The 114462-nt window shown below is 60.7% G+C and carries 100 protein-coding genes and 1 tRNA gene (1 of these 101 only partly in view); 67 read left to right on the forward strand and 34 right to left on the reverse strand.

The genetic code is table 11. The annotated features are described in order from the left end of the window. Nucleotides 1-165: 165 nt before the first annotated feature. On the forward strand, nt 166-912 hold the full coding sequence (locus HDE72_RS20950) for an SDR family oxidoreductase (protein WP_183745054.1): 747 nt from the start codon (nt 166-168) through the stop codon (nt 910-912). Here HDE72_RS20950 and HDE72_RS20955 read toward each other — a convergent pair whose 3' ends face one another. The 6 genes from HDE72_RS20955 to HDE72_RS20980 form a co-directional block, all read right to left on the reverse strand. Continuing rightward, the gene (locus tag HDE72_RS20955) at nt 913-1842 is read right to left on the reverse strand and encodes an efflux RND transporter periplasmic adaptor subunit (RefSeq protein WP_183745057.1); all 930 of its coding nucleotides are present in this window, start codon (nt 1840-1842) and stop codon (nt 913-915) included. 30 nt (nt 1843-1872) lie between these two features. Then, nucleotides 1873-2073: a DUF1656 domain-containing protein gene (locus HDE72_RS20960; protein WP_183745060.1), complete on the reverse strand. Its 201-nt coding sequence runs from the start codon at nt 2071-2073 to the stop codon at nt 1873-1875. Then, the gene (locus HDE72_RS20965; protein ID WP_260176839.1) at nt 2063-4222 is read right to left on the reverse strand and encodes an FUSC family protein; all 2160 of its coding nucleotides are present in this window, start codon (nt 4220-4222) and stop codon (nt 2063-2065) included. Before HDE72_RS20965 ends, HDE72_RS20960 begins: the two co-directional genes overlap by 11 nt. A 14-nt stretch (nt 4223-4236) precedes the next feature. After that, nucleotides 4237-4743, reverse strand: coding sequence for a MarR family winged helix-turn-helix transcriptional regulator (locus tag HDE72_RS20970; protein ID WP_183745063.1), 507 nt, complete (start codon nt 4741-4743; stop codon nt 4237-4239). A gap of 1 nt (nt 4744) precedes the next feature. Next, entirely contained in the window at nt 4745-6241 is a 1497-nt protein-coding gene (locus HDE72_RS20975) for an efflux transporter outer membrane subunit (protein WP_183745066.1), read from the reverse strand. 170 nt (nt 6242-6411) lie between these two features. After that, nucleotides 6412-6714: a DUF4148 domain-containing protein gene (locus tag HDE72_RS20980; RefSeq protein WP_183745069.1), complete on the reverse strand. Its 303-nt coding sequence runs from the start codon at nt 6712-6714 to the stop codon at nt 6412-6414. A gap of 361 nt (nt 6715-7075) precedes the next feature. Between HDE72_RS20980 and HDE72_RS20985 the strand changes: the two genes are divergently transcribed. Then, the gene (locus HDE72_RS20985; RefSeq protein WP_260176840.1) at nt 7076-7381 is read left to right on the forward strand and encodes a hypothetical protein; all 306 of its coding nucleotides are present in this window, start codon (nt 7076-7078) and stop codon (nt 7379-7381) included. A 46-nt stretch (nt 7382-7427) separates the two neighbouring features. Continuing rightward, a complete protein-coding gene (locus HDE72_RS20990) occupies nt 7428-7892 on the forward strand; it encodes a DUF2244 domain-containing protein (protein WP_183745072.1) in 465 nt (154 codons plus the stop codon). A 3-nt stretch (nt 7893-7895) separates the two neighbouring features. Here the strand turns inward: HDE72_RS20990 and mgrA are convergent, their stop codons facing one another. Next, nucleotides 7896-8936, reverse strand: coding sequence for an L-glyceraldehyde 3-phosphate reductase (gene mgrA / locus HDE72_RS20995; protein WP_183745075.1), 1041 nt, complete (start codon nt 8934-8936; stop codon nt 7896-7898). Between the two features lie 102 nt (nt 8937-9038). Between mgrA and HDE72_RS21000 the strand changes: the two genes are divergently transcribed. Then, on the forward strand, nt 9039-10574 hold the full coding sequence (locus HDE72_RS21000; RefSeq protein ID WP_183745078.1) for a CYTH and CHAD domain-containing protein: 1536 nt from the start codon (nt 9039-9041) through the stop codon (nt 10572-10574). Between the two features lie 15 nt (nt 10575-10589). Here the strand turns inward: HDE72_RS21000 and HDE72_RS21005 are convergent, their stop codons facing one another. The 5 genes from HDE72_RS21005 to xseA form a co-directional block, all read right to left on the reverse strand. Continuing rightward, nucleotides 10590-11462 carry a Kdo hydroxylase family protein gene (locus tag HDE72_RS21005; RefSeq protein WP_183745081.1) on the reverse strand — a complete coding sequence of 291 codons (873 nt, stop codon included), beginning with the start codon at nt 11460-11462 and terminating at the stop codon, nt 10590-10592. Nucleotides 11463-11566: 104 nt separating this feature from the next. Further along, complete coding sequence (locus HDE72_RS21010) at nt 11567-11938, reverse strand: lysozyme inhibitor LprI family protein (RefSeq protein ID WP_183745084.1); 372 nt, start codon at nt 11936-11938, stop codon at nt 11567-11569. A gap of 141 nt (nt 11939-12079) precedes the next feature. Further along, the gene (locus HDE72_RS21015; RefSeq protein ID WP_311735267.1) at nt 12080-12517 is read right to left on the reverse strand and encodes an MFS transporter; all 438 of its coding nucleotides are present in this window, start codon (nt 12515-12517) and stop codon (nt 12080-12082) included. Between the two features lie 558 nt (nt 12518-13075). Next, a complete protein-coding gene (gene sodB / locus HDE72_RS21020; protein WP_183745091.1) occupies nt 13076-13654 on the reverse strand; it encodes a superoxide dismutase [Fe] in 579 nt (192 codons plus the stop codon). A 167-nt stretch (nt 13655-13821) separates the two neighbouring features. Next, nucleotides 13822-15183 carry an exodeoxyribonuclease VII large subunit gene (xseA, locus tag HDE72_RS21025; RefSeq protein ID WP_183745094.1) on the reverse strand — a complete coding sequence of 454 codons (1362 nt, stop codon included), beginning with the start codon at nt 15181-15183 and terminating at the stop codon, nt 13822-13824. Nucleotides 15184-16531: 1348 nt separating this feature from the next. Between xseA and HDE72_RS21030 the strand changes: the two genes are divergently transcribed. The 8 genes from HDE72_RS21030 (at nt 16532) to HDE72_RS21065 (ending at nt 23456) form a co-directional block, all read left to right on the forward strand. Beyond that, the gene (locus HDE72_RS21030; protein WP_183745097.1) at nt 16532-17137 is read left to right on the forward strand and encodes a MotA/TolQ/ExbB proton channel family protein; all 606 of its coding nucleotides are present in this window, start codon (nt 16532-16534) and stop codon (nt 17135-17137) included. Continuing rightward, a complete protein-coding gene (locus HDE72_RS21035; protein WP_183745100.1) occupies nt 17134-17574 on the forward strand; it encodes an ExbD/TolR family protein in 441 nt (146 codons plus the stop codon). The genes HDE72_RS21030 and HDE72_RS21035 overlap by 4 nt, the downstream gene beginning before the upstream one ends. Nucleotides 17575-17663: 89 nt before the next feature. Then, a complete protein-coding gene (lpxK, locus tag HDE72_RS21040) occupies nt 17664-18716 on the forward strand; it encodes a tetraacyldisaccharide 4'-kinase (RefSeq protein ID WP_183745103.1) in 1053 nt (350 codons plus the stop codon). Further along, nucleotides 18697-18873, forward strand: a complete 177-nt coding sequence (locus tag HDE72_RS21045) for a Trm112 family protein (protein WP_183678328.1) — start codon at nt 18697-18699, stop codon at nt 18871-18873. The genes lpxK and HDE72_RS21045 overlap by 20 nt, the downstream gene beginning before the upstream one ends. A 3-nt stretch (nt 18874-18876) precedes the next feature. Beyond that, nucleotides 18877-19635 (forward strand): 3-deoxy-manno-octulosonate cytidylyltransferase, encoded by a 759-nt coding sequence (gene kdsB / locus HDE72_RS21050; protein ID WP_183745106.1) that lies wholly within the window; start codon nt 18877-18879, stop codon nt 19633-19635. Between the two features lie 227 nt (nt 19636-19862). After that, nucleotides 19863-20519, forward strand: a complete 657-nt coding sequence (gene adk / locus HDE72_RS21055) for an adenylate kinase (RefSeq protein ID WP_183745109.1) — start codon at nt 19863-19865, stop codon at nt 20517-20519. A gap of 175 nt (nt 20520-20694) precedes the next feature. After that, nucleotides 20695-22818 (forward strand): sodium-translocating pyrophosphatase, encoded by a 2124-nt coding sequence (locus HDE72_RS21060; RefSeq protein WP_260176841.1) that lies wholly within the window; start codon nt 20695-20697, stop codon nt 22816-22818. Between the two features lie 176 nt (nt 22819-22994). After that, nucleotides 22995-23456 (forward strand): hypothetical protein, encoded by a 462-nt coding sequence (locus HDE72_RS21065; protein WP_183745112.1) that lies wholly within the window; start codon nt 22995-22997, stop codon nt 23454-23456. A 26-nt stretch (nt 23457-23482) separates the two neighbouring features. Here the strand turns inward: HDE72_RS21065 and HDE72_RS21070 are convergent, their stop codons facing one another. After that, nucleotides 23483-25552, reverse strand: a complete 2070-nt coding sequence (locus tag HDE72_RS21070; protein ID WP_183745115.1) for a TonB-dependent receptor domain-containing protein — start codon at nt 25550-25552, stop codon at nt 23483-23485. A gap of 272 nt (nt 25553-25824) precedes the next feature. On the opposite strand from HDE72_RS21070, the gene HDE72_RS21075 reads away from it, so the two are divergent. The 6 genes from HDE72_RS21075 (at nt 25825) to HDE72_RS21100 (ending at nt 35425) form a co-directional block, all read left to right on the forward strand. Continuing rightward, the gene (locus HDE72_RS21075; protein WP_183745118.1) at nt 25825-26286 is read left to right on the forward strand and encodes a hypothetical protein; all 462 of its coding nucleotides are present in this window, start codon (nt 25825-25827) and stop codon (nt 26284-26286) included. A gap of 92 nt (nt 26287-26378) precedes the next feature. Then, the gene (locus HDE72_RS21080) at nt 26379-27137 is read left to right on the forward strand and encodes a 3-hydroxyacyl-CoA dehydrogenase (protein ID WP_183745121.1); all 759 of its coding nucleotides are present in this window, start codon (nt 26379-26381) and stop codon (nt 27135-27137) included. Nucleotides 27138-27332: 195 nt separating this feature from the next. Further along, nucleotides 27333-29108, forward strand: a complete 1776-nt coding sequence (gene ggt / locus HDE72_RS21085; protein ID WP_183745124.1) for a gamma-glutamyltransferase — start codon at nt 27333-27335, stop codon at nt 29106-29108. Nucleotides 29109-29148: 40 nt separating this feature from the next. Beyond that, complete coding sequence (locus HDE72_RS21090) at nt 29149-30318, forward strand: patatin-like phospholipase family protein (RefSeq protein ID WP_183745127.1); 1170 nt, start codon at nt 29149-29151, stop codon at nt 30316-30318. Nucleotides 30319-30362: 44 nt separating this feature from the next. Then, nucleotides 30363-34637 (forward strand): two-component regulator propeller domain-containing protein, encoded by a 4275-nt coding sequence (locus tag HDE72_RS21095; protein ID WP_311735264.1) that lies wholly within the window; start codon nt 30363-30365, stop codon nt 34635-34637. Nucleotides 34638-34699: 62 nt separating this feature from the next. Further along, on the forward strand, nt 34700-35425 hold the full coding sequence (locus HDE72_RS21100) for a response regulator (RefSeq protein ID WP_183745130.1): 726 nt from the start codon (nt 34700-34702) through the stop codon (nt 35423-35425). A 133-nt stretch (nt 35426-35558) separates the two neighbouring features. On the opposite strand, the gene HDE72_RS21105 is transcribed toward HDE72_RS21100, so the two are convergent. Then, a complete protein-coding gene (locus HDE72_RS21105; RefSeq protein WP_183745134.1) occupies nt 35559-36305 on the reverse strand; it encodes a hypothetical protein in 747 nt (248 codons plus the stop codon). A gap of 238 nt (nt 36306-36543) precedes the next feature. Beyond that, a tRNA-Arg gene (locus HDE72_RS21110) sits at nt 36544-36618 on the reverse strand. 224 nt (nt 36619-36842) lie between these two features. Between HDE72_RS21110 and HDE72_RS21115 the strand changes: the two genes are divergently transcribed. From HDE72_RS21115 to HDE72_RS21220, 21 genes are all read left to right on the forward strand, one after another. Next, entirely contained in the window at nt 36843-38738 is a 1896-nt protein-coding gene (locus HDE72_RS21115) for an ATP-binding cassette domain-containing protein (protein WP_183745149.1), read from the forward strand. 223 nt (nt 38739-38961) lie between these two features. After that, nucleotides 38962-39633: a CAAX prenyl protease-related protein gene (locus HDE72_RS21120; RefSeq protein ID WP_183745152.1), complete on the forward strand. Its 672-nt coding sequence runs from the start codon at nt 38962-38964 to the stop codon at nt 39631-39633. A gap of 41 nt (nt 39634-39674) precedes the next feature. Continuing rightward, the gene (gene epsL, locus HDE72_RS21125; protein ID WP_183745155.1) at nt 39675-40922 is read left to right on the forward strand and encodes an XrtB/PEP-CTERM-associated polysaccharide biosynthesis outer membrane protein EpsL; all 1248 of its coding nucleotides are present in this window, start codon (nt 39675-39677) and stop codon (nt 40920-40922) included. Between the two features lie 8 nt (nt 40923-40930). Further along, nucleotides 40931-42313, forward strand: coding sequence for an undecaprenyl-phosphate glucose phosphotransferase (locus HDE72_RS21130; RefSeq protein WP_183745158.1), 1383 nt, complete (start codon nt 40931-40933; stop codon nt 42311-42313). A 330-nt stretch (nt 42314-42643) separates the two neighbouring features. Then, nucleotides 42644-43564 carry an EpsD family peptidyl-prolyl cis-trans isomerase gene (locus HDE72_RS21135; RefSeq protein ID WP_260176842.1) on the forward strand — a complete coding sequence of 307 codons (921 nt, stop codon included), beginning with the start codon at nt 42644-42646 and terminating at the stop codon, nt 43562-43564. An 80-nt stretch (nt 43565-43644) separates the two neighbouring features. Continuing rightward, on the forward strand, nt 43645-44409 hold the full coding sequence (epsE, locus tag HDE72_RS21140) for a polysaccharide export protein EpsE (protein WP_260176843.1): 765 nt from the start codon (nt 43645-43647) through the stop codon (nt 44407-44409). 68 nt (nt 44410-44477) lie between these two features. Next, entirely contained in the window at nt 44478-45887 is a 1410-nt protein-coding gene (gene epsF / locus HDE72_RS21145; RefSeq protein ID WP_183745165.1) for a chain length determinant protein EpsF, read from the forward strand. A 16-nt stretch (nt 45888-45903) separates the two neighbouring features. Next, the gene (epsG, locus tag HDE72_RS21150) at nt 45904-46791 is read left to right on the forward strand and encodes a chain length determinant protein tyrosine kinase EpsG (RefSeq protein WP_260176844.1); all 888 of its coding nucleotides are present in this window, start codon (nt 45904-45906) and stop codon (nt 46789-46791) included. A 399-nt stretch (nt 46792-47190) separates the two neighbouring features. Then, complete coding sequence (locus tag HDE72_RS21155) at nt 47191-48339, forward strand: glycoside hydrolase family 5 protein (RefSeq protein ID WP_183745170.1); 1149 nt, start codon at nt 47191-47193, stop codon at nt 48337-48339. Between the two features lie 497 nt (nt 48340-48836). Beyond that, nucleotides 48837-49730 carry an exosortase B gene (gene xrtB, locus HDE72_RS21165; protein ID WP_183745176.1) on the forward strand — a complete coding sequence of 298 codons (894 nt, stop codon included), beginning with the start codon at nt 48837-48839 and terminating at the stop codon, nt 49728-49730. Next, nucleotides 49723-50436: an exosortase-associated protein EpsI, B-type gene (epsI, locus tag HDE72_RS21170; protein WP_183745179.1), complete on the forward strand. Its 714-nt coding sequence runs from the start codon at nt 49723-49725 to the stop codon at nt 50434-50436. The genes xrtB and epsI overlap by 8 nt, the downstream gene beginning before the upstream one ends. Before the next feature lie 43 nt (nt 50437-50479). After that, entirely contained in the window at nt 50480-51766 is a 1287-nt protein-coding gene (locus HDE72_RS21175) for a polysaccharide polymerase (RefSeq protein WP_183745182.1), read from the forward strand. Continuing rightward, complete coding sequence (locus HDE72_RS21180; RefSeq protein WP_221291346.1) at nt 51756-52883, forward strand: glycosyltransferase family 4 protein; 1128 nt, start codon at nt 51756-51758, stop codon at nt 52881-52883. The genes HDE72_RS21175 and HDE72_RS21180 overlap by 11 nt, the downstream gene beginning before the upstream one ends. Nucleotides 52884-53065: 182 nt before the next feature. After that, the gene (locus HDE72_RS21185) at nt 53066-54133 is read left to right on the forward strand and encodes an acyltransferase family protein (protein WP_183745184.1); all 1068 of its coding nucleotides are present in this window, start codon (nt 53066-53068) and stop codon (nt 54131-54133) included. Between the two features lie 120 nt (nt 54134-54253). Continuing rightward, nucleotides 54254-55387 (forward strand): glycosyltransferase, encoded by a 1134-nt coding sequence (locus tag HDE72_RS21190; protein ID WP_183745186.1) that lies wholly within the window; start codon nt 54254-54256, stop codon nt 55385-55387. Between the two features lie 13 nt (nt 55388-55400). Then, on the forward strand, nt 55401-56894 hold the full coding sequence (locus HDE72_RS21195) for a lipopolysaccharide biosynthesis protein (RefSeq protein ID WP_183745189.1): 1494 nt from the start codon (nt 55401-55403) through the stop codon (nt 56892-56894). An 18-nt stretch (nt 56895-56912) separates the two neighbouring features. Next, the gene (locus HDE72_RS21200) at nt 56913-57638 is read left to right on the forward strand and encodes a WecB/TagA/CpsF family glycosyltransferase (protein ID WP_183745192.1); all 726 of its coding nucleotides are present in this window, start codon (nt 56913-56915) and stop codon (nt 57636-57638) included. 146 nt (nt 57639-57784) lie between these two features. Further along, a complete protein-coding gene (locus HDE72_RS21205) occupies nt 57785-58930 on the forward strand; it encodes a sugar phosphate nucleotidyltransferase (RefSeq protein ID WP_183745194.1) in 1146 nt (381 codons plus the stop codon). Nucleotides 58931-58946: 16 nt separating this feature from the next. Next, entirely contained in the window at nt 58947-60365 is a 1419-nt protein-coding gene (locus HDE72_RS21210) for a mannose-1-phosphate guanylyltransferase/mannose-6-phosphate isomerase (RefSeq protein WP_183745197.1), read from the forward strand. A gap of 241 nt (nt 60366-60606) precedes the next feature. Then, a complete protein-coding gene (locus tag HDE72_RS21215) occupies nt 60607-61197 on the forward strand; it encodes an FxDxF family PEP-CTERM protein (protein ID WP_183745200.1) in 591 nt (196 codons plus the stop codon). Nucleotides 61198-61376: 179 nt separating this feature from the next. Further along, nucleotides 61377-62396, forward strand: a complete 1020-nt coding sequence (locus HDE72_RS21220; RefSeq protein WP_311735265.1) for a TIGR03790 family protein — start codon at nt 61377-61379, stop codon at nt 62394-62396. A 4-nt stretch (nt 62397-62400) separates the two neighbouring features. Here the strand turns inward: HDE72_RS21220 and HDE72_RS21225 are convergent, their stop codons facing one another. Beyond that, nucleotides 62401-63240: a PEP-CTERM sorting domain-containing protein gene (locus HDE72_RS21225; protein ID WP_183745203.1), complete on the reverse strand. Its 840-nt coding sequence runs from the start codon at nt 63238-63240 to the stop codon at nt 62401-62403. Between the two features lie 392 nt (nt 63241-63632). Here HDE72_RS21225 and HDE72_RS21230 point away from each other — a divergent pair, with 392 nt between their 5' ends. Together HDE72_RS21230 and HDE72_RS21235 are read left to right on the forward strand one after the other, a co-directional pair. Beyond that, nucleotides 63633-66659, forward strand: a complete 3027-nt coding sequence (locus HDE72_RS21230; protein WP_183745206.1) for an ExeM/NucH family extracellular endonuclease — start codon at nt 63633-63635, stop codon at nt 66657-66659. A 10-nt stretch (nt 66660-66669) separates the two neighbouring features. Next, a complete protein-coding gene (locus tag HDE72_RS21235; protein WP_183745209.1) occupies nt 66670-67314 on the forward strand; it encodes an NF038129 family PEP-CTERM protein in 645 nt (214 codons plus the stop codon). Here HDE72_RS21235 and HDE72_RS21240 read toward each other — a convergent pair whose 3' ends face one another. From HDE72_RS21240 to HDE72_RS21250, 3 genes are all read right to left on the reverse strand, one after another. Then, a complete protein-coding gene (locus HDE72_RS21240; protein WP_183745211.1) occupies nt 67315-67647 on the reverse strand; it encodes a protease inhibitor I9 family protein in 333 nt (110 codons plus the stop codon). A 123-nt stretch (nt 67648-67770) separates the two neighbouring features. Then, nucleotides 67771-70923, reverse strand: coding sequence for a S8 family peptidase (locus HDE72_RS21245; protein WP_183745214.1), 3153 nt, complete (start codon nt 70921-70923; stop codon nt 67771-67773). Nucleotides 70924-70968: 45 nt separating this feature from the next. After that, complete coding sequence (locus HDE72_RS21250; protein ID WP_260176846.1) at nt 70969-71733, reverse strand: NF038120 family PEP-CTERM protein; 765 nt, start codon at nt 71731-71733, stop codon at nt 70969-70971. 442 nt (nt 71734-72175) lie between these two features. Between HDE72_RS21250 and gspG the strand changes: the two genes are divergently transcribed. From gspG to HDE72_RS21310, 12 genes are all read left to right on the forward strand, one after another. Continuing rightward, nucleotides 72176-72670: a type II secretion system major pseudopilin GspG gene (gene gspG, locus HDE72_RS21255; protein ID WP_409254979.1), complete on the forward strand. Its 495-nt coding sequence runs from the start codon at nt 72176-72178 to the stop codon at nt 72668-72670. 12 nt (nt 72671-72682) lie between these two features. Further along, entirely contained in the window at nt 72683-73879 is a 1197-nt protein-coding gene (locus HDE72_RS21260) for a type II secretion system F family protein (protein WP_183745217.1), read from the forward strand. Further along, nucleotides 73876-75594, forward strand: coding sequence for a GspE/PulE family protein (locus tag HDE72_RS21265; protein ID WP_183745220.1), 1719 nt, complete (start codon nt 73876-73878; stop codon nt 75592-75594). Before HDE72_RS21260 ends, HDE72_RS21265 begins: the two co-directional genes overlap by 4 nt. 28 nt (nt 75595-75622) lie before the next feature. After that, entirely contained in the window at nt 75623-76414 is a 792-nt protein-coding gene (locus HDE72_RS21270) for a hypothetical protein (RefSeq protein ID WP_311735266.1), read from the forward strand. Beyond that, on the forward strand, nt 76411-76959 hold the full coding sequence (locus HDE72_RS21275) for a PilN domain-containing protein (protein ID WP_183745226.1): 549 nt from the start codon (nt 76411-76413) through the stop codon (nt 76957-76959). Before HDE72_RS21270 ends, HDE72_RS21275 begins: the two co-directional genes overlap by 4 nt. After that, nucleotides 76956-77543 (forward strand): hypothetical protein, encoded by a 588-nt coding sequence (locus tag HDE72_RS21280; protein ID WP_183745229.1) that lies wholly within the window; start codon nt 76956-76958, stop codon nt 77541-77543. Before HDE72_RS21275 ends, HDE72_RS21280 begins: the two co-directional genes overlap by 4 nt. Then, nucleotides 77540-78097: a hypothetical protein gene (locus HDE72_RS21285; RefSeq protein WP_183745232.1), complete on the forward strand. Its 558-nt coding sequence runs from the start codon at nt 77540-77542 to the stop codon at nt 78095-78097. The genes HDE72_RS21280 and HDE72_RS21285 overlap by 4 nt, the downstream gene beginning before the upstream one ends. Then, complete coding sequence (locus tag HDE72_RS21290; RefSeq protein WP_183745235.1) at nt 78097-80220, forward strand: secretin N-terminal domain-containing protein; 2124 nt, start codon at nt 78097-78099, stop codon at nt 80218-80220. Before HDE72_RS21285 ends, HDE72_RS21290 begins: the two co-directional genes overlap by 1 nt. Beyond that, nucleotides 80217-80690, forward strand: a complete 474-nt coding sequence (locus tag HDE72_RS21295) for a type II secretion system protein (RefSeq protein WP_183745238.1) — start codon at nt 80217-80219, stop codon at nt 80688-80690. The genes HDE72_RS21290 and HDE72_RS21295 overlap by 4 nt, the downstream gene beginning before the upstream one ends. After that, nucleotides 80684-81082: a type II secretion system protein gene (locus HDE72_RS21300; protein ID WP_183745241.1), complete on the forward strand. Its 399-nt coding sequence runs from the start codon at nt 80684-80686 to the stop codon at nt 81080-81082. Before HDE72_RS21295 ends, HDE72_RS21300 begins: the two co-directional genes overlap by 7 nt. A 5-nt stretch (nt 81083-81087) precedes the next feature. Beyond that, nucleotides 81088-81723: a type II secretion system protein gene (locus HDE72_RS21305; RefSeq protein ID WP_183745244.1), complete on the forward strand. Its 636-nt coding sequence runs from the start codon at nt 81088-81090 to the stop codon at nt 81721-81723. A 215-nt stretch (nt 81724-81938) separates the two neighbouring features. Further along, nucleotides 81939-82421, forward strand: coding sequence for an FxDxF family PEP-CTERM protein (locus tag HDE72_RS21310; protein WP_183745247.1), 483 nt, complete (start codon nt 81939-81941; stop codon nt 82419-82421). 63 nt (nt 82422-82484) lie between these two features. Here the strand turns inward: HDE72_RS21310 and murJ are convergent, their stop codons facing one another. Continuing rightward, a complete protein-coding gene (gene murJ / locus HDE72_RS21315; protein WP_183745250.1) occupies nt 82485-84032 on the reverse strand; it encodes a murein biosynthesis integral membrane protein MurJ in 1548 nt (515 codons plus the stop codon). Between the two features lie 297 nt (nt 84033-84329). Between murJ and rpsT the strand changes: the two genes are divergently transcribed. Then, nucleotides 84330-84596: a 30S ribosomal protein S20 gene (gene rpsT / locus HDE72_RS21320; RefSeq protein ID WP_010395935.1), complete on the forward strand. Its 267-nt coding sequence runs from the start codon at nt 84330-84332 to the stop codon at nt 84594-84596. Between the two features lie 133 nt (nt 84597-84729). Here the strand turns inward: rpsT and HDE72_RS21325 are convergent, their stop codons facing one another. The 3 genes from HDE72_RS21325 to HDE72_RS21335 form a co-directional block, all read right to left on the reverse strand. Beyond that, complete coding sequence (locus HDE72_RS21325; protein WP_183745253.1) at nt 84730-85176, reverse strand: DUF192 domain-containing protein; 447 nt, start codon at nt 85174-85176, stop codon at nt 84730-84732. Between the two features lie 215 nt (nt 85177-85391). Beyond that, nucleotides 85392-86102, reverse strand: coding sequence for a hypothetical protein (locus HDE72_RS21330; protein ID WP_183745257.1), 711 nt, complete (start codon nt 86100-86102; stop codon nt 85392-85394). 158 nt (nt 86103-86260) lie between these two features. After that, nucleotides 86261-86821 (reverse strand): pseudouridine synthase, encoded by a 561-nt coding sequence (locus HDE72_RS21335; protein ID WP_183745260.1) that lies wholly within the window; start codon nt 86819-86821, stop codon nt 86261-86263. A gap of 169 nt (nt 86822-86990) precedes the next feature. On the opposite strand from HDE72_RS21335, the gene icd reads away from it, so the two are divergent. Beyond that, nucleotides 86991-88244 (forward strand): NADP-dependent isocitrate dehydrogenase, encoded by a 1254-nt coding sequence (gene icd / locus HDE72_RS21340; RefSeq protein WP_183745263.1) that lies wholly within the window; start codon nt 86991-86993, stop codon nt 88242-88244. An 89-nt stretch (nt 88245-88333) separates the two neighbouring features. Here icd and cspE read toward each other — a convergent pair whose 3' ends face one another. After that, nucleotides 88334-88537 (reverse strand): transcription antiterminator/RNA stability regulator CspE, encoded by a 204-nt coding sequence (cspE, locus tag HDE72_RS21345; protein WP_038495037.1) that lies wholly within the window; start codon nt 88535-88537, stop codon nt 88334-88336. 321 nt (nt 88538-88858) lie between these two features. On the opposite strand from cspE, the gene clpS reads away from it, so the two are divergent. From clpS to HDE72_RS21360, 3 genes are all read left to right on the forward strand, one after another. Beyond that, nucleotides 88859-89161: an ATP-dependent Clp protease adapter ClpS gene (gene clpS, locus HDE72_RS21350; protein ID WP_034751577.1), complete on the forward strand. Its 303-nt coding sequence runs from the start codon at nt 88859-88861 to the stop codon at nt 89159-89161. Beyond that, nucleotides 89158-91458 carry an ATP-dependent Clp protease ATP-binding subunit ClpA gene (gene clpA, locus HDE72_RS21355; RefSeq protein ID WP_183745265.1) on the forward strand — a complete coding sequence of 767 codons (2301 nt, stop codon included), beginning with the start codon at nt 89158-89160 and terminating at the stop codon, nt 91456-91458. The genes clpS and clpA overlap by 4 nt, the downstream gene beginning before the upstream one ends. A 223-nt stretch (nt 91459-91681) precedes the next feature. Next, nucleotides 91682-95083 carry a S41 family peptidase gene (locus HDE72_RS21360; protein ID WP_183745268.1) on the forward strand — a complete coding sequence of 1134 codons (3402 nt, stop codon included), beginning with the start codon at nt 91682-91684 and terminating at the stop codon, nt 95081-95083. Between the two features lie 57 nt (nt 95084-95140). Here HDE72_RS21360 and HDE72_RS21365 read toward each other — a convergent pair whose 3' ends face one another. From HDE72_RS21365 to prpR, 4 genes are all read right to left on the reverse strand, one after another. Further along, the gene (locus tag HDE72_RS21365) at nt 95141-96193 is read right to left on the reverse strand and encodes a LytR/AlgR family response regulator transcription factor (RefSeq protein WP_260176847.1); all 1053 of its coding nucleotides are present in this window, start codon (nt 96191-96193) and stop codon (nt 95141-95143) included. 3 nt (nt 96194-96196) lie between these two features. Continuing rightward, nucleotides 96197-97069: an alpha/beta fold hydrolase gene (locus HDE72_RS21370; protein WP_183745271.1), complete on the reverse strand. Its 873-nt coding sequence runs from the start codon at nt 97067-97069 to the stop codon at nt 96197-96199. Between the two features lie 98 nt (nt 97070-97167). Then, entirely contained in the window at nt 97168-98073 is a 906-nt protein-coding gene (locus HDE72_RS21375; protein ID WP_183745274.1) for a phytanoyl-CoA dioxygenase family protein, read from the reverse strand. A 5-nt stretch (nt 98074-98078) separates the two neighbouring features. Continuing rightward, complete coding sequence (gene prpR / locus HDE72_RS21380; protein ID WP_183745277.1) at nt 98079-99692, reverse strand: propionate catabolism operon regulatory protein PrpR; 1614 nt, start codon at nt 99690-99692, stop codon at nt 98079-98081. A gap of 133 nt (nt 99693-99825) precedes the next feature. On the opposite strand from prpR, the gene HDE72_RS21385 reads away from it, so the two are divergent. Continuing rightward, nucleotides 99826-103089 (forward strand): bifunctional diguanylate cyclase/phosphodiesterase, encoded by a 3264-nt coding sequence (locus HDE72_RS21385; protein WP_183745394.1) that lies wholly within the window; start codon nt 99826-99828, stop codon nt 103087-103089. Here HDE72_RS21385 and xth read toward each other — a convergent pair. Next, entirely contained in the window at nt 103086-103850 is a 765-nt protein-coding gene (gene xth, locus HDE72_RS21390; protein ID WP_183745280.1) for an exodeoxyribonuclease III, read from the reverse strand. The two genes, HDE72_RS21385 and xth, sit on opposite strands and share 4 nt — an antisense overlap. 55 nt (nt 103851-103905) lie before the next feature. Continuing rightward, complete coding sequence (locus tag HDE72_RS21395) at nt 103906-104091, reverse strand: hypothetical protein (RefSeq protein WP_183745283.1); 186 nt, start codon at nt 104089-104091, stop codon at nt 103906-103908. Nucleotides 104092-104443: 352 nt separating this feature from the next. On the opposite strand from HDE72_RS21395, the gene HDE72_RS21400 reads away from it, so the two are divergent. Genes HDE72_RS21400 through HDE72_RS21415 form a run of 4 tightly spaced genes read left to right on the forward strand, consistent with a single transcriptional unit; the run spans nt 104444 to nt 106049 of the window. Then, on the forward strand, nt 104444-104821 hold the full coding sequence (locus HDE72_RS21400) for a hypothetical protein (protein WP_183745286.1): 378 nt from the start codon (nt 104444-104446) through the stop codon (nt 104819-104821). 10 nt (nt 104822-104831) lie between these two features. Next, a complete protein-coding gene (locus HDE72_RS21405) occupies nt 104832-105020 on the forward strand; it encodes a DUF1653 domain-containing protein (protein WP_183745289.1) in 189 nt (62 codons plus the stop codon). 20 nt (nt 105021-105040) lie between these two features. Then, nucleotides 105041-105514, forward strand: a complete 474-nt coding sequence (locus HDE72_RS21410) for a CreA family protein (protein WP_183745292.1) — start codon at nt 105041-105043, stop codon at nt 105512-105514. A gap of 7 nt (nt 105515-105521) precedes the next feature. After that, nucleotides 105522-106049, forward strand: a complete 528-nt coding sequence (locus tag HDE72_RS21415) for a hypothetical protein (protein ID WP_183745295.1) — start codon at nt 105522-105524, stop codon at nt 106047-106049. 187 nt (nt 106050-106236) lie between these two features. On the opposite strand, the gene HDE72_RS21420 is transcribed toward HDE72_RS21415, so the two are convergent. Beyond that, nucleotides 106237-107730, reverse strand: a complete 1494-nt coding sequence (locus HDE72_RS21420) for a leucyl aminopeptidase (RefSeq protein WP_183745298.1) — start codon at nt 107728-107730, stop codon at nt 106237-106239. Between the two features lie 67 nt (nt 107731-107797). Between HDE72_RS21420 and lptF the strand changes: the two genes are divergently transcribed. Genes lptF through HDE72_RS21440 form a run of 4 tightly spaced genes read left to right on the forward strand, consistent with a single transcriptional unit; the run spans nt 107798 to nt 111502 of the window. Continuing rightward, nucleotides 107798-108946 (forward strand): LPS export ABC transporter permease LptF, encoded by a 1149-nt coding sequence (gene lptF, locus HDE72_RS21425; RefSeq protein ID WP_183745302.1) that lies wholly within the window; start codon nt 107798-107800, stop codon nt 108944-108946. Next, a complete protein-coding gene (gene lptG / locus HDE72_RS21430) occupies nt 108943-110112 on the forward strand; it encodes an LPS export ABC transporter permease LptG (protein ID WP_183745305.1) in 1170 nt (389 codons plus the stop codon). Before lptF ends, lptG begins: the two co-directional genes overlap by 4 nt. Beyond that, nucleotides 110112-110525, forward strand: coding sequence for a sirohydrochlorin chelatase (locus HDE72_RS21435; RefSeq protein WP_183745308.1), 414 nt, complete (start codon nt 110112-110114; stop codon nt 110523-110525). Before lptG ends, HDE72_RS21435 begins: the two co-directional genes overlap by 1 nt. Further along, nucleotides 110522-111502 carry a Stealth CR1 domain-containing protein gene (locus tag HDE72_RS21440; RefSeq protein ID WP_260176848.1) on the forward strand — a complete coding sequence of 327 codons (981 nt, stop codon included), beginning with the start codon at nt 110522-110524 and terminating at the stop codon, nt 111500-111502. The genes HDE72_RS21435 and HDE72_RS21440 overlap by 4 nt, the downstream gene beginning before the upstream one ends. Here HDE72_RS21440 and cobA read toward each other — a convergent pair. The 3 genes in view from cobA to cysD are tightly spaced (at most 38 nt apart) and all read right to left on the reverse strand, a layout consistent with a single transcriptional unit that may run on beyond the window. After that, the gene (cobA, locus tag HDE72_RS21445) at nt 111491-112249 is read right to left on the reverse strand and encodes a uroporphyrinogen-III C-methyltransferase (protein WP_183745314.1); all 759 of its coding nucleotides are present in this window, start codon (nt 112247-112249) and stop codon (nt 111491-111493) included. The genes HDE72_RS21440 and cobA overlap by 12 nt on opposite strands. A 38-nt stretch (nt 112250-112287) precedes the next feature. Then, nucleotides 112288-113604, reverse strand: coding sequence for a sulfate adenylyltransferase subunit 1 (locus HDE72_RS21450; protein ID WP_183745332.1), 1317 nt, complete (start codon nt 113602-113604; stop codon nt 112288-112290). Then, nucleotides 113604-114462, reverse strand: partial view of a sulfate adenylyltransferase subunit CysD gene (gene cysD / locus HDE72_RS21455; protein ID WP_183745335.1) — the 3' portion only. It continues 53 nt past the right edge of the window; 859 of the gene's 912 nt are visible here — the last part of the coding sequence; its start codon lies beyond the right edge, outside the window — the gene reads right to left on this strand; it ends in the stop codon at nt 113604-113606. The genes HDE72_RS21450 and cysD overlap by 1 nt, the downstream gene beginning before the upstream one ends.

Here is a 114462-nt window from a genome sequence, read left to right on the forward strand (position 1 = left end):
GGCCCGATCGAAAATTCGACCGGGCCGTCAAGGCAAAACCTCAGCGCTATGCCACTCGCGTTCTACGAAAACCTGCTTAAGTGAACGGCATTACCGCCTTGTGCGGGTTTTTTTACGTCTGGAGCATGCGCGTATGATGGCTGCATAACACCACAAGGAGGGGCGATGAAAGAAGTGATTTTGATTACGGGTAGCAGCCGTGGCATCGGGGCGGCGACGGCCTTGCTGGCGGCGGATCAGGGCTATGCCGTGTGCATCAATTATGTGCGCGATGCGCAGGCGGCCGAAGCTTTGTCCTCGCGCGTCAATGCAGCAGGGGGCGAGGCGATCGCGGTGCAGGCCGATGTCAGCCAGGAGGCCGATGTGGAACGTTTGTTTGCAGAAGTCGATGCGCGCCTGGGGACGCTGACGGCGCTGGTCAACAATGTCGGCGTGCTGGAACAGAAGTGCCGCCTAAGCGATATTTCCGTGCAGCGCCTGGAGCGCGTGCTGCGCACCAATGTGATCAGTTACTTCCTGTGCTGCCAGCAAGCGGTGCGGCGCATGTCGACGGCCACGGGCGGCCAGGGCGGCAGAATAGTGAACGTCTCGTCGGTGGCCGCGCGCATCGGTTCCGCCGGCGAATACATCGATTACGCCGCATCAAAAGGCGCGGTGGACACCCTGACTATCGGCCTGGCGAAAGAGGTGGCGGCCGAGGGCATCCGCGTCAATGGCGTGCGGCCCGGCTTGATCTACACGGACATACACGCTTCGGGCGGCGAGCCGGGAAGGGTGGCCCGCCTGGAAGCGGGCGTGCCGATGCAGCGCGGCGGCCAGCCCGAAGAAGTGGCCGAGGCTATTTTGTACTTGCTGGGGCCGGGCGCCAGCTACATCACGGGCAGCATCCTCGACGTGGCCGGCGGGCGCTGATCAAGCCTTGGGCGCTGTGGTTGCTGAAGTTGCTGGCGCTGCCGGTTTTGCCGGCGCCGCCTTGGCTGGCGCCGAGCGCGGCGTGATCACCACGGTGCAGGTGGTGCCGGCCACCAGCACCTGGTCCTTGGCCTGCTGGTCGATCTGGATGCGCACGGGGATGCGCTGTGCCAGGCGCACCCAGTTGAAGGTCGGGTTCACGTCGGCCAGCAGTTCGTGGCCGGTGGCGGCGTCGCGGTCGGTGATGCCGCGTGCGATGCTTTCAATATGGCCGCGCAGAATGCCGCCGCTCATCAGCGTCATTTCCGCCTGGTCGCCCTGCGCCAGCAAGGGAAGCTTGGTCTCTTCGAAATAGCCGACCACATAATAGGACGCGCTGTCGATGATGGCCAGCTTGGGCGCGCCCACGGCGGCGAAATCGCCCTTGTGCACATTCAGGTTGGTGACATAGCCGCTGACGGGCGCGCGCACCACGGTGCGCTCCAGGTTCAGTTGCGCCAGCTCGCGGGCGGCCAGCGCAGCGCGTACCTGTGCGCCGGCCGAGGTGGCGGCGTAGCTGGCCGTTTCGCGGTTTTCGGCCGAGACGATGCTGTCGTCGAGGCTGGCGCGGCGCTGGGCTTCCTTGCCGCGGCGGCCTTGCTCGGTCTTTTGCGCGGCCAGCACGGCGTCGGCCTGGGCCAGCGCGCTGGCATAGCGTTCCTTGTCGACGATGAACAGCACGTCGCCTTTCTGCACCACCTGGTTATCGCGCACCATCACGTCCGTGACGGTGCCGGCCACGTCGGCGCTGATGTTGACGATATCGGCCTTGATATGTCCATCGCGCGTCCATGGCGATTCCATGTAGCGGTCCCAGACGGTCTTGCCTATCCAGACGGCGGCGGCCAGGAGCAGCAGGGTGATGGCATAGCGGGTCAGTTTGTTTATCATGACAGCATCTCTTATGTACAGATTGAATGATTATTTATAGATCGACAAGGTCAGCGCGCCAAAGATGGCGACGAAGATGCATAGCCGCACCAGCGATGGATGCCAGACCATGCGGTAGAAGCCCAGCCAGCCCAGAAAAGCGTCGAGCACCGCCTGCAGGGCGATACTGAGGAAAAATAGCGGCAGCAGGGTGGGAATCAGAATCCCGAAAAAGGCGAATTCACGCGGCATGAGGGTCTCCGGCGTCTTGCGCCATATTGTCGAGTAATGAAGTGTAAATCGAGTGCAGGTCGGCCAGCGCCGTCTGCAGGCGCACGGCCCGTTCCGGCGGACACGTCGCTTGCGCACCGCGCACCGCGCTGCCCGCGTGCAGGATGGCGGCCAGCGCCGTTTGCCGGTCTGTTTCGCTGTGCGTGCGCAGCCAGCCGGTGATGCTGTCCACGCAGTGCTGCAGTGCCTGCACCGCCTGGTCGGTGGCGCCGGCGCTGGAGGTGGCGATCAGGTCGCGCAGTTCGAGTACCGAGTGGCCGATTTCCAGCAAGGTCAAGGCCTGGCGCACCACGGCGCGCGTCTCTTCGTCAGGGGTGGGACCGGCCGCCGCATTGAGTTGGCTCAGCAGATCGCGCATGCGGTTGTCGAAGCGGTGCTGGCCGAACAGGCGCAGCTGGCGGGCGGACGCGGTACAGGCGCGCAGGGTTTCGCGCCACAGGGCGCGGCCCACATGGTCTTTATTGCCCATGGTGTGTTCGGGCAGGATCACGGCCGACACCACCAGCGCCAGGATCAGGCCGGCGATCAGCGCGATGCTGGTATTGAGGAAGCCGGTGGCATCGAGGTGCAGCACATTGGTCGGCGCTACCTGCGTGATGAAGATGGCCAGGCCCAGGCCGATGCCGGCCTTGGCCGGGTTCGTCAGCAAATACAGGCCGACGGCGAGGAAGGGCGCAAAGCTGAGCATCAGCATGGGAAAACCGTCGGCATGCACCAGCAGGAAGTACAGGCAGATAAAGGCCAGGGGAAAACCGATCACGAAGCCGATCAGCACACCGCGCACCATGGCGATCGGGCGCGGCGACGAGGCGGACAGCGCGCAAAAGACGATCGCCATCAGCATGGCGACACCGGCTTGCGGCCAAGCCAGGAAATAGGCGCCCAGCGCCAGCAGGCCCACGTTGAGCGCGGCGCGCACGCCGCTGGCGATCACCAGCGCGGGCGGCGTCTTGGGCGCATAGGCTTGTGGCGCGGTGATGGTCAGCGCCGTGCCGTGGCGCAGGCTGAAATACACAGCGTGAAAGCGGCTCATGTCGCGTGCAAAGCGTTCCAGCAATTCGCAGGCAGTGTCGAAATCGATGCGCTGCGCATGCGCGATGTCTGCCGCCTGGATCTGCTGGCGCGCCTCGGCCAGCGCCGCCTGCAGGTGCAGCTGCATGGTGTCGAGCGACTCTTGCGACGGTGTCGCCTGCAGCGCTTCGGCGACGATGGCGTACAGCGGCGCGCAGGCCTGCATCACCGGTGACTCATCTTCGCGGCGCATGCGTTCGTACAGGCGGTGAAAGGTATAGAAAGTGGTCAGCGCCGTCATGAACGAGGCATTGAAAGCATGCAGCTTGCGGTTTTGCCCGCGTGCGTGGCTGACCGCCTCGCTCAATTCAAACAGCGCGGCCGAGCGGCCATGTTCCAGCGCCGCCACGTCGGCGGCAAATTGCAGATGCGTCACTTCGACCTGGGCCGGAGTCAGCTTTTGCTGCAGCACGTCCTGGCAAAAGGCCAGGAATTTGCCGTAGCGCGCGTCGACCGTGCGCATCACTTGCGTGCCCTGGTGGCGCGGCAGCAGCACGCTGGAAATGGCGGCCGAGCAGATGATGCCCAGGCCGACTTCGGCCGCCCGCGTGACGGTCAGTGCAAACACTTGCGTGGGCTGGTCGATGGCCGGCAACGCGATGATGCACGCCGTGTAGCCGGACAGCACATACACATAGGACTGGGCGTTGCGGTACAGGGTGGCGCCGCTGGTGCACAGGCCCACCCACAGGGCCAGGCCGGCATACAGCAGCACCGGCTGCTGCGGGAACAGGCCGATCAGGGTCAGCGCCGCCAGGCAGCCGAGCAGGGTGCCGCCCAGGCGGTACAGGCTTTTTTCCAGCACCATGCCGCTGCTGGGCAGGGCCAGGATGATGGTGGTGGTCATCGCCGTGCTGGGCGAATCGAGGCCCAGGCGGTAGGCCAGCCACAGCGCGCAGAAGGCGGCGACCAGGGTCTTGAAAACGAAGATCCAGCGTTCGCCTTCGGTCGCGCGCCAGTCTGTCAGCGCCTGCGCCAGCCAGCGGGCAGCCTGGCGCAAGGGGCCGGGCAGGGGGAGTGGTGCGGAGGCTGGCGTCATCGGTGCAGTGTCTGTCAGTTCTGGCTATTGAGGATATTGAGGTTGCGCAATTGGCGCATATACATTTTGTCGAGCACTTGCAGCTCTTCTTCCGTAAAGTCGGCATACAGCAAGGCGGTTTCCTTGTAGACGTCGGGCAGGGCTTTTTCGATCAGTTCGCGGCCCTTGTCGGTCAGCGAGATCATCACCGAGCGGCGGTCGCCAGGGCGCGTGCCGCGATGAATCAGGCCACGGCTTTCCAGGTCGTTGCACACGCGCGTCAGGTTGGCCGGTTTTTCATGCGAGGCCAGGCCCAGGGTGCAGGCGTTCGAGGTTTCACCGTCCGTGCCATACAGCACGGCCAGCACCATATAGCTGGCGTCGACCAGGTCATGCTTTTTCAGCGCGGCATTGGTCAGATCCTTCATGCCTTTTTGAATGTTGTAGGTCATGCGCAACAAACGCATCAGCTCCAGCGGAAAGCCTGGCATGCGCGTGCTGATAGTCTGCAGGCGCCTGGAGGTGGCGTCAAAAGCAATCATCTCATTCCTTCACTGTAGATAAAGCGTTAATTGTATCGTGTTGCGCAGCCTGTTGATCAGCTTGTTGACCGTCGGCAATATGCGTCTCGATACCGCCACCCAGTGCATTCATCAGGGAAACGTACAAGTCCAGTTCACGCGCGCCGTTCTGCGCCTGCTGCTGGTCTTCCGCCAGCAGGGCCACTTGTGCATTGAGCATATTGATGGCGTCGCTCATGCCGGCCTTGTAGGCTTTTTCGGCCAGGTCGCGCGTGCGCTGCGCCGTGGCCAGCGCCTGCCGCGTCAGTGCGTTCTGCTTTTGCAGCGACTGGGCGCTGGTGACGGCGTTGGCCACGTCCGACATGGCCTGGATCACGGTGGCGTTGTATTGCTCCACGGCCCCGTCGTAAATGGCTGTCTGGTTGCCCAGCTGGGCGCGCAGGCGGGCGCCGGCAAAGATCGGCAGGCTCAAGGCGGGCGTCACGCCGCGAATTTGCGAATTGCCTTCCAAAAACTGGCTAAAGCCAAACGATTGCAAACCAGCAAACGCGACCAGGTTCACATTGGGATAAAACTCGGCCTTGGCCGCATCGATGCGGCGGGCGGCAGCTTCGACTCGCCAGCGCTGGGCGGCGATGTCGGGGCGGCGGCCGATCAGGTCGGCAGGCAGGGCCTTGGGGATGGCCAGCGGACGGTCCAGGCGCAGCACCGGGCGTGTCAAGGCGGCGCCGGCGGCCGGTCCCTTGCCTGACAGCGCGGCCAGCTGGTTGCGCAGCAGGGCCAGTGTTTCGGTCGATTGTTCCAGCTGGCGGCGTCCGGCCGGCAAGGTGGTTTCGATCTGCGCCACATCCACGTCGGTGCCGATGCCGGCTTGCTGGCGGCGCTGGGTGATGTCGAGAATGTGCGCGCGCTGCGCCAGGCTGCGTTCGATCACATCTTGCAAGGTGAATTGATAGGACAGCTGGATATAGGTGCGCACCAGCGCTGTTTCCAGGGTCAGGCGGGCCATCTGCGATTCGGCCGACGCCAGTTGCACGTCGCCCAGCGCGGCGGCCAGCGCGGCGCGGTTATGGCCCCACAGGTCCAGGTCGTACGAGGCGCTCACGGTGGCCTGGTTGCGCCAGGCGTAATTGCCGGCCAGCGGCGGGGGCGTCGTGCCATTGGTGGCATACAGTTCACGGTTAATCGACACATCAGCCTGGCCTTGCGGACGGGTTTTTTCCTCGGCCGCGCCGGCCAGCGCTTCAGCCTGGCGCACGCGCGCCTGGGCGCCGCGCAGGGTGGGGCTGCCCGTCAGCGCCTGCTGCATCAACTGATTTAATTGGGGGTCTTGCAAATCTTGCCACCATAAGGCGCGCGGCCAGGCGATGGCGGCGGCGCTGGCGTCGTCGATGGCTTTGCCTGCTTGCAGGCTGTTCGGGTCCAGCATGGCCGATTGCGGCGCGATATGGCCCATGTCGGCGCAAGCGCTCAAGGCAAGGGTCAGGCTGGCGGCAAGGAAACGGCGGTGCAAGGACATGGCTAACTCCAGAGGAAACTCCAGGACAGGGTCGGGGTCGGTGGCGTGGAATAAAGGTAAGTGTGGCGGGTCGCGGTGAGCGTCGGGAGTGGCCCGAATGCTGCTGCGCCGCAACTGCGCTATTGGGTCAAGTGCGCCCGCTGACTGGCTCGCTTGACAGGCTTGCTGGCTTATTTGGCGACTTGATGACGGGTTTGGGCTACATCAAAATCGGCTTCCGTTTGCGGGATCTGGCCAGCCTTGCGGGCGGCGTAGAACTCGGCCATGACTTGCTCGCGCGTCACTGTGCTGGGAGCGGCGGCTGGGGTGGCAGGGTAGGCGGCCACGCTGGTCGGGATTTCGCCGGCGTCGCGGGCACGGATGTATTGTGCCTGGCTGTCGCTGACGGTTTTCGGCGCAGGAGCGCTTTGGGCAAACGCCGAGCTGGCGGCGGTGATGGCAAACAATGCGGCTAAAACTGACTTGGCTTGCATGATGAAACTCCTAGAGCTAAGTGGCTGGGTGGATGGGCCGGATCGCCACATACCGGTCGGTTCGGCAAGGCTGGCTGATGGGTGTTGCCTGCCGATGAAGCATGTTTCTTGATGGGAAGCGTGCTTACTTGAGTGAACTATATCAATGAATAGTACATTTGTGAAGTAAGTATTTGTAAGCAATTGTGCATTGCCACATTTTTACGCAGAGCAATGCCTCGCAGCCGTGCGCCGTACTCCGGCGCGGCGGCGTAGGATGATTTTCAGGTAAGGGCGGGAGCGTCAGCGTAAAATGACGACCGGGCGGCAGCAGGCCGCCATGGCCAGCAGGGCAATATTGTTGAAGAGGATGTAAGCGCAGATGACGGACGAAAAAGAAAAAGGCTTGATGTCGATGTTCGAGGGCTCGCGCTCGCGCGAGTTTTTTGGTGAGAAAAGTACCACCAGGCATTTGCCTTGGAGCATCTTGGTGGTCTTGCTGGCGCTGACATTCTGGCTGGTGCTGGCCCTGTCGGCGGCGGAAAACCAGCGTTACGCCTTGCAGACCAAGGCTTGCCAGGATCGCATATTTCCCACCGAACTGGATATGGGCTGTCTGGCGCAGGTGAAGTCCCGCCAGCACTGGTGGCAGCATGTGGGCCATGCCCTGGTGCATCTGGGGAGCTGATAGCGCTGCATGCCGTTCGATGTAGGAGTTTATTGCCGGAGGCGCCATGCCACGCGATTGCTCAAGAGAACAAGCTGTATGGCTGTTTAGCCGTCACAGCGCCTTGACGGTGCGCCAGTTGCTGCGCGCCTATGGCTTGCTATGTTTCTTTTCCACCAGCGTTGCCCTTGCTTTCGCCTTGCGCGGCTACTGGTACATTTCCCTGTTTTCCATGCTGGAACTGAGCGCGGTCGCCGCCGCGCTGCTGTATTACCAGCGCCATGCGCGCGATTATGAACAGATTTCCCTGTGCGATGGCGTCTTGCTCGTCGAGCAAGTCAGTGCGCGGCGCTACCGCTGCAGCAGCTTTGAGCCGTGGTCCACGCGTATCAGCGTGCCGCGCGGCCCGCGCCAGCTGATACGCATCGCGGCGCGGGGCCGGCATGTGGAGGTGGGACGCTACGGCACGCACGAACGGCGCCGGCAGGTGGCGCAGGAATTGCGCGCCTTGCTGCCGGGCTTGCCACCTTGAAACTTACTTTGCGCGCGACGGTTTTTCCCACAGATTGATATGGCCTTCGCGTGCCTGCTCGTCGATGGCGCGTAACTCTGCCTCGGTGAAACTCAGGTTTTGCAGCGCCGCCACGTTTTCGCGGATTTGCGCACTGCTGCTGGCGCCGATCAGGGTCGACGTCACACGCGCGTCACGCAGCACCCACGCCAGCGCCATCTGCGCCAGGGTTTGTCCGCGCTGCTGGGCGATCTGGTTCAGGGCGCGCACGCGGGCCAGGTTTTCTGCGCTCAGGTGCTTGCTGGTCAGCGAGCCGCCGCCCGGACGGTTGACCCTGGCGTCTTGCGGCACGCCATCGAGGTATTTGTCGCTGAGCAAGCCTTGCGCCAGCGCCGTGAATGTGATGCAACCCATGCCTTCATCCTGCAAGGTGTCGAGCAAGCCATCTTCCTCGATCCAGCGGTTGAGCAGATTGTAGGAAGGCTGGTGTATCAAACAAGGCACTTTCCAGTCACGCAGCAGCTTGGCCGCTTCGGCCGTCTTTTGCGGCGAATACGACGACAGGCCCACATACAGCGCCTTGCCTTGCTGCACGGCCGTGGCCAGCGCACCCATGGTTTCTTCCAGCGGCGTGTCGGCGTCGTAGCGGTGCGAATAGAAAATATCGACATAATCGAGGCCCAGGCGCTGCAGGCTTTGATCGAGGCTGGCCAGCACGTATTTGCGCGAACCGCCGCCCTGGCCATACGGGCCCGGCCACATATCCCAGCCGGCCTTGGTGGAAATGATCAGTTCATCGCGGTAGGGCAGGAAATCGTCGCGCAGCAGCTTGCCGAAATTGCTTTCCGCGCTGCCATAAGGTGGCCCATAGTTATTGGCCAGGTCGAAATGCGTGATGCCCAGGTCGAAAGCCGTGCGCAGCATGTCGCGCTGCGCATCGAGGCTGTTGCTGTCGCCAAAGTTGTGCCACAGACCCAGCGATAGTAGCGGCAGTTTCAGCCCGCTGCGTCCGCACGTGCGGTATTGCATGGTGTCATAGCGATTGTCGGCGGCGTGATAGGTCATGTTGTCTCCATAATTTAAATCGGTGTATCGCCTATTGTGGCGCAAAATCACAGTCTGCGTGCGCTTTACAATGGCGCTACAAGAGTCTCACGAGGAGCAATCATGGAAATCGAATTGAAACTGCTGCTGGCGCCAGAAGATGTGCCGCTGCTGCGCGCACACCCGCTGCTGGCGCCGGCGCCACAGTTACTTGCCATGTACGACATCTACGTCGATACGCCGGATTTGCAACTGTGCCGCCACCAGGCAGGTTTACGCGTGCGCCAGGTCGATGGACGCTGGGTGCAGACGCTGAAGGCTGGTGGCCAGGTGAGCGGCGGCCTGCACAGCCGTCACGAATGGGAAAGCGAGCTGGCCAGCCCTGCGCCCGACCTCGATGCGCTGGACGCAGCCATCGGCCGCAAGCAGCCCGTGCGTGCGCTGCTGCGCCAGCCGGAAATCCGTGCTGGCTTGCAGGAAGTATTTACTACGCGCATGGAAAGGACGGTGTGGCAATTGCATACGCCGCAGGGCGACCATATCGAATGCGTGCTGGACCAGGGCGTGATCGAGAGCGGCGAGCGCAGCGTGCCCGTCAGCGAAGTTGAACTGGAATTGAAGCAGGGGCAGGAGGCCAGCCTGTTTGACGTGGCGCTGCTCCTGCTGCGCGAAGTGCCGCTGCAGCTGGGGCATATGAGCAAGGCGGAACGCGGTTACCGGCTGGCGGCGCCACAGCCGCGCAAGGCCAGCAAGGCCCAGCCTTTGTCGCTGGACGCCGCGATGACGGTAGAGCAAGTCTTCCAGGCCATCGCCGCCAATTGCCTGGAACAGGTGGGCGGCAACCAGGATGGCGTCATTCAGGGAGCGGACGTGGAAAGCCTGCACCAGATGCGCGTGGGCTTGCGCCGCCTGCGCTCGGCGCTGGGCATGTTCAAGGCTCTGCTGTCCTTGCCAGCAGAGCTGCAGGATGCGCTGGACTGGCTCACCGGCGCGCTGGGCGAGGCGCGCGACTGGGATGTGCTGGCAGGCCAAACCCTGGCCCAGCTTGAGGGCGAGGCGGGTCCCGGTCCCGGTCCCGGTGCGCTGGCGCAACTGACGCAGGCAGCCCAGGAGCTGGCGCAGGAAAAGCACCGACTTGCTGCGCAGGCGGTCGCTTCGACCCGCTACACGGCGCTGGTGCTGGGTTTGCAGCGCTGGCTGCATGGCTGCGACTGGCGCAGCAGCCGCACGCCGCGCCAGTTGCAGCGGCTCGATGCCGGTGTGCATGGGTTTGCGCAGCGTACCTTGCGCGCCGATCAGCGCCGTCTGATGAAACGTGGCAAGCGCTTGCTGCATGCCACGCCGCAACAGCGCCACCGCGTACGCATCGCCGCCAAGAAGACGCGTTACGCCACGGAATTTTTTGCCTCGCTATTGCATACCCGCAAGGTGCGGCCCTACGTGGGGCGGCTGTCGGTATTGCAGGATGCGCTGGGGGCCATGAATGACGTACGGGTGGCTGACCGTCTATTGCAAGAGTTGCCCAATGGTCAGGCGGATCTGCAATTGCAAGCGGCCTTTATCCGTGGTTATCTGGCAGCCCGCGCACAGGCAGGCGATGGCCAGCGCCGCATGGACAAGGCCTGGCGGCGCCTGGTAAAGACAGCTCTGCCCGTCTGACCTTGAAGAAAACGGCTACACCAGGCTGCGGCCCAGCTGGTTTTCCAGGATGGCGAGCGGTGACTTGGCTGGGTCGCCCATCGCGGCCACCGGCAGCAGCCAAGTCTGTTCCAGCGCATGCTGGCCGCGCAGGGCCGCGTGCGACACCAGGTCGGTGTACACCATCCAGGTTTGCCCCGGCGCGAACGCATGCGTGTATTGTTCCACCTGTGCCTGGTAAGCCAGGTCGGCCTTCATGCGGTCGTGCAGTTGCAGCATGTAATGATCGTAAGGCGTGCGCAAGCTTTTGGTTACCTTGATCCAGCGCAGCAGCGCTGCCGTGGCGGCGCTGGGCTTGGGCATGGCGGGCAGGAAGTGCTGCGCCACCTGGCTGAATGGTGCGCCCAGTTTCCACACGCGCGGCGCGCCATGCGGATTGATATTGCTAAACACGCGCAAGATGCGTTTGCCATGCGTGGGCGAAGACGGAAAGCTGTCGACATGCAAGCGCGTATCGTCCTTGCGCCAGGACATGCTGCGGCCGGCGATTTCCGCCGGGCGAAAGCTGGTATTGCCTTGTTGCAGTTGCGAGGCATAAGTGGGTAGCAGATTCGATAGCAGGGTGCGCGTTTGCACTGCGTAGCGCTCCAGCATGCTCGCCAGCAGACCGGCGTCATAGGCGTCGCCCTGGCCGCGCACGCCGCGTGCGGCGTCCCAGCTGATACTCTTGGTCTTGCCGGACATCGTGCTGATGTCGTTCAGCAAGCTTGCTTCTTGCTGCATATCAAAGCTTAACTGGGGAAGCAGTACGACATGACCGTCTTCCAGTGCCTGTAGTGCTGTGTTTTGCTGTTCTGCACTGCAACTGTCTTCCCAGTGCGTGAGAGCTAATTCGGTTAGTGTGGCCATGGACACAACTCCTTACTGGAATTGAGGAAAAATAATATAGCGTGATCCAGGTATGGCGCCTTTGCGTCAGATCATGTTTGCCAGTATTTGCCGGTGTTTGACAATCACAGCTTGCTGTTCAGGCAGCCCGAGCTGGCGCATTCGCGCACGCGGTCTTGCAGGAATTGCGAGCGTGTGATGGTGGTCGTGGTGGCGCAATCGAGGTTCACATAAAAACCGCCTGCGTCGCTTTTCGAGCAGCTTTGGTTGCGTGCGCTGATCCAGGATAATTGACCGGATTTCAATGCTTGTTTACCAGCATTATCCAGCTTGGCGCTGAGCTTTTTGTAGTTTTCATTGAGCTCTTTATCGGCTTCCTGATAGACCTTGTTCAGGCAATACAGGCCGTCGAAATCGTTCTTGGGTCTGTCGCAGGCAGAATTGGCCATGGCAGCGCCGGAAGAAAAGACGAGCAGGGCGAGGATGAGTTTTTTCATTTCTCTCTCAGGGTGTTGATGAAAGCAGCTTTGATGACAGCAGCCGCTTGGCCATCAAATTTTGCATATCGTATAACAATATCGCTTTCCACCCCTGTTCGTTTGCTCCGGGCAAGCGCTGCGTGCCCGGAGACTTGTTTTTTATCTGGCCTTGACACCCTCCTTTGCCGCGTTTGCGGCCGGCAAGTCATCCGTGATTTCCTCGTAGGACAAGCCACGCGTTTTCGGGCCGTAGCGCAATACCACGGCCACGCTCAGCAGCAGCAGGGCGATGATGACGGCGAACACGCCCGGCACGCCCGAACGCAGCAGCACGAAGGCGATCACATAGCTGCTGGCCGCGCCCGCCAGGCGGCTGAACGAGTAGATCAGCCCCACCGCCTTGGCGCGCAGATGGGTGGGAAACAATTCGCTGCGGTAGGTGTGCGCGGCGGTCGACTTGATTTCGATGGCGATGGTCAGCAGCACGCCAAACAGTATCCACATGGCCGCGCTGTCTTGCCGGGCGAACAGCAAACCGAACACGGCGCCCAGCACGCCGACGATGGCCACTTGCCATTTGCGCTCGATAACTGAAATAACTGGTACCTCTTGGCCGTCGTACTATCCGGTGATTGGTGTGCACAGATAGTGATTTGGAATCTGGCAAGAACGTGGAAAATGTCGATATGCAACAACTATTTTTCAGAGGCCAGGGTGGGTTTCCACCGCTGGCTTGGGCGCATTGCCTCTCGGGTGTGATTTTTTCGTCGGGCCAATGGGTGGCGATTCCGAGAAACTAAGCCAATGGGTGGCGATTCCGAGAAACTAAATGAGATGCTGTTTATAGCCAGAGATAGCTACGTACACTCCCTAGTTGTCTAGAGTCGTGTGATTGATCTTGACTCCAATACATAATTTTTTTAATCCAGCATCCAAGCACGTACTTCAGGTGCTCTAGCGCCATATTGCCGTCCAGTAGCATTCCACCAAGTAACAGCATCTTCCTTATGCGCCATGAAATAAAAAAGGAAGTCATTACCATCAGGCAAAGACTTCCTTTTAAGAACTAGACAAAAATTTGTCAAACTTTATTTGATTTGTCAGATTTTATTTAATTTGTCAGATTCTATTTTTAATCGACAACAGGAACGACGCTTACGCGAAGTTCTTGGCAACGAATTCCCAGTTGACCAGGCCCCAGAACGTTTCCACGTACTTGGCGCGCAGGTTGCGGTAGTCGATGTAGTAAGCATGTTCCCACACGTCGCAGGTCAGCAGTGGCTTGTCGCCGGTGGTCAGTGGGCAGCCAGCGTTCGAGGTGTTGACGATGTCAACCGAGCCGTCGGCTTTTTGCACCAGCCAGGTCCAGCCGGAACCGAAGTTGCCGACGCAGGACTTGGTGAATTCTTCCTTGAATTTGTCGAACGACGACCATTTGGCGTTGATTGCGTCAGCCACGGCGCCGGTAGGTGCGCCGCCGCCCGCTGGCTTCAGGCCATTCCAGTAGAAGGTGTGGTTCCACACTTGCGCTGCGTTGTTGAAGATGCCGCCCGACGATTTCTTGATGATTTCTTCCAGCGACAGCTCTTCGAACTCGGTACCCTTGATCAGGTTGTTCAGGTTCGTCACATAAGCCTGGTGATGCTTGGCGTAGTGGTATTCCAGCGTTTCTTTGGAAATGTGTGGCGCCAGGGCGTCCATTGCGTATGGCAGTGGTGGCAGAGTATGTTCCATGTGATGTCCTTTTATGTGAATGGTCGCGTGAATCTGGCCGCCGGCCAGATTGTCGAGTCAAGTATTCTTGCTGAACGAGCCATGATTGTAAAGCGGATGGCGCGATGCTGCTTCCGTGCGCTATTTTACGTGCGGCAATTATTGCCGGCAGAGTATTGCCAGCGGACTCAGTCCAGTGTGGCTTGCACAGTGGCAATGCCGATCTGCGCGCTGCCTTCAGCCAGCCTTACCTCGAGGTTTTGCCTGGCTTTTAATTGGGCGGGCGAGCGCAGAATCACGCCTTTTTCATCGCGCACGATGGCGTAGCCGCGTGCCAAAGTGCGCTGCGGGTTCAGCAGTTCCAGCTGTGACGTCAGCGCTGCCAGGCTGTGGCGCCGCTGCAGCAAGCCTTGCATGATTGCCGCGCCGCTGCGGCGCTGGGTCTCGTGCAGGCGTGCGCGCAGCAAGCTCACTTCCGGGCGCTGCACCGCCCAGCGGTCGCGCAAGCGTTCCAGCGCATGGCGCGACTGGTTCAAGGGCGCGCGCGTGGCATGCGTCATGGCGGTCGACAGGGCCAGCAGCTTCAGGCGCTGCTGGCCGATTTGCGCGGCCGGGTTGAGCAGGCGGCGGCTGTGGCGGTCCAGCGTCTGCGCCGCATCGTCGAGGCTGCGGCGCATGGCGCGGCGTAAATCGCTCGCATCGGCACGCAGGGAATTCATCCAGTCGGCGCGTGGCGTGACGGCCAGTTCGGCTGCCGCCGTCGGCGTGGCGGCGCGCAAGTCGGCGGCGAAATCGGCGATGGTGAAATCGGTTTCATGGCCCACGCCGCTAATTACCGGCATGTAACAATCGGCAATCGCGTGCGCCACCTCTTCATCGTTGAAGGACCACAGGTCTTCGATGCTGCCGCCGCCACGGCAGACCAGCAGCACGTCGCACTCGGCGCGGCGCGACGCCGTGCGGATCGCCTGGGCTATTTTTTCCGGCGCCTGCTGGCCCTGCACGGGAGTGGGATACAAGATGATGGACACGTGCGGCGCGCGGCGCTGCAAGGCTGTCAGCACGTCGCGCAAGGCTGCCGCCTGCGGGCTGGTGACGATGCCGACCGTGCGCGCAAACAGCGGGAGGGCGCGCTTGCGTTCCGGGTCGAACAGCCCCTGCGCGGCCAGTTTTTCCTTCAGGCGCAAGTATGCTTCATACAGGGCGCCCACGCCGGCGCGGCGGATGGCTTCCACATTGATCTGATAATCGCCACGCGCACCGTACAGGGTGACCAGGGCGCGCACTTCCACTTTATCGCCTTCGCGCGGCGTGAAGCCGGCAAATTGCGCGCGACCGCGGAACATCACGGCGCGCACCTGGGCCGCGTCATCCTTCAAGGTGAAATACCAGTGGCCGGAACTGGCGCGCGTAAAGTTGGAAATCTCGCCGGCGATCCAGGTCAGGGGAAACGAGCGCTCGAGCAGGCGCGCCACGGCCTGGTTCAGTGCGCTGACGGTCAGCACGGGCGGGGCGGCATAGCCGCTGTCGGTCGGGTTATCAGTCATCATCAAGGGCAATTCTGGAATGGGAAGGGCAGCAACTGTCCACATATTTTCAGCGAGGTCATGCTTATGTCATATATCGTGCAAAACAACAAGTTCTATTTCTAAGTAATTGATTTCATGGTGAATTCATTCTTGCCTGATTTGCGTGCATAGTGAAAAAAGCCTTTAGGATCAAGCACATCAGTCATGCCGTCCACACTTACGCACAAAGTTATCCACAGAAAATGTGCGGAACTTTGTGCGCGCGATGGAGGGGCCTGGCCTGTGTGTCTGAGCATCAGAAAACTGCCTTGCTGCATTTTTACGCACGGAAATAAAGTCATTGTAAATCAAGGGCTTGGTATGCCATGCATGGCCTTGCACACAATCTTATCCACAAAAAATGTGCAGAACTTGTGCGCTGGCGGTATTTTATCCGGCGAGTGCCTCCGCTGCCTGCCTCTGATTGGCGTGCCCTTTTTTTATGCAAGAGGTAAATACTGATATAAATCAAAGACTTGTGATTATTTCTTGGTATTGCACACAATCTTATCCACAGAATATGTGCAAAACTGGCTAAATCGTTTTAGTGCTAGCGCGGTTTTTCCGCGCGGTTTTCTGTTTCTTGCTCGCCTCTCTGTCTGCCTTATTTTTAATCAATGTAAAAAAGTCGTTTAAAATCAAGGATCTTGCATGGAGTCGAGCCGCTTGCTCACAATCTTATCCACACTTTATGTGTGGAACTGCCATGGCGGTGGAAAAGTCGCCGGCCGCATGCCGATTAAGCGCTGTTTTCTGTGCTGCAGGGGCGCGGATGACGGTCTGCCTTATTTTTATGCAGTCAGATAAAAACGATATAAATCAATGTACTTAGCGTGTATCCGTGCGCTTGCGCACAATCTTGTCCACAGATTATGTGCAGAACTTGTGCCTTGGCCATCGCCGCTGATCAGTGTAGCCTGCCACTTTTTTAAACAATGAAAACAAGTCCTTTATAATCAATGGCTTACTTTCATTCAACCGCCTTGCACACAATCTTGTCCACAGTAAATGTGCAAAACTTTCAAAGTCTTGTCTTTGCAACATTGACTAATGGCGCTCAGCTGCTATGCCTGTATTTTGCACAGTAGCATAATCCACAATAAAATCAATGACTTAGTGTTTATCCTTGGCGCTTGCGCACAATCTTATCCACACAATATGTGCAAAACCGGAGCAAAAGAGCAGCTGTGCATAAGCGCTTGCCACAAGCGCCACTTGCCGCCGGCGCTGCAACGCGCTACATTGCGCCATTCTGCTGCTGGTCATGACAATATGGCCGGTGGGTACAATAGGGCAGCTGTCCTTGCCAAACAAAAACCAGGAGTTTCATTTGCTCGCTATATTCCAAGCCGCCGGCTGGCCCATCTGGCTGTTGTTGATCGCTTCCATCGTGGCCCTGGCCCTGATCATCGAACGCCTGCTGTATTTGCGGCGCAGTAAGGTCTTGCCGCGCAAACTGTTCGACGAAGTGGTGCAGGTGTATCGCGGCGGCAAGATCACGCCCGATACCATCAGCAAGCTGGAAGGCAATTCGCCGCTGGGCGTGGTACTGGCCGCCGCGCTGCGCAATGTGCACGCGCCACGCGAGGTCATGAAGGAATCGATAGAAGAAGCGGGCAGCGGCGTGGCCCACGTGCTGGAACGTTTTTTGACGACCCTGGGCACGATCGCCACCCTGGCGCCGCTGATGGGCCTGTTTGGCACGGTGGTCGGCATGATCGAAATCTTCGGTTCGCAAAACGCCAGCGGTTCGAACCCGGCGCAATTGGCGCACGGCATTTCGGTGGCCCTGTATAACACGGGCTTTGGCCTGGCGATTGCCATGCCGACCCTGGTGTTTTACCGCCATTTCCGCGCCCTGGTCGACAGCTTCGTGATCGACATGGAGCAGCAAGCCGTCAAATTCGTCGATATCGTCCACAGTGGCCGCCAATGAACTTCCGCAAAGGCAAGGGGCGTGAAGACCCCGAAATCAATTTGATCCCGTTTATCGACGTGTTGCTGGTGATCCTGATCTTTTTGATGGTCAGCACTACCTACAGCAAATTTACGGAACTGCAGATCACCTTGCCCACGGCCGACGCCGGGCAAGCCAAGGAGCAGCCGCAGCAGATCGATGTGACGGTGGACGCCAAGGGCAATTACACGGTCAACCGCCAGCCGGTGTCCTTCCGCGACGTGGCCGGCCTGGCCGCCGCCCTGCAGGAAGCGGCCAAGGCTGCCAACGGCGGCAAGCCGCCCGCACAGACGCCGGTGGTGGTGGTCAACGCCGACCAGTTCGCCATGCACCAGATGGTGATACACGTGATGGAAGCGGCGCGCGTGGCCGGTTATGAAAAGCTGACGTTTGCGGCGCAGGCGAGCAGCAAGTAAGTTTATATACAACCCCCAAGCGAAGGGCCGGGGTCGTACCCTCAGGGTACGACCCCAGGTGTCGGCGGGGTTTCAATTTTTAGCTCCCCATGCCCACATCCCCCCCCCAACTCGAATCCACCCTGACCCGCGCCTGGCTCAAACGCGGCCCGCTGGCCTGCGCCCTGTGGCCAGTGTCGCTGCTGTTTGGCAGCTTGAGCAGCCTGCGCCGGGGCTTGTACCGCGCCGGCATGCTGAAATCGGCGCGCCTGCCCGTGCCGGTGGTGGTGGTCGGCAATATTTTTATCGGCGGTACCGGCAAGACGCCGTTGACGATCTGGCTGGTACAAGCCTTGCGCGCGGCCGGCATGCATCCGGGTGTGATTTCGCGCGGCCATGGCAGCGCGGACAAGCTGCCGCGCGCCGTCACGCCGGCATCGACGCCGCAGCAGGTGGGCGACGAGCCGCTGCTGATCTTCCAGCGCGGCGCTTGCCCCGTGATGGTAGGGCGCGACCGGGCGCAAGCGGGCAGGGCGTTGCTGCTTGCCCATCCCGAAGTCGATGTGCTGGTGACGGACGACGGCTTGCAGCACTATGCCTTGCAGCGCGATGTAGAGATTGTGCTGTTTGACGGGCGTGGCGTGGGCAATGGCTGGCTGCTGCCGGCCGGCCCCCTGCGTGAACCGCCGCGCCGCCGCCGCGACGTGACCGTGATCAATACGCCGCAGCTGAGCCCAGCGCTGGTCGCCACGGTGGCGCCTGAAGGCGGACTGCTGGTGCAGATGCAGCTGGCTGGCAGCGTGGCTGAACGCATGATCAACCGCAACGAAAGCAAGCCGCTGGCCGAGCTGGCAAACAGTAGCGAGCGCATCGTGGCGGCGGCGGGCATCGGCAATCCGCAGCGCTTTTTTACCATGCTGCGCCAGGCCGGTTTGAGCTTTGCCGAACTGCCTTTGCCCGACCATCATGATTTCCTCGACCAGCCGTTTGCCGCGTTAGACACCGACCTGATCTTGATCACGGAGAAGGATGCAGTAAAATGTGCGCAAATTGAATATCTCAAAGACGACCCGAGACTGTGGGTCGTCCCGGTCAGTGCGCATATTGATAACGCGCTGGCACAACAAATTGTGGAGAAATGTCGTGGACGCTCGACTGCTTGATATTTTGGTCTGCCCTGTTTGCAAGGGCCAGCTTGAACACGATAAGAAGGCGCAGGAATTGATTTGCCGCGCCGACCGCCTCGCCTACCCTATCCGTGACGGTATCCCCATCATGTGGGCCGACGAAGCGCGCACCCTGCAAGACGCAGTGGAATAAGCGATGTCGTTTATCGTCATCATCCCGGCACGCCTGGCGTCCACGCGCCTGCCCAACAAGCCACTGGCTGACCTGGGCGGCAAACCCATGGTGGTGCGCGTGGCCGAGCAGGCCGCCCTGTCGGGCGCTTCGCGCATCATCGTCGCCACCGACCATGAAGACATCCGCGCCGCCTGCGCCGCGCATGGCGTGGAAGTGTGTTTGACGCGTAGCGACCATCCCTCGGGCACGGACCGCATCGCCGAAGTGGCGCGCACGCTGGACCTGGCCGACGACGCGGTGGTGGTCAATCTGCAGGGCGACGAGCCGCTGATCGATCCATCGCTGCTGGCTGCCTGCGCCGCGCAGATCGGCGTGCACGTGCCGATGGCCACCTGCGCCCATCCGCTGCACGACGCCGCCGACGCCTTCAACCCGAACGTGGTCAAGGTGGTGCTGGACAAGGCTGGCCGCGCGCTGTATTTCTCGCGCGCCACCATCCCCTGGCACCGCGACGGTTTTGCGCAATCGAAAGACAGCTTGCCGGCCGGCTATGTGCCGCTGCGCCATATCGGCTTGTATGCCTATAGCAATGCTTTCTTGCAAGCCTATCCGGGCCTGTCCGTTTCGCCGCTGGAAGGCATCGAGGCGCTGGAGCAACTGCGCGTGCTGTGGCATGGTTATGCGATTGCCGTGCATGTGACCGACTCAGCCCCGGCCGCCGGCGTGGATACGCCGGAAGATTTAGTTCGCGTGCAAGCGCACTATCGCCACGCTACTTGAGCCGTGAGTGCGTAAGGTAAAACTGACGCGCTTGCAGCAAAAACCACATTTGGAAACGCCCGGCGCGATAAAAGCTGGCTTCGGTCAATCTGCTCATGGCAAATTGATAGCAAACTGGCGTTCCGGTGAATTTTTGTGGTAAGTTTCGTAGGGAAAGATAGTCATTGCAGCACCATCTAAAAATAATTACATAGATCCCATCCAAAATCTGCTTTTTAGGAAACTTCATGCGTTTGATACTGTTAGGAGCACCCGGTGCCGGTAAGGGCACCCAGGCTAATTTCATTAAAGAAAAATACAATATTCCCCAAATCTCCACGGGCGACATGCTGCGCGCGGCGATCAAGGAAGGCACCGAACTGGGCCTGGCTGCGAAAAAAGTCATGGACCTGGGCGGCCTGGTGTCGGATGACATCATGATCGGCCTGGTCAAGAAGCGCCTGCAAGACGCCGATTGCGCCAATGGCTACCTGTTCGACGGCTTCCCGCGCACCATCGCGCAAGCGGACGCCATGAAAGACGCCGGCATCCATGTCGACTATGTGCTGGAAATCGACGTGCCTGACGCGTCGATCATCGAGCGCATGGACGGCCGCCGCAGCCACCCGGGTTCGGGCCGCGTCTACCACACCACATTCAATCCGCCCAAAGTTGAAGGTATCGACGACGTCACCGGCGAAGCGCTGATACAGCGCGACGACGACAAGGCGGAAACGGTCAAGAAACGCCTGGATGTGTACCACAACCAGACCAAGGTCTTGCTCGACTATTACAATAACTGGGCCCAGTCCGGCCTGCCAGGCGCACCGAAATACCGCCGCATCGCCGGCGTCGGTCCGGTCGAACAAATTCGCGACAGCGCATTTGCCGCCCTGGCGGAATAAGCATCAACTAGAAGCGGACCCAGGTGTCCGCTTTTTTTGCGCCTTTTTTTGAGACGCGTCGTATCGTTTTCGTAGTGGAAGTTTTTTGCAGTGCGTGTTTTCCTGGTTGCGCATGTCTATCCGGCATGGTCTGCAACCTTTGGCAATGACGTCGATAAAAACAGAAGGAGACGATATGGCAGCCAGTCTGTGGTTTGCGGTAGCCTGCGGCGTGGTCGCAGTCATTTACGGTTTGGTGTCGCGCAGCTGGATCTTGCGTCAGGATCCGGGCAACGCGCGCATGCAGGAAATCGCGCTGGCCATCCAGCAGGGCGCCGCCGCCTATCTGGCGCGCCAGTACCGCACCATCGCCATCGTCGGCGTGGTGCTCCTGATCATCATCTACGCCTTGCTGGGCTTGCACACGGCGCTGGGCTTCCTGATTGGCGCCGTGCTGTCGGGCGCCTGCGGCTTCATCGGCATGAATGTCTCGGTGCGCGCCAATGTGCGCACGGCCCAGGCGGCAACGCTGGGCATCAACCAGGCGCTGAACGTGGCCTTCAAGGGCGGGGCGATCACCGGCATGCTGGTGGTCGGCCTGGGGCTCCTGGGCGTGACCCTGTTTTACTGGTTGCTGGTGAGCACCGGCGCGCCTGGCCTGACCCAGCATGATTTGATCAAGCCACTGATCGGCCTGGCCTTCGGCGCCTCGCTCATTTCCATCTTCGCCCGGCTCGGTGGCGGCATCTTCACCAAGGGCGCCGACGTGGGGGCCGATCTGGTGGGCAAGGTCGAGGCAGGCATTCCCGAAGACGATCCCCGTAACCCGGCGGTGATAGCCGACAATGTGGGCGACAACGTGGGTGACTGTGCCGGCATGGCGGCCGACCTGTTTGAAACCTATGTGGTGACCCTGATCGCTACCATGCTGCTGGGCGCGCTGCTGCTGGCCGACGCTACTACCTCCGCCATCATTTATCCGCTGCTGCTGGGGGCGGTGTCCATACTCGCCTCCATCGTCGGCTGCTCGATGGTGAAAACCAAGCCGGGCGCAAAAATCATGTCGGCCCTGTACACGGGACTGTGGTGGGCCGCTGGCCTGTCGCTGATCGGCTTTGCCGTCGTCACCTGGCTGCTGTGGCCAGACGAGACCATGCGCTACAAGATGATGGGTTCCACCGTGGTTGGCATCGTGCTGACGGGCTTGATGGTCTACATCACCGAATACTACACGGGCACCGACTTCAAGCCCGTGCGCCACATCGCCGAAGCGTCGACCACCGGCCACGGCACCAATATCATCGCCGGCCTGGGCGTGTCGATGAAGTCCACCGCCTATCCGGTGCTGGCCGTCTGCGTGGCCATCCTGGTGTCGTACCAGCTGGCGGGCCTGTATGGCATCGCGATAGCGGCTACCTCGATGCTGTCGATGGCCGGCATCATCGTGGCGCTGGACGCCTACGGCCCGATTACCGATAACGCGGGCGGTATCGCCGAGATGTCGGGCTTGCCGGACTCCGTGCGGGCGATTACCGATCCGCTCGACGCCGTGGGCAACACCACCAAGGCGGTGACCAAGGGCTACGCCATCGGTTCGGCCGGCCTGGCGGCGCTGGTGCTGTTCGCCGATTACACGCATGCGCTCGAATCGGTGGGTCAGCACATCACCTTTGATCTGTCGAACCCGATGGTGATCGTCGGCCTGTTCATCGGCGGCTTGATCCCCTACCTGTTCGGCGCCATGGCGATGGAAGCCGTGGGCCGGGCGGCCGGCGCCGTGGTGGTGGAAGTACGGCGCCAGTTCCGCGATATCAAGGGCATCATGGAAGGTACGGCCAAGCCCGAATACGACAAGGCGGTCGACATGTTGACGGCGTCGGCGATCCGCGAAATGATCGTGCCATCGTTACTGCCGGTGGTGGTGCCCATCGTGGTCGGCATGCTGCTGGGACCAGCGGCCTTGGGCGGCCTCTTGATGGGGACCATCGTCACGGGCTTGTTCGTGGCCATTTCCATGACCACCGGCGGCGGCGCCTGGGACAATGCCAAGAAATACATCGAAGATGGCCATTTTGGCGGCAAGGGTTCCGAAGCGCACAAGGCGGCCGTCACGGGCGACACCGTGGGCGATCCGTACAAGGATACGGCTGGCCCGGCCGTCAATCCGCTTATCAAGATCATCAATATCGTGGCGCTGCTGCTGGTGCCGCTGTTGCCTGCCACGGGCTGGCTGGCGGTGGCCACGCCGGCGCCCGTGCATGCGACGGTGCCGCCCATTTTGACGCCAGCGGCGCCTGCGCCGGTCACGCCACCCCAGTAAGCGTGCCTGATGGCGCCAGATGCCCCGGAAACGGGGCATCTCCATGGTGCTGAGAGTGGTATCTATATGCCTTGCGTATAAAAGGTGAGCAATTGTTACGGTTCCTTTCATATATAGACTTGTCTGCCAATAATGGATCATGCCTGTAGACCGGGCTGACCAAGGCAGGAGATATCATGAACACGCAACTGAGTAGTATCAAACGGCGTAGCGCGCTGGCGCTATTGGTGCTGGCTTGCGCGGCATTGGCGGGCAGCGCGGCTGCCGCGCCTGGCGGCCATGGCGGCGGTTTCCATGGTGGCGGCTTTCACGGCGGTGGTTTTCATGGTGCTTACCATGGCGGTGGCCATTTCCACGGTGGCGGCCATGTGGGCGTCGGCGTCTGGCTGGGTGCGCCATGGGGTTATGGCTACGGGCCGGGCTGGTATGGCGACCCCTGGTACAACTACCCTTACACTGGCACGATAGTCGTGCAGCAACAACCGCCCGTGTATGTGGAGCAGGGCGGCACGCAGGCAGCGCCGGCGGCTTACTACTGCGACAACCCGCAAGGTTATTACCCTGACGTGAAAAGCTGCAGCGTGCCCTGGCGGCAAGTTGCGCCCACGAATGGGGCGCCCGGCAGCGTAGCGCCCTGATACGCCGCCGTCTTAGTGACGCTGGCTTAGAAGCGTGAGGTCAAACCGACAAACATGCGCCGGCCGGGTACGTAGTACTCGACCAGGCCATCGTTTGCCGGGCCTTTCTTGAACAGGTTTTCCAGGCCGCCGCGCAAGGTCCAGTTTGGTGTGACCTTGTACGACACCACCGTATCGACGATGGTGTAAGCCTTGTTGGGCGGACGGCGCGTGGACGTGCGCGCGCCGGCATCGAGTTCCTTGCCCGTGTACTGGGCCGACACTTCAGCAAACAATTGATCCGTGGCTTGCCAGCCCAGCGCCGAGTACAGCGAGACTTTTGGCGTAGCCAGCAGATTGGTGCCCAGGGTCAGGTTTTTCGCCTCCGCCATATAGGTCAGGTTGTTGCGCCAGTTCAAATGCTTTGTCAACGGTATCGTCAAGCTGCCTTCGAGACCGCTGGTACGCGCTTTCTGGATATTGCTCATGCGCGTCCACCATTTGTTTTGGTAAAAGCCCAGCGGCGCGTAATCGATCTTGTTCTTGAAATCCGTATGGAAATAGGTCAGGCCCGCATCCCAGCCATTTTTCTCATAGGCAATGCCGATTTCGGCTGCCGTGCTGGTTTCCGGTTGCAAGTCGGGATTGCCGGCCATGAAACATTCGCCACGGATATAACCGAGCGGATACAGGCTGGTGCAGCCGCGTCCGCCCGAGTTGGTGGCGGACGCGGGCGAATTTTCCTTCAGGCTGGGCGCGCGGAAACCTTGCGAGATACCGCCCTTGACCGTCCATTCCGGCGCCGGGTGGTAGACCAGGTACAAGCGCGGGCTGTGGTGGTTGCCGAATTTGCCATGGTGGTCCAGGCGCCAGCCGATGGTGGCCGTCAGGTTGTCGCGCAGGAACAGCTGGTCTTCCGCGAACAGGGCCGAGGTGGTGCCCGACAAGGTGGCGCCGCTGACCGGGTTGCCCAGGTAATCGGTGGGCACCGTGCCGATGATGTCGGTATTGGTCAGCTCTTCATGTTTCCACTGCGCCCCCATCACCAGCAATTGCTCCACGCCCCAGCCCAGGCGTTTTTCCAGGCTTGCGTCGAGTGTATCGTCCCTGGACTTGGCGACCGTGCCCGGATACTGGTTGTCGTAATCGTTGTGATACAGGTTGACACGGGTCTTGCCGAAATCCCAGCGGCCTTCATAGCCGAGGGCGGCGCTCTTGCGTATCAGCTTGCTGGCGCCCCAGGCGCCAAACAGCGGGTAGCCCTCGGCATCCTGGGTCGAGGAATCGCTGGCTTCCTGGCGGCCATAGCTGGCGTCCAGCGACAGGCTGTGCTTGCTGTTCAACGCCCAGTTCAATTGTCCCGTGATGCTTTGATTGCGCTCGCCGCCGATGCCGCCCGCCTTGCCGATGACTTTTTCATCGGGGTTCTGCCGCGATTGCGCCACGCCGATGCGCATGCCGACCGCTTCCGACAAGGGGCCGGCCAGGTTCAGGCTGAGCTGGTGCGCCGTGCCGCGGCCGCTGTCCTGCGGCTGCGTGTAATTGGCCGTGGCCGAGCCATTCCATTTGCCGGGTACCTTGCGCGTGATGATATTGATCACGCCGCCCATGGCGTCCGAGCCGTACAGCGACGACATGGGGCCGCGCACCACTTCGATGCGCTCGATCATGTCTGGCGAAATCCAGTTCAAGTCCTGCCGGCCCAGATCCGGGCGGTAAGAGGTATCGGCCGAACTGCCGACGCGCTTGCCATCGACCAGGATCAAGGTGTATTTGTCGGGCAGGCCGCGCAGCTTGATCTTCGATTCGTCGCCGACCGGACTGGTGCCGCCCGTCACGCCCGGGATGCGGCGCAGCAGGGTGTTCAAGTCATACACGGGCTGGCGTTCGATTTCCTCGCGCGTGATGACGCTGATGCTGGCCGGCGCATCCTTGATGTCGATGGCCGTGCCGGAAGCGGTCACGACCACGGTACTCATGGTGGGATCGTGATTGACTGGATTAGCTTCGGCCCAGGCCTGGCTGACGGCCAGCGACAGCAAACAGGGCAGGAGGTGGGCGGCGCGGTGGAGTGATGAGTTGTGACGTGCTGCAAAAGCGGAACTGCGCTTGGTCATGTTGGGCTTCCCGAAAGGTGGTGATGTCCTGGCTGCCTTCCGGGTGGCTGGGGAAATATATGGTGTGATGGCGAGTTTGCGTCAAATGAGAATAAGAATCGTTCTTATTGTAGTGCTATCCTGGCAAGAAAGAAAGTATCGTCTGAAAATAAAACACCGTTACAGTCTGTTTTGCCGTCTGCCGTCGCCTTGAAACGTGAGAAATTGTTACCGCTGATAGGTTCTGGCGCGCCGTGTGCCAATAATGAAAGCAGACGTCTTCTGGAGCTGTCATGAAGCTTGCCTTGCCCCGTTTTACCCAGCTTGCCTTGACCGTGCTGATGCTGTGCTGTGTCTTTGCTGGCGGCCGCGCCATGGCGCAGCAACCGCCTGCGGCAGAGCCCGAGGCAGTGCCGGTGCAAGACTTGCCCGTCTGCCGCCTCGATCCGCACGACAGCAACAAGCTGGCCGTCGAACCGTGCCGCCCGGCGCCGCCGGTTGGTACGCGCCGCGCGGTAGCACAGGTGATAGGCCGCATGCCGCCCACGCAGATGGCGCCGCCGGTCGTGCACTTTCAAACCATGCCGCCGGGTTCAAGCGCTGCCGTTTCCAGGCCATTGGTGCCCGTCGGCGCCTGCGATGTGGGCGGTTGCCGTGACAGTTCCGGCGCGCGCTACAACGGCGCAGGCAATAGCACGCTCGATGCCAATGGGCGCATCTGCCAACGGAATGGCGCTTTTATCCAATGTTTCTGATGTAAAATTGGCGTGGATATGACGTTTACGTAAACGTAAATAGCGTCAAACATGCTGCCGATAACAGGCTATCACTACATCAGGAGACGACATTGCAAATTCAAGATCAGGTATTCATCATCACGGGCGGCGCTTCGGGTTTGGGCGCGGCGACGGCGCGCATGCTGGCGGGCGCGGGCGGCAAGGTTGTGCTGGCCGACCTGCAGGTTGAGGCGGGCCAGGCGCTGGCGGCTGAACTGGGCGGTGTCTTCGTCAAATGCGATGTCACCTCGGAAAACGATGGCAAGGCGGTGGTGGCCGCCGCCGTGGCCTTGGGCACCTTGCGTGGCCTGGTCAATTGCGCGGGTGTCGCGCCAGCCGTAAAAACCGTGGGCAAGGATGGCCCGCACCCATTGGAACTGTTCCAGCGCGTGGTCAACATCAACCTGGTGGGCACCTTCAATATGTGCCGGCTGGCGGCAGACGCCATGGGCAAGACGGAGGCGACGGCCGAAGGCGAGCGCGGCATCATCGTCAATACGGCGTCGGTCGCTGCTTTCGATGGCCAGATCGGGCAAGCCGCGTATGCCTCGTCGAAGGCAGCCGTCGTCGGTTTGACCCTGCCGATGGCGCGCGATTTGTCGCGCAGCGGTATCCGCGTGATGACGGTGGCGCCCGGCATTTTCGAGACCCCGATGTTGCTGGGCATGCCGGCCGAAGTGCAGGATGCGCTGGGCAAGATGGTGCCTTTCCCTTCGCGCCTGGGCAAGCCCGGCGAGTACGCGCAACTGGTGAAAGCCATCGTGGAAAACGTCATGCTGAACGGCGAGACCATCCGCCTTGACGGCGCTATCCGCATGCAGCCTAAGTAAAAGCGCCGGAGAAACGTTCAGGACGTTGTTGCAGGGCCTCGCCGTACTATTCGGCGCGATCCGCATGCAGCCGAAGTAAGTAGCGTTACTGAGGCAGGCAGAAGCGTCAGCGCGCCAGTCTTGATTTGAGTTAGGATATTCCCGTATCTGGCGCACAGCCGTGGTCGGCTGTGCGCTTTTTTTATCGGAGAATCCATGATCAGAATGAAGTCGCTGGCGTTGAGCCTGAGCTTGCTGGGGGTGCTGGCCGCCAGTCCCGCCTTTGCCGAAGTGTCCCAAAAGGCGCCGGAAATCGCCACCGCCTATGTGGAAAAGGCCGGCTGGTCGGCGCAGAAATTCATGGTCGCCGCCGCCAATCCGCTGGCGGCCGACGCTGGCTACCAGATGCTCAAGCATGGCGGCAGCGCGATCGACGCGGCAATTGCCACGCAACTGGTGCTGACGCTGGTCGAGCCGCAATCGTCGGGCATCGGGGGCGGCTCCTTCATGTTGTATTCGACCAACAAAGGCGTGCAAGCGTTTGACGGGCGCGAAACGGCCCCGGCCGCCGCCGATGAACATCTGTTCCAGCATCCGGACGGCACGCCGCTGTCGCGCAACGCCGCCATCATCGGTGGCCGCTCGGTCGGTGCTCCCGGCGTGCTGCGCATGCTGGAACTGGCCCACAAGGAACACGGCAAGCTGGCCTGGGCCAGCCTGTTTGCGCCCGCGATCAAGCTGGCGCAAAACGGTTTCCCCGTTTCCCAGCGTTTGAATGGCTTGCTGGCCTGGGACCAGGCCCTGAAGCGCGACCCGGTCGCCGCCGCGTATTTTTATGACAAGGATGGCAAGGCCTGGCCGGTCGGCCATATCCTGAAAAACCCTGAACTGGCGCGTACCCTGCGCGACATCGCCCGTGGCGGCGCCGACGCCTTTTACAAGGGCCGCATCGCGCGCGACATCGCCGCCAAGGTGGCCGCCCATCCGACCAATCCCGGCAAGCTGACGGCGGCAGATATTGCCGGCTACCAGGCCAAGGAACGCGATCCGGTCTGCAGCGACTACAAGTCCTGGACCGTGTGCGGCATGCCGCCGCCTTCGTCGGGCGGCATTGCGATTGCGCAAATGCTGGGCATCCTGGAAGTCAAGGATATCAGCCCTTATCCACCGGTCGATGGCGTGCTCGAGGCTAAAGCCATCCACTTGTTCTCGGAAGCGGGGCGATTGGCGTACGCTGACCGCGACCGCTACGTGGCCGATACCGATTTCATCCCGCTGCCGGGCAAGGGCGTCTCGGCCATGCTGGACAAAACCTATCTGGCGCAGCGCGCGTCCCTGATCGGCGACAAGTCCATGGGCAAGGCCTTGCCGGGCACGCCGCCTGGCATGCAAGTGGCCTGGGGCATGGACAATGCGCTGCAGCGTCCATCGACCTCGCACCTGGTGGCGGTCGACCAGTTCGGCGGCGGCCTGTCGATGACCACCAGCGTGGAAGACGCCTTTGGTTCGCGCCAGATGGTGGACGGCTTCCTGCTCAATAACCAGCTGACCGACTTCTCGTTCGATTCGCAGAATGCCGACGGCCCCATCGCCAACCGCGTGCAGGGCGGCAAGCGCCCACGCAGCGCCATGTCGCCGACCCTGGTGTTTGAAAAAGGCACGCACAAGCTGGTGCTGGCCACCGGTTCGCCGGGCGGCTCGACCATCATCAACTACGTTGCCAAGGTACTGGTCGGCACCATGGACTGGGGCTTGAACGTGCAGCAGGCGATCAGCCTGCCGAACTTTGGCAGCCGCAACGGCCCGACCGAACTGGAAACAGGCCGCGCGCCGGAAGCCCAGATCGCCGCACTGAAAGCCATGGGCCACGAGGTGCGCGTGATCGAACAGAACTCCGGCCTGCAAGGCATCATGCGCCTGAACGCCCACGGCCATGATTTCTGGTTTGGCGGCGCCGATCCGCGTCGAGAAGGCATGGTGAGAGGCGATTAAACTTTTCCACAAAGCACTAATACCCTGCTAATCTGCCGGCATGGGAATGGAAAATAAAACAGGCTTGATCTTGACGGGGGGCGGCGCGCGCGCTGCCTACCAGGTGGGGGTGCTGCAGGCGATTTCGGCGATCTTGTGGGAAGCGGGCTGGCCACCGGCGCGCAATCCTTTCGATATCATCTGCGGCACGTCGGCCGGCGCCATCAACGCCACGGCGCTCGCTTGCCGGGCCGATAATTTCGGCGAAGGCGTGCAAAAACTGCTGGACGTCTGGCAGCATATCGAGGTCGAGCAAGTCTACCGCGCCGACTCGCTGGGCGTGCTGCGTTCGGGCGCGCGCTGGCTGTCGCTGCTGTCATTCGGCTGGCTGCTGCGCAAGTGGCATGCCGCGCCGCCCAATTCCCTGCTCGACAATACCCCGCTGGTCAGCCTGCTGCACCGCATGCTGGATTTGCCACGCCTCGATGCGGCGCTGGCTGACGGCTTGCTGCATGCGCTGGCCGTCACGGCTTCTTCGTATTCGGGCAGCCGCCACATGACGTTTTACCAGACGGCGGCAGAAATCGCGCCGTGGGTGCGCACCCAGCGGCTGGCGCTGCAAGACCAGATCGGCGTCGAGCATTTGCTCGCGTCGGCCGCGATACCCTTCATCTTTCCAGCCGTGCCACTGTATATCGGCGGCCAGCGCGAATATTGCGGCGATGGCTCGATGCGCCAGCTGGCGCCGATTTCGCCAGCCATCCACCTGGGCGCCAACAAGGTGCTGGTGGTGGGCGCTGGGCGCATGACGGAGCCGGCGCCAGCCGCAGCCGACGCGGCGCGCTACCCCAGCCTGGCGCAAATTGCCGGCCACGCGCTGTCGTCGATCTTCCTCGATGGCCTGGCGGTCGACATCGAACGCCTGAACCGCATCAATTTGACCTTGTCGATGCTGCCGCCTGAACTGCTGGGCAAGACAGCCTTGAAACCGGTGGAATTGCTGGTGATTGCGCCATCCGAGCGGCTGGACGCCATCGCCAGCCGGCATATCGGCAGTTTGCCCCGTCCGATCCGTACCATGTTGTCGGGAATTGGTGCTGCCGAAGCCCGTGGTGCGGCTTTGGCCTCGTATTTATTGTTCGAATCGACATATACTAACGAGCTGATCCGTCTTGGACAGCGCGATACGCAAGCCCGCAAGGACGATGTACTGGCGTTTTTTGGTTCCTGAGACGGGTTTTCGGCTTATTTTCGCGTTTTTTAGACAGGACGACTGTGCTGGGATTTCGACGTGCTTGCGATGTGCTGTGGATATTGTGTCTGCTCTGGGGCGCTTGCGCCCAGGCCGCGCCTGCGCGCAACCTGCGCTTCGATCAGCTCAGCGTCGAGAACGGCCTGGCGCAGGAATCGGTGCTGTCGATCGCGCAGGACCCGCAAGGCTTCATGTGGTTTGGCGGCCAGTCTGGCCTGAGCCGCTATGACGGCTACCGGGTCGTCGTCTATAAAAACATCGAAGGCGACAGCAGCAGCCTGGCCGACAACTGGATAGGCGTGCTGCATGTCGATAGCCAGGGCCAGCTCTGGGTCGGCACCGACAATGGCCTGGACCGTTTCGATTCCGTCAGCCAGACCTTCATCCATTATGTGCAGCCGGGTACCAGCAAGCGTGGCAATGGCAACCGCCATGTACACGCCATCGTCGAAGATGGCGCACGCGGCTTCTGGATCGCCACCTCGGATGGCTTGCAGCATTTCGATCCCGCCACGGGCGCCTTTCGCAGCTGGCATCACGACGACAGCGACCCGTACAGCTTGGGCGATAACGAGATCAAGGCCCTGGCGCTCGATGCGCAGGGGCGTTTATGGATAGGCACGGTGACCGGCCTGGACATGCTGGCGCCCGGTAGCGACCGTTTCGAGCATTACACCATCGATGCGCTGCCTACCTCGAAATTCAATGTGATCCAGTCGCTGCTGGTCGACAAGCAGCAGAATCTGTGGATAGGCACCATGGCCGGCGCCGAGCGCTGGCGCCTGGGGCCGGCCGGCCAGGCGCCGCTGGCGCGTTTGCGCCTGGGCGAAAAACAGGGTTTCAATGCGATCCGCATCGCCAGCCTGTACCAGGATGTCGACGCCACCGTCTGGATCGGCAGCAATGCCGACGGCTTGTTGCGCTGGCTGCCCGAGAACGACACTTTTTTGCAGTTCCGGCACCAGACGGGCGACAAGTTCAGCATCGCCGACAACCAGGTGGCCTCGCTGTTCCGCGACCGTGCGGGCAGCTTCTGGACCGGCACCTGGTATAACGGCGTGAGCCGGGTGGACCTGGGCAGCGGCGGTTTTTCACGCATGGTGCGCGCCGCCGACGACACGGCCGCCCTGGCGGACAAAAAAGTGCGCGCGCTGGCCGATGCCGGCGCCGGCAAGCTGTGGCTGGCCACCAGCAGCGGCTTGAAACTGTATGACACGCGCGATGGCGCCACCCAGGTGTTCGACATGCGCAGCACGCCGGGCATGTCGCGCGACGAGCAGGTCTCGGCCCTGTACCAGGCACCGGATGGCGTGCTGTGGGTGGGGGGACGCACGGGCTTGCACCGTTTCGACCTGGCCACGCGGCGCTTTTCCACCACGCGCTTTGCGGTGGGCGATCCGAACAGCGACACCATCCGCAATATCGCGGGCGACCGCAGCGGCATGCTGTGGGTCTCGTCGCGCGGCGGCCTGCATCGCTTCGACCCCGTCAGCAAGCAGTTCACCACCTTCCGCCACGACCCGGCCAATCCGGACAGCCTGTCCGACAATATGGTGCGGCCGGTGCTGGAAGACAGCAAGGGCCGGCTGTGGATAGGCACTTTCCATGGCCTCGACCTGCTGGACCGCAGCACTGGCCGCTTCCGCCATTTCCGCCATGATGCGGCAGATCCGCAAAGTCTCAGCCACGATGAGGTGCATTTCCTGCACGAGGACAAGCGCGGCGTGCTGTGGGTGGGCACGGCCAATGGCTTGAACCGCATGGATATCGACAGCAAGGGACAGATCCGTTTTCGCCGCTTCCTGCGCAAGGATGGCATGGCCGACGACGCCATCGCCAGCATCCTCGAAGACGATGAAGAGCAGCTGTGGCTGAGCACCAACAGCGGCATCACCCGCCTCGACATGCGCAGCGGCCAATTCCGCAACTATGACAGCGCCGATGGCACGGTCGAAGGTTCCTACTTCGATGGCGCTGGCTTGCGCGCCGCCGATGGCACCATCTATTTCGGCGGCTTCAACGGCATGACGGCGTTTGCGCCCAAGGATATCCACGATAACCGCGTGCCGCCGCTGGTGGCCATCACCGAGCTGCAGATCTTTAACAAGCCGGTGGCGATCGGCCGCGGCGAGTTTGCGCACGTGCTGGGCACGGCCATCAACCATAGCCGCAGCCTGATCCTGACTTCGCGCGAGAGTGTTTTCTCGCTGGAATTCGCGGCCCTGCATTTCGCCGCGCCGCAGCGCAATATGTTTGCCTACCGGCTCGAAGGTTTTGACCAGGACTGGGTCATGACGGATGCCGGGCGGCGCTTTGCCACCTACACCAATCTCGATCCGGGCGAATATGTGTTCCGCGTCAAGGCGGCCAACAAGGACGGCGTGTGGAATGAAAGCGGCGCCACCCTGCATATCACCATCTTGCCGCCGTTCTGGAAAACCTGGTGGTTCCGCAGCCTGATGGCCTTGCTGGTGCTGGGCCTGATCTACGGCGTGTACTGGCAGCGCATGCGCATCCTGCGGCGCCAGCAAAGCAAGCTGGAACGGCAGGTGAACGAGCGCACGGCCGAGGTGTCGCAAAAGAACCACGAATTGCGCAGCAAGGAAATCGAAGTGCGGGCTCAGTCCCACGAGCTGGCGCTGGCCAACAGCAGCCTGAAGAAAAATGAGGAAAGCCTGCGCCAGGCCAAGCGCAAGGCCGAAGATGCGACACGCCAGAAATCGGAATTCCTGGCCAATATGAGCCACGAGATGCGCACGCCGCTGGCCGGCGTGATCGGCATGCTGGGTTTTGCCTTGCGCGACCAGCAGCTGCACGCCTCGACGCGCGAGCAAATCCTGCGTGGCCAGGCCAATGCCGAGTCGCTGCTGGCCATCATCAACGACTTGCTCGATTTTTCCAAGATCGAAGCCGGCAAGCTGAGTATAGAAAACATCGATTTTGCCCTGGGGGCGGCGATGGAAAACGTGGTCAGCCTGTTTGAAGAGCAGGCGGCCGCGCGCAGCATCGGCTTTTCCATCGATTTTGCGCCCGACTTGCCGCCTTTCGTGGTGGGTGACCCCAGCCGCTTGCGCCAGGTGCTGGTCAACCTGGTCGGCAATGCCTTCAAGTTCACCCAGCATGGCGGCGTGAGCGTGCGCGTGGAGCGCGCCGGCGTGGCGCCTGGCCAGGCGCATGCGCAACTTAACTTGATACGCTTCATCGTCAGCGACAGCGGCATCGGCATCGACGCCGATGCGATGGCGCGTCTGTTCCAGAAATTCGAACAGGCCGACGCCAGCACCACGCGCCGCTACGGCGGCACGGGGCTGGGACTGGCGATCTGCCGCCAGCTGGTCGAACTGATGGGTGGAACCATCACGGCCACCAGCGTGCAGGGGCAGGGCAGTACCTTCATTTTCATCTTGCCGCTGGCCGATGGCGTGGCGCCGCCGCTGGTGCCGCAGCTGACGCTGGCGCCGCACAGCCACCAGCTGCACGTCTTGTGCGCCGAAGATTTCCCGACCAACCAGATCATCATCCGCGTGATGCTGGAAGACCTGGGGCACCGCGTCGACGTGGTGAGCAACGGTACCCTGGCGGTGGCCGCCTGCGCGCAGACGCGTTATGACCTGGTACTGATGGATGGACGCATGCCCGAGATGGATGGCGCCACGGCCACCCGGCTGATACGTGCCGGCGGTGCGCCGGAGCAGCCCGTGCATGACCCGCAAGTGATGATCGTGGCGCTGACGGCCAATGCCAGCGAAGAAGACCGCAGCCGCTATCTGGGCGTCGGCATGGATGATTTCCTCAGCAAGCCGATCGACGAGGTGGCGCTGCATTTCCTGCTCGAGCGCGCCATCGAACGCCAGCTGGAGCGTGGCCACGTGTTGCCGCGCATGTCCTTTGTCGCGCAGCGCAGCGCCCCGCAGGGGCAGGCCGAACTCGATGTGCTGTTTGGCGTGGCGCCCGAGGCGTCATCGCAGCAGGGCAGCCGTGGCCTGGACCTGAAGCGCCGCATCCGCGCCGCTTTTGTGGCCGACCTGTCGAGCCGGCTGCGTGAACTCGATGCGGCGATGGCGGCGCAGAACAAGGAAGCGGCCGGCCGTTTGCTGCATGGCTTGAAGGGCAGCGCCGCCTATCTCGATGAAGCCGAGCTGCATGGTTTGTGCACGCAGCTGGAAGAAGCAGCCGATAGTGGTCTGTGGCAACAGGTCGACGTGCATTTGCCGCGTCTGCACGCGCTGCTGGCGAAAATCGCCGCCTCCGTCAATGAAGTGCAATCTTTACAAGATTATCCATCGGAATCGGCCTGAAAGCCGTTAAAATACGCTCAAACAGATTGCTACAGCCGATAGTAGAGACAGTGGAGAGCGCAATGAAAGTACTGGTGGTGGACGATGATGTCGTATCGCGCATGGTGTTGATGCACCTGATCGACAGCTGTGGTGTGCATGACATCGTGGAGGCCGAAGATGGCGCTGCCGCGTGGGAACAACTGGAGGCCGGCCTGCGTCCCGCGCTGTGCTTTTGCGACCTGCGCATGCCCCGTTTGTCGGGCATGGAACTGCTGCAGCGGGTCAAGGGCAATCCTGAGTTGCAGGCCATGCCTTTCGTATTGATTTCCTCGGCCACCGACCGCGAGACCGTCAATGGCGCCAGCGCCGCCGGGGCCGACGGCTATATCGTCAAGCCCTTCCAGGGCGATGAAGTGCGGCCCTTTTTGCACCGTGCATCTGGCCCCGCTGTCGCCTGGGCGGCGGAAGCACCGGCGCGCACCCTGGCCCGCCTGGGCGTGGGCGCAGAGCGCCTGCACGCTTATCTGAAAGGCTACGAGGCGCAACTGGCCACGTTTGCCGGCGAGATCGACAGCCTGGCCGTGGGTGAGGCCGGCGCACTGCGCTTGCAGCTGGAGCGCCTGCACATGGGCTGCGCCACCCTGGGCTTGAGCGGCGCGGCCGACGCCCTGCAGGCGACCCTGGCCCAGCCCACGGCAGCGCCCGCCCTGCATGCGCTGCTGGCGCAACTGCGGCAAGCCGTGGCCTGGCAGGCAGAATTGCTGGCACAGGACATCAGTGTGCCCGTATCGGGCTTTCAGCAATAGATTTATGGTTTACAACGCCTGACAAAACCGTCGCGAGCGGAAGGGAGAGGTAGCCGAGAAGCGCAACCGTACGAAAGTACGGTGAGCATCGCAGGCTGCCTATACCGACGCGCAGCAGGTTTGAGCAGGTGTTTTAATCCAGCTTGTCTGCAAACACCATACGCGTCAGCAAGGTTGGCAGGGGCAGATAAACCAGCATGTCGTCGAAGGCGCCGCCGGGCAGGGCGCTGTTGTCGCTTGCCTGGCGGACGATGAAATGCTGAGTCGCCTGGTCGTTGCTGCGCTCGTTGGCATTTTCCACCTTCCCGCTGCGCTGTTTTACGCCTTGCACGCTGGTGCCAAAGTTGTGCTTGCCGGTCGAGAAAATCACGGCAGGCGAACAGGCGCCGCGCCCGCACAAGTCATCGCCATAGACATAGCGCAAACCGCCATCCGCGTAGCGTGTCTGGATGGTCTTGCTGGCCAGCACCTCGTTGCGCCTGATCGGCGCCTGCGTAAAGGCCGGCGTCACGCTATAGCGCAGCACATTTCCCCAGCTATCGGCCGCCGCCACGCCCAGCGCCACCCACGGCAAAAAACCGCTGCAATCGGCGTCATTCATGCACGGCAGCGCGCTTTCGCGGCCATCCTGCGCCGACATGGCAGGACGCGGCAGCCGACCATGCTGCAAGGCAAACCCGATCAAGGCATCGCGCGACTGCGCCAGGGCTTGCTGCGTACGCTCGACCCGGCGCTGTTCCATCACCTGCGGACTGAAACCCGTCATCAGCAGGGTAGCCGCACCCAGGGCCAGCACGGTCACCAGCAGCAGCAGGGCGGCGCCGCGCTGCTGGGCAGGGCGGTGTTGTATGCGTGGTGAGTAGGGTTTGCTTGGGTGCATGATCAGTATCTTAACGAAACTGTTAAGCGGCAGTATATGTCGCGGGGTAATTGAAGGCGCGGATATTACTGGCTAGCTTGCTTTACTTTTGTATGGAAATTACTTGCGCACCGGCTTTTGACTGTACAAGTAGTCAGCCCAGTATTGCATCAGCATGTAGCTGGTTCGATTATAGGCGTGACCATTTGGGTCTTTGAATGCACGTGCTAACTGGTGCTTGATGAACTTTGGGGAACGCTGGTCCCCCCGACTGGAATCGAACCAGTATCCCACGCTTAGGAGGCATGTGCACTATCCATTGTGCTACGGGGAGGACGCTGTCGGCAGGCTTAAGCTTACCGCCTTCGGCAGCGCGCAGGGATAAAAAGACTCCGCTACGCTGTGAAGCGAGCGCAATTATAGCCGACAGATTGCAAGATATGCCTAAGCTTGCGCGACTATCGGTACAATGCGTGCTTCTTTCATCATCTGATCGGCGACTGTGTTGCGTACCACGCGGTATGCAAGGTACGGCGCCCGAGCACTTTACTCATCATTATGGCTGTCATCTCTCTTTCATCGGCGCAACTTGCGTTCGGTCACGTCGCGCTGCTCGATCACGCGGAATTTTCACTGGAAACCTCGGAGCGGGTCGGTTTGATCGGCCGCAACGGCACGGGCAAGTCCTCGCTGCTGAAAGTCATTTCGGGCAAGTTCAAGCTCGATGACGGTTTGTTGGTGATGCAGCAAGGTATCAAGATTGCCTATGTGGAACAAGAGCCGCAATTCGACCCGGAAATGTCCGTGTTCGACGCGGTGGCCTCCGGCATGGGCGAATCGCAAGCCTGGCTCAAGGAATACGATACGCTGACGGGCCAGTTTGGCCAGGGCAACGATGATGAATTGATGGAACGCATGCACGATATCCAGGTCAAACTGGATGCGGCCGATGCCTGGAGCTTGCCGAACAAGGTAGAAACCGTGCTCGACCGTCTGAACCTGACGGGCGACATGCTGATGAAAACCTTGTCGGGCGGTATGCAGAAGCGCGTGGCGCTGGCGCGCGCGCTGGTCTCGGCGCCTGACGTGCTGCTGCTCGATGAGCCGACCAACCATCTGGATTTCAGTTCCATCCTGTGGCTGGAAGGTTTGCTGCGCGACTTCAAAGGCAGCGTGCTGTTCATTACCCATGATCGCTCCTTCCTCGACAACGTCGCCACGCGCATTATCGAGCTGGACCGTGGCCGCTTGCTGTCGTATCCAGGCAACTTCACGGCCTATCAGGTGCGCAAGGCCGAGCAGCTGGAAATCGAAGAGGTGGAAAACGCCAAGTTCGACAAATTCCTGGCGCAGGAAGAAGTGTGGATACGCAAGGGCGTCAAGGCCCGCCGCGTGCGTGATGAAGGCCGTGTGCGCCGCCTGGAAGCGCTGCGTTTGACGCGCAATGCGCGCCGCGATCAGCAAGGGCAGGTCAAGCTGGACGTGTCGGCCGGCGAACGCTCGGGCAAGATCGTGGCGGACCTGGAAAACGTCTCCAAGACCTATGGCAGCAAGGTCATCGTCAATGATTTCACCGGCACCATCTTGCGTGGCGACAAAGTGGGCCTGATCGGCGCGAACGGCGCCGGCAAGACCACCTTGCTGAAAATGATCCTGGGCCAGGAGACGCCGGAGACGGGCAGCGTGCGCCTGGGTACCAAGTTGCAAGTGGCATATTTCGATCAGATGCGCACGCAGCTGAACGAAGAAGCGAACTTGATGGAAACCATTGCGCCGGGCAGCGACTGGGTCGAGATCAATGGCCAGCGCCGTCACGTGATGACCTATCTGAACGATTTCCTGTTTGCTCCAGAACGTGCCCGTTCGCCCGTCAAGACTCTGTCCGGTGGCGAGCGCAACCGTTTGCTGCTGGCGCGTTTGTTCGCCAAGCCAGCCAACGTGCTGGTGCTCGATGAACCGACCAATGACCTGGATATCGATACCCTGGAATTGCTGGAAGAGTTGCTGGAAGAGTACACCGGCACCGTTTTCCTGGTCAGCCATGACCGTACTTTCCTCGATAACGTCGTCACGCAAGTGATCGTGGCCGAAGGTGAAGGCAAGTGGCGTGAATTCGTCGGCGGCTATTCGGATTGGGAGCGCCAGCGCGCCACTGTGCCAGCGGTCACCGCACGTAGCGCACCGAAGGCCGCAGCAGCGCCTGCGGCCGCCCCGGCCGCCAAGCAGAAAAAGCTCAGCTATAAAGAGCAGCGCGAACTCGACGAGTTGCCGAACATCATGGCCGCGCTGGAAGATGAGCAAGCCGTGCTGGCAGGACAATTGTCGCATCCCGATTTCTATAAAAAAACGCCGGCCGAGGGCAAGCGCCTGAATGCCCGCATGGCGGAAATCGAGAGCGAGTTGCTGGCTGCCCTGGAAAAATGGGAAGCCATTGAAGCGCGCGCCAAAGGCTGAACGCTGAGAGATTGATCACACACGATTGCCGCTACCGGCGGCAATCGTTCCCGCCTTCCTTTCGTTGCACACTGTACGTCCCCTCTTCGCAAACAGGCTTGGCATTTCTGCTAGAATATTGATCGCAAGACAATATTGCCGGTTCTTGTATTTCCTGACGACACTATCCCGTGTCATTCTTTTTTAGTCGCCTCATCAGACCGGAAACGGGAGGAGCGGTTTCATGTTTGACCGACTCGCGCTGCCACGCGTGCTGCCTTTTTTTACTTATCTCTTTTTTATTCTTATTGCCGATGTGTTAATATGGGCGGGATATGCTCAGGAGCAATTGCGCTATCTGTACGTGGTGAAGATAGGTGCCGTGCTTGCCTTGCTGTGGCTGTACCGCCGCCATTACACGGAGCTGGCCTGGCCCGGTGCTTCCCGCATGGGATGGTCCACCATCGCCTGGTCGGTATTGGCCGGCATCGTGGTCTTGCTGCTGTGGCTCAACCTGGGCGCATCCTGGATGGTGATCGGGCAATCAAACGGTTTTGATCCACGCTCTGGCGGCGGCTATGACTGGCTGCTGGTGGTGGCGCGCATCGCCGGTGCGGCGCTGGTGGTACCCGTGATGGAAGAGTTGTTCTGGCGCTCATTCTTATTGCGTTGGTTACAATCGCCAAATTTTCTGTCAGTCGAACCGTCACTGTTGAAGTTCCGCTATATTGTTGTTGCGGCGATACTATTTGGCTTTGAACATAATTTGTGGTTCGCGGGCATTGTTGCCGGCTTAGCATATGGTTGGCTCTACGTGCGTTTTCGCACCCTGTGGTCGGCCATCATCGCGCACGGCGTGACGAATGGCTTATTGGGCGTCTGGGTGCTTATTACCGGGCAGTGGGGTTATTGGTAATCGCGTCATTAGTGGATGCAATAAGCACAAAGATGAAAAAAATGTTGAGCCTGACTGAAAAAAAGCGTGCTGCTACCGCTGCATGCCCCGCTTTCTGCGCGCCCCGCCGGGCCGCCCTGGTGCTATTGATCGGCGCCGCATACAGCTGTAGTGCCCACGCGGAAATCAGCGACACCATCCACCCGTTTATCCAGACCACGTTCGCCTACGACGATAATTTGCTGCGCCTGAGCGAGTTTCCGGGGCAAATCCCCGACCTGGGCGATACCAGCCGCACGGTGCAGGGCGGTTTCCTGTTCGAACGCCCGGTCGGCCGGCAGTTATTCACGGGCTACGCCAAACTGAGCCACGTCACTTTCAACCGCTTTACCGAGCTCAATTACAACGGCAAGGATGCGCTGGTCGACTGGGCCTGGCAGCTGGGCAACCGGTGGCAGGGCCATCTGGGTACCAGCTACCTGGAAACCCTGGCGCCATTTACCGATACCAATTCCGACCAGCGCAATTTGCGCACGCAGCGGCGTAACTATGCGGATGCAACCTGGCTGTTTCATCCCAGCTGGCAGGTACGCGCGGGTTTTTCGCAATTTACGGCCGACTATGAATTGCCTGCGCAACAGATCAATAACCGCACGGAAAACGCCACCGAACTCGGTGTCGATTATCTGGCCGCCAGCGGCAGCAAGGTCGGCATACAGCTGCGTCAACTGAGGTCGAACTATCAATTCAAGGGCAACCCCCTGTTTGGCTTGCCTGACAATGACTACACGCAAGATGAAATCAAGGCCAATGTGCTGTGGCTGGTCAGCGGACCGACCAAGCTGTCCTTCCTGGGCGGCTGGGTGCGCCGCACGCATCCGCAGTCCGTGTCGGGTACCAGCAGCAGCGGCGCCAACGGCCGCTTGATCGCCGACTGGGTCGCCACCGGCAAGCTGCGCTTCAACGCCAACCTGTGGCGTGAATTCCAGGTGGTCGAAGGCGGCATCGTGGGTAGCAGCTTGAACAAGGGAGCCAGCCTGGCGGCTTTCTGGAGCGCCACCGCCAAAGTGGGGCTCAACGCCCAGCTGCGCCATGAGAAACGCGATTTCAGCACCATCAACGGTTTCACGGCGCTGGACGGCTTGTCCGATGCCACCAACGGCAGTTCGCTGGGGCTGACGTATGCGCCAGTCAACAACATCCAGCTGGAACTCGATGCATTCCGCGACCGGCGCAGCGGTAATCCTATCGTGGGCAGCAATACTTACCGGGCCAAAGGCGTTTCATTTTCCGCCAATGTTCAATTCTGAAAAACAAAATGACGATTAACGATATACCCCTGATTTCCTTTTTTCAGCGCGTGTTCGACCCGCTGATCATCATGCTGACCTTGTATTTCTGCTCGTTCGTCTTCGGTTCCTCGTTTGACGGCTATGCGCTGGTATTGATGATACTGGCGTTCTTTATTTCCTCGACCATTTATCAGCATGTCGACCCTTACCGGGCCTGGCGCGCCGGGCGCATGTGGGCCTATGCACGCGATGTCATCGTCGGCTGGGCCATCACGGCGCTGATACTGGTGATGCTCGGTTCGGTCAGCGGCTTGTCGCAGAACTACCGTGCCCCCGTGGTGCTGGCCTGGTTCATCATCACGCCGCTGCTGCTGATCTTTTTGCAGCTGGCCGTGCGCCGCGCCCGCTCCATCCACGGCAGCGGCGACGAGGTGCGCTCGGTGGCCATCATCGGCGCCAACAATGTCAGCGTGCGCTTTGCCGACGCCATCAGCAAGCACCCGAACCTGTTCATGCAGGTGGAGGGGTATTTTGATGACCGCGAAGAAGAGCGCTGGCCGGAAGAGATGCAGCATCCGATGCTGGGCCGCATGGATGAGATTGCCGCTTATGTGCGGGCCAAGCAGACCAAGATGATTTTCATCAGCCAGCCGATCTCGGCGCAGCCGCGCATCCGCAAGCTGCTCGATGAATTGCAGGACACCACCACCTCGGTGTATTTCCTGCCGGATATTTATGTGTTTGATCTGATGCAAGCGCGTTTTGACAATGTCTGCGGCATGCCCGTGATCGCCATTTGCGAATCGCCGTTTACGGGCTGGAACAGCGCCATCAAGCGCATGAGCGACCTGGTGATCGGCAGCCTGATCCAGCTGTGCCTGCTACCCATCATGCTGGTCATCGCGATCGCCGTGAAAGTGACGTCACCGGGCCCGGTGATTTTCAGGCAGCGCCGCTATGGCTTGTATGGCGAAGAAATCATCGTCTATAAATTCCGCTCGATGACGGTGGCCGAAGATGGCGCCAAGGTGGTGCAGGCCACCAAGAATGACCAGCGGGTGACGCGCATCGGTGCTTTCCTGCGCCGCAGTTCGCTCGATGAATTGCCGCAGTTCATCAATGTCTTGCAAGGCCGCATGAGCATCGTCGGCCCCCGTCCGCACGCTGTGGCGCACAACGAGCAATACCGCAAGTTGATCAAGGGCTATATGTTGCGGCACAAGGTCAAGCCCGGCATTACCGGCTGGGCGCAAGTGAATGGCTTGCGCGGCGAGACGGAAACACTCGACAAGATGGAAGCGCGGGTGCGCTTCGACCTGGACTATCTGCGCAACTGGTCGCTGTGGCTCGATTTGTGGATCGTGGTGCGCACGGTGCAAGTGGTGTTGAAGCGTGAAAATGCGCATTGATGATGGACGCGCTGCGAGCGGGTATCAATTCGATTGCCGCATGGATATACATTGTGGTGCGGCGACAACTCCCGCAGCGGCCAGGCCTCAGGCTTTCTTGTTGACGGCAGAAAAGTGATTGCATCATTTGTAATTTTTGTAATCTCGTTGCATAATTTGTACCTGTTGCACACGCAAACTTCATGATGGGCTGTAAGATAGCGTCCTGAAAACAGCGTACTGAAACTATGTACATGCATATATCTTTTGACGCTTACGCCCGTAACGGTGCGGCAGCGTCTGATTGAACTCTCTGAGATGGCAAGCCCGATGAAAATGAAACGAACTAATTTGCAACAACGTGTCCTGAGCGCTGGCGTCATCCTGCTGACCGTGGCTGGCCTGGCTGCCTGTGGCGGCGACAAGGCGAAGAAGACGGGCCAGGCGCTTGCCAGCGTGAATGGTGAAGAAATCACGGCGCTGCAGTTGAATGAAGAATTACAGCGCGCCGGCGTGCCGGCAGCGCAGCAGGAAGTGGCCAGCAAGCAGTTGCTCGAAGCGCTGATCGATCGCCAGGTGGTGGAAAATGCCGCAGTGAAAGACAAGCTGGACCGCGATCCCAAAGTCATGCAAGCCATCGAACGGGCCAAGGCGCTGATCATCAGCCAAGCTTATATGCAAAAGAAATTGAGCGGCATCGCCCGTCCGACCAAGGCGGAAGTGGAAGAGTATTTCAACAAGCACCCTGAATTGTTCAGCAATCGCAAGCAGTTCGACATGCGCCAGTTGCTGATCGCCAGCAAGGACATGAACGATGCACTCAAACAAGTGATCGACAAGAGCAAGTCACTCGATGACGTCGCCGCCTGGATGGATAGCAACAAGATCGGTTTTGCCCGTGGCCAGGTGTCGCGTACCAGCACCGACCTGGCGCCGGAACTGGGCGCCAAGCTGCAAAGCATGCCGAAGGGCCAGTTGTTCATCATCAATGAGGGCGAGCGTTCGATGCTGATGAGCATCGTCGACGTCAAGGATGTGCCTTTGACCCTGGCCGTGGCCGGACCGCAGATCGAGCAATACCTGGTCAATACCCGCACCAAGGATGGCGCCAAACAGGAAATGGACCGCTTGCGCGCGGCTGCCAAGATTGAGTATCTGAACCAGGCTGCGCCTGCCACTGCTGGCACTGCCGCCTCTGGCGCAGCTGCGGCAGCCCCGGCTGCTTCGGCAGGCACGGGCGCCACCGAACGCGGTGTCGCCGGCCTGAAGTAAGTGCCGACCGCCATCGATATTTTGTAAACCGAGTGACCGACGAGATCGAGCTGATGATGAAACGACTGATACTTTTAATAATGACTACGCTGCTGGCTTTCACCTTGGGCAGCGCCAACGCCGGTGAAGTCTTGCTGGGTGCTGGCGACGTACTGAAGATTTCCGTGTATGGCAACCTGGACCTGGGCGTGGAAACGCGCGTCAGCGAAGCGGGCGACATTACCTTTCCGCTGATCGGCCAGGTCAATGTGATGAACTTGCCTGTTGCCGAGGCGGAAAAGAAGATCGCCAACAAGCTGGAAACGGGTGGTTTTGTTAAAAAGCCGCAAGTCAACATCATCGTCACCTTGCTGCAAAGCCAGCAAGTATCGGTGCTGGGCCAGGTGAACCGTCCAGGCCGCTATCCGGTCGATGGCCGCCGCAGCCTGCTGGACTTGCTGGCGCTGGCCGGCGGTATCGGCCCTGATGGCGGCGATACGGCTAGCCTGATCCGCAAACGCGATGGCAAGACCACCACCGACGTGGTCGATATCGTGGAAATGGTCCGCACCTCTGACTTGAACCGCGATTTCGACCTGGCCGCCAATGATGTGGTGTTTGTCGAACGTGCGCCGCGCATCTATATTTATGGTGAAGTGCAGCGTCCTGGCGTGATCCGCCTGGAGCGTTCGATGACGGTGTTGCAGGCGCTGTCTGCCGGCGGCGGCTTGACGCAGCGCGGCACCGAACGCGGTATCCGCATCAAGCGCCGCGGCGCCGACGGCAAGCTGCAGATCATCGATGCCCAGCACGATGATCTGCTGAAGAGCGACGACGTGGTGTATGTGAAGGAAAGCTGGTTTTAAGCAGTGGCAGCAGAGACTTGCTGCCGCATTTTGTACCGATTGTTTTGCGATGATATGAGACGGTGTCTATGAATTTCTCCCAGTTCCTACTGATATTGCGCGCCCGCCAGCGCGTCATCTGGATCACCCTGGTGATCGTGGTGGTGGCGACCCTGGCGATCAGCCTGATTCTGCCCAAGACCTACAAGGGCACGGCTTCCGTGCTGCTCAACTACAAGGGTGTCGATACCGTCACGGGGCTGGCCATGCCAGGCCAGCTGATGGCCGGTTATATGGCGACGCAAATCGACATCATCAGCAGCAAGAACGTTGCGCTGCATGTGGTCGACTCGCTCAAGCTGGCGCAAAATCCTGCCGTCATCGCCCAGTTCAACTCCGCCACCGGTGGCGAAGGCACGGTGCGCGACTGGCTGGCCGACTTGCTGTTGAAAAAACTCGATGTGGTGCCGTCGCGCGAAAGCAGCGTGGTCGAGATCAGTTTCAGCGGTTCGGATCCGCACTTCGTGGCAGGCATCGCGAACGCTTTCGCGGAAGAGTACCAGCGCGTCAGTATTCAATTGAAAGTCGATCCCCTGAAAAAGGCCTCGGCCTATTTCAGTGACCAGACCCGCCAGATGCGCGATGTGCTGGAAGCGGCGCAAAGCCGTTTGTCGAAGTACCAGCAGGAAAATGGCATCGTCAGCCTGGACAACCGGGTGGACGTGGAATCGAACCGTCTGAACGATTTGTCGCAGCAACTGGTGATTGCCCAGTCGCAATCGATGGAAGCGACGTCGCGCCAGCGCATGGCGCAAGGCAGCTCGACGCTGGAGTCGCCTGACGTGGCGCAAAACCCGATGATCCAGAACCTGAAGATCGCCCTGGGCACGGCTGAATCGAAGTTTGCCGATATTTCGCAGCGTTTGTCGCAAAACCATCCGCAATACATCAGCGCCAAGGCCGAACTCGATAAATTGCGCAGCGACCTGGCTGCCGCCATCAAGGTGACCTCTGGCAGTGTCAGCAACAATGCGCAGATTCTGCAACAGCGCGAAGGCGCCATCCGCGGCGCCCTGGCGGCGCAAAAAGCCAAGGTGCTGGAACTGAACCGTACGCGTGATGAAATGGGCGTGCTGATGAAGGACGTGGAAAGCGCCCAGCGCGGCTACGACGCCACCTCGCAGCGTTTCTCGCAGACCAGCATCGAAGGCCAGGCGGAACAGTCCGATATCTCTATCCTGAATCCTGCCGTGCCGCCAGTGGTGCCGGCCGGTCCGAAAATCATCCTCAACACCGTGCTGGCCTTCTTCTTTGGCGGCTTGCTGGGCCTGGGTTTGAGTATCGTGCTGGAAATGCTGGACCGCCGCGTGCGCTCCGAACGCGATTTGTTCGATGCCTTGCAAATCCCGGTGCTGGGCGTGATCGCCTGGCAGGCGCCGAAGCGCCGCCGCTTCAAGTCCCTGAAATCGGTGTTCTCCAGCCGATTGCGTTTGAACTAATGAGATGGGAAACACCATGAATCATCCTGCACTGGCTGGCCACGTACCAGCGTCCAACGCCAACACGGCGCACCCCGGCGATTCCAGCATCGGCGGCTTGCTGCTGGAGTCGGGCAAGATCACGCCGGAAAACGCCGAACGCGTGCTGCGCATGCAAAAAGAACTGGGCATCCGTTTTGGCGAGGCGGCGCAACGGCTGGGCCTGATCACCGAAGCCGATATCGAACAGGTACTGGCCCAGCAGTTCAACTATCCCTACCTGCAGCGTGGCGCGGGCGCGTTTTCGGACAAGCTGATCGCCGCCTACGAGCCGTTCGGCCAGCAAGTGGAAACCCTGCGCGCCATCCGCAGCCAGCTGATGCTGCGCTGGTTTGCGCGCGGCCGCAAGGCGCTGGTAATAGTGAGCATCAATCCGGAAGATGGCGCGGCCATCTTTGCCTCGAACCTGGCGGTGGTGTTTTCGCAGCTCGGTGAGCAAACCTTGCTGGTCGACGCCAATTTGCGCACGCCGCAGCAGCAGGAAGTGTTCGGCCTGAAAGGGCGCCAGGGCCTGTCCGACCTGCTGGCTGGCCGCGGCGACCTGGAAGCGATTGCCAAGATCGATTCCTTCGTCGCCCTGTCGGTGATGAGCGCGGGCACCTTGCCGCCGAACCCGCAGGAGTTGCTGAGCCGCACTTCCTTCGCCACGCTCAACGAGCAAGTCGCTTCGCGTTACGATGTGGTGCTGTACGACGTGGCGCCATTCGCCAGCGGTTCCGATGCGTTGGCGATTGCCGCGCGCGTGGGCGGCGTCCTACTGGTGGCGCGCAAGAATGCCACCGGACTGGCTGACCTGGCGACTTTTGCCGAGCAGCTGGAACGCAACGGCGTGGAAATTGTAGGCACGGTGCTGCAAGAGTTCTAAGTTTTCACGTTTTTGCTGTACCGTTTCGGCCGCCCTGTGCGGCCGAATGCATTTTTCCTCGGTAACTTTTGTTCGATCACCTATGGTTTCCCCTGCAAGAAAAAATTTCCGTATCGAAATCGCTACGTGGGCCTGGAAGTGAAAGGTAACTGTCGGTCTTTTCTTGACTGCAACTATCAGGGGTATATAGTGTTCAAGTAACATGCAAAAAAGGAAAGAATGGAGTACGTGGCGAGTGTGTTAATGGTTTCTTGCCGCACAAATTTGCCGTGTTGAAATCGATACAATCTCTGTGTACCTGTGTCTGCACATCAAGCACCTATCGGCTTTTTCTTGACGGCAACTATTGGGAATGTATAGTGGTCCAACGGTGTATTCCACAATGGAAGGAACAAAAGCATGAAATTTTTGATCGGAAAAGTCCGCGGATGGACAAGCAAACCTGCGCTGGCTGCAGCAGGCGTGACGGTGGCAGGGCGGGTGCGCCGCTGGGGCGCGCTGGCCGTGTTGCTGGGCGCTGCCACGGCGCTGGCCGTACCTGCCGGCGCCACTTGCCTGAACAAGGCACCTTTGCGCGGCGTCAATCTGGCCGGGGCGGAATTCAATGGCTCCAAGATTCCTGGTACCGTGTTCAAGGATTATATGTATCCGAGCGCGGCCGACATCACTTACTTTGCGGACTTGGGCGCCAACATGATACGTTTGCCCTTCCGCTGGGAGCGTTTGCAACCGGTAGTCGGTGGCCCGCTCGATCAGACCCAGGTCAAGTTCATTGCCAAGGTGATCGAAACGGCCAAGTCGCGCAATCTGTGCGTGCTGCTCGATGCGCATAACTACGGCGCCTACAATAATATTCCATTGGGCAAGCCGGGTGCGACGACAGAAAACTTCGCCGACTTCTGGGTGCGCATGGCCGCCGCCTTTCCCGATGCCGATACGGTCGCGCTGGGCCTGATGAATGAACCTGTGCTGACCAGCTTGAAGCAATGGGGCGAAACCTCCAAGGCGACCCTGGCAAAATTGCGTGAAAATAATGCCAAGCAGCTGGTGGTCATCGCTGGCGGCACGTATAGCGGCGCGCACGACTGGGCCACCTTGCGCGATGGCGTGTCCAATGCCAGCACCTTTGCCACTTTGAAAGATCCGCTGACGCGCACCCTGATCGAGGTGCACCAGTATGTCGATTCGAATTACTCGGGCACCAAGGCCGATTGCATTTCCCCGGCCAAGCTGAACGATATCCTCGAGAAGGTCAAGGTCTGGGCCGTGGCCAACAAGCAAAGACTGTTCTTGGGCGAGTTCGGTGTTGCCGATACGCCAGAGTGCCTGCCGACTCTGCAGGCGGCGCTGACGTCGATGCGTGGCGCGCCATGGTCGGGCTGGACCTATTGGTCGGCGGGCGCCTGGTGGGGCAAGACCTACATCTTCAATGTGCAGCCTATCGCCGGCGTGACGCGCAATTCCGTGAGCCTGCTGCAGGCTGCGTGGAACAACGAGGATCTTGATTTGAACAAGATCCTGCAAAAGCAGCAAGCGCTCGCCAAGTAAGTCCTGCATCAGTGCCCGTGCACGTTCAATCAGCACAGCCGCAAGCAAGCACACGCCGAGACGCCGGCCTCGCTTGCGGTGCAGGAGCCGGCCAGTCCGGCTCCGCTGCCTACCCCATAATATGGCGCCGGCAGGCTGCTACGCCTGCCGATTGTCGCTTTTACCTACCGTCCACCGTGGGGTGCAGTTTGCTGCCGCACACGATGTTCTACGCATGGTAAAGTTGATCAAAGGAATTACCTTTCCATGAGGCAAGTTATTGATTGCATAGGGATTTGTCTCTTTTTCAGGCTTTTTCGCCGGGGCGAAAAAATAGCCTGCCCAAATGCAGTATTTCAGCTTGACCATCTTCGCTGCTCCGTTATAATCTTAGTGTTTTGTTAAAATAGTTTCCTATCATTTAAAAGTTTCTATGGGAGCTATCTGGCAAGGACGATGATCCGGCGTTTTTTGTCGATGCCGATGCTTTTTATACGACAGTCATTCATGGGCTAGTGATGCAAACCTCTTCCTTAAGCTCCCGCGACACCGTGACGCCGTGGTGGAAATCGGCTATTCCCGAATGGGGGCCGGTCGTGATCGGTTTGCTGGCCTTGTACATCCCCTCGTTCTATGACCTGGCCACGGGACTGTGGATGAGCGAGGAGCAGGCGCATGGCCCTATCATCCTCATCCTCTCGACCTGGCTGCTGTACCGCAAGTGGCCTGAAATGATGGCCAGGACCGAAGGTCAGCCTTCGTCGAAGGCAGGCTGGGTCGTGGCAGCAGTGGGCCTGGTCATGTATGTACTGGGCCGCTCGCAGCAGTTCTCGATTTTTGAAATCGGTTCCTACATCGTCTTGCTGGCCGCCGTGCTGCTGATCAAACGCGGCACCCTGGCCTTGCGCATCCTGTGGTTCCCCTTGTTCTTCATGCTGTTCATGATTCCCTTGCCCGGCATCCTGGTGGCGATGCTGACCATGCCGATGAAGACGGCGGTGTCGTATGTGACGGAACACGTGCTGTTTTTCTTCGGTTATCCGATTGCCCGCAGCGGCGTGATTTTGCAGATGGGCCAATATCAATTGATGGTAGCCGATGCCTGCGCCGGTTTGCATACGCTGTTCACGCTGGAAGCACTGGGTTTGTTCTACCTCAATCTGGTCCGCCATACCTCGGCCTTGCGCAACGGCGTGCTGGCCGTGCTGATCGTGCCGATTTCGTTTACGGCCAACGTGATCCGCGTGATGACATTGACCCTGATTACGTATTATTTTGGCGACGCGGCAGGGCAGGGCTTCCTGCATGGATTTGCCGGCATGGTGCTGTTCATTTCAGCCTTGCTGCTGATCCTGGGCGTCGATTGGCTGCTGCAGTCCTATGTGCAGCGGCGGGAGAAAAAACATGCTTGATACACTGCAAGGTGCGCAGCGCAAGGCCTTGTTCGCCAGTGTGCTGCTGGGCGCGCTGATGGTCTCGACCTCCATCCTGACCAAGGTGGTGACACCGACGGTCAAGATGTCCGAAGGCAAGCCCGCGCTGGACCTGGCGGCGCTGGTGCCGGCCCAGTTTGGCGACTGGCATGAAGAGCGTGACGCGGCCGCCGCCGTGGTCAACCCGGAAACCGAGGCTGCGCTGGCGAAGATTTACACGCAGACCCTGGCCCGTACCTATGTCAACGGGGCGGGCGAGCGCGTCTTGCTGTCGGTGGCGTATGGCGATGACCAGCGCGGTGAAGCGACGCAGGCCCATAGGCCGGAAATTTGTTATACGGCACAAGGTTTTGCCATCACCAGCAATGACGTGGGCGTCTTGCAGGCGGCCCAGCGCCATATCCCCGTGCGCCGCCTGGTGGCCGTGAATGGCGCCCGCAATGAACCAATTACCTACTGGGTCACCGTCGGCGACCGCGCCACCTTGCCTGGCGTGGGCCGCAAGCTGCTGCAGCTGTTTTACGGCCTGGGCGGCAAGGTGCCCGATGGCTTGCTGTTCCGCGTTTCGACCATCCAGGCCGACAAGACGGCGGCGTATGCGCTGCAGGATGAATTCGTCAATGCCCTGTTTGCAGATATCGGCAAGGCGCCGACGGAAAAGCTGGCCGGCAAGTTCGATGACTGACCTCCGTTCACTGTAGTTCACCTTACTCACCGATGAAACAAGCATGACTCTTTACGCCCGCCCTACACCTGCCAGCCTGCGCGACGCCGGCGAGGAGAGCAACCAGCGCCGTTTGTTGCTGGCGATCCTGATCGCCGCCACGGTTTACCAGGCCGTGCTGTGCTTTGTGCACACACATTTCTTCAAGGCATCGACGGCGCTGGTGGCGTTTTCCGAGCTGTGCATCTACGTCGCCTGCGGGGTGCTGCTATTCCGCCGCATCGAATTGTCCTTCGTGGCGATCCTGACCCTGATCGCTTCGTATCTGCTGCTACTGGCCTTGCTGCGCAGTTCGCTCGACCCCAAGGGTTTCCGCGACATCATCATCCTGGTGCTGTTCTATTTTCTTGGGCGTAATTTTGGCGATGAGAAATTTGCCGACCGCCTATTAAAAATCATCATTTACATCGTGCTGGCGGTAGGCTTTTTCGAACTATTGTTTGTCGATGTGTATTCCAAGCTGTTCAATGTGTATTCGTATTATTTGGCGCAAGGCAATATCACCACCAGCACCAACTGGGCCGAGGGCAGTACCCTGGCGCTGAACGGCATCCGGCCGGCCGGCATCGGCCGCACCATCCTGCCTTTCCTGCTGGGCAGCCACCGCGTCTCGTCGGTATTCCTGGAACCTGTTTCCCTGGGTAACTTTGCCGTGATCGTGGCCGCCTGGGGCCTGTCCAAGGGCCGAGATCAATTGCGCTCGATGGCTTTTTTCCTGGTCGCCTCGGCCATCATGATCACCCTGGCCGATTCGCGCTATGGCCTGGTTACCGTGGGCCTGATGGTGCTGGTGCGCCTGGTGATCTCTGGCCGCGGCAACCGCATGGTGATGATTTTGCCGTTTGTCTGCGCCGTGATCCTGATCTTGTTCGGCCTCTACTACGATGGACGCTATAGCGACAATATTCCTGGCCGCCTGTATTCGAGCGGCATTACCATGGTGCGTTTCGGCACGGCGGAAATTTTCGGCCTGGCCGGCTACAACATCAACTTTGGCGACATGGGCTATTCCATCGTCCTGACGCGCTTTGGCCTGTTTGGCTGCGTGGTGCTGTGGATAGGCTTGTGGATGGTCAAGATGCGCGACGATCACGGCGAGCGTTTCCGCACCTACATCGTTATTTATATGTCGCTGATCCTGTGCATCAGCGGCACCTCTCTGTTCGCGCTGAAGTCGGCGGGCGTCCTCTGGTTCCTGCTCGGCTGCTGCGCCGTGCGCGACAAGAAATGGCTGGCCACCCCTTTGCGCTCTGCCCAGCCTGTTGCCGGAAAAGTCCATTATGCCGATTAAAGTTGCACACGTCGTTCGCCAGTACTATCCATCGATCGGTGGCATGGAAGATGTTGTCCAGAATATCGCGCATTACCAGGCCCGCTGCCATGGCCACATTCCGACCATCATCACGCTCAACCGCGTGTTCGTGAACCCGGCCGACATCCTGCCGGCCGACGAGGTGGTCAACGGCGTGCGCGTGATCCGCATTCCCTACAAGGGCTCGACCCGTTATCCGTTTTCGCCTGGCGTGCTGCGTCTGCTGGGTGACTATGACGTGGTGCATGTGCATGGCGTCGACTTTGCGTATGACTACCTGGCTGCCACCAAATGGCTGCACCGGCGTCCACTGGTCGCTTCCACGCATGGCGGTTTCTTCCACACCAGTTTTGCTTCGCGCCTGAAAACGATTTTTTTCAATACCGTCACGCGCGCCACCTCGCACGCCTACGCGCGGGTGGTCGGCACCAGCGACAACGATGGCGATCTGTTTGGCAAGATCATCAAGGCGCCCCGCTTGACGGTGATTGAAAATGGCGTGAACGTGGAGAAATACCGCGGCAAGGGTTCCGCCACGAAGACGCCGTGCATCATGTATTTCGGCCGCTGGTCGTCCAACAAGGGCTTGAAGGAAACGCTGGCACTGTTCGCCGAGCTGGCCAAGGCCCATCCCGAATGGCGTCTGGTGATCGCCGGGCGCGAATATGACCTCAGCCGCGCCGACCTGGAAGCCCTGGCGCGCGACAAGGGGATCGCCGAGCGCATCACCATCGCCGCCAACCCCAGCGATGCGCAGCTGGCCGAACTGATGTCGCAGTCCAGCTACTATATTTGCCTGTCGCGCCATGAAGGGTTTGGCATTGCCGCCATCGAAGCCATGAGCGCCGGCCTGACGCCGGTATTGAGCGATATCCCGCCATTCCGCAATTTGCTGGAGAAAGCACAGCTGGGTATCTTGCATACGGGCCAGGTGGCGCAGACGGTGGAGGCCATCGTTGCCGCGCATGCACAAGACCAGGCCGTCTATGCGGCGCGGCGCGTGCAATTACAGGATTTTTCCGAGCAGTACAGCTGGAATCATATCGGCGGACGGTATGTGGATATTTATGAAGAATTGCTGCGCAAGCAGCGCTAATGCGGTTTTCCCTGCTAAGGCCATGATGTAAAGATTAATGGTTTTGCACTGAAAATCCTATTGTGCAGACAATAAACATTAATCTAATTATAATAATGCTCTGCGGTGGTGTGTTGATACACCGGATGCAAGAGCAGCCGAGACGGCTATGTTTTTTCCTTCATAACCGGTGAATGATCTCAGTGAATAAAAAAATCGATTCAATCTCGGGCCTGGCTGGTTTTGCCGCCCTGATGGTGATTTACGCCCACATGGGAAGCGAAGGGTTTTTGAACCTGTCGCACCATTTCCATAACCTGGGGGTGATGATTTTCTTTGTCCTCAGCGGCTTCCTGCTGTCTTATCTGTATCTCGACAAGAAGTTCTGCGTCGAAGATGTCACCGCCTATAGCCTGGCCCGTTTTACGCGCATTGCCCCTGCGTATCTGTTCACGATCCTGGCCTCCTTCATCATTTTCACTTTTTTCGACCCGCAATTCGTGTACCAGATCAGTACGCATAACTTGCTGCGCCATCTATTGTTCATTGGTAACGAGTCGGTGTTCTGGACAATAGGCCCGCAGGTGCAGTTCTACGTCCTGTTCCTGGTGCTGTGGAGTGCCACGGCCCACTATGTATCGGCCAGGAATGCCTTGCCGCTGATCTTCATCGTCTTCGCGGTCGTGCTCCTGATCATGATGCGCCGCAGTTTGCCTGGCACCTTCGTCGGCGCCAACCTGCATTACTTTGTGTTTGGCGCGCTGGCCGGCATGGTGCGCAAGAAAATGCATAGTGAGTTTCGCCATCCAGAGCTGATCAATATCATTCACGTCGCCTTGCTGCTGATATTCCTGGCCGTCGAATGCGGTTTCATCCAGATCAGCGCGCGCATGATCCATGAAAACCTGAGCACCCTGGTGATGGCGATGCTGGTGGCTTTCTTTGTTTTCGTGTTTTCCTTTGACTCCCTCAGCGCGCGCTTGCTGTTCGGCAATCCCTTGCTCAGGCTGATGGGGCGCCTGAGCTTTTCTCTGTATCTGCTGCATATGCCGGTGCTGTACTGGGTCAAGAAACTGTATCCGGAAGACATTACCGATCCTGTCGTGATCGCCCTCACGTTCGCGCTGATGATTGCGCTGGCGACCTTGTATTTTTATACGGTCGAGCGATATTGCGCGCTGCTCGTGAAAACGCTCGGCAAGAAGTACGCCAGGCTGATCGAGCGCATGTTCATGCACCTGGGCGTCAAGCACAAGGCGACCGCTGGCTGAGGCTAGCCTTTTATTTTTACTCTTATTTCTCTTTACTGATCGAGCGCTGCCTTGAAAATTTTGCTTGTATGTGCCGCCTTTCCCCCGCGTGGCAAAGGGGGCGGGCCGGAAGGATCCTTCATGATCGCCAGCGGTTTGCTGTCCCAGGGGCATGACGTGCGTGTCGTCACCGTGGGCGACGCTGCCGGCGTGGAGCAGTACAAGGGCGTGGAAGTGCACATCATGCGCTCGCCGAATGTGTACTGGGACTACTTCTTTACCAAACGTTCTGCGGCGCTGAAGATGGTGTGGCATGTGCTGGAAAACTTCAATCCGCGCGCCTATATTCGCTTGCGCCCGCACCTCAAGGCCTTTCAGCCTGACGTGGTGATGACGGTCAGCATAGAAAACACCAATGTGGCGACCTGGCTGCTGGCGCGCATGCACAAGGTGCCCGTGGTGCATGTGATCCAGAGCTATTTCCTGGCTTGCTGGCGCGGCGGCCTGTTCAAGAACGGCAGCAATTGTGCGGGCCAGTGCGGCAGTTGCAAGGTTTTGTCGGTAGGCAAGAAACCGCTGTCGCAACTGGTCGACGGGGTGTTTGGCGAAACCCGCTTCGTGGTCGACCAGCATCTGCAACTCGGTTATTTCAAGCAAGCTACATCTACCGTGATTCCCGGCCCCGTGTTTCCCATCGCGGGGCGGGTGCCGAAGGCGCGCGACGGCAAGCTGGTGGTCGGTTACATGGGCGTGCTGGCGCCGCACAAGGGCGTCGACGTGCTGGCCGACGCGGCGCGGCTGATGGGCCCTGGCAGCAATGTGCGTTTCCTGATCGGCGGCACGGGCGAGGACGAAGCCTATGTGGCCAGCCTGCGCGAAAAATTCGGTGATGCCGACGTGCAATTCATGGGCTGGGTCAAGCCCGACGATGTGTATCCGCTGTTCGACGTGCTGGTGGTGCCATCGAAGTGGAAGGAACCGTTTGGCCGCATCGTGGTCGAGGCGCTGGCGTATGGCGTGCCCGTCATTTGTGCGCGCTCGGGCGGCATCGCCGAAAGCATCCGTGAAAACGAGAATGGCTACACCTTTGCCTCGGGCCAGCACGATGAGCTGATCACCTTGCTGCGCGACGTGCTGGAACCGGACGAGCCGGCGCGCATGCGCCTGGCGGAAAATGCGCTGCAGCATTCGCACCGCTTCGATATCGGCGCCATCGCCGCGCGCATCAGCGATTTCGTCACGGCCACCGTGGCCGGCTACAAGGCGCGCCGGTGAGCGGGGTGGTGGCATGAGCGAAAACAAAGCTGAAAACAAGTCCGGTGGCATGGCCTCCGGCTCGTTCTGGGCCGTGCTCGACAACCTGGCCCAGCAGGGCTTGGCCTTCATCATCTTCGCCATCCTGGCGCGGCTGCTCAATCCGGCCGAATTTGGCTTGCTGACCATTGCCCATCTGTTCATCCTGTTTTCGCGCCTGGTGGTGCTCGATGCGCTGGCCATGCCCGTGATCCGCGCCAGGGAGCCTGACGATAGCGCGTATTCGGCCCTGTTCTGGCGCTGCACGGTGGCCGGCCTGTTGCTGTGCGCCTGCATGTTCCTGAGCGCCGGTCTCGTCTCGTCCTTGTTCCAGGCGCCATCGCTGGCGCCGGTGCTGCAAGGCATGAGCTTGTCGATCCTGTTCTTTGGCATGGTGCGCTCGTACGAAGCGCGGCTGGTGCGGCAAATGAAATTCAAGCAGCTGGCGATCCGTTCCACCTTGTCCGTGATGCTGGGCGGGATAGTCGGCATCGCGCTGGCCTACCGTGGCTGGGGCGCCATGTCGCTGGTGGTGCAGCAAGTGATGGCGTCCGGGCTGGCGCTGCTGCTGGTGGTGCTGCAAAGCGGCTGGCTGCCCAGCCTGGCCTGGCGCGCGCGGACCGGCCGCTACTGGCATGACGTGCGCCAGGTCAGCGTGTCGGGCGTGCTGTCGTTTGCCAACAGCAATGGTGACTCCTTGCTGGTGAGTATCTTCCTGGGGCCGTATGCGACCGGCCTGTACAACCTGGCCAAACGCCTCACTTCGGCCGTCTACCTGGTCATCACGGCCTCGCTGCTGCGCGTGTCCCTGCCGGTGTTCGCGGCGGCCATCGGCAAGCCGGAGCAGCTGCGCCAGGCGTATCTGCAATTGCTGCTCATGATGCTGTTCCTGATGCTGCCCATGCTGCTGTTCCAGGCTGCGCTGGCCGAACCGCTGGTGGTGACCGTGTTTGGCCAGAAATGGTTGCCGGCTTGCAGCACCATCGCCGCCCTGGCCTTGCTGTATTGCCTGTCTTCCGTGTCGGAACTGAACAATTATGTGCTGTTTGCGCTGGGACATAGCCGCTGGCCGCCGCTGCTGGGCATCTTGCAGCTGAGCCTGGCCGTGGTCCTGGCGGCCTGCTTCAGCCACTATGGTTTGCTGGCCATGAGCTTGTCGTTTGCCGCCGCCTATGTGCTGATGCTGCCGTGGTCGCAGCACCTGGCGCTGAAAGTCATGGACTTGCCGCTGAAGCGCTTGATAACGGCGCTGCAACCGGTACTGGCCGGCAGTGCGGCCTTGCTGCTGGCCTTGTATGCCATGGCGCGCTGGTGGCAGGGCGGCGCCGTGCTGCTGCTGGTGCTGGCCTTGCTGGCGGGCGCGGTCGCCTATTTGCTGCCGATGATCTTGCTGGGGCGTTTGCGGCGCGGCGCGGAGGGGAGTTTCGATCCCTTGTCGTTGCTCAAGAATTTACGTAATTTGAAGCACCGCGGCGCTGCTGCGGATTGAAAAAGGTCCACAAGCACCATGGAAGCACCAGAAATTATCCGTATCAGCCAGTTTCCCGTGCTCAGCACGACGCGCGAGTGGCTGGCCCAGCATTTGCTGGGCGTCATCGCGCGCGGCGAAAAGACGGCGCTGTTTTTTGCCAATACCAACTTTATCGTGAAGAACCGCTTCGTGCTGGAGCCTGATCAGGTGCGGCGCTGCGTGATCGTCAACGATGGCATCGGCATGGATATCGCCGCCAAACTGTTGCAGGGGCGCCGCTTCGCCGCCAATCTGAACGGCACTGATTTCACGCCTTTCCTGTTCCAGCAAAGCCCGCAGCCGCTGCGCGTGTTCCTGCTCGGTGCGCAGCCCGAGGTATTGAACCAGGCAGTGGGCTACGTGCGCACGGTGCTGGGGCAGGATGTAGTCGGTAGTTGCGATGGCCATGCCGGCATCCGCGGCGCGCAAGAGCTGGTGCAGCAAATCAATGCGACGGGTGCCCAGGTGGTGCTGGTGGCGATGGGCAATCCGCTGCAGGAACGCTGGATACTCGAGCATCAGGACGCCTTGACGGCCAATGTCATGCTCGGCGTGGGCGCGCTATTCGACTTCTGGTCTGGCAGTAAACGGCGCGCGCCTGCTTTTGTGCAGCGCATCCATATGGAATGGTTTTTCCGCTTGTTGCAAGAGCCGCGCCGATTGCTGCGCCGCTATAGCTGGGACATCCTGGTATTCTTGCGCGCGTGTTTTAAATACCGCTGACCCGGCCGGGGATGGCCGCACTGGCAGGCATGCTGCAGTGCGCCAAAGAAATGTGAAAACAGTAATAGTGTTGCTAATTTGGTGATATTCTATTGCCTCTGCATCGCGCAGCAGGGTTCGGTGTTCATTAGACATAGGAGCGTGATATGAAAGCAATGATTTTGGCCGCAGGCAAGGGCACGCGTGTGCGTCCGCTTACCTATGATTTACCCAAGCCCATGATCCCCATCCTGGGCAAGCCGGTGATGGCTTATTTGATCGAGCACCTGGCCAAGTATGGCGTGCGCGACATCATGGTCAATGTCAGTTACCTGCATGAAAAGATCGAAGAATATTTTGGCGATGGCCATCAATATGGGGTGCAGATCGGCTACTCCTTCGAAGGCTATACCACCGATGACAGCGTGGTGGTGCCACAGCCAATAGGGTCGGCCGGCGGCATGAAGAAGATCCAGGAGTTCGGCGGCTTCTTTGACGACACCACGATCGTGCTGTGCGGTGACGCGGTGATCAATCTGGACATCCAGTCGGCCCTGTTCGAGCATCGCCGCAAGGGCGCGCTGGCCAGCGTGATCACGCGCGAAGTGCCGTGGGATAAAGTATCGAGCTATGGCGTGGTGGTCAGCGACAAGGATGGCCGCATCGAGGCTTTCCAGGAAAAGCCCAGCCAGGAAGCCGCCCTGTCCAACCATGTCAGCACCGGCATCTATATTTTCGAGCCGGCCGTACTGGACCTGATACCGAAGGATGCGGTGTTTGACATCGGCTCCGACCTGTTTCCCTTGCTGGTAGAAAAGGGCTTGCCCTTTTACGCGCAATCGCGCTCCTTCAACTGGATCGATATCGGCAATATCAAGGATTACTGGGAAGTATCGCAAAGCGTCATGATGGGCGAGGTAGCCCACATGGACGTGCCTGGTGTACAGTTGAAAGACGGTATCTGGGTCGGTTTGAATACGCGCATAGCCTGGGAGGGCACAACGATAGAGGGCCCCGTGTATATCGGCTCCGGCTGCAAGATCGAGGCGGGCGCCACCATCATCGGGCCTACCTGGATAGGCCATGGCAGCCACATCTGTTCCGGCGCGCACGTGGTGCGCAGCGTGCTGTTCGAATATACGCGCGTGCTGCCGCAGATTACCCTGGAAGAAGTCATCGTTTTCAAGGAATATAGCGTCGACCGTAATGGCGACATGAAACATGTGTCCGAATGCAGCACCGATGAATGGTCGAATGCGCGCGACCGCCGCAGCAAGCGCCGTAATCCCGTTGAACTTGCATTATCGAAATAAATAAAGGATGTCCACCATGAAGATTTATCCCGTTATCCTGTCTGGCGGCGCCGGCAGCCGCCTCTGGCCCTTGTCGCGCGCTGCGTTGCCCAAGCAACTGTTGCCGCTGGTGTCAGACAAGACCATGCTGCAGGAAACGGCGCTGCGCCTGGCGGACTGGCCGGAAATGATGGCGCCGCTGTTGATCTGCGGCGAAGAGCACCGTTTCCTGGTGGCCGAGCAGATGCGCGATATCGCGCTCGAACCGCTGGCCATCATGCTTGAATCGGTGGGCCGCAACACGGCGCCGGCCGTGGCCGCCGCCGCCTGGTATCTGCAGGCGATCGACCCGGCAGCCGTCATGCTGGTGTTGCCGGCCGACCATGTGATCGAAGACCGCGCCGCCTTCCATGCGGCCATAGCACGCGCGCTGCAGCCGGCCTCGCAAGGTGCGCTGGCCACTTTCGGCATCGTGCCCACGGCGCCGGAAACGGGATATGGCTACATCTGGCGCGGCGCGGCCATCGCCGGCAGCGATGCTTGCTACCAGGTCGAGCGCTTCGTGGAAAAACCCGATGCAGAGACGGCAGCCGGTTTCGTCGCCAGCGGCGATTATTTCTGGAACAGCGGCATGTTTTTGTTCAGCGCCGCCAGCTATCTGCATGAATTGAAACAATTTCAGCCCGCCATGGCCGACGCCACGGAAACAGCCGTGCGCCTGGCTTACCGCGACCTGGACTTTTGCCGCCTGAACGAAGAGGCTTTCGCCGCCTGTCCGGCCGATTCCATCGATTATGCGGTGATGGAACACACCAGCCGCGCCGTGGTCGTGCCGGCCGATATCGGCTGGAGCGACGTGGGTTCCTGGTCGGCCCTGCGCGAAGTCTCGCCGCGCGATCCGGCCGGTAATGCCGTGCGCGGCGATGTGTACCTGGACAATGTCAGCAATTCGCTGGTGCGTGCGGAAAGCCGCATCGTGGCCGTGATCGGCCTGGATGATGTTGTCGTGGTGGAAACGGCCGACGCCGTGCTGGTGACCCACAAGGACCAGGTGCAGCGGGTCAAGCAGGTGGTGGGGCATTTGCAAAGCACGGGCCGTACCGAGCATTTGCAGCACACCAAGGTGTACCGTCCCTGGGGCTGCTATGAAGGCATCGACTTGGGCGACCGCTTCCAGGTCAAGCGCATCACCGTCAATCCTGGTGGCAAGCTGTCCTTGCAGATGCACCATCACCGCGCCGAACACTGGATCGTCGTCAGCGGCACGGCGCAGGTAACGTGCGGCGATGAAGTCAAGCTGCTGTCGGAAAACCAGTCGACCTACATTCCTATCGGCATGACGCATCGCCTGGAAAACCCGGGCCGTTTGCCGCTGCACCTGATCGAAGTGCAGTCGGGCAGCTACCTGGGCGAGGATGATATCGTGCGTTTTGAAGATGTCTACAAGCGCGTATAACTATGCACCCATCCGCATATTGCAAGCTGAAATGTGCTGATGGGAAATAGTCTTACTGGAAACAACTTGTGTAATCTGCACGCGTAAACTGTTGGTATGAAAATTCGCCCAATAAGTTTCCATTAAGTAATTATTTATTATGTTTAATGTAATGACTTGAGAGTTTTTGTGATATTATTTCGTTATGGAATTTTTATCAACGCGTGGGTGCTCCGGCATCTGCCAGCCCTCAAGGTCATCAATGAATAACAAGATTAATGGTGTATCGGCGTTTGCTACAACGAAACAGGCCTTCCGGGCCGCTGCCATGGCCTGCGTGTTTGCCGGTGCGGCGCTGGTGTCGAACGGCGCGCTCGCTGCCGATATCAGCAAAAAGACCAGTGTGATCGAACTGACCGATGGTTCGGGCGGTTTCTTCAGCACCTTTGGTAAAAACAATTTGAATGGCACTTTCATCGATAACTACACGTTCAGCATCGATGAATTGAGCAGCCTCAGCGGCATCACGACCTCCATTTCCACCAAGCCGAGCATCGACTTGCTGGAACTGACGGGTTTCAAGCTGACCGATTCCTTCGGTAATGTCTTCAACGGTACGCGCGTGCAGTCGGGCCAGATCGACGAGTGGAATCTCTTGCTCGACAAGCTGGCGATCGGCACTTATACGCTGAGCGTCAGCGGCACGGTATTGACCAACGCCGCCGCCAGCTATTCGGGCACCATCAACCTGTCCGCCGTGCCTGAGCCGGAAACCTACGCCATGCTGCTGGCCGGCCTGGGCCTGGTGGGGTTTGTCGCCCGCCGCCGCAAGCTGGTCGTCAAGGCTGCGTGATACAGGTAGTGGACTATGCAAAACGGATGCTGCGGCATCCGTTTTTTTTCGTGCCGCAGGAATGGAATCGCCGGGAATATGACTAGCTGAGGCAAGGGCTTTCGGGTTAAATTAGCAATATGCCGCAAGCAAGAGCTTGCCCTTCCCCGAACAGGCCTGGTCCATACGCTTTGAAATACTTGCTCTTTTCCCTGTTGTTCACCGGCGCCCTGGCGTCCGGCCACGCGCGCGCCCAGTTTACCGCACCCGCCATGTCTCCCGCGCTGACAGCCGCGCAGCTGGCGCTGGTGGTCAACGACGATGAGCCGAACAGCGTCGCCATTGCCGAGTATTACCGGCAGGTGCGCAACATTCCCGCCGCCAATATTGTCCATGTACGCATCCCCAACCGTCCACGCAAGCTCAGCGCTGATGAGTTCGCCACGCTGAAAAAACAGATCGACAGCCAGCTCAAGCCGGACATCCAGGCCGTGCTGATGGTCTGGACGGCGCCCTATGCCGTCGAGTGCAATTCCATCACCTCGGCTTTTACTCTGGGCCTCGATGCCGGCCTGTGTACACGCACCTGTGGCGCCGGCCAGCCCAGCAGCTATTTCAATGCCGCGCGTGGCTTGCCCTATGGCGATTACAAGATGCGCCTGAGTATGTTGTTGCCCACCGAATCGGTGGCCCAGGCGAAGGAGTTGATCGACCGCGGCGTCAGTGCCGGTTTCCGGGTGCAGGAAGCCACGGCCTATTATCTGATGACCAGCGAAACGGCGCGCAATAGCCGCGCGCCATTCTTTCCGCCGGCTGGGCGGCTGCCTTCAAAAAAATTGAATATCAAGCGCCTGCGTGCCGATGAACTCGATGGCGCAGCGGACATCATGGTCTACCAGACGGGCATGGCGCGGGTAAACAAGCTCGAGACGCTGAAGTTTGCGCCTGGCGCCCTGGCTGACCATTTGACGTCATATGGCGGAGACTTGCTGGGAACGGCGCAGATGAGCAGCTTGCGCTGGCTGGAGGCGGGCGCCACGGCCAGTTATGGCAGCGTCAGCGAACCATGCAATTATTGGCAGAAATTTCCGCAGCCGACAGTGCTGTTGCAGCGCTATCTATCGGGCGACACGGCCATCGAAGCGTACTGGAAGAGCGTGGCCTGGCCTGCGCAAGGCGTCTTCATCGGCGAACCTTTGAGCACGCCATACCGCCGCTGACAACTTAGTTGTTGCGGCGGCGCATTAGCAAACCGAGCAGGCCCAGGCCGGCCAGCAGCATGGCCCAGGTAGACGCTTCCGGTATCGCCGGGATAGCCGGATCGATCGGCGTCACGATGGGCGGGGTGACTACTGGTGGCGTGACTACCGGTGGCCCGACCACGGGCGGGATCGCCGGCAAGTCGGTGTCTGGCGTGGCTACGCCACCCGAAACAGGCGGATTGGTGCCGAACAGGCCCTGGTCGCCGGAGCCGCTGCCACCGCCGCCAGGGCTGGTGAAGCTGCTTGCCGCCAGGCGTTCGGTGCCGCCCAGATTGCCTGGCCGCCAGCCTACCGCCGCCGCTGGCTGGAAGGGCTGTATGCTAGACGCTGCATTGAAACTGTCCGTGCCCGCACTGAAGGCGCGGCCATTGCCGGACGCCAGCGGGCGGCTCGCCACGCTGGGGAAATTCAGTGCATCCGATGGCAGCCGTTTCACGCCCGTCTGGCCTTCGTCGCCGGGCAAGCTGCGGTGATAAGCGGCATCGTCGCCGAGGCTGCTTACCGTGCCCGGGCCCACGCCATCATTCTTGAATTCATCGTAATTGATATCGCCATTGGACAGGCTGCAAGGGCTGGTCACGCCTTCCAGGCTGACGCCGGAGGCGGCCTGGCTTTGCGCCTTGCCTTTGTCATCTTGCATCGATTGTGAGCAATTCGGCTTTTTGGCAGGCGGCACGGCCTGTGGATTGACATAGTAGCCGGTGTAGTTATTCGCTTGCGCTGTCAGCGGGGACAGCAGTAGCGGCGACAACAGGGCGGCAAGCAACAACGCTGGGCTTGAACGGTGGTTATTTCTTCTCATGATCAATCTTCCCTGTCTCTACTGTCCACCGGTTGTTATTGCCTTGACGGCGTATCCCTGCTTCTTGATGGCAGATGTTTTATTGCTACCGAGACTCATACTAGCATGCTTGCACTGGAAGTAACATCCAATAACTTATTTTCATTGTCGGTTTGAAACTGAAAGCATACTTTTATACAACAAAATAATGTATCTACGTTCAACTTGCCATTCCTGCATCTACAGAGGGCGTGCATACCAGTTAACTTTTGTCATCAAGTTGTCACGCTTGAATATTATGATTGAGTTAATAGTAAAAAGCCTATTTAATTACCTAATTTTGTTGTTGAAATTTTAGCGCCAGCTTGTCAGTCATGGCATGCTGGAAATTTTAATTGCCATCAGGAATTTTCATGAAGAATTGTTTTTATCTGTGTAAGTCCGCACTACCCGGCCGGCCTGGCGCTGTTGCGCCATGGCGCCTGACCGTCATGGCGGGTTTGCTTGCCTCGCTGAGCCTGCCCGCGCTGGCTGCTTCCGATATCGTCATCAGCCAGGTGTATGGCGGTGGCGGCAATTCTGGCGCCTTGTACCGCAATGACTTCATTGAAATCTTCAACCGCAGCGCCAGCCCCGTCAACTTGACGAACTGGAGCGTGCAATACGCCTCGGCGGCGGGCTCGAACTGGGCCGTGACAGCCTTGCCCGCGATTGAGTTGCAGCCCGGCCAATATTTGCTGGTGCAGCAAGCCCAGGGGGCGGGCGGTACGCAGGATTTGCCGACGCCCGACGCAACGGGCAACATCGCCATGTCCGGCACGGCAGGCAAGGTCTTATTGAGCAATAGCAAGACGGCGCAGACCAGCGCCAATCCCGGCGGTGCGCAAGTGGTGGACCTGGTCGGTTTCGGCACGGCCAATGGCTATGAGGGCGCCGTCGCGCCGGCCCCGTCGAACACCCTGGCGATCCTGCGGGCGAATGGCGGTTGTGTCGATACGGATGACAATGGCCTGGACTTTGCCACCGGCAGCGTCACGCCGCGCAATACGGCTTCCGCACGCCATGTGTGCGGCGGCGCCGTGGTGCATCCGATCGTCACCAGTTGCCCGGCCAGCCTGGCGCTGGCGCTGGGCAGCGGCGGCAACGCCGTGCTGCGCGCTTCCGACGTCGATGGTCTCGTCAACGCTGCCGTGCTGACCTCGCCGGCCGTGGCAGGTATCAGCCTGGGCCAGTTCAGCGCCGCCGGCGTGGCCGGCGAGAGCGCCAGCGTGAACCTGCTGGTAGCCGCTGGCGTGCCGGTGGGCAATTACCCGGTCGTCGTCAAATTCAGCAATGAGCAGCAGCAAACGGCGACCTGCCAGGTCAATGTCGCCGTGCAGGGCCTGGCTGCTGTTACGCACACGATTCCGCAGATCCAGGGTCCGGGCGCGAGCAGTCCGTATGCCAATTCCGTGCAGACCACGGAAGGCGTGGTGACCCTGAAAGTGGGCACCGGCTTCTTTATCCAGGATGCGGCCGGCGATGGCGATCCCACCACCTCGGACGGTATCTTCGTGTACACGGGTAACACGGTCGCGCCAGTGCAGCCAGGCGACCTGGTGCGCGTGACGGCTACGGTCTTTGAATATACGCCGACCGGCGCGAAGAATTCGTACACGGAATTGAAGGACGTGACGTCCATCATCACGCAAAGCAGCGGCCACAGCATCGTGCCGGTCAATGTGAGCTTGCCCAACGATAATCTGGGCCAGGTGGAAGGCATGCTGGTGCGTTTTACGCAGCCATTGACGGTGTCGCAAAACGCTTTCCTGGGCACCCGTGGCGAGCTGACCTTGTCGGCCGGCCGGCGCGAAATACCGACTAACCGCTATCCGGCTGCTTCGCCTGAAGCGCTGGCGCTGGCGGCCGCCAATGCCAGCAATATCATCGTGCTCGACGACGGCATCTTCGTGGCGCCCACCACCATCCCTTACATCGGCGAAGGCAATACCGTGCGCAGCGGCGACACGGTGGCTGACCTGACGGGCGTGGTTGACTTCGGCGCCATCGGCGGCGGTGGCGCCGCCTATAAACTGCAACCGACCGTGACGCCGCAATTCTCGCGCGACAACCCACGTACCGGCGCCCCCGACCTGCCAGCGGGCAACGTCAAAGTGGCCAGCGCCAATGTGCTCAATTTCTTCACGACCTTTACCAATGGCAATACGGTGTTTGGACAAACGGGGCAGGGCTGCACGCTAGGTTCGTCCACCACCAAGTCGAATTGCCGTGGCGCCGACAATCTGGCTGAATTCATCCGCCAGCGCGACAAGATCGTGGCCGAACTGAAAGCCATCGACGCCGACGTGGTGGGCTTGATGGAAATCCAGAACAATGGCGAAACGGCCGTGACGTATCTGGTCGACCAGCTCAACGCTGCCATCGGCGGCGTCAGCTACGCCGTGGTGCCCAGGCCGGCCGCGACCGGCACCGACGCGATCCGCGTGGCCATGATCTACAAGCCCGCCAAGGTCGGCCTGGTGGGCGGCGCGCTGTCCGATGCGGCAGCCATCAACAACCGCCCGCCGATGGCGCAAACCTTCCGCGCGGCCAATGGCGAGAAATTCTCGCTGATCGTCAATCACCTGAAATCGAAAGGCAGCTGCCCATCCGGTAGCGGCCCGGATGCGGACAACAACGATAGCCAGAGTTGCTGGAACGCCAGCCGCGTGCAGCAGGCGCAGCGCCTGGTGGGCAGCTTCGTGCCGCAAGTGGTCGCCGCCGCAGGCGACAGCGATGTGCTGATCATTGGCGACTTGAATTCCTATGGCGCGGAAGATCCGATCCAGGTCATCACGGGCGCCGGCTTCGTCAATGAACTGGAGCGTTTCGTGCGGCCTGCCGGCATGCCGTATTCGTTTGTGTTCGGTGGCCTGAGCGGTTATCTGGACCACGCCCTGGCCAGCACCAGCCTGAGCGCGCAAGTGGCTGGCGTGGCGGAATGGCATTTGAATGCCGACGAGCCAGAAGTGATCGACTACAACATCGACGCAGCCAAGCCGCAAGACTTGTACGACGCCTTGCCCTACCGCGCTTCGGACCATGACCCGGTCGTCATCAGCCTGGACTTGCAACCGTCCTACCGCGACATCAGCGGCGCCGTTGCGGTGTCCAGCTCGGGCCTCGCGTACAACCGCATCACGCAAAAGTACACGGGCAGCTTCAGTTTCACCAATACGGGATCAAACGCCATCAACGGCCCCTTCCAGGTGGTCTTCGGCGGCTTGCCTGCCGGCGTCAGCCTCGATAACGCCAGCGGCAGCCGCGCAGGCGCATCGTATGTCAGCGTCAATACGGCCAGCCTGGCGCCAGGCACGACAGCGTCTTTCGCCGTCAGCTTCAGCAATCCGTCAAAAGTGACGATCAGCTATAACGCCGGCATTTTCGCCGGCAAATTCTAAGGAGACTCTCATGTTTGCAAGTAAATTCAACCTGACCCTGCGCCGCGCCGTACTGGCTGCCTTGCTGGCCGCCAGCAGCAGCGCGGCGTTGGCCGATCCACTGCAATACCACGTGGAAATCGACACCAGCCAGTTCTCTGGTGCGGGCTTCCTGGACTTCGCTTTTCTCGCCGGTAACAGCCCGGCGCCTGGCGCCACCGCCACCCTGAGCCAGTTCTCGGGCGCTTTTGGCGCGCTTGACAGCAAAGAAGGCAATGTCAGTGGCAGCGCGCCAGGCACCCTGGTGTTTGGCAATGGCGGCGGCTATAACGACTGGTTCCAGAACGTCACCCTGGGCGGCAAGTTTGCCTTTGACATCGTATTTGGCGGCGACTTCCTGAATACGGCTGGCAATGCCGGCACCACCTTTGGCCTGGGCTTGCTGGACCAGTCGGCATCGACCTATCTGGGCAATCCGAACGGCAACTTGCTGCAGTTCGACTTGCTGCCACGCAATGGCGCCTTGCCGGCATCGATTGCCGCCAGCACCTACGCCAGCATTGCGTCCATCTCGGCGGTGCCGGAAGCGTCGGAATGGATGATGCTGACCGGTGGCCTGGCGCTGATCGGCTTTGCCCTGCGCCGCCGCCGTAGCGTAGCTGCTCTGAATGCCTGATTATTGTTGATTGTTCTTTAATGCCGCCCCGTTGAGCTGTTCAACGGTGGCGGGCGACACCTGTGTCACGCCTGGGACGGCCTTCAGGCGCGACACCTCGTTTTCTGTCAGCAAGGCCGCAAAACCATTCAATGTGACCGTGTAGTGGTATTGCACCGGCGCATGTTCAACCAATGCCAGCACGGCGTTCTGCTTTTCTTCAAGCGCAAGTACATACAGGCGCGCCGCCTCGCTATCCCTCTCCAGATGCTGCTCTTGCACGGTATAGGACGCCAGCGGCGGATCGGCCAGTTGCACGATATAGGCATGCCTTTCTTTGGATGCTGTGTGCAAGGCTATCCTCCCTGATGTCGATGGCTGGTCATTAATAATAGACCTTTACGCCTGCCGCACCCATAAAAAAACGCGCCCCGCAGGGCGCGTTCAAGTACCAGTTGCCTGGTAGTATTACAGCGATTACAGCGCGCTATCGGCTTTCGCTTCGCGCAGGGTAGGTGCCGCCAGTGGCAGCGGGCTGTTGGTTTCTACCGACAGCACGGTGGTCGCTGCTGCTGCGTTGCTGCCATCGAGGAAGACTACGCCGCCCAGATAGCGTTTGCCGCTGTCCAGCGCAGACCAGCTGACGCCGGCCGTGGCGCTGCCGCCCACATACACTTTGCTCGGCAAGGTGGCTTTCAGGTTGCCGCCCTTGTCCGCCGTGGTGACGATAGCCGACGACAGGCCGAAACCGGTCGAGACACCATTGGCCACCGAGTAGCCGATCACGCACAGACGGTAGTTGCCAGCCGCAGGCGTGGTCACGGTGATGGACTCGTTAGTGCCGGCGTTGGTCGACGCGGCGACCGTGGTGCCAGCGCTGTTCAACAGCAGCAAGTCCAGATCGTTGCCTGCGCCTTCCGTCGTATCGCGGTCAAACGTTTCAAAACGGGCCACCACGCTATTGGCTGGAATCGGCACGCTGATCAAGCGGGTGCCAGCGGCGCCGGTACGGCATGCCGTGTTCATCTGCGCCAGCGTTTCCACGCTGCCCGGCACCGATTGGCCTATGGTTTGTGCGCTGCGGATGACTTCTTTCAAGCCGCCCGTCGTCGCGCCAACCTTGCCGGCAAAGCCGGTGGACAGGGTGAGCGAACGCAAGCCGCTGACGGTGCTCGCTTGCACCAGCGCTGGCGCTTGTACCGAGCGTCCCGAGCGTGCCGTGACAGGGCTGCGCACCGAGTGCACGCCATCGCTCCACACCAGTGCGCCGTATTGCCACACATTGTCTGGCGCCGTAGTGCGCGTCAGGGTCACGGTGAACGATTTGGTTTCGCCAGGCGCCAGGCTCAGGCTGTTAGGCGCAACCGCGACGCTATAGCCCGAGATCGAGGCGCTGGCGTTGTAGGTGGCGTTGCTGCTGCCCACGTTGGTCACACGGCGGGTGACGGTTTGCGTACCCAAAACATTACCGATGGTGATCGATGGCAAGTTCAGGTTGTAGCCAGCGATGCTGCCGGTGGCGCATTCCGCCGCCATGCCGGCGCCGCACATGTATTTCTTGTAGTCGGACAGATCGGCGTCATACACCAGGCCAGGATCGGCCGCCTTGTTCGGCGTCACATGGCCGGCGCCTTGCGCCCACGGCAAGATGCCGCGCGCGTCACCAGCCTGAGCGTCTGGCAAGGTGGTGCTGCCGGTGGTCATCAGGGCCGACTTGATGGCGGCAGGGGTCCAGTTCGGATGCTGCTGGCGCAGCAGCGCTGCCAGGCCGGCCACGTGCGGGCTGGCCATCGAGGTGCCCTGCAGGAAGATATACGCTTGTCCCGGTACCAGGCTGCCATCTTGCACGGCATCGCGCTGGACGCGGCTCAACGCTGGCGTGCCGCCGGCGAGGATATCGACGCCAGGCGCGGTGACGTCAGGTTTCAACACGTTGACGTCGAACAAGTTCGGGCCGCGTGACGAGAAATCGGCTACTACCGGTGCTGCCGGGCCATTGCCATTGGTCACAAAACGCGAGATGGCCGCCGTCGAGGCGCCGGTTTGTGCCTGTGCATTGATCAGGGCGCCATCGGCAGCGCTCACATGGATGGCTGGCAAGACATGCGGATCGGAGACCAGGCCTACGCCCGTATCGACCAGCACCATGCCGGCGCCGCCCGCTTCCAGCACGGCCACGCCCTTGTCGGTACGCGCCGTGGTGCCGCGCAGGCAAGTGACGACCTTGCCAGCGACCTTGGCCGGGTCCAGCAGGGCAATGCCGCCATTGTCGCCAGCGCGGTAGCACAGGGCGACTTTTTGCGGATCGGCGCCCGGCAGGCCCGCATCTTGCGCGCGGATCAGGGCGGTGGCTGGCAAAGGATTCCAGTTCAGCGACGCGCCCGTGTACTTGCCGCCATTGGCCAGGGTCACGGTGGCCTGATTGGCGCGGTTGTGGGTCGAGGCAGCCACGGTGGCCAGCCATGGGCTGATATGGGCCACGGTATTGGCGGGGCCCGAGTTGCCAGCCGATGCGGCCACGAACACGCCGGCGTTCGAGGCGTGCAAAAAGGCTTGTTCGACCGGGTCGTTGATGACGGCGCCGCCACTGATCGAATAATTGATCACGTGTACGCCATCCTTGACGGCTTTCTCGATGGCGGCCACGCTGTCGCCGCCGTAGCAGCTGTTCTTGGCGCCGCTGGCCTCGGTGGCCAGATTGTAGGACCAGCACACTTTGTAAACAGACAAACGGGCGCGTGGCGCGATGCCGGAAATTTCGCCCAGTGGCGAACCGGCGACCGTGACAGCCACGCCGCTATTGCCGCCGGCAGTGGACGAGGTATGCGTGCCGTGGCCGCCTTCGCCATTCGGACTGCCGATCGAGTCGCGCGGCGAGGTGAATTCGCTCCAATGCTGGATCTTGTCGCGCTCGGTCAGGCGCACGGCGTTGAAGTACTGCGCACCGATCAGTTTATTGTTGCAATGGGCTTCGGTGAAGCCTTCGCCAGTCTGGCAGATGCCGCTCCAGTTGGCAGGCGCCGGGCCATAGGCCAGGCTGGCGGACTGGTCGAAAGTCGGCTTGCCATTGGCGTCGGCGCGGTCCGCATACGACAGATTTTCAGGCCAGACGCCGCCATCGACGATGCCGATGATGACGTCTTCGCCCGCATGCTGTTTGCCGCCCAGCTGGTTCCACAGGCCGCCCGGCTGGTCCAGGCCCAGGAAGATGGGCGTGTAGTTGGTTTGCAACTGGCGTGGCTCATCAGGTTCGATGCTGGCGACATCGCCGCTCGCTTGCAACTGGCGCACTTCGGCGTCGGTCAGCAGGGCGGAAAAACCGTTGAGCACGATTTTGTACTGGTATTGCACGGGCGCGGCGGCCACGATGGCTTGCACGCGCGCCTGTTTCTGCTCGAGGTAGTCGGTGTACAGCTGCACTTCGGTGCTGGCCAGGTCGAGGCGGCTGCCCGCTGCGGGCTGGGTGGCGCTCAGGCCTGGCACCGCGCCGGCATAGGAAGCGACCGGTTTATCGGTCAGTTGCACGATGTAGGGACGGCGCAGATCGTCGGCGTGGGCCTGGATGCTCAGGCTGGCAAGCAGGCTCAGGACGGCAAGCGAAATGGGACGCAAAACGGGACGGAATGTCATGTAGGGGTTTCCTGGTAGCAGTATCGGGATCAACAGGGAAGGGGCTCAGGCTTGTTTGCGGCGGCGTGCCACGAAGCCGATGCCTGCCAGGCCCAGCAGCATCATGGCGTAGGTCGATGGTTCCGGTACCGAGGCGATGATATTGTCGAGTGCAAACTGGCCCTTGTTGCTATTGAACGCGTTGCAACTGCCGCTGGTGTTGCAAGTGAAGCCGAAGAAGGCCAGCGAATCGAAGCGTTGGCTGGAAAAGCCGGCGCTGGTGTCGAAATGCTGGAACTGGAAGCTGCCGCCCACGGGGCCGCCCAGTTGGTAGGTTTCATACAGGGAAGTGCCATCGGCATAAAAGCCTTGCACGCGCAGCAGGCCGGCGACGGCAGGATAGCTGGCGCCCTGGGCATAACCGATGAAGCTGGCGTCGAAGCCTTGCAGGCTGACCGTGCCGCCCGCTTTCAGGGGATCGAGATAGACGATGCCATCGTTGAGCGCGGCATAGTAATTATTCGTCGTGCCGGTCGGGCAGGCTTGGCCGCAAGAGGCAGGGTCGCCGCCATTGAAGATCGCGCCGACCAGGTCGCCCGGGCTGGCGCCAGGAACATTGGAAATACCTGTCAGCGAGAAGTTGGCGAAGTCAAAGGAGTCGCCGTGGCCGACGAATTGATTGTCCAGATTGTTGAACGTGAGCACGTCGGCCATGGCGACCGGCGAGGTGGCCAGCGCAGCACCGAGCAGGGCGCCACCCAGCAGTTTCTTGAGCGGAAAACCAGATGGGGTGGCTTGCTGCTGTGCATTACCGTACATAAATTGAATCATGAGCTCTTCCCTTGTGTATTTTTGATGAAATTTTTTTAATATGCTTATGTAAATATCGCCCTAAGTCGCCGTTGAAGCCGGCATACATAAGGTTGGCTTTTAATATAGCAAAAGAAGAAATTAAATTTATAAATATTGTTGTATTTTTTATTCGCAAGTTACAAAAAACAACAGAATTAAATTTTCTTTTTACTATTGGGTGTTGACCAATAGTTACTCAGTTTTGAATTGAAAATAAGTCATGCCTTTAATGAAATGGTATTTTTGTATGCATACTTGCGTATTCCTGAGCTATTTCAAATTAGTTTCCATGGAAATAAGTTGCACTGAGGAAAAAATAAAACATTGTCTCAAGCATTCGCGCATGGTAGGCTGATGAATGGGACCACTTTCCGCGTCATCATGGCGCAGGGTGGCAGCGATCAATTGAGGAGCACCGCGGATGCACGCAGTAGACAGTCACGCAACAGACAGCCAGCCAGTGGGGCGGGCAAACCTTCCTTCATCATGCAATAAAGTCAATAAAAATGCGCTTCAAGCAGGCTTTACCTTGCTGGAATTGCTGGTCGTTATCGTGATTATTGGTTTGCTGGCTGCGTATGTCGGTCCCAAGTATTTTGCGCAACTGGGCAAGTCCGAAGTGACCGTGGCCAAGGCGCAGATCGAGGCGTTTGAAAAATCGCTCGATACCTATCGTCTGGACGTGGGCCGCTATCCCAACACAGAAGAAGGACTGGCCGCCTTGCTGACCGCGCCGCCGGCCGCCGGCACCAAGTGGAATGGCCCGTACCTGAAGAAAGCCGTGCCGCTCGATCCATGGGGCCACCCATACCAGTACCGTGCGCCAGGCACCAAGGGCGAGTACGAGATCATTTCCCTGGGCAAGGATGGCCAGCCCGGCGGCAGCGGTGAAGACGCCGACATCACTTCACAATAAGAATCTATCGCCATGCAGTTCGATGTTCGGGTCTTGTCTGCCGACATGGCCGTCTCCAGTCTGATCATCGATGGCCGCGATGAAGCCGACGCCCGCCAGCAGGCGGAGGCGCGCGGCCTGTTCGTCAGCGCCATCGCGCCCTTGCGGGGCACGCCCTTCAATTCCGTCAAGCGGCGCCAAGGCAAGAGCCTGTCGCTGGTCTTGTTCAGCCAGGAATTGCTGGCCTTGCTGACGGCCGGTCTCGGCATCGTCGAGGGCCTGGAAGCGCTGCTGGAAAAAGAAGCCAATCCGGGCACCCGTGGCGCCCTCGGCCGCCTGCTCGAAGGCTTGCGCGAGGGCAAGCGCTTTTCGGCGGTGCTGGCCGACCAGGCCGATCTGTTTCCGCCGCTGTATATCGGCATCGTGCGCGCGGCCGAAGGCACCAGCGACTTGCCGCGCGCCTTGTCGCGCTACATCGATTACCAGCAGCGCATCGACCTGGTGCGCGCCAAGATCGTCAGCGCCGCGATTTATCCGGTGATCCTGCTGCTGGTCGGCGGCGGCGTCAGCACTTTCCTGATTACCTATGTGGTGCCGCGTTTCGCCGAGGTGTACCAGGGCGCCGGCCGCAGCCTGCCATGGATGTCGCAATTGCTGCTGAGCTGGGGCCAGTTCGCCAGCAACCACACGGCCATGCTGCTGGGCGGTATCGCTACCGTGATCGCGCTGGGCACGCTGCTGGTGCGGCGCATCACGGCCAACGGCGGCGCGATCCGCCTGGTGGCCAAGGTGCCGGGCATCGGCGAACGGGTGCGCATCTATGAATTGTCGCGCTTGTACCTGACCCTGGGCATGCTGTCGGAAGGCGGCATCACTATCGTGCAGGCGATTACCACGGTGCAAGACATGGTTTCGCCCGGCATGCGCAGCTCGCTGCAGGCGGCGCGCCTGAGCATCGAAGCGGGCTTGCCGCTGTCGACCTCGTTTGAAGTCAATGACCTGACCACGCCGATTTCGCTGCGCATGCTGCGCGTCGGCGAACGCACCGGCGACATGGGACCGATGCTGAGCCAGTCGGCAGCCTTTTACGATGGCGAGATCAGCCGCTGGATCGAGCGCTTCACGCGTACCTTCGAGCCGCTGCTGATGGCCGCCATCGGCCTGGTGGTCGGCGCCATCGTGGTGTTGTTGTACATGCCGATTTTCGATCTGGCCGGAGATATTTCATGAATGCTGTTCCCCTGGCCAGCGCGGCGCCAGCCATCGCAGCCATCGACGCTGCGCTGCTGGGCCGCGCGCGGGCCTTGCGCGCCATCTCGAAACGCTCGCTGGTGGAAGAACTCGAAGGGCTGACCGGTATCGAGCCGCGCCTGGTAGTGCAGGCGCTGGCGCTGCCGTTCGGCCTGGCCGTGCTGGAAACGGCCGACATGCTGCGCTTGACGCCGGCCTTCGATTTGCTGCCACTTTCCCAGGCTTTGCCACGTCACGCAGTGCTGTTGCGCGGAGCCGACGGGCAGGTGATCGGCGTGATCGCCGACCCGTTCGACCTGGACCTGCAAACCTGGCTGGGCGCGCGTGCGCGCACTTCGCCACAGGCGCCGCTGCAATTGCGGCTGGCGCTGCAAGCCGACATCGGCGCCTATCTGTCGAAGCAGGAAGAATCGGCGCGCGCCGTCGACAACCTGCTGCCTGGCGCCGCAGGAGACGCCCGGCGCGACGGCAAGACCGCCGCCGTGCTGTCGTTCGCCTCGGTCTCGGAAGCGGGCAGTCCGGCCGTCAAGCTGGTCAACTCGACCTTGTACGATGCCTTGAAAGCGGGCGCCTCGGACATTCACCTGGAAAGCACGGCCGGCGGCCTGGCCGTCAAATACCGCGTCGACGGCGTGCTCGATCACGCCACTTCCGTCAATGGCATCGAAGTGGCTGAACACATCATTTCGCGCATCAAGGTATTGGCCGAACTCGATATCGCCGAACGGCGCGTGCCGCAGGACGGCAGCTTCCGGGTCGAAGCGGGCGGCCGCGAAATCGACTTGCGGGTCTCGATCATGCCCAGCATTCACGGCGAAGACGCGGTGATCCGTATCCTCGACAAGCGCGCCATGATCGAAGCCTACGGTTCGCTGACGCTCGAAGCGCTGGGCTTCGACGCGCCGTCGCTGGCGACCTTGCGCAACTTGGCGCAGGAAGCGTACGGCATGCTGCTGGTGACCGGGCCTACCGGTTCGGGCAAGACCACCACCTTGTACGCGGCGCTGACGGAAATTCACAACGGGCGCGAAAAAATCATCACCATCGAAGATCCGGTCGAATACCAGCTGCCCGGCATTTTGCAAATCCCGGTCAATGAAAAAAAGGGCCTGACTTTCGCCAAGGGCTTGCGCTCCATCTTGCGGCACGACCCCGATAAAATCATGGTGGGCGAAATCCGCGACCGCGAAACGGCCGAAATCGCCGTGCAGTCGGCGCTGACCGGCCACTTGGTATTGACCACCGTGCACGCCAATAACGTGTTCGACGTGTTCGGCCGTTTTACCCACATGGGCATCGATCCGTATGCCTTTGTGTCGGCCCTGAACGGCATCTGGGCGCAGCGTCTGATCCGCACCAATTGCCCCCATTGCGCCGCCGAATACCGGCCCGACGACCAGGAACTGGCCAGCGTGGGCCTCTCGCGGGCCGACGTGCTGGACTACAAATTCATGCAGGGCAAGGGCTGCGGCGACTGCCGTGGCACCGGCTACAAGGGGCGCCGCTCGATTGCCGAGATATTGACGCTGAACGATGAAATCCGCGAATTGATCGTCGATAAACGGCCGATCCGCCAGATCAAGGCGGCCGCCTACGAAAACGGCACGCGCAGCCTGCGCCTGGCCGCTTTGGCGCTGGTCAAGCGCGGCGCCACGACCATTACTGAAATCAAACGGGTGACTTTGCATGCGTAGAAAGTGGGGACAGGCATTGCGGATCGGCGTGTCGCGATCGGCTGTCGCCGTGCTGCGCAGCAGCCGCTGGTCGGGCGACAAGCTGAGCCGCCTGGCCGAACAGGAGGTATTGGCGACCGGGGACGTGTATACGGCCATCGGCCAGGCGATCGATACGCTGCTGCGCAGCGCTGCTTGCGCCGGCCATGCCGGCTGGCCGGTCAGCTTTGTGCTGGACGACGACTTGCTGCGCTTGTGGCAAGTGGCGCTGCCTACGGGCGCGACCCGGCCGCAAGACCTGGCCGCCGCTGCCGCGATGCGCTTCCAGGTGCTGTACGGCGAAAGTACGGCGGCCTGGAGCATCAATACGGGCTGGGCGGCCGGCGCGCCGTTTTTCGGCGCCATGCCGCGCGCCTTGCTATTCCAGCTCGAGCGGGCCGCTGCCGCCCACAAATTGCATATCGTCGCCATCGTGCCGCATTTCGCCGCCGCCTGGAACCGCTGGCAGGCTGCGCTGGCCAAAGGCGCCTGGTATGGCTTGCTGCATGACGGCGTGCTGACCGTCGCCGCTGTCGAGGCAGGCGTGCTGCGCGCGCTGCGGCCCTTGCCGGTGCCGGCGGGCGCCGGGCATGACTGGCTGAACCAGACCCTGCGCCGCGAAGCGCTGCTGCTGGACCTGGCGGCGCCGTCCAAACTGATGTTGTCCGGCCAGGCGCCGCTGTCGTGGAGCAAGCCTTCAGCCACCAGCGGCGACTTGCCGCTGGTATTGCTGGAGCCGGCCATGGCCGGTGTCGACTGGCCGGCCAGCGCCAGGCTGGCGCGTGCCGGGAGCGCCGCATGACGCGTTTGCATATCGATTTCGCTCCACGCGGCTGGCGCCGCACGGTATTTCATACCCATCCTGCGGTGTGGGCTGGCGCTGCGCTGGGCTTGCTGCTGTGCGGCGGCGCCGCGCTGGCCGGCTACCAGGTGTTTGAACAGCGCCAGCAGCGCCTTGCCGCCATCGAGCGCGCCGCGCAGCGCCAGGCGATCGCCTCGCAAGCGAAGCTGCCGGCGAAAAGCGCCGTGCAGATCCCCGAGGCGCAGGCGGCCTTCGTCAATGCGGCCGTACTGCAATTGAATTTACCCTGGCGCGATTTGCAGGAGGCGGTTGCCGCCGCCACGCCGCCTACGGTGGCCTTGCTGGCGCTGGAGCCCGATGCGCGCAAGCGGGTGTTGAAGATTACTGCGGAAGCCAAAAACAGCGATGACATGATTGCCTATATCGAGCAATTGAAAGAACAGGAATTATTCAGCGGGGTGCAGCTGCTGCGCCATGAAATCAGCCAGCTCGATCCGAACCGGCCGATCCGTTTCCAGCTTGAAGCCGGCTGGAGTGCGCCATGAAGCCCTTGCAGCAATGGGATGTCCAGCAATGGCTGCTGCCGCTGCGCCTGGCGCTGCTGCGCGGCGGGCAAGCACCGCTGATCGCGGGTGCTTTGCTGTTGTGCTTGCTGGGCGCGTCTGGCTGGAGCTGGGTATTCCAGCAGCGCACTGCATTGCACCAGATGGTGGTCAAGCCGCTCAGCGCGCCGCCGGTACTGGCTGTTGCGGCGCCGCCGGCCAGCGCCGGGCAGAACCTGGCCCTGTTCTACGATACGCTGGGTGAAAAACGCTACGTCGAACAGCAGGTCAAGACCTTGTTCGACCTGGCCGCCAAGAGTGGCCTGAGCCTGTCGCAGGGCGAATACAAGTCGGCCTACGACAAGGCCAGCCGGGTCAGCACTTACCAGGTGGTGTTGCCGGTCAAGGGTTCCTACCAGGCGCTGTGGTCATTTGGTTTGCAGGCGCTGCGCGCGGTGCCGTTCGCCTCGCTCGATGAACTGGCTTTCCGGCGTGAGCAGATTGCCGACACCAGCCTGGAAGCGCGTTTGCGGCTGACGTTTTATTTTAAGGACGTTCTGCCGCAGGCGGCCGGGGAGCAGCCATGAAGCGCCAGCATGTGATCATGGGCCTGGCCCTGGCAGGCGCCGCCGCGCTGTTTGTGTTCGGCGACCGCCAGGCCGCATCCGACGTATCCGAGGCGGTCGAGCGCAAGCCGGCCGCGCCGCGTGACGATGCCGCGGCCAGGGCGGATAAGCCAGGCAAGCCGGGCGACAAGGAAGTGGCCATCCTGGCGCTGCGTCCGCGCGCCGAACTGGTCGGTGAAGCCGGCGAGGCAGTGTTTGACGGCGGCGATGCGGTGTTCCTGAGCCAGAACTGGAATCCGCCGCCACCGAAGGCCAGCCTGCAGCCGTCGGGGCCGCCGCCTCCGCCACCGGCGCCGATGGCGCCAGCGATGCCCTTCACCTATATCGGCAAGGCGGTCGGCGGCGGCGTGTGGGAAGTCTTCCTGTCGCGCGGCGCGGACAAGACCTATGTGGTGCGCGAGCACACGATTATCGATGGCAGCTACCGGGTGGAAAAAATCGCCCCGCCATCGATGACGATGACATATTTACCTTTGAACCAGGTTCAACAGATCAACATTGGAGCACTCGACTGATGCTTAGTCCATTACAGACCGCCGGCGACAGCCTGCCGTACAGGAAGCTGGCGCTGGCCGCGGCCGCCGCCATGTTTTTGTCCGGCTGCGCAGGTCCGATCGCTTACCGCGACGGCAACGATCTGATCGAAAAAAACCAGATCGAGGCGGGGCTGAAAAAGTTCCAGGATGCAATCGCGGCAGACCCCAGGAATGCCAAATACCGCAGCACCTACCTGAATGTGCGCGATAGCAACAGCCGGCGTTATGTGCAGCAGGCCGATGACGAAGCGGCGGCCGGCAAGACCGAGCAGGCGCGCGTAACCTACCGCCAGGTGCTGGTCCTGGACCCGCAAAACGAACGCGCCCTGGGCGGTTTGCGTGCTATCGACATCGGGCTGCGGCAAGCCAAGATGCTGGCCGAAGCCAGCACCGCCATCGCGGCCAGGCAATACGAACCGGCGCGCCAGCGCCTGAACGCGATCCTGACCGAAAACCCGAATAACGACAAGGCCCGTGCGATGCTGCACGAGTTGAATGACAAGACCGCGCCGCCGCTGATCGAATCGGGCCTGGCGCGCTCGTACAAGCAGCCGATCTCGATCGAGTTTCGCGATGCGCCCTTGAAGCAGGTGTTTGAAGTGATCGCGCGCCGCTCCGGCCTCAATTTTGTGTTCGACAAGGACGTCAAGGCTGATAACCGGACCTCGATCTTCCTGAAGAACAGCACGGTCGAGTCGGCGATTTATTATCTCTTGATGACCAACCAGCTGGAACAGCAGGTGATGGACGCCAACACGGTGCTGATTTATCCGAACGTGGCGGCCAAGCTGAAGGAATACCAGGAAGTGATGGTGAAGACCTTCTTCCTGTCCAACGCCGACGCCAAGACGGTGGCCAATACCTTGCGCACCATCCTGAAGACGCGCGATATCGTGGTCGATGAAAAGCTCAACCTGGTGATCATGCGCGATACGCCGGAAGCGATCCGGCTGGCCGAGCGCATCGTCAACCTGCAAGATGTGCCGGAAGCCGAAGTGATGCTGGAAGTGGAAGTGCTGGAAGTGCAGCGCAACCGCACGCTCAACCTGGGCATCAACTGGCCGCAGTCGGTGGGCCTGACGCCGCTGAGCACCTTCAACGGCAGCAGCCTGACCCTGGATGACCTGAACCATATCAACAAGAGCACCATCGGCGTGACAGGCCTGGCGGCGACCACCATCAATGCAGGCAAGGTCGACGCCGACGTCAATTTGCTGGCCAATCCGCGCATCCGCGTGCGCAACAAGGAAAAAGCCAAGGTCGTGATCGGCGACAAGGTGCCGGTGATTACCTCGACCATTTCGCCCGGTTTCAGCAGCCTGACGTCGGAATCGGTCAGTTATATCGACGTCGGCCTGACCCTGAACGTGGAGCCGACGATTTATCTGAACGGCGACGTGGCGATCCGCGTGTCGCTGGAAGTGAGTAATCTGGGGCCGCAGACCGTGACCAATTCGGGCTCCAAGGTGTACCAGATCGGCACGCGCCAGGCCTCGACCCTGCTGCAATTGAAGGATGGCGAAAACCAGGTGCTGGCCGGCTTGCTGAGCAGCGAAGAGCGTAGCGGCAGCAACAAGGTGCCCGGCATCGGCGAATTCCCGGTGCTCGACCGCCTGTTTGGCACCGACAAGAGCGATGACAATAAAACCGAGATCGTACTGTCGATCACGCCGCACCTGATCCGCAAGGTACAGCGGCCCGAAGCGCAGGATTCGGAATTTTCAGCCGGCACCGAGGGCAGTTTCCGGCGCCGTCCCGACCTCAGTATCAAGGGCAATGTGGCGATGCCGAGCGCGGCCGCCGGCGGCGGCAATGTGATCGTCAGCGGGCGTGGCGGCAGTGGCGGCAGCTTGCCGCCGGCGCCGCCGCAATCGCCGATGGCGCCGCCGGCAGCTTTTCCGCAAAGCATAGCCGCACCGGAAATCACGCCGAGCCCTGCAGCATCGCCGGTGCAGGCGCCACAGGCCGGCACGCCGGTCGAGCAAGCACAGGCGCCGGCAGCCTTGCCGGCTAGCCAGCCGAACCAGCCAGTGCCGCTGGGCGTGCCCTTGTCGTCCGGCCAGCCGGTACCGGTGCAATCGCTGCAGCCGCCGTCAAAATGAAGCCGCGCGCCGGCTTCACCCTGATCGAATTGCTGGTGACCCTGGCCATACTGGGCGTGCTGGGCACGCTGGTATTGCCCGTCACGCAGGTGACGGTGCAGCGGCGCGACGAGCAAGAGCTGCGCCGTTCCTTGCGCGAGATCAGGCAGGCCATCGACGCTTATAAAAAGGCCTACGACGATGGCCGCATGGTCAAGGTGGTCGACGGTAACGGTTATCCGAAAAAGCTGGAAGTGCTGGTCGAAGGCGTGCCGGACTTGCGCAGCCCGAAACACAGCAAGATTTTTTTCCTGCGCCGCCTGCCGCGCGATCCATTCAATCCCGATGCGAGCCTGAGCGATGCGCAAAGCTGGGGCAAGCGCAGCTATGCCAGCGAAGCCGATGAGCCGCGTGAAGGCGACGATGTCTACGACGTTTATTCGACCTCCGCCAAAATCGGCTTGAATGACGTGCCTTATCGCAAATGGTGAACATGAAACCGACTTTGAGCAACCGCCGTGGCGGTTTTACGCTGATCGAACTGCTGGTGGTGCTGGGCATTATCGCCTTGCTGCTGACCCTGGCCGTGCCCCGATATTTTCCCAGCTTCGACAAGGCGAAGGAAACCGTGTTGCAGGAGAACTTGCGCAATCTGCGCGCCACCATCGACCAGTATCATGGCGACACGGGGCGTTATCCCGATTCGCTGGAGCAATTGGTCGCCAAGAAATACCTGCGTGCCTTGCCCATCGATCCGATCACGGAAAGCGACGCCAGCTGGACCATCGTGGCGCCACCCGACGATACGCCAGGCCAGGTGTATGACGTGAAGAGCGGCGCGCCGGGCAAGGACCGCAGCGGCACGCCGTTCGCCGACTGGTAGTAGCCATGCGCCCCGTTCGCCGCCGCCAGCGCGGCTTCACTTATCTGGGCTTGATCATCGTGGTGGCGATCCTGGGCATGGTGGGCGCGGCTGGCCTGAAGATGGGCTCGCTGTTGCAGCGCCAGGCGGCCGAGCAGGAGCTGCTCGATATCGGCGCGCAGTTTTCCGATGCGCTCAGCAGTTATGCCAAGGCCACGCCGGCGGGCCAGTTGCGCCAGCCGGCCAGCCTGGCTGCGCTGCTGCGCGATCCCCGTTATCCGCAAGTGCGCCGCCATTTGCGCAAGCTGTTTGTCGACCCGATCACGGGCCGCGCCGAATGGGGTTTGCTGTACCAGCCCGGCGGCAATGGCATCATCGGTGTGTATAGCCTGTCGCGGGCGGCGCCGTTAAAAGTTGGTCACTTTGAGACCCGTTTCGCGGGCTTCGAAGGCAAGTCGCATTTGTCTGAGTGGCAGTTCATGGTGAGCGATGAATTGCTGGCGCCGCCAGGCACCGTCCAGGCTCTTGTGCCACTGCCGATTCCGGCTCCCGCCAATGTGCCGGCCACCTCGCCGCCAGCGCTCCCTCCAGTCTTGCCTGCGCCACTGGAACCCGTCCATCCCGCTGATGATGCGGATGTGCCGGCATCCACAGCTTCTTAACCCAAAAGAAACAAGCACGCTATCCGAACTATTTTCGGATGGAAAGTCGTCGATACTTGCAACTATTTCCATATCAAAATAATTATCATTAGTGAAACTAAGATAGAATAATAATAAGTAATTTCGTGATTTTATGCTACCATCTCATCAGTACTTTCAGTAACAGTACTATCGGTGGCATGCACGGGGCAGCCATACTTTTAAAGGGATAAACTATGCAATTGAAATTTATCGCTGCAGGCGTGCTGGCTGTGGCTTCGTTCAGTGCTTATGCGGGCGATCAGACGATCAATGTGATCGCTGATGGCGATACCCATAGTTTCAACGCGGTAGTGGGTGATGGCATCTTGTCTGGTGGCCATGACTTGATCACCCTGGGTAATCTGGGCGCTGGCAGATATGACATCGGCCTGACCGTCAGCGGTCAAAACCTGAGCTTTGACAAGCTGCTGTCGAACTTGAATGGCGTGCAAGGGGAATCCTTTGCCTTCGGCAAACTGCAATTTTTCGGCGTCGAGTTTTCCGGCACGGGTCCATTCGTGCTGGACCTGGCCGGCACCGCATTCTCCGGTGCCGGTTATTCCGGCACTTATACAGTCAGCGCTGTACCGGAGCCTGCTACCTATGGCATGTTGCTCGGTGGCTTGGGCCTGCTGGGTTTCGTGGCGCGCCGCCGGAAAGCTGCAAAGGCAACCTGAAAAACTGCTGCCCAGAAGTTGAAAAACCCGCCTGGTGCGGGTTTTTCTGTTTTGGGGAAGGGCTTAAGCGTTGCGCTTGAAATCGTTAAAGCGGAAGCCTGCCAATAATAAAGTGCCAAAATAAGCCGCGCCGCAGAGAACGACCAGCAGCGCCAGGGCGCCTATGCGCAGCAGCGGGTGGTGCTGCATGGCAATCCAGTCGATGCGCGATGCGCCGTAGCTTGCCACGCCGCCCATGATGCACAAGGCTGGCAGCAAGCGCAGGAAGAAGATGCCCCAGCCCGCTTCAGGCTGGTAGATGCCGCGCCTGCGCAAGCCCCAGTACAGGAAGCCGGCATTCAGGCAAGCGCCCAGGCCGATCGACAGCGCCAGGCCGGCGACGGCCAGGTGGGGCACGAACAGCATGTTCATCAGCTGCGTGGCGATCAGCACGCCGATGGCGATTTTTACCGGTGTGCGGATATCCTGGCGCGCATAAAAAGCGGGCGCCAGGGTTTTCACCAGAATGATGCCGATCAGGCCCAGGCTGTAGGCGATCAGCGGTTCGGTCGACATGGTGACCGATTCAGCCGTGAATTTGCCGTAATGAAAGAGGGTGGCGATCAGGGGCGTGGCCAGGGTGGCCATGCCGACGGCCGCCGGCAAGGCCAGCAGGAAGGTCAGGCGCAAGCCCCAGTCCAGCAGGGCCGAGTATTCAGTCTTGTTGCCGTCGGCATTCGCCTTCGACAAGCTGGGCAGCAAGATGGTGCCCAGGGCCACGCCCAGCATGGCGCTAGGAAACTCCATCAAACGGTCGGCATACGATAACCAGGAAATACTGCCTTCGGCCAGGCGCGAGGCGATGCTGGTATTGATCATCAGGCTGATCTGTGCGGCCGAGACGGCAAATACGGCCGGTCCCATTTTTTTCAGCACGCGGCGCACGCCGCCGTCGGACAGGCCGATGGCAGGGTTGAGCGACAAACGCGGCAGCATGCCGATGCGCACCAGCGCGGGAATCTGCACGGCCACTTGCAGCAGGCCGCCGACAAACACGGCAATCGCCATGGCGTAGACCGGCTGTTTCAAAAAGGGCGCCAGGAATAGCGAGGCGGCAATAAAAGCCACATTCAGCAGCACCGGGGTGAACGCGGGAATCTTGAATTCGCGCCAGGTATTGAGGATGCCGCCGGCCAGCGCCACGAAGGACATGCAGGCGATATACGGGAACATCAGCCGCGTCATCCAGACGGCGGCGTCGAAGGCGCCGGGGTCTTTATTGAGGCCGGTGGCAATCGCATACACAAACCAGGGCGCGGCCAGGATGCCAATCAGCGAGACGATCATGGTGGCCCAGACCAGCGTGGTGGCCACGTGGTCGGCCAGTTGTTTGCTGGCGTCCTGGCCATATTGGCTCTTGTATTCAGACAGGATGGGCACGAAGGCTTGCGAAAATGCCCCCTCGGCAAACAAGCGCCGCAGCAGATTGGGAATCCGGAAGGCAACAATGAAGGCGTCCGTGTAGGCGCCGGCGCCGAAAGCGCGCGCGAACAGGCTTTCGCGCAATAAACCGGTTACACGGGACAGCATGGTCATGCTGGAGATGGCGGCTAGGGTTTTAAGCAAGTTCATGGGGGCAGATTATAGCTGGGCGCAGCCTGTGCCTACGGTTAAAATACTGTAACAATCGCTGATGATTTGCCCTTGCCAGCCCCGTTTTTGGCTGTTTTGGCGACGATAGTCGGTTTTTTGAATTGCCTCTGCTGCAAATTATCGCTATAATCGAAGGCTGTACAGAATTCTGTTACGCAGACACTAATGTTTGACAGGCACTGGTTTGGCACACATGGTTCGGCAGACGCACAGAACGCACCGGTTGGCAAACACTAATGTTTGCAAACGCACTTTGACCCTGTTTTAGGAAATTCCATGGCAAATACCGCACAAGCGCGCAAACGCGCTCGTCAAGCAGTTAAGCAAAACGCACACAATTCGTCCCAACGTTCGACCTTGCGCACGGCTATCAAAGCTGCTCGCAAAGCGATCCAGGGCGGTGACAAGGCAGCTGCTGCTGCAATCTTCCAAGCATCCGTGTCGACCATCGACCGTATCGCTGACAAGAAGATCATCCACAAAAACAAGGCAGCTCGCCATAAGAGCCGTCTGGCAGCTGCTTTGAAAGCACTGTCCGCTTAATATTAGCCGGCAGGCAAGCCGCCAAGGCGGCCTTGCCTGTGTCAGTACGCTGGCACTGGTAAAAAAGCAAAAACCCGCAGATTCATTCTGGCGGGTTTTTTCGCGTTGCTGTGCTGCTTTTTGATGGGACGGTTTAGTGCGGTGCGGGCAGATTGCCTATGGTTATGCCTGGCTTGATATTCTTTTGCTTGAACCAGCCCAGGTTCATTTCCAGCGCGTAGCGCACCGGCACGCCCTTGGTCGAGCAATGGCTGTCGAGCGTGTGTGGCTGCATGTCTTCGATATTGACGATCTTGCCGGCTGCGTCGATGAAGGCGACCGACAGCGGCAGCGGCGTATTTTTCATCCACATGCACTGCGTGGCTGGCGCACCGAAGACAAACAGCATGCCGGCATTGGCCGGCATTTTTTCGCGGTACATCAGCCCCAGTTCGCGCTGATCGTCGGTGGCAGCCACTTCTGCCTGGAGCAGGTGCATGCCGGCCGTCAACTGCGTGGTTTTCAATTGCTGCGCCATGGCGCCGCTGGCGCAGGCGGCCAGTGCTATCGCCAGACTGAAACGAAGGTAGGGATTTTTCATGGGGAAGGGATGCGCTGATGCGTTGTGGCAAGAGAAGCGGCGATTAAGCCATGCTGGCGCGCCGTACGTCAAGCGCATGCTGTTGCGGGTGTTGCCAGGCAAGCCGTGAAGTTTGAACTTGTTGCACTATTGCTGCAACGCGCAGGCGCGCATAGAGCGGGCTTCGGCGCTGGCGTAGTGGGGCGGCAGCTGTGCCGCCCCTGTGCTAGCCAGCCTTAATTTGCCGGATTGGCGGCGTCAGTCTGCTGCTTGCTTTTGCGCGCCTGCGGAATCAGGCGTTTTGGTGCATCCGTACCGGCCGAAGCATCAACGGAGGCGGCGGCTGGACGCTTGGCATCGGTGCCGGCCGAGGCATCAAACGAAGCTGCGGCAGGGCGTTTTGGACGTGCAGCGTCGGTACCGGCTGAAGCGTCAACGGTTGCGGCGGCTGGACGTTTCGAGCGTGCGGCATCGGTGCCGGCTGAAGCGTCGACGGTTGCAGCGGCAGCGCGCTTGGCGCGCGGTGCATCCGTGCCAGCCGAAGCATCAACGGAGGCGGCGGCTGGACGCTTGGCATCGGTGCCGGCCGAGGCATCAAACGAAGCTGCGGCAGGGCGTTTTGGACGTGCAGCGTCGGTACCGGCTGAAGCGTCGACGGTTGCGGCGGCTGGACGTTTCGAGCGTGCGGCATCGGTGCCGGCCGAAGCGTCGACGGTTGCAGCGGCAGGGCGCTTGGCGCGCGGTGCATCCGTGCCAGCCGAAGCATCGACGGAGGCGGCAGCTGGACGTGCAGCATCCGTGCCAGCCGAAGCAGCAACAGTGGCGGAGGCGGCTGGTTGAGGGCGTACCGCATCGGTGCCTGCGGAGGCTGCTACGCGTGCGCCCGATTGCGCGAAGGCAGTACTGGCAAGCAGGGAAAATACCAGGCTGAGTGTAACTTTCGACATCGTCATTCCTTTGTGGTCATGGGGGTGACGATGATTTTAACGTATTATCTAGAAATAAATAGTGCTTGTTGGTAAATAATTTTTTACTAATTTATCGCTAACCATGCTGCCTGCCATCTTGACCGCCATGCGCCGCTTTTCCCTTGCGGTGATGGCGTTTATTTTCCGATGGCCTGGGCCGGTACTTCGCACCATTCGCCCGGCATCAGCGGGTGGCTGGCCAGGGAAAACGGGCCGATGGCGCTGCGCACCAGGCGCAGGGTGGGCAGGCCGACGGCGGCCGTCATGCGCCGCACCTGGCGGTTCTTGCCTTCCTTGAGGGTGATCGCCAGCCAGGAGGTAGGGTGGTCGGCGCGCGTGCGGATGGGAGGATTGCGCGGCCACAGCCATTCCGGTTCGGCGATGCGTACCGCGTGGCAAGGCTTGGTGATGAAGTCGCCCAGGTCCAGCGGCGCTTGCAGGCGCGCCAGGCTGGCCGCATCGGGTACGCCATCGACTTGCACCAGATAGGTTTTTGCTTCCTTGCGGTCGGGGTGGCTGATGTCGTGCTGCAGCCGGCCGTCGTCGGTCAGCAGCAGCAAGCCTTCGCTGTCGGCATCGAGGCGACCGGCTGGATAAATGCCGGGTATGGCCAGGTGGTCGGCCAGGGTGGCGCGGCCTTCTTGTGGGGAAAACTGGCACAGGACCTGGAACGGTTTGTTAAATAAGATGAGTGGCATGGTGAGGTAGGTGGTTCGGTGCTGATGAAATTCTGTGCTGAGTTGAACTGGAATTGCGCTGTACATGACCTCGGTGAGCTATCCCTGCTAAAGTGCGTTATTGCTGTCATGTACGCTAATGGTTTTACAACTCTGCCATTGCAGAGTGCGTCCCACTCCGGAGATTACGATGTATCAACATATCACTGTACCTGTTGACGGACAAAAAATCACCGTCAACGCCGATTTTTCGCTCAATGTACCCGACAATCCCATTATTCCTTATATTCAGGGCGATGGTACGGGCATCGATGTCACCCCCGTCATGATCAAGGTGATCGACGCGGCTGTCGCCAAGGCCTATGACGGCCAGCGCAGGATCCACTGGATGGAAATTTTCGCCGGTGAAAAATCGACCCAGGTGTATGGTCCCGATGTGTGGCTGCCGGAAGAAACCCTGGCCGCGCTGAAAGAATATGTCGTGTCCATCAAGGGGCCTTTGACGACGCCGGTCGGCGGCGGCATCCGTTCGCTCAACGTGTCGCTGCGCCAGAAACTGGATCTGTATGTCTGCCTGCGCCCCGTGCGTTATTTCAAGGGCGTGCCATCGCCTTTGAAAGAGCCGGAAAAAACGGACATGGTCATCTTCCGTGAAAACTCGGAAGACATCTATGCCGGCATCGAATACCAGCAAGGCTCCGCCGGCGCCAAAAAACTGATCGACTTCCTGATCAGGGAAATGGGCGTGACGAGTATCCGTTTCCCGGAAACCTCGGGCATCGGCATCAAGCCTGTGTCGATCGAGGGCACCGAGCGCCTGGTGCGCAAGGCGATCCAGTACGCGATCGACAATGACAAGCCTTCGGTGACGATCGTTCACAAGGGTAACATCATGAAGTACACGGAAGGCGGCTTCCGCGATTGGGCCTATGCGCTGGCGCAAAAGGAATTTGGCGCGCAATTGATCGACGGCGGTCCATGGTGCAAGTTCAAGAATCCGAAAACGGGCCGCGATATCCTGATCAAGGATTCGATTGCCGACGCCTTTTTGCAGCAGATCCTGCTGCGCCCGGCCGAATACAGCGTGATCGCCACCCTGAACCTGAATGGCGACTACATGTCGGACGCGCTGGCCGCGCAAGTGGGCGGCATCGGCATCGCGCCTGGCGCCAATATGTCCGATTCGGTGGCCATGTTCGAAGCTACCCACGGCACTTCGCCCAAGTATGCAGGCAAGGATTATGTGAATCCCGGTTCGTTGATCTTGTCGGCGGAAATGATGTTGCGCCACCTGGGCTGGGTGGAAGCGGCCGGCCTGGTGATTTCGGCGATGCAAAAATCGATCGCCATCAAGCGCGTCACCTATGACTTTGCCCGTCAGATGGAAGGCGCGACGCAAGTGTCATGCTCGGGCTTTGGCGAGACGATGATTTCCCAGATGTGAGGATGAGGGCAGGGCGTATGCCCTGCAGGCGAAAAAAAACCCCGATTCACTGAAACGGGGTTTTTTACACATCTGAGGGCTGGAATTGCTTAACCTGCCTGGATGTTGGAAGCTTGCTTGCCTTTAGGGCCTTGCGTGACTTCGAATTGAACTTTTTGACCTTCTTTGAGGGTCTTGAAACCGTTCATGTTGATTGCGGAGAAGTGGGCAAACAAATCTTCGCCGCCGTCATCTGGAGTGATGAAGCCAAAACCTTTGGAATCATTGAACCACTTAACTGTACCTGTTGCCATAAAAAGAACTTTCAAAATTAAAACAAATCACACGAGCCATAAAAGCAAGAAGCTTCCTGCCCCCTCCTCGACGTCTCACTTCTTATCAAGCTGTACATTACTGCAACAGTCGATACAGCATTGTTGGCGGAATAAATAATGAAGTCAAGCGCTTTTCCATTGATATTGCCAAAATTTCCACATGCGGTAAAAAAGCAACTCTTGATTTTGACGGCAAGATCGCCATCTGCGCAGTATTGAGAAAACGCGTAAGATTGAAAACAATTGGAAACGCGCAGATATTGCGCATGACAACCACTGTGAAAGCATTAGAATAAGCGTATGGCAACCAAGCACGACACAGAAACCCTGCTGGAGCGGCAAGTCCTCAAGCCGCCGCCGCTCTACCAGGTGGCCTTGCTCAATGACGATTACACCCCGATGGAATTCGTGGTGGCCATCATTCAGGAGTATTTCAACAAGGACCGTGAAACGGCGACGCAAATCATGCTCAGTGTTCATCGCTACGGCAAAGGAGTGTGCGGCGTGTTCTCTAAAGATATAGCGTGTACCAAAGTGGAGTTCGTTTTAACGCATGCGCGCAAGGCGGGGCATCCCCTGCAGTGCGTGATGGAGGAAGTATGATTGCGCAGGAATTAGAAGTAAGTTTGCACATGGCGTTTGTCGAAGCTCGGCAGGCACGGCACGAATTCATTACGGTTGAGCATTTACTGCTGGCACTGCTGGATAATCCCTCCGCTGCTGAGGTATTGCGTGCCTGCGCGGTCAATATTGATGACCTGCGCAAGACCCTCACCAATTTCATCGGCGATAACACGCCGACCGTGCCTGGCACGGGCGAAGTCGACACCCAGCCGACGCTTGGTTTCCAGCGCGTGATTCAGCGCGCCATCATGCATGTCCAGTCCGCTTCTAATGGCAAGAAGGAAGTCACTGGCGCCAATGTGCTGGTGGCCATCTTCGGCGAAAAAGATTCGCACGCTGTCTACTACCTGCACCAGCAGGGCGTGACGCGCCTGGACGTGGTCAATTTCATCTCGCACGGCGTGCGCAAGGACCAGTCGACCGAAAGCGCGAAAGCGTCGGACGGCGTGGAAGAAGCGCCTGTCGATGGCCAGCCGAAAGAAAGCCCGCTCGACCAGTTCACGCAAAACCTGAACAAGGCCGCTGCCGAAGGCAAGATCGATCCGCTGATCGGCCGTGAAGACGAAGTCGACCGCGTGATCCAGATCCTGTGCCGTCGCCGCAAGAACAATCCGCTGCTGGTGGGCGAGGCGGGCGTGGGCAAGACGGCGATTGCTGAAGGCCTGGCCTACCGCATCACGCAAAGCGATGTGCCGGAAATCCTGCAGAATGCCGTCGTGTATTCGCTGGACATGGGCGCCTTGCTGGCCGGTACCAAATACCGCGGTGATTTCGAGCAGCGCCTGAAGGCCGTGCTGAAACAGCTGAAAGACAATCCGAATGGCATCCTGTTCATCGACGAAATCCACACCATCATCGGTGCGGGTTCGGCTTCGGGCGGCACGCTGGACGCGTCTAACCTGCTGAAACCGGCACTGGCCAATGGCCAGCTGAAATGCATCGGTGCGACCACCTACACGGAATTCCGTGGCGTGTTCGAAAAAGACCATGCACTGTCGCGCCGCTTCCAGAAAGTCGACGTCAACGAGCCGACCGTCGAGCAGACTGTGCAAATCCTGCGCGGCCTGAAATCGCGCTTCGAAGAGCACCATGGCGTGAAGTACACGGCCTCGGCCCTGTCGACGGCGGCGGAACTGGCAGCGCGCTTCATCAATGACCGTCACTTGCCCGACAAGGCGATCGATGTGATCGATGAAGCGGGCGCGGCACAGCGCATTTTGCCGAAATCGAAGCAAAAGAAAACCATCGGCAAGACGGAGATCGAGGACATCATCGCCAAGATCGCCCGTATTCCGCCGCAAACGGTCAACCAGGACGACCGCAGCAAGCTGCAAACCATCGACCGCGATTTGCGCAACGTGGTGTTCGGGCAAGACCCGGCCATTGAAGCGCTGGCCTCGGCCATCAAGATGGCGCGTGCCGGCCTGGGCAAGACGGACAAGCCGATCGGCTCTTTCCTGTTCTCCGGTCCTACCGGCGTCGGCAAGACCGAGGTGGCGAAACAGCTGGCTTTCATCCTCGGTATCGAGCTGATCCGTTTCGACATGTCGGAATACATGGAACGCCATGCCGTCAGCCGGCTGATCGGCGCGCCACCGGGCTATGTCGGTTTCGACCAGGGCGGCCTGCTGACCGAAGCGATCACCAAGAAACCGCATGCGGTACTGCTGCTCGATGAAATTGAAAAAGCCCATCCGGACATTTTCAATATCCTGCTGCAAGTGATGGACCACGGTACCTTGACGGACAACAACGGCCGCAAAGCCGATTTCCGCAACGTCATCATCATCATGACCACCAATGCGGGCGCGGAAAGCTTGCAGAAGACGTCGATCGGTTTCACCAATTCGAAGCAGGCTGGCGACGAGATGGCCGATATCAAGCGCATGTTCACGCCGGAGTTCCGCAACCGTATCGATGCGACCATCAGCTTCCGCGCGCTGGACCAGGAAATCATCCTGCGCGTGGTCGACAAGTTCCTGATGCAGCTGGAAGAACAGTTGCACGAGAAAAAGGTCGAAGCCATCTTCACGGAAAAGCTGCGCGCCTTCCTCGGCAAGAAAGGTTTCGACCCGCTCATGGGCGCGCGTCCGATGGCACGCTTGATCCAGGACATGATACGCAAGGCGCTGGCCGACGAACTGTTGTTCGGCCGTCTGGTGTCTGGCGGCAAGGTCACGGTCGACCTGAACGACAAGGATCAAGTCATGCTGGAATTCCCGGAACCGCCTGACGCGGCGCCGACCGCTGCACCGGAAACGGTGGAAGTAGAATAAGCGCAAGATAGAAATCGTTGCCATAAAAACCCGCCCACGCAAGTGGCGCGGGTTTTTTTTCGTGCATCGCCAATTTCGCAACTGTGTTGCATTTATGCACCTCGCCGAAAATTAGTATTGCAATTGCGCAAGCTATGCAAGAATCATGCTCCGATGTCGGCCCTGTCCCACGTCGTTTTGTTTCCATGACCGCTACTTCATAAAAAGATTGACGATCGCTCCCATGAAAATTTCCCGTACGCTTGCCTTACTGTTATTGTCTGCCGGATTGCTGGGCACTGCCGCCACGCAAGCGCTGGCGGCCGCTGTTTCCGCGCCTGCCGCCAGCACCGCTGCTGCGGCAGCTACCTCCAACGCCTATTTCCGTTTTCCCGCCATCCGTGGCGACACCGTGGTGTTCACGGCTGAAGGCGACCTGTGGAAAACCAGCGTGCGCGGCGGCCAGGCCGAGCGCCTGACTACGCATCCCGGCTATGAAACCAACGCGGCCATTTCGCGCGACGGCTTGTGGGTAGCGTTTTCCGCTTCCTATGAAGGCGCGCAGGAAGCGTATGTGATGCCGGTCGCCGGCGGTTTGCCGCGCCGTATTTCTTTTGATAATGGCGGCGTGGTGGTGCTGGGCTGGACGGCGCAGGGCGAAGTACTGGTCAGTACGCAAAACACGGACGGCCCCGCCTCGCGGCGCGTGGTGGCCGCCATCGATCCCGTGAAACAGACGCGGCGCGTATTTCCCGTGGCCGACGCGAATGACGCCGTGCTCGACGACGCCGGCAAGACCTTGTACTTCACGCGTTTCGGCCTAGCGGCAACCAATGACAATGTACGCAACTATCGTGGCGGCGCGCATGCGCAGCTGTGGCGCTATGAGCTCGACGGCAAGGCCGAGGCCGTGCCGCTGATCGCCGATGCGGCCGTGCGCGCAGGCAATAACAAGCGCCCCATGTGGTGGCAGGGCCGCGTGTACTACATCAGCGATGCGGGCGGCAGCGACAATCTGTGGAGCATGCTGCCCGATGGCTCCGACCGCCGCGTGCTGACCAGCTACAAGGAGTGGGATGTGCGCAACGCCTCCCTGGGCGACGGCAAGATCGTCTACCAGCTGGGCGCCGACCTGCATGTGCTCGATCTGGCCGCGCCTGCCGCCGGTCCATCGCAGCCGCTGCCGATCAGCCTGGTGTCGGACTTCGACCAGCAGCGCGCGCGCCAGATCCGCTCGCCGCTCGATACCCTCTCCAGCGTGCAAATCTCTGGCAAGGATGAGCGCATCATCGTCACGGCACGCGGCCGCGTCAGCATCGCCGGCACGGGCAGCTTGCGCCGGGTCGATATCGCCATTCCGGAAGGTGCGCGGGCGCGCGACGCGGTGTTTTCCAGCGATGAAAAATCCGTGTTTGCGATTGTCGACACGACCGGTGAAAACGAAATCTGGAAATATGCCGCCGATGGTTCGGGGCCGGGTGAGCGCCTGACCACGCAGGGCGACAACCACCGCTGGAAGCTGTACCCATCGCCGGACGGCCGCTGGCTGGCGCACACCGACAAGAAAGGCCGCTTCTGGCTGCTGGACTTGGCTACCAAGGCCAATCTGCTGATCGATGACGCGGGCAAGGCGGGCGTGGACAAGCACGATGAAGTGTTATGGTCGCCCGACAGCCGCAACCTGGCCCTGGTACGTCCGGCCAGCGACCAGCAGCGCGAGCAGATCGGCCTGTACAACCTGGCTTCCAAACAATTGCACTTCGTCACCAGCGACCGTTATATGTCTGGTTCGCCCGTGTTTTCGACGGACGGCCGCTGGCTGTATTTCCTGTCTGACCGCAATTTTAAATTGTCCAATGGTTCGCCATGGGGTGACCGCAATATGGGCCCGGTATTTGACAAGCGTACGGGTGTGTATGCGCTGGCGTTGCAGCCGGGCAACCGTTTCCCCTTCCAGCCCGACGATGAGCTGAGCCGCCCTGGCGTCAAGCCGGCCGAAACGGACGATGAAAAGGCCGCTGAGCAGGCTGCCGAAAAGGCGCTGGAAAAAGCCGGCGGCAAGACGGCGGCGAAGAAAGATCCCAAGGCCTTGCCTGACATCGTGTATGCGGGCCTGGCCGAGCGCTTGTACGAAGTGCCGCTGGCAGCGGGGAACTACAGCGGCCTGGACGTCGATGACAAGCGGCTGTATTTCCTCGACCGCGACATGGGCGAGAACAAGGCCAGCCTGAAGACCCTGGCGATTGGTAACGCCGGTTCCAAGCCGGAACTGCTGGTGGCCGGCGTGCGCGATTTTGATCTGGCGCGCGACAAGAAGCATCTGTACTACCGCACGGCGGCGCCGAATGGTCCCGGCGACATGCTGGTGATCGAAGCGGGCGCCAAGCTGCCGTCCGACCTGTCGAAAGCCAAGGTCAAGATCGATGACTGGACCTTTATTTCCAATCCGCGCCTGGAATGGAAACAGATGTTCAACGACGCCTGGCGCTTGCACCGCGACTTCCTGTTCGACGCCAAGATGCGCGGCGTGGACTGGAACGCTGCGCGCGCCCGGTATGCGCCGCTGGTGGACCGCGTGACGGACCGCGCCGAACTCAATGACGTGCTGGGCATGATGGTGGCCGAAGTGGGCGCCCTGCATTCGCAGATCCGTCCCGGCGAATTGCGCCGCACGGAACAGGAAGGCACGCCGGCCGGCCTGGGCGCGGTATTGGTGAAAACGGCTGCCGGCTACAAGGTCGAGCATATCTATCGCAGCGAGCCGGAACTGCCCTCCGGGCGCGCACCGCTGGCGCGTCCCGAAGTGGATGTCAAGGAAGGCGACGTGATCACGGCCGTCAATGGCAAGGATGTATTGGCTGCGCGCGATATCAGCGATTTGCTGCTGAATCAGGCCGACAAGCAGGTACTGCTGCAGGTAAAACGGGGCAATGCCGCGCCGCGCGCCCTGATCGTCACACCGGTGAACATGGCCAAACAGACGGCGCTGCGTTATGGCGACTGGGAACTGAGCCGCGCCGAACAGGTGGCCAAAGCCTCGCAAGGGCGTATCGGTTATCTGCACCTGCGGGCTATGGTCGATAGCGACATCGCTTCGTTTGCGCGCGATTTTTACGCCAATATCAACCGCGATGGCCTGATCATCGATGTGCGCCGCAATAACGGCGGCAATATCGATAGCTGGGTGATAGAAAAACTGCTGCGCAAGGCCTGGGCTTACTGGGCGCCGCCCGGCGTGCAGCCATCGCCGAACATGCAGAACAGCTTCCGCGGCCATCTGGTGGTGCTGGTCGATGAGCTGACCTATTCCGATGGCGAGACGTTCGCCGCCGGCATCAAGGCCCTGGGCCTGGCGCCGCTGGTCGGCCAGCGCACTGCGGGCGCTGGCGTGTGGCTCAGCGATAATACGCGTTTGAGCGACAACGGCATGGCGCGCGTGGCTGAAAATGGCCAGTTCGGCATCGATGGCCAATGGCTGATCGAAGGCGTGGGCGTGGTGCCTGACGTGGTGGTGGAAAATCCGCCGCACGACACCTTCAATGGCGGCGACCGCCAGCTGGACGTGGCGCTGGACCTGCTGGCGAAAAAGCTCAAGGACCAGCCGCTGCCGCGCTTCCAGCCGCAAGTGATCCCGGCCTTGAACTAAAGCCGGTGCATGCTTGATCCAGACGCCCGGAATATTTTCCGGGCGTTTTTTTTGTACCTACAGGCTGGCGATGCCCTTGAATTGCTGGACGCGCCGGCGCGATACTTCGACCAGAGCGCCATCTGCCAGATGCAGGTCCAGGCCTTCCGATGCGTTTGCTGCCACCCTGGCGATATGGGCCAGGTTGACGATCTGGCGGCGGTTGGCGCGGAAGAAGTGTTGAGGATCCAGGCGCTCTTCCAGCTGGCTCAGGGAGCGCAGCATCAAGGGCCGCTGCGCGTCGAAAAACACGCGCGTGTAATTGCCTTCCGATTCCAGCAAGCGGATGGCATCGAGCGGAACAAACCAGCAGCGCTCGCCATCCTTGATGAAGACCTTGCGCGGCGCGGGCGCGGCCATCGCTTGTACGCGTGTCCCGGCCCGTGCCAGCGCCGCCGCCAGGCGTGTCGCTTGTACGGGTTTTTGCAAATAATCGAGGGCGCTCACTTCAAACGCCTGCAGCGCATACTGGTCGAAAGCCGTGCAAAAGATGACGTCCGGCACATCGTCGAGTGCGGCCAGCAAGTCGAAGCCGGAAGCGCCTGGCATCTGCACGTCAAGCAGCAGCAAATCTGGCTGCAGCGCGCGCAGTTCTGCCTCCCGCGCCTGCAACTGCAGTTGCAGCGTTTCCGCTTCGAGCCTGCCGGCGCGGCGCAGCGATAGTACGGTGAAATAAAAAACGGTCCAGACAAAGAACACGGCGAACCAGAACAGCAGTGCGCCGGGTAGCCAGGCGACGCCATGCAGGACATCGGCCGGGTACATGGTGTAAAAGGCCGCCGTGACGTTCATGGTCTGTATGGCTGCCAGCAGCGCCAGCGAGGGCAGGATGCGTTTCCAGCGCAGGCCATGCTTCGCCCACCCGCGCCGGCGCAAAATACCGTGCCACAGGTGCGACAGCAGCAATCCGCCCAGCGAGGCCCAGCAGGCGATGGAAACGACGATGCGTAGCTGAGAAGCGCCGCCGTACACGCTGTTAAACAGCGTTAGCGCACCCCAGCCGGCCAGCTGGAACGTCCAGTACCAGTTGATGCGTGCCAGCAGGGGCGGGCGGTCGGCGGCAGCTGTCATGGTCTAGTTCAGGAACTGTTCGATGCGCCCGAACATCCAGTCAGGCTGGTCGTACATGATGAAGTGGCGCGCCGTGTCCGCCATCTCTATTTTTACGCCTGGCATTTGTGCATACTGGCTGCGGAAGGTTTGTTCGATGGCAGCGCGCGGTGCGTAATCCTTGTAGGCGATCCAGGTACCCAGCACCAGGGTGGGCGAGGAAATGCGCGCCACATCCTGGCGCAGGTCGCTGGCGATCAGGGTGCCCATGGCGTTGATCACGGTGTCCTTATCGGAGCGCTGGCCCCAGGCGATGATGCGTTCCACGTCGGCTGGGGCAGTGACCATGGTGCTGACGGTATGGCGCTGGCCGGTGGCAAAGCTGGCGCCATCCTGATTGCGCATGAAGTCCTGCATCTGTTTTGCCGATTGCTGCAGCTGCTCCTTGCTGATGTTGCTCGATTGAGTAGCGCCTAGCGCCGGCAGCGAGTCGACAATCACCAGTTTGCCGGTTTGCTGCGGATGGTCGATCGCCAGTTTCAAGGCCAGGAAACCGCCCAGGCTATGGCCGATGATGGTCGGCTGGCCCAGCTTTTGCGCCACGATGTAGTCGCTCAGTTGCTGCTCGGTTTGCGCCAGTAAATCACCGGCGATGGGCGCTGCGCCGGCAAACCCAGCCAGTGTCAGCACATGGCATTGGCGCCGGGTTTGCGGGCCGCACAGACGGGCCACCGTGGATTGCCATACTTCGCCAGACGAGGCCAGGCCGGGAATCAGGATGATGGGCTGGCCCTGGCCGGTGACGTCCACCGTGAAGGCTGCTGGCGTTGCAGCCTGGGTAGAGACGGACAGCAATACGCCAGCGAGCAAGGTCAATGTTGGTATTGTTCGTTTCATGTTGTGTTACCTCCTTGACCACGATGCTATTGCTTCGCGTGCCTGCGCGCCAGCGTAGCGGGATGAGTGGCGGCCGGCGAGGATGAGCGGTAGCCGTATCAGATCCATATGTCCTGCTCTTCCCCATCTTCAGGAAGATAGGTCAGGTACTGCACCATGCGTGGAAAGGCGCCGTGGTTGGCGCTGGCGCAATGGGGCAGCGCCTGGTGCCAGATGATGAAGTCGCCGGCCTGGCCTTCGACGGGTTCAGGATGCAGATGCGCGATGGCCCGCTCGCGTGGCGCCTGAGCGGGCGGCACGCTGGCCAGCCAGTCGCCGCTGCGGTGCTGGAATCCCGGCACACAGTGGAAAGCGCCATGCCCGGCGGGGCAGTCGGACAGATACAGCATGCCTTGCAGCTTGAAGGGGATCGGCTGCTGCAGGCTGCAGTCCCAGTGCAGCGGGCTGCCCATGAAGCGGTAGTTGGCCGTTTCGGGTGGATTGAAACTGACCTTGTCTATCGTCGGGTAAATGGCCTGATTGCCATACAGCTGCTGATAGGCGCGGCGGATGCGTACATTGTGCCGGTTTGCTGCCAGTGCGCGGTGATCTGAAAACTGCAGCATCAGCCCCCGCTTTGCCGGGTGGGGCTGGTACCACGATGCGGGGTCGCCCGGGCTGGCGTCCAGAAAGTCCCAGATGGCCGCCTGGGCAGCCAGGCATTGCGTTTGCGGCACGGCGTTGCGCAGCACCAGATAGCCGTGTTCACCCCAGAATTGCAGCTCGGCGTCGGTCAGCACGTCTTCGTGCGGCAGCAGCGCTTCGGGCGGCAGGGGACGCGTGCGCGCCGCTATCCACCGCGTGAATCCATCTTCGGTGGGCCGTTCCTGAAACAGGAATTGCAAGGTCTCTTCCAGTGAAATGCCGCGCGCATACAGCGCCTGGATTTCCTGCCGGCTGTTGGCCGCTGTGCCCCCCTGTCTGCAGCGTTGCCACAAGCCGTGCAGGATGATCCCGTCGTCCATCGGCCTCAGCCAGCGCGCAGCCGGCGCCAGAAGGTGGTGCGGCTTACGCCCATGTATTGGGCGGCGGCGTCGTGGCGCCCACCGAAGCGTGCCAGTACTTCGGCCGCGCTTTCCTGCAGCACCGGCGGCACTGGGACGGTGGCGACCGGTGCTTGTGGCGTGATGCTGGCCAGTTCGGGCGCCACCGCCAGCATGAAGCCCGGCGTCAGCGCCTGCAGCGGTTCGGCGGCCAGGAATAGCGCCAGGCGCTCGGCCAGGTTGCGCAATTCGCGCACATTGCCGGGCCAGTTGTAGCGGCGCAGCAGCGGGGCGCAGGCGATAATTTCCGCGTGCAGGTTGGGATGCGGGCGGGCGCCCAGCGCGGCCAGTGCGTTTTTCAGCGACCATTCAAGCAGGCCGATGATATCGCCGCTCCGTTCGCGCAAGGCGGGCAGGTGCAGGCGCAGCACGGCCAGCCGGTAGAACAGGTCGGCGCGGAAGCGGCCTTCGCGGATGCGCTGCTCCAGGTCGCAATGGGTGGCGCTGATGATGCGCACATTGATGGCGATCGGGCGCGTGCCGCCCACGCGCACCACTTCGCGTTCTTCCAGCACGCGCAGCAAGCGCGTTTGCAGGGCCAGCGGCATTTCACCGATTTCATCGAGGAAGAGGGTGCCGTGGTTGGCTGCTTCGAACAGGCCGGCATGGCCACCGCGCCGCGCGCCCGTGAAGGCGCCGTCTTCGTGGCCGAACAGTTCCGATTCCAGCAAGGACTCGGCGATGGCGCCGCAATTGATCGCCAGGAAAGGCCGGTTTGCGCCCAGGCTGCGCGGGCTTTCGCGGTGGATCGCTTGCGCCACCAGTTCCTTGCCGCTACCCGTTTCGCCCTGGATCAGCACTGTCGCTGGCGAGCGTCCGAACAGCACCACCGACTGGCGCAGTGCTTCCATCACTTCGGACTCGCCGCGCAGGTCGTGCAAGCCATGTTTGGCGCGCAGGGTATCGGCCACGCTGGTGCGGCGCCCGCGGTTCGATTCGAGCTGGGTCAGGCGGGCCAGTTCCAGCGCATCGTCAAAAGCGCGCCGTATGGATGCGGCTGAGTACACGAAGACGGCGCCCAGGCCAGCCTCTTCGGCCAGGTCCGTCACCAGGCCGGCGCCGACGATGGCTTTTACGCCGGCCGCCTTTAGTTCATTGATCTGCGCGCGCGCATCTTCTTCGGTGGCGTAGGTGCGCTGGGCCAGTGCAAAACCGAAGGTGGCGGCAAATTCACTCAGTTCCGGCATCGGGTCCTGGTAGGTCACCACCCCGATGTGCGGCGTGATGCGCCGTGCGCGCGCCAGTGCCTGCATCACGTCGTAGCCGCTGGCCTTGGCGATGATGACGGGCACCGACAGCCGGCTTTTCAGGTAGGCTCCGTTCGAACCGGCAGCGATCACGGCGTCGCAGCGCTCGGTGGCCATGCGCTCCCGTATGTGGCGTACTGCGTCGTCGAAGCCCAGGTTGATCGGTTCGATTTCGGCCAGGTCATCATATTCCAGCGTGATGTCGCGGAACAGGTCGAACAGGCGTGAAACGGACACGGTCCAGATGACGGGCTTGTCGCGGTGGTCTGGCGGTGGAAGAGGGGAGCGGCGCATGGCTTTATTCTAAACGATTTGCTACTGGACATAGAGCACCTCTTCTAGCGATGGAAGTTGGAGAAATGCACAGAAACTGGGCTATGATCTGTCAGCATCGTGATACCCAGGTGCCTCAACTGACTTGCTGACCATGAACCGCGTGCCGACTTCTTTCCATACCATAGACTATGCCTTGCAGCTGATTGCCTTGCCCGCCTGCGCCTGCGATGCCGGTGGTGTGGTGCTGGCGGCGAATAGTGCATTACACAGCCTGTTGGGCATGGATGTCACGGGGCAGCTGCTGGCCGACTGCTTCAGCGACACTTACCGGGTCTCGAGCAGCAGCATGCTGCGCGGTGCATTGGGCCCGGCAGGGCGTGAGCGGCACTGGGAAAGCAATCTGCAAGGCGGCATCGCGGTGCAAATCTGGAGCAAGCCTTTGCTGCTCGCCGATGCCAGCATGGGCGCGACCCTGGTGTTGGCCGATATCAGCGTGCGCCAGATGGACCAGCAGGCGCTGCGCAAGACCTTGCTGGAGCAGCAGGCCATCCTGGAAAGCGCGGCCGTCGGCATCCTCTTTAGCAAGGCCGGCATCATCGAGGAATGCAATATCCGCGCGGCCGAAATGCTCGGCTATGCGCGCCACCAGCTGACGCGCCTGCCGGGCGTGGCCTTGTACCGCTCGGCTCAGCACTATCAGGAGCTGGGGCTGGCGGCCACGCCGCTGCTGGCCAAAGGCAAATCCTTTTGCACCGAGCTGGAATTGCGGCGCCAGGATGGCACCTTGTTCTGGAGCCGCTTGCATGGCCGCGCCGTCGATCCCCTGCATCCTGAGGATGGCACGGTGTGGATCATCGAAGACATCAGCGATCACCGCCGCGACGAGGACCAGCTGCGCCACGCCATGCTGGAGCAGCAGGCGATCCTGGACAATGCCTCGGTCGGCATACTGTTTTCGCGCTCGCGCCTGATCCTGCGCTGCAATCCCCGTTTTGCCGAGATGTTTGGCTACACGCAGCAAGAGCTCACGGGCCGCGCGGCGGCCGAGCTGTTTCCTTCACCGGACGCCTATGCGCAGTTCGGCCTGCAGGCAGCACCGCGACTGGGCCAGGGACTGCCGTATGAACAGGAGGAGGCGCAGTTCCGGCGCCGCGACGGCAGCCTGTTCTGGTGCCGCATCCGCGCCAATGCCGTCGACCAGGAGCAAAACCAGGAGGGCGCCATCTGGATACTTGAAGATGTCAGCGTCAGCCGCCAGACGCAGATGGAAGTGGCGGCCATCATGACCAACGCCTCGGTCAGCATCCTGTTTACCAAGCAGCGCCTGATCACGCGCTACAACACGGGCTTTGCCGAGATGTTCCGCTACCGTGGCGACGAGGCGCTGGGCTTGTCCGGCCGCGCACTGTATGTATCCCAGCATTCCTACGACATGCTGGGCGCAGCCGCGTTTCCCTTCCTGTCGGTGGGCAAACCGTTCCAGACCGAAGTGGACATGCAGCGCAGCGACGGCACGACCTTGTGGGCGCAACTGATCGCCTACGTGGTCAACCCGGACGACCCCGGCGCCGGCACCATCTGGATCATCGAAGACCGCACGGAAGCGAAGCGCGCCGAAGAATCGCTACGCAATGCGCTGCTGGAAAACCAGGCCATCCTCGACAGCGCCGTGCTGGGCATCGCGGTAGTCGAAGGCGGCTACAACCTGCGCTGCAACAGCAAGATGGAAGAGCTGTTCGGCTACGGACCGGGCGAGGTCAATCGCCTTTCCGTGCAGGCCCTGTATCCGGACCTGGCCTCGTGGAAGGCGGCGCGCGGCGAGACGGCGCGCGATTTCGAGGCGGGCCGCGTGCACATGGCCGAATACCAGCTGGTGCGTAAGGATGGCAGCCGTTTCTGGGCGCGTCTGTCGGGCCGGCCCTTTGACCTGGCGCAGGTGCATGGGCGTTCGGTATGGATGGTCGACGACGTGACGGCGCGCCGCGAGGCGGCCGACGCGGTGCGCCGCGCGCGCGATGAACTGGAGCTGCGCGTGTTCGAGCGCACGGCCGAACTGGCCGGCGCCAACACCCAGCTGCAGGATGAAATCATCGAGCGGCGCCAGGCCGAGGCGCGCGTGCACCACATGGCGTACCACGATAGCCTGACGGGTTTGCCGAACCGCGCCTTGCTGACGGACCGCCTGGAGCGTGCCATTTTGGCGTCGCAGCGCTCGGCGCGCAAGCTGGCCGTGATGTTCATCGACCTGGACCGCTTCAAGACCATCAACGATTCGCTGGGCCATATGACGGGCGACAGCCTGCTCAAGGAAGTGGCCAGCCGGCTGTGCCGCGCGGTGCGCGCCAGCGATACGGTGGCGCGCCTGGGCGGCGATGAATTCGTGGTGCTGGTGCCGGGCATACGGGGCGCCGACGAGGCAGCGCGCGTGGCCGAGAAAATCATCGAATCGTTGATGCCGGCGTTCCCCATCGATGGCCATGTGCTGCACATTACGCCGTCGATCGGCATCTGCGTGTATCCGGACGACGGTGGCGATGTCGACGCCTTGATGCGCCATGCCGACGCGGCCATGTATCACGCCAAGGGCAATGGCCGCAACAACTACCAGTTCTTCACGCACGCCATGAACCAGGCGGCGGCCCTGCATTTTGACCTGGAAAGCAGCTTGCGCACGGCGCTGGCGCAGGACCAGTTCGAGCTGGTTTACCAGCCCGTCATCGATATCGCCACGCGCAGCCTGCACGGCATGGAAGTGCTGCTGCGCTGGCGCCGCCCCGGTCACGGCCTGGTGCTGCCGGACCGCTTCATTCCCATCATGGAAGAAAACGGCCTGATCGTACCTGTCGGCGAATGGGTGATGCGGCGCGCCTGCGAGCAAAGCATGGCCTGGCAGGCGCAGGGCTTGCTGCCAGTGCCGCTGGCGGTGAATCTGTCGCCACGCCAGTTCATGCACAAGGGCCTGGTGGCGTCGATTGCCGCCATCTTGCGCGAGAGCGGCATCGATCCGGCCTTGCTGGAGTTTGAGATTACGGAGACGGCGCTGATGCAGCATGGCGAACACACGCTAGACATTTTGCGGCAGATTAATGCGATGGGCTTGCGCTTGTCGATCGACGATTTTGGCACCGGCTATTCCAGCCTGGCGTATCTGAAGCGCTTCCCCGTCAAGAAGGTCAAGATCGACCGCGCCTTCATCAAGGACCTGGGGCAGAGCGCGGAAGACCGCGCCATCGTCTCGGCCATCATCGCGCTGGCCGACAGCCTGCAATTGTCGGCCGTGGCCGAGGGCGTGGAAACGGAAGAACAGTTTGCCCTGCTGCAGGCCAGCGGTTGCCGCTATGCGCAGGGCTATCTGTTCTCGGCTCCGGTACCTGCGGTCAATGCGCAGGCACTGCTGGAGCGCAGTTCTTCTTAATCGATGGTGGCCACGACCGGTGCGTGGTCGGAAGGCTGTTCCCACTTGCGTGGCACCCGGTCGATGCTGCAGGCGCTGCAGCGCGCTACCAGGGCCGGCGACAGTAAAATATGGTCGATGCGCAGGCCCTTGTTCAGGCGGAAGCCCAGCTGGCGGTAATCCCACCAGCTGAACGATTTTTCCGCTTGCTCGAACAGGCGGAAGGCGTCGCTCAGGCCGATGTCGAGCAGGCGCTGCAGGGCGGCGCGTTCCTTGCTTGATACCAGCACCTGGCCAGCCCAGGCGACCGGATCGTGCACGTCGCGGTCGTCGGGTGCGATGTTGTAGTCGCCCACCACCGCCAGTTGCGGATGCAAACGTGCTTCTTCGGCCAGCCAGTCGTGCAGGGAGGCCAGCCAGCCCAGCTTGTATTCATATTTGTCGGAGTCGACGCTCTGGCCATTGGGCACATAGGCGCACACCACGCGCACGCCGGCGATGGTGGCGGCCAGGATGCGCTGCTGCGCATCTTCATAGAGCGGGTTGTTCTTGACGACGTCGGTGATCGGCAGCTTCGACAGGATGGCCACGCCGTTATAGGTTTTCTGGCCGCTGAAGACGACCTGGTAGCCGGCCGCTTCGATCTCGGCGACGGGGAATTTGTCATCCGTCAGTTTGGTCTCTTGCAGGCACAATATGTCGACCGGGTTGTCGGCCAGCCACTGCAGCACTTGTGGCAGGCGCACTTTCAGCGAGTTGACGTTCCAGGTGGCGAGTTTCATGGGGTGGTCCTTGTTTGATGGGCTGACGATAGGCGCGAATCTTACCGCATGCGTGTCATTGGCGTCCTGCCTGCCAGCCTGCCGTTTCTTGCTGTTCACTGTCAGGCACTGAAAATATGTGCAAGTTTATTTGCTCTAAGGTAAAATTAATATAGAAAAAGTATTTATTTTTAGCCAATCGTAACGCATGTATATTATGTTTTTGTGTATGATTGACCAAGCCTGAGGTTTGATTTGGCATAAGTGTTTCGATTGGTGCGCCACCTGTCGCTTTTTCATGCGATAAAGCTTAAAGTTTCTCGCTAAATCGCGATAAAAACTACTAAAATGGCGCAATGTAACAACTGTGTCACACAGATTTGTTGCAGCTTATAACTAAACAAGTAGGAATCAGTTGTAATTGCTATTCCGAATTACATGACCACTGCGCCGTGGGCGAATCGCAGAATTCGCCCTTAGGCGCCGCCAGACTTGTTATGCAAATTGCAGTACTACATCTTGGATACTATTTTGCAGCATCAATAAATGGTACTATTTGGAAATATTGCAGTTTTAATAGTGAGACTTGCGCGTAGCATTTGCAAAGGAAGAAAATGCGAACTGCATTTGAAGCGTGGGCGCAGCGTGACGGCCACATTGTGCGGCGAAGAGAAGACAAGCCGGAAGAGTACCTGATTTTTGAAACCCAGCGGCGCTGGGTGATCTGGCAGGCTGCTTTGACGCATGGCAAGACGGCTACCAAGCCGCGCGTCAGTGCGGCTGAAAAGGCGGCCAAAGCCCAGGCGCTGCGTGCACTGGAAATTTCGTCTGATGAAGCCGCCGTGCGCAACAAGGTACTCAATGAAGTGCTTGAGGCTTTCAGCGGCGCCGATGGCGCTGCCGGCATGGAAAGCATTTTGAAAGTGATCCAGGGCTTGAAAATCAAGCAAAAGGCGCTGGCCGACGACAAAAGCGAAGATTCCACAGCTTGAGGGGACGGCCATGCGTTACAGGCATTACAAGGGCGGCATATACGAACTGGTGTGCGAAGCCACGCTGGAATCGGACCTGACGCCCATGATCGTCTACCGCGCCACTGACGGCTCGATCTGGACCCGGCCGAAAGACGTGTTCTTTCAGCTGATCGAGGTCGACGGCGTCATGGTGCAGCGTTTTGCTCCCATCAACTGATGCTTCATTCGGCGGATCTCATGAAAACATCCTTGCTGGCCAATGGCTTGCTACTGGCCTTGGCCTGTGCCTCGGCGCAGGCTGAAACGATAGGTTCCGTCGATACGGTATTCAAGCTGATCGGCCCTGACCACAAGATCGTGGTGGAAGCGTACGACGATCCCAAGGTGGGCGGCGTGAGCTGCTATCTGTCGCGCGCCAAGACGGGCGGCATCAAGGGCGCCGTCGGCCTGGCTGAAGACAAGGCCGATGCGGCCGTCGCCTGCCGCCAGGTAGGGCCGCTGCAATTCAAGGGCAAGCTGCCGCAGCAGGAAGAGGTGTTCAGCGAACGCGCTTCCCTCTTTTTCAAGCATGTGCGGGTGGTGCGCATGGTCGACGCCAAGCGCAATGCGCTGGTCTACCTCGTGTATTCAGACCGCCTGGTCGATGGCAGCCCTAAAAATAGCGTGACTGCCGTCGCCGTGCCGGCCGACCAGCCGATTCCCGTACGCTAGATACTCCATGCGCCGTCGAACCGCCATTGCCGCTGTTGGACTGCTGTCCGCGCTGGGCGGCTGCGCCACGCTGACCGGCAACACCGACCAGATGGTGCTGGTGCAAACCATCCAGGATAACCGCGAGCTGTATGGCGCCGGTTGCATCCTGAGCAATGACGTGGGCAAGTGGTTTGTCACCACGCCCGGCCGCATCACCATCCGCAAGAGCCAGGCGCCGCTCAAGGTCGATTGCCGGAAGACTGGTTCGCCGGCCGTCGTGACCGATAACGCCATAGCCCCCAAGCTCAATGGCAGCGTGTGGGGCAATGTGATCCTGACCCTGGGCGTCGGTTATTTTGTCGACCGCAACACGGGCGCCGGCTTCGATTACCCGTCCACCCTGACCATCATCATGCAAGACCCGGCGCGCCTGGTTCCGCCGCCTGCACCCGTCGCCGCCAGGCCAGCCGCTGCGCCAGCCGAAGCGACACCGCAGCCGGTGGTACAGCCCAGGGTAATGCCGTCACCGGTGCCAGACCCTGTGGTATATTAAAATCTCTCGCACATAAAAAAGCCGCCTTGATGATTCATCATGGCGGCTTTTTTGCAAGGTCACAACGCCTGATAAAACCGTAGCGAGCGGAAGGTAGAGGTGGCTGAGAAGCGCAACCGTACTTTAGTACGGTGAGCATCGCAGGCCGCCTATACCGACGCGCAGTAGGTTTTATCAGGTGTCAGGCTTATACGCGGTTGATCAGGAAGGTGGTCAGCAGGGGAACGGGACGTCCGGTCGCGCCTTTGGCGGCGCCCGATTTCCATGCCGTGCCGGCGATATCCAGATGGGCCCAGGTGTACTTCTTGGTGAAGTTTTCCAGGAAGGCCGCTGCCGTCACCGAACCGCCGCCTGGCGTGCCGATGTTGGCCAGGTCGGCGAAGTTCGATTTCAGCTGCTCGTTATAAGCCTCTTCGATCGGCATGCGCCATGCGGTGTCGCTCGCCTGCTTGCCCGCTGCCAGCAGTTCATTGGCCAGCGCGTCATGCGCTGCATCGCTGCGTGTAAACAGGCCGCTGTTGTGGTGGCCCAGCGCGATCACGCAGGCGCCCGTCAGGGTGGCGATATCGACCACGGCTGCCGGCTTGAAGCGTTCGGCGTAGGTCAGTGCATCGCACAGTACCAGACGGCCTTCGGCATCCGTGTTCAGGATTTCGATGGTCAAACCATTCATCGAGGTGACGACGTCGCCCGGTTTGGTGGCGCGGCCCGATGGCATGTTTTCGCAGGCGGCGATGACGCCGATCACGTTCAGCTTCAGGTTCATTTCGCCGATGGCGCGGAAGGTGCCCAGTACCGACGCGGCGCCGCACATATCGTATTTCATCTCATCCATGCCAGGACCGGCCTTGAGCGAGATGCCGCCCGTGTCGAAAGTGATACCTTTGCCAACCAGTACCACAGGCGCATCCTTGGCCTTGCCGCCCATGTGTTTCAGGACGATGAACTTCGGCGGCTGTTCGCTGCCGTTGGTGACCGACAGGAAGCTGCCCATTTTCAGCGCTTCGAGTTGTTTGCGGTCCAGTACTTCGACTTCAAACTTGTAATCCTTGGCCAGCTGCTTGGCCGTGTTGGCCAGGTAGGTCGGGTTGGCGATGTTCGCCGGCAGGTCGCCCAGGTTGCGGGTCAGGTCCGAGCCGTTGGCGATGGCAGTCGCTTGCGCCAGCGCGCCGCGCGTGGCCGCTGTGGCAGGGGCCGACAGGACGATCTTGCGCACGCCTGCTGGTGCCGGGTCTTTCTTGCTCTTTTGCGTATCGTTGCGATACTCGCTATCGTGTGCGGCTTGCACCACGCAACGGATAGCCCAATTCACGTCGCGCTCTTTCACTTCCTGCAGCGGTAATGCGATAATGGCGTCCGCAGCGCCCAGCGAGCCGAATGCCTTCAAGGTAGCTTGCACGCCGGTGGCGAAGCTTTTTTCGCTGACGGATTCATCGCTGCCCATGCCGACCAGCAGGACGCGGTCGGCGGTGACACCTTCCACGCCGCGCAGCAGCAATGTGCTGCCAGGTTTGCCGCTAATGTCGCCGGACTTCAGCGCAGCCGTAATGGCACCCTTGCTGTCCAGCGATTTTGCCGCTGGCGACAGTTTTTTGTTTTCGAATACCGCAACCGCGATGCATCCGCTTTTGGCAGCGCCCAGAGTGCTCTTGGTATCGAATGCTTTTATGCTAAAGTCCATTTTGTTCTCCGTTTTCATTTACTAGTAACGTGTTACTCAACTAACTGACCCGAATTATAAACTCCGAATGATCTTTCAACGCGCCCTTCGACGTGAATTGGCTAGTGCCGCCGGGGCCACCTTCACTGTTTTATTCAGCATCCTGCTCACCTGGATGCTGATCGGCATACTCGGCAAGGCCGCAGGCGGCAAGATCGCCTCGTCCGACGTCCTGTCCCTGATCGTCTTTTCCGCGCTGATGCAGCTGCCCACGATCCTCATCCTCACCGGCTTCATCTCGGTGCTGATGGTGGTCACGCGCAGTTACCGCGAATCTGAAATGGTGGTGTGGTTCGCCTCGGGCCTGAGCCTGCGGCGCTGGATCTGGCCGGTGCTCAGCTTCGGCCTGCCGCTGGTGATACTGACGGCCGTCCTGAGCCTGTATGCTACGCCATGGGCGCAGAAAAAAAGCGATGAATACGTGACGCGCTTTGAAAAACGCGAAGATTTGCAAAAAGTCACGCCGGGCCAGTTCCGCGAATCGGCCGGCAGCAACCGTATCTTTTTCGTTGAAGGCAGCAGCGGCGAGAAAAGCCTGGTGCACAATGTCTTCGTCAATACCGTCGATGACAAGGGCGCCGCCGTGGTGGTCGTCGCCAGGGAAGGCGTGATCAATACCGATGCCAAGGGCGAGCGCTTCCTGGTGCTCAAGAATGGCCGCCGCTACCAGGGTACGCCGACCCAGCCCGATTTCCAGACCATGGAATTCGAGCAGTACATCATGCGCATCGAAAGCAAGCAGCAAGACCTGGGCGCCGACCTGGGCGTGCGTGCCATGAGCACCATGGCGCTGGTGCGCGATCCGAATCCATTCACCATGGCCGAATTGCTATGGCGGGTCAGCGCGCCGCTGATCGCCCTGATGCTGATCCTGCTGGCCATTCCGCTGGGCTTCGTTAATCCGCGCGCCGGCAGTTCGGCCAACCTGATTGTGGCCCTGCTGATCTTTTTCACCTACAGCAATCTGATCAAGGTGGCCGAGGCCAGCGTGAAACAGGGGCGGGTGGGCTTTGGCGTGGCCTGGTGGCCTTTGCACCTGTTGGCGGCACTGGCCGTGGTGGCCCTGTTCGCCTGGCGCCTGAATGTGAATCACCGCTACCATCCGCTGGTCCTGCTGGCGTCCTTCAAGCGCGCTCGCCGTAGCGGCAATATCTGTAAAAAAGCGGATCCGAAATGAAGATTTTACAACGCTATTTCGCCGTTTCGATATTCCAGGCGGTGTTTTTCGTCCTGCTGGCCTTTCTGGCGCTGCAGGCGTTTATCGACCTGACGGGCGAGCTGCCCAAGGTGGGCAAGAACGGCTATACCATCCAGTACGCCTTTCTGTATGTGCTGGTGCTGGTGCCCGGCCATGTGTATGAGGTGATGCCAATTGCAGCGCTGATCGGCACCATTTACACGATGGCGCAGTTTGCCGCCAGTTCCGAATTCACCATCATGCGCGCGTCCAGCATGTCGACGGCCATGGCGGCCGGCTTCCTGTTCCGCATCGGCGTCGTCTTCGTCGTCGTGACCTTCATCTTTGGCGAATTGATCACGCCGCGCACGGAGCCGCTGGCCGAGCGGCTCAAGCTCGCCTCCAGCGGGGCGGCCGTGTCGAGCGAATTCCGTTCCGGCCTGTGGACCAAGGACATGGTCAAGAGCGACGGCCTGACGGGCACCGTCACCGGTTCGCGCTTCTTCAACGTGGGCGAAGCACGTCCGGACGGCCAGCTGAAAAACGTCAAGCTGTACGAGTTCGATGCCAGCATGCGCCTGCGCAGCCTGATCATCGCCGCCAGCGCCACTTACCAGGGGCAGAATGTCTGGCGGCTGATGGATGTGACGGAAACCTCATTCTCGAATAGCGCCAGCGTCAAACCCGGTTATGAACCCACGCTGAAGAATTACTATGGACAGGAAACCAGCCTGGTCAAAACCGTGAAAAGCGCTACCAAGGACATGGTGTCGGAAGTGACGCCGAAGATCCTGACCGTGTCGTCATCCGATCCTGACCGCATGTCGGCCAGCGAGCTGGCGGTCTACACGCGCCACCTGGCCGAGAACAAACAGGAAACCGAACGTTTCCGCATCGCCTTCTGGAAAAAACTGATCGACCCGCTGGCCATTTTCGTGCTGATGGCGCTGGCGCTGCCGTTCGCCTATATGCATACCCGCAGCGGCGGCATCAGCCTGAAGATTTTCATCGGTATCATGATCGGCGTGAGCTTCATGCTGGTCAATACCCTGTTCTCGCATCTGGGCTTGCTCAGTACCTGGCCAGCCTTTTTGACGGCTGCGGCGCCTAGCGTCCTGTACTTGCTGCTGGCGCTTGGCGCCCTGTGGTGGGTGGAGCGGCATTGATGACCGGCGTGCATACCGAACAGCAGGCCTTGATCCTGTTCGCGCATGGCGCGCGCGCCGCATCCTGGGCCGCGCCCTTCGAGCGCCTGCGCGACTTGACGCAATCGCGCTTGCCCGAGACCAGCGTGTACCTGGCCTTCCTTGAGCTGATGACGCCGCGCCTGCCCGAACTGGTGCAGTCGCTGCTGGCGGCCTTGCCCGGCGAGGCCACGCTGGATGTCACCGTGGTGCCGGTCTTCCTGGGGCAGGGCGGCCATGTGCTGCGCGACTTGCCGCTGCTGGCCGAACAACTGCGCCACGATCATCCACGCCTGCGCCTGAAGGTGGTCGAGGCCGTGGGTGAAAATGCCAGGGTGCTGGCCGCCATCGCCGACTATTGCGTGGCCGCTCCCGCTTCACCAGACGACGCTTGAGCGCGATCGATATCGTTTATCTGTGGGTCGATGGCGCGGACCCGGCCTGGCGCGCGCGCCGGCAGCAAGCCTATGCAGCATGGACGCAAGCCCACGACGGCAAGCTGGCCCTGCACGGCAATGTGGCGGGTCGCTACCGCGATAACGGCGAGTTGCGCTACAACCTGCGGGCGCTGGAAAAATTCTTCCCCGGTCACGGCCATATCTATCTGCTGACGGACCGGCAGGTGCCTGCCTGGCTGCGTGCATCGGCGCGCTTGAGCGTGATCGACCACGCCAGCCTGATGCCGGCTGGCGCGCTGCCCGTCTTCGATTCCGGCCATATCGAATCGTATCTGCACCAGCTACCCGGCCTGTCCGAGCAGTTCCTGTATTTCAATGACGACGTATTCCTGGGCGCGCCGTTTGAGCCCGCGCTATGGTTCGGCGCGGCAGGTGATGGCTTGAGCGTGTTTACCGAAAGTGCGCCGGCGCCGGCGTTCGATGATTTGCGTCCGGACGTGGCGGCGCCTGTCAATTGCGCCACTTTGTCGCGGCACTGGCTGTCGGCGAAGTATGCTGATTATGTGCACGCGCCGTGTCTGTATGCGCACGCGCCGCGGCCCATGCTGAAAAGCCAGCTGCACGCACTGGAAGCGCTGGCGCCCGAGATGTTCGCCGGCGTGCGCCAGACCGTGTTCCGCGCCTGGCAGACACCTGCCTTGCTGCCGGACCTGGTGCCGCGCTGGATGGTCTACATGGGCTATGCGCGCCAGCAGACACTCGATCCGTTGCATATCGCCAGCGGCGCGGACGATGCGCCTTTGGCTTTGGCTCAATTGGTGGAACGCTTTGGTGAACTGCCTTTTTTCTGCATCAACGATACCTGCGACGAGGCCGAGGACGACGATCCGAGATTACTGCGCGTGGCCGCTACCTTGCAGTCGTTGCTGCCGCAGCCGTCCTCATTTGAAAAAGCGCCAGCTTCAGGCGCGTAAGGCCAGCTTGGGCAAGTCCACGTTCTGCGTGGCACGCGTGGCCATGGCTTCGCCCAGCATCACCAGCACCGGGCCTTGCGTGGTGCCCAGGCCTTGCGCCAGGCCGCTCAGCGCCATGCGCAGTATGCGCTGCTCGGGGCGGCTGCAGTTTTCGATCACGACTACGGGCGTGCCGGCAGGCCGGCCTTGCGCCAGCAAGCGCTGCGCGGTGGCGATGGCTTCGCGCCCGCCCATGTATTGCACCAGGGTGTCGCAGTCGGGGATGGCCGCCTGCTCCGGCTGGTCCGGCGCCGTGCTCGACGTAAAAAACGCCACGCTGCGCGAGACGCCACGCTTGGTCAGCGGCTGCTGCGTGGCAGCGGCGGCAGCCAGCGCGGTGGTAATGCCGGGCACCACTTCGACTTCGATGCCGGCTTCTTCCAGCGCGCGCAATTCTTCATCGGCGCGGCCAAACAGCATCGGGTCGCCCCCTTTCAAGCGCACCACGATGGCGTGCTTGCGCGCGTTATCGACCAGTTGCTTGTTGATGAAAGCCTGGGCCGTCGACAACTGGCCGCAGCGCTTGCCGACCAGGATTTTCTGCGCCTGCGGACACAGCTCCAGCATCTCTTCGGTGACCAGTGCGTCGTGCAGCACCACGCCGGCTTGCGCCAGCAGGCGCGCGCCGCGCAGTGTCATCAGGTCTTGCGCGCCGGGGCCGGCGCCCACCAGATAGACTTTGCCGGGTAGAGATGTGAAATTGTTCATGGTGCCTGCCTTCCTTGCCTGCCTTGGTCGAAGCGGATTTATAAACGAATCATGCCGGCTGCGACGGTTTGGTGGGTGACTTCATCGATCAGGATAAACGCGCCCGTGGCACGGATATCGGCGTAGGCATCGGCCGCCAGCGGCTGCTGCACGCTCAAGCTGATGCGCGCGATGTCGTTCAGCTTCAAGCCATCGGCCGGGTGGCGCTGCTGCGTGTTGATGTCGAGGATGGAGTCGATCAGCGTGACCTTGGCGGCCGTCTGTTTCGTGCCATGCTTGATCCAGTATTTGCGGCGCAGGTCCAGACTATCTTCCGACAGCCAGCACACATCGGCCACCACCTGTTTCAGCAGGGTGGCAGGGCGGTCATGGCCAGCTAACAGATCGCCGCGCGAAATATCCAGGTACTCGTTCAGCAGCAGGGTCACCGACTGGCCCACCACGGCCGACGGCAGCGAGCCGTCGAGCGTGACGATATCCTTGACGGTGGCGCTCTGGCCCGAAGGCTGGACCACCAGGGTGTCGCCGATGCTGACCTTGCCCGCTTCGATACGGCCCATATAGCCGCGGAAGTCGTTCGCTTCGTGGCCGTTGTGGCGCGCCACCAGTTGCACCGGGAAGCGGAATGGCGCATCGTGCGATTCATCGTAGACGGACAAGGACTCGAGCAGCTCGATCAGGGTCGGGCCCGTGTACCAGCCCAGCTTGTCGCCGCGCTCGACCACGTTGTCGCCGGTCAAAGCCGACAGTGGTATCGGCGTGATGTCTTTCAAGCCCAGCGACTGGGCAAATTCACGGTAAGCGGCCACGATGCGGTCGTACACCGTTTGATCGTAGTCGACCAGGTCCATCTTGTTGACGGCAACGACCACGTGCTCGATCTGCAGCAAATGGGCAATCGTCGAATGGCGCTTGGTCTGTATCAGCAATTCCACGCTGCCGTCATCGCCCAGTTTGACTTTCGACACGTCGATCAGGATGATCACGGCGTCAGCGGTCGAAGCGCCGGTGACCATATTGCGCGTGTACTGTTCATGGCCCGGCGTGTCGGCGATGATGAATTTGCGCTTGGGCGTGGCGAAGTAGCGGTAAGCCACGTCGATGGTGATGCCTTGCTCGCGTTCCGCTTCCAGGCCGTCCGTCAGCAGGGACAGGTCGACCGTGTCGCCCACCGTGCGCTTGTGCTTGGAGCGCGACATGGCGTCGAGCTGGTCGGCGAAGATGCCTTTGCTGTCGAACAGCAAACGGCCGATCAGGGTGCTCTTGCCGTCATCGACGGAACCGGCCGTGATAAAGCGCAGCATGCCGCGTTCAACGTTATCGGTGAGTGTGGTGTTCAGGACTGCTGCGTTCATTAGAAATACCCTGCTTTCTTGCGTTTTTCCATCGAGGCTTCGGAGGTCTGGTCATCCATGCGCGTGGCGCCCCGTTCCGTGATTTGCGTAATTGCCGTTTCGGCGATGATGGCGTCCACCGTGGCTGCATCTGACGATACGGGGCAGGTGCATGAAATATCGCCGACGGTGCGGAAGCGCACGACCTGCGTTTCCACCGTTTCACCGTCGCGCGGCGGCGTCAGGTCGGTCAACGGCACCAGCAGGCCATTGCGCGGGATCACCTGGCGCTCATGCGCAAAGTAGATCGGCGGCAATTCCAGCTTTTCGCGGGCGATGTATTGCCACACGTCCAGTTCGGTCCAGTTCGAGATGGGGAAAACACGCATGTTTTCGCCGGGGTGCACGCGGGTGTTATACAAATCCCACAATTCCGGGCGCTGGGCTTTCGGGTCCCAGGCGCCGAATTCGTCGCGGAAGGAAAAGATGCGTTCCTTGGCGCGGGCCTTTTCCTCGTCGCGGCGGGCGCCACCGATGCAGGCGTCAAAACCGTGTTCGGCGATGGTTTCGAGCAAGGTGACCGCTTGCGCGGCGTTGCGCGAATCCGTGGCCGGGTTGCGCAGGCGCACCGTGCCGCGCTTGATCGAGTCTTCGACCGAGCCGACGATCAGGCGTTCGCCCAGTTCCGCCACTTTCTTGTCGCGGAAGGTAATGACTTCCGGAAAATTGTGGCCCGTGTCGATATGCACCAGGGGAAAGGGGAACTTGCCTGGGCGGAAGGCTTTTTCCGCCAGGCGCAGCAGGACGACAGAATCCTTGCCGCCCGAAAACAGCAGCGCAGGGTTGGTCGACTCGGCCGCCACTTCACGCAAGATGTGG

This window comes from Janthinobacterium saanense (assembly GCF_014200675.1).
Lineage (GTDB): Bacteria > Pseudomonadota > Gammaproteobacteria > Burkholderiales > Burkholderiaceae_D > Janthinobacterium.

Bases quoted from the DNA above. Each gene is read 5' to 3' on its own strand.
- sodB (WP_183745091.1), bottom strand. From the start codon at position 13,654: ATGGAACATACTCTGCCACCACTGCCATACGCAATGGACGCCCTGGCG.
- HDE72_RS21415 (WP_183745295.1), top strand. From the start codon at position 105,522: ATGCGCCGTCGAACCGCCATTGCCGCTGTTGGACTGCTGTCCGCGCTG.
- kdsB (WP_183745106.1), top strand. From the start codon at position 18,877: ATGTCGTTTATCGTCATCATCCCGGCACGCCTGGCGTCCACGCGCCTG.
- HDE72_RS21120 (WP_183745152.1), top strand. From the start codon at position 38,962: ATGTTTGACCGACTCGCGCTGCCACGCGTGCTGCCTTTTTTTACTTAT.
- epsG (WP_260176844.1), top strand. From the start codon at position 45,904: ATGAATCATCCTGCACTGGCTGGCCACGTACCAGCGTCCAACGCCAAC.
- HDE72_RS21075 (WP_183745118.1), top strand. From the start codon at position 25,825: ATGAAGCTTGCCTTGCCCCGTTTTACCCAGCTTGCCTTGACCGTGCTG.
- HDE72_RS21115 (WP_183745149.1), top strand. From the start codon at position 36,843: ATGGCTGTCATCTCTCTTTCATCGGCGCAACTTGCGTTCGGTCACGTC.
- HDE72_RS21205 (WP_183745194.1), top strand. From the start codon at position 57,785: ATGAAAGCAATGATTTTGGCCGCAGGCAAGGGCACGCGTGTGCGTCCG.
- cobA (WP_183745314.1), bottom strand. From the start codon at position 112,249: ATGAACAATTTCACATCTCTACCCGGCAAAGTCTATCTGGTGGGCGCC.
- HDE72_RS21410 (WP_183745292.1), top strand. From the start codon at position 105,041: ATGAAAACATCCTTGCTGGCCAATGGCTTGCTACTGGCCTTGGCCTGT.
- HDE72_RS21375 (WP_183745274.1), bottom strand. From the start codon at position 98,073: ATGGACGACGGGATCATCCTGCACGGCTTGTGGCAACGCTGCAGACAG.
- adk (WP_183745109.1), top strand. From the start codon at position 19,863: ATGCGTTTGATACTGTTAGGAGCACCCGGTGCCGGTAAGGGCACCCAG.
- xseA (WP_183745094.1), bottom strand. From the start codon at position 15,183: ATGATGACTGATAACCCGACCGACAGCGGCTATGCCGCCCCGCCCGTG.
- murJ (WP_183745250.1), bottom strand. From the start codon at position 84,032: ATGAACTTGCTTAAAACCCTAGCCGCCATCTCCAGCATGACCATGCTG.
- HDE72_RS21225 (WP_183745203.1), bottom strand. From the start codon at position 63,240: ATGAGAAGAAATAACCACCGTTCAAGCCCAGCGTTGTTGCTTGCCGCC.
- HDE72_RS21260 (WP_183745217.1), top strand. From the start codon at position 72,683: ATGCAGTTCGATGTTCGGGTCTTGTCTGCCGACATGGCCGTCTCCAGT.
- clpA (WP_183745265.1), top strand. From the start codon at position 89,158: ATGATTGCGCAGGAATTAGAAGTAAGTTTGCACATGGCGTTTGTCGAA.
- HDE72_RS21005 (WP_183745081.1), bottom strand. From the start codon at position 11,462: ATGGCCACACTAACCGAATTAGCTCTCACGCACTGGGAAGACAGTTGC.
- HDE72_RS21230 (WP_183745206.1), top strand. From the start codon at position 63,633: ATGAAGAATTGTTTTTATCTGTGTAAGTCCGCACTACCCGGCCGGCCT.
- lptG (WP_183745305.1), top strand. From the start codon at position 108,943: ATGAAGATTTTACAACGCTATTTCGCCGTTTCGATATTCCAGGCGGTG.
- HDE72_RS21385 (WP_183745394.1), top strand. From the start codon at position 99,826: ATGAACCGCGTGCCGACTTCTTTCCATACCATAGACTATGCCTTGCAG.
- HDE72_RS21000 (WP_183745078.1), top strand. From the start codon at position 9,039: ATGGAAATCGAATTGAAACTGCTGCTGGCGCCAGAAGATGTGCCGCTG.
- ggt (WP_183745124.1), top strand. From the start codon at position 27,333: ATGATCAGAATGAAGTCGCTGGCGTTGAGCCTGAGCTTGCTGGGGGTG.
- epsI (WP_183745179.1), top strand. From the start codon at position 49,723: ATGCTTGATACACTGCAAGGTGCGCAGCGCAAGGCCTTGTTCGCCAGT.
- mgrA (WP_183745075.1), bottom strand. From the start codon at position 8,936: ATGACCTATCACGCCGCCGACAATCGCTATGACACCATGCAATACCGC.
- HDE72_RS21200 (WP_183745192.1), top strand. From the start codon at position 56,913: ATGGAAGCACCAGAAATTATCCGTATCAGCCAGTTTCCCGTGCTCAGC.
- HDE72_RS21235 (WP_183745209.1), top strand. From the start codon at position 66,670: ATGTTTGCAAGTAAATTCAACCTGACCCTGCGCCGCGCCGTACTGGCT.
- HDE72_RS21285 (WP_183745232.1), top strand. From the start codon at position 77,540: ATGAAGCGCCAGCATGTGATCATGGGCCTGGCCCTGGCAGGCGCCGCC.
- HDE72_RS21335 (WP_183745260.1), bottom strand. From the start codon at position 86,821: ATGCCACTCATCTTATTTAACAAACCGTTCCAGGTCCTGTGCCAGTTT.
- HDE72_RS21070 (WP_183745115.1), bottom strand. From the start codon at position 25,552: ATGACCAAGCGCAGTTCCGCTTTTGCAGCACGTCACAACTCATCACTC.
- HDE72_RS21275 (WP_183745226.1), top strand. From the start codon at position 76,411: ATGACGCGTTTGCATATCGATTTCGCTCCACGCGGCTGGCGCCGCACG.
- HDE72_RS21370 (WP_183745271.1), bottom strand. From the start codon at position 97,069: ATGAAACGAACAATACCAACATTGACCTTGCTCGCTGGCGTATTGCTG.
- HDE72_RS21280 (WP_183745229.1), top strand. From the start codon at position 76,956: ATGAAGCCCTTGCAGCAATGGGATGTCCAGCAATGGCTGCTGCCGCTG.
- HDE72_RS20980 (WP_183745069.1), bottom strand. From the start codon at position 6,714: ATGCAAGCCAAGTCAGTTTTAGCCGCATTGTTTGCCATCACCGCCGCC.
- HDE72_RS20950 (WP_183745054.1), top strand. From the start codon at position 166: ATGAAAGAAGTGATTTTGATTACGGGTAGCAGCCGTGGCATCGGGGCG.
- HDE72_RS21435 (WP_183745308.1), top strand. From the start codon at position 110,112: ATGACCGGCGTGCATACCGAACAGCAGGCCTTGATCCTGTTCGCGCAT.
- HDE72_RS21195 (WP_183745189.1), top strand. From the start codon at position 55,401: ATGAGCGAAAACAAAGCTGAAAACAAGTCCGGTGGCATGGCCTCCGGC.
- HDE72_RS21155 (WP_183745170.1), top strand. From the start codon at position 47,191: ATGAAATTTTTGATCGGAAAAGTCCGCGGATGGACAAGCAAACCTGCG.
- prpR (WP_183745277.1), bottom strand. From the start codon at position 99,692: ATGCGCCGCTCCCCTCTTCCACCGCCAGACCACCGCGACAAGCCCGTC.
- HDE72_RS21300 (WP_183745241.1), top strand. From the start codon at position 80,684: ATGGTGAACATGAAACCGACTTTGAGCAACCGCCGTGGCGGTTTTACG.
- HDE72_RS21310 (WP_183745247.1), top strand. From the start codon at position 81,939: ATGCAATTGAAATTTATCGCTGCAGGCGTGCTGGCTGTGGCTTCGTTC.
- HDE72_RS21395 (WP_183745283.1), bottom strand. From the start codon at position 104,091: ATGCCAAATCAAACCTCAGGCTTGGTCAATCATACACAAAAACATAAT.
- HDE72_RS21105 (WP_183745134.1), bottom strand. From the start codon at position 36,305: ATGCACCCAAGCAAACCCTACTCACCACGCATACAACACCGCCCTGCC.
- HDE72_RS20960 (WP_183745060.1), bottom strand. From the start codon at position 2,073: ATGCCGCGTGAATTCGCCTTTTTCGGGATTCTGATTCCCACCCTGCTG.
- HDE72_RS21035 (WP_183745100.1), top strand. From the start codon at position 17,134: ATGAACTTCCGCAAAGGCAAGGGGCGTGAAGACCCCGAAATCAATTTG.
- epsL (WP_183745155.1), top strand. From the start codon at position 39,675: ATGTTGAGCCTGACTGAAAAAAAGCGTGCTGCTACCGCTGCATGCCCC.
- epsF (WP_183745165.1), top strand. From the start codon at position 44,478: ATGAATTTCTCCCAGTTCCTACTGATATTGCGCGCCCGCCAGCGCGTC.
- HDE72_RS21400 (WP_183745286.1), top strand. From the start codon at position 104,444: ATGCGAACTGCATTTGAAGCGTGGGCGCAGCGTGACGGCCACATTGTG.
- HDE72_RS21065 (WP_183745112.1), top strand. From the start codon at position 22,995: ATGAACACGCAACTGAGTAGTATCAAACGGCGTAGCGCGCTGGCGCTA.
- icd (WP_183745263.1), top strand. From the start codon at position 86,991: ATGTATCAACATATCACTGTACCTGTTGACGGACAAAAAATCACCGTC.
- HDE72_RS21330 (WP_183745257.1), bottom strand. From the start codon at position 86,102: ATGTCGAAAGTTACACTCAGCCTGGTATTTTCCCTGCTTGCCAGTACT.
- HDE72_RS21325 (WP_183745253.1), bottom strand. From the start codon at position 85,176: ATGAAAAATCCCTACCTTCGTTTCAGTCTGGCGATAGCACTGGCCGCC.
- HDE72_RS20990 (WP_183745072.1), top strand. From the start codon at position 7,428: ATGCCACGCGATTGCTCAAGAGAACAAGCTGTATGGCTGTTTAGCCGT.
- epsE (WP_260176843.1), top strand. From the start codon at position 43,645: ATGACTACGCTGCTGGCTTTCACCTTGGGCAGCGCCAACGCCGGTGAA.
- HDE72_RS21175 (WP_183745182.1), top strand. From the start codon at position 50,480: ATGACTCTTTACGCCCGCCCTACACCTGCCAGCCTGCGCGACGCCGGC.
- xth (WP_183745280.1), bottom strand. From the start codon at position 103,850: ATGAAACTCGCCACCTGGAACGTCAACTCGCTGAAAGTGCGCCTGCCA.
- HDE72_RS21405 (WP_183745289.1), top strand. From the start codon at position 104,832: ATGCGTTACAGGCATTACAAGGGCGGCATATACGAACTGGTGTGCGAA.
- HDE72_RS21060 (WP_260176841.1), top strand. From the start codon at position 20,695: ATGGCAGCCAGTCTGTGGTTTGCGGTAGCCTGCGGCGTGGTCGCAGTC.
- HDE72_RS21365 (WP_260176847.1), bottom strand. From the start codon at position 96,193: ATGACAGCTGCCGCCGACCGCCCGCCCCTGCTGGCACGCATCAACTGG.
- HDE72_RS21190 (WP_183745186.1), top strand. From the start codon at position 54,254: ATGATCGCCAGCGGTTTGCTGTCCCAGGGGCATGACGTGCGTGTCGTC.
- HDE72_RS21215 (WP_183745200.1), top strand. From the start codon at position 60,607: ATGAATAACAAGATTAATGGTGTATCGGCGTTTGCTACAACGAAACAG.
- lpxK (WP_183745103.1), top strand. From the start codon at position 17,664: ATGCCCACATCCCCCCCCCAACTCGAATCCACCCTGACCCGCGCCTGG.
- lptF (WP_183745302.1), top strand. From the start codon at position 107,798: ATGATCTTTCAACGCGCCCTTCGACGTGAATTGGCTAGTGCCGCCGGG.
- clpS (WP_034751577.1), top strand. From the start codon at position 88,859: ATGGCAACCAAGCACGACACAGAAACCCTGCTGGAGCGGCAAGTCCTC.
- HDE72_RS21290 (WP_183745235.1), top strand. From the start codon at position 78,097: ATGCTTAGTCCATTACAGACCGCCGGCGACAGCCTGCCGTACAGGAAG.
- HDE72_RS21305 (WP_183745244.1), top strand. From the start codon at position 81,088: ATGCGCCCCGTTCGCCGCCGCCAGCGCGGCTTCACTTATCTGGGCTTG.
- HDE72_RS21210 (WP_183745197.1), top strand. From the start codon at position 58,947: ATGAAGATTTATCCCGTTATCCTGTCTGGCGGCGCCGGCAGCCGCCTC.
- HDE72_RS21250 (WP_260176846.1), bottom strand. From the start codon at position 71,733: ATGATTCAATTTATGTACGGTAATGCACAGCAGCAAGCCACCCCATCT.
- HDE72_RS21420 (WP_183745298.1), bottom strand. From the start codon at position 107,730: ATGGACTTTAGCATAAAAGCATTCGATACCAAGAGCACTCTGGGCGCT.
- HDE72_RS21450 (WP_183745332.1), bottom strand. From the start codon at position 113,604: ATGAACGCAGCAGTCCTGAACACCACACTCACCGATAACGTTGAACGC.
- HDE72_RS21010 (WP_183745084.1), bottom strand. From the start codon at position 11,938: ATGAAAAAACTCATCCTCGCCCTGCTCGTCTTTTCTTCCGGCGCTGCC.
- xrtB (WP_183745176.1), top strand. From the start codon at position 48,837: ATGCAAACCTCTTCCTTAAGCTCCCGCGACACCGTGACGCCGTGGTGG.
- HDE72_RS20955 (WP_183745057.1), bottom strand. From the start codon at position 1,842: ATGATAAACAAACTGACCCGCTATGCCATCACCCTGCTGCTCCTGGCC.
- HDE72_RS20965 (WP_260176839.1), bottom strand. From the start codon at position 4,222: ATGACGCCAGCCTCCGCACCACTCCCCCTGCCCGGCCCCTTGCGCCAG.
- HDE72_RS21245 (WP_183745214.1), bottom strand. From the start codon at position 70,923: ATGACATTCCGTCCCGTTTTGCGTCCCATTTCGCTTGCCGTCCTGAGC.
- HDE72_RS21265 (WP_183745220.1), top strand. From the start codon at position 73,876: ATGAATGCTGTTCCCCTGGCCAGCGCGGCGCCAGCCATCGCAGCCATC.
- gspG (WP_409254979.1), top strand. From the start codon at position 72,176: ATGCACGCAGTAGACAGTCACGCAACAGACAGCCAGCCAGTGGGGCGG.
- rpsT (WP_010395935.1), top strand. From the start codon at position 84,330: ATGGCAAATACCGCACAAGCGCGCAAACGCGCTCGTCAAGCAGTTAAG.
- cspE (WP_038495037.1), bottom strand. From the start codon at position 88,537: ATGGCAACAGGTACAGTTAAGTGGTTCAATGATTCCAAAGGTTTTGGC.
- HDE72_RS20970 (WP_183745063.1), bottom strand. From the start codon at position 4,743: ATGATTGCTTTTGACGCCACCTCCAGGCGCCTGCAGACTATCAGCACG.
- HDE72_RS20985 (WP_260176840.1), top strand. From the start codon at position 7,076: ATGACGGACGAAAAAGAAAAAGGCTTGATGTCGATGTTCGAGGGCTCG.
- HDE72_RS21130 (WP_183745158.1), top strand. From the start codon at position 40,931: ATGACGATTAACGATATACCCCTGATTTCCTTTTTTCAGCGCGTGTTC.
- HDE72_RS20975 (WP_183745066.1), bottom strand. From the start codon at position 6,241: ATGTCCTTGCACCGCCGTTTCCTTGCCGCCAGCCTGACCCTTGCCTTG.
- HDE72_RS21100 (WP_183745130.1), top strand. From the start codon at position 34,700: ATGAAAGTACTGGTGGTGGACGATGATGTCGTATCGCGCATGGTGTTG.
- HDE72_RS21360 (WP_183745268.1), top strand. From the start codon at position 91,682: ATGAAAATTTCCCGTACGCTTGCCTTACTGTTATTGTCTGCCGGATTG.
- HDE72_RS21180 (WP_221291346.1), top strand. From the start codon at position 51,756: ATGCCGATTAAAGTTGCACACGTCGTTCGCCAGTACTATCCATCGATC.
- HDE72_RS21295 (WP_183745238.1), top strand. From the start codon at position 80,217: ATGAAGCCGCGCGCCGGCTTCACCCTGATCGAATTGCTGGTGACCCTG.
- HDE72_RS21090 (WP_183745127.1), top strand. From the start codon at position 29,149: ATGGGAATGGAAAATAAAACAGGCTTGATCTTGACGGGGGGCGGCGCG.